This window comes from Streptomyces sp. NPDC005799 (assembly GCF_040630525.1).
GTDB lineage: Bacteria > Actinomycetota > Actinomycetes > Streptomycetales > Streptomycetaceae > Streptomyces > Streptomyces griseorubiginosus_B.
Map to the genome: position 1 here is coordinate 1 of NZ_JBEXXQ010000028.1, position 114,000 is coordinate 114,000.

Consider the following 114,000-nt stretch of genomic DNA (forward strand, 5'->3'; position numbering starts at 1 on the left):
GGGCCCCCCCCGGCCGGGTGGGGCCCCCTTTGTCTGGGCCCGATGACGTCCCCCCCGCCCACCCAGAAGGGCCCCTCCCGGCCGGGAGGGGCCCTTCTGCGTGCTCGGGGCTCAGCGCCAGCTGTGCGGGGCTCGGAAGCCGCCCTCGCGTTCCAGGCGGCGCCAGCCGGCCTTCTGGCGACCGCGGTGAGTGGGCTCGGTGGCGGGCTGGGCGGCAGCGCGGGCCAGGAGGACGGCCGTGATGGCGGCGACTTCCTCGGGGTCGGCGTGGCCCTTCTCGACGCGGATGTCAGGGGTGCTCATAGGTCTCAGTCTCCGTGAGAGAGGTTTCCGCGAGGGTGTCGCGGAGGGTCCGCTGGGTTACTGCGGGGGGTTGCCGTGCTTGCGGGAGGGCAGGTCGGCGTGCTTGGTCTGCAGCATGGCGAGGGAGCGGACGAGCACCTCGCGGGTCTCGGTCGGGTCGATGACGTCGTCGACCAGGCCGCGCTCGGCCGCGTAGTACGGGTGCATCAGCTCGGACTTGTACTCCTTGACCATGCGGGCCCGCATGGCGTCGGGGTCCTCGGCCTCGGCGATCTGCCGCCGGAAGATGACGTTGGCGGCACCCTCGGCGCCCATCACGGCGATCTCGTTCGTCGGCCACGCGTATGTCAGGTCCGCACCGATGGACTGGCTGTCCATGACGATGTAGGCACCGCCGTACGCCTTGCGCAGGATCAGCGAGATCCGCGGCACGGTCGCGTTGCAGTAGGCGTAGAGCAGCTTCGCGCCGTGGCGGATGATGCCGCCGTGCTCCTGGTCGACGCCCGGGAGGAACCCGGGGACGTCCAGGAAGGTGACGATCGGGATGTTGAAAGCGTCACACATCTGGACGAAGCGCGCAGCTTTTTCGCTGGCCTCGATGTCCAGCACCCCGGCGAGGGTCTGCGGCTGGTTCGCCACGATGCCGACGACCTGGCCGTCCAGCCGGGCCAGCGCGCAGATGATGTTCCGCGCCCAGCGCTCGTGGACCTCCAGGTACTCCCCGTCGTCGACGATCTCCTCGATGACCTTGGCCATGTCGTACGGGCGGTTGCCGTCGGCCGGGACCAGGTCCAGCAGGACGTCGGAGCGGCGGTCGACCGCGTCCGTGGGCTCCACCCGCGGGGGGTTCTCACGGTTGTTCTGCGGGAGGAGGGAGAGGAGGTAGCGCACCTCGGCGATGCAGGTCTCCTCGTCGTCGTACGCGAAGTGACACACACCGGAGGTCTCCGCGTGCACGTCCGCGCCGCCCAGGCCGTTCTGGGTGATCTCCTCGCCGGTGACCGCCTTGACCACGTCCGGGCCGGTGATGAACATCTGCGAGGTCTCGCGGACCATGAAGACGAAGTCGGTGAGGGCGGGGCTGTAGGCCGCGCCGCCGGCGCACGGGCCGAGCATCACCGAGATCTGCGGGATGACGCCGGATGCCTTGGTGTTGCGCTGGAAGATGCCGCCGTAGCCGGCCAGGGCGGAGACGCCCTCCTGGATACGGGCGCCCGCGCCGTCGTTCAGGGAGACCAGCGGGGCACCGGCCGCGATGGCCATGTCCATGATCTTGTGGATCTTCGTGGCGTGGGCCTCGCCCAGCGCGCCGCCGAAGATGCGGAAGTCGTGGGCGTAGACGAAGACCGTCCGGCCCTCCACCGTCCCCCAGCCGGTGATCACACCGTCGGTGTGCGGCTTCTTGGCCTCCAGGCCGAAACCCGTGGCGCGGTGCCGGCGCAGCTGCTCGACCTCCCGGAAGGAGTCCGCATCCAGCAGCAGCTCGATGCGCTCCCGGGCGGTCAGCTTGCCCTTGGCGTGCTGCGCCTCGGTCGCCTTCTCGCTCGGGCCGGCCAGCGCCTGCGCACGGATCTCGTGCAGCTCGGCGACCCGCCCGCGCGCGTCCGTCGGCTCACCCGTCGACTCACTCGGCGCCTCATCCAAAACGGTCATGTAGTGACCTTACGAAGGACACCGAGGAAAGCGAGCCGTCGACTCCGTACAGTCTCCGGGCCGTTTTCCTGGTACCACTGAACAGAACCCGAGGGGCATGCAGGCGTTCCGACTGCTCAGAGGGCCCTGGGCTTGTAGGGGTCGCACAAAGCCGTCAGCCGAGAGTCAGCTCACATCGCTGCGTCGCACATGACACGCCTGGGGTAACGCGCACCCTCAGGCAAGGGCCCTTGGCCAGGATCTCGACCGAGCCGTCGGCCCACGACACCCCGCGCACCGGGTGGTCCCAGATGATCTCGCCGGGTTCACCCGTTCGAGGGGGTTCGCCGACGGAGAGGGTAGCGGTCCGGCCCCGCGGCGGACCAGGACGCTCGCGCCGGCGGAGGCGGCCAGGGGACCCGCGGTGCCGGCCTGCGACAAGACGGGCGTCGCCGAGGTGGTCGTACAGGACGGCCGTGATGTCCATCAGCAGGCGCGGGCTGCCGATCTGCCAGTCCCACCGGCTGCCGAGGCCGCGCGGGAGGTCCGCGAGGAGGGCGGGGTCGGCGGGGTGGCCGGGCCAGAGGGAGGTGGGGGTGGGGGCCATGGTGGCGCGGGCAAGTTCACCGGTGCGGGCGAGGCGGGCGGCGTACGGCGGCCGGGGCGGCGGTCGCGAGCTGGACGGCCCCTGCGGGTGAAGCTCATGGCCGTCTCGCCAACACTTCGCGGATGATGTTGAACCCGCAAGGGAATAGGTCTACGGTCGTTCCCGTTGGGTAGTTCAACATTCAACATCACCTCCAAGGAGCATGACATGGCGAACGATCTCACCGCACTGACCGGCGACTACACCATCGACGCGGCCCACTCCACGATCGGCTTCACCGTCCGGCACGCGATGGTCACCAACGTCAAGGGCAAGTTCAACGACTTCAGCGGGACCCTGCACCTGGACGGCGCGGACCCGTCCGCGTCGACGGCCTCCATCGACGTCAAGATGGACAGCATCGACACCGGGTCCGCGGACCGGGACGGGCACCTGAAGAGCGCGGACTTCTTCAAGACCGAAGAGTTCCCCACCATGACCTTCCGCTCCACCAAGGCGGAGTCGCTCGGTGGCGAGGACTACCGCATCACCGGTGACCTGGAGATCCTCGGCACGACCAAGCCGATCACCATCGACCTGGAGTTCAACGGCGCCGCGAAGGACCCCTTCGGCAACGAGCGCGTCGGCTTCGAGGGCAAGGCGGAGATCAAGCGCTCCGAGTGGGGCCTGACCTGGAACGCGGCCCTGGAGACGGGTGGCGTGCTGGTGTCCGACAAGATCAAGCTGAACTTCGACATCTCGGCGATCAAGACCGCCTGAATCGTCAGGCCCGCGCGGGCGGTGTCGCCGTACGGAGCCGGCCCAGGGCGGCCGCCAGTCTGGCCGCCCTGCCCTTGGGGGTACGGGCCGTGAGCAGGGCGAAGATCACCTGGTAACGGTCGGTCCGGCCGAGGGCGTCGAAGGCGGCTCGGGCCTCGGGGTCGCGTTCCAGTGCCGCCGCGAGGTCCTCGGGCACGGCGGCCTCACGCTGGGAGGCGTACGCCGCCGCCCACCGCCCGTCGGCCTGGGCGGCGGCCACCTCGGCGAGTCCGGCGGTCCGCATACGCCCGGCGGCGGTCAGTTCCGCCACGCGGCGCACATTGACCATCGACCAGAGACTGCCGGGCCGTCGCGGCGTGATCTTCTGCAGGAAGTACCTTTCGTCAAGTGCCTTGCGCTGCCCGGTGATCCAGCCGTGGCAGAGGGCGACGTCATTGACCTCGACCCAGTCGACGGAGACGATCCCGGCCCCCTTCTTGGCGACCTTCACCCAGAGCCCGGGATGCGGCGCGGGATGAACGTCCAGCCACGCGTCGAGCTCGGCGACGGAGGCGAAGGGCAGCGGGTCCGGGAGCGCGGGGGTGGTCATGGGGGGAGGGTAGGGGGCCAGTAGGCCAGTTCCCGTCCTATACGGCTCGGCTCTCGCTCGGTCGTATCTCGGCCCGTGTCGGGGTGGGGCGTCTGCGGCGTATCGGCAGCAGCCACCAGGCCGAGGCGATCGACAGGGCCGCGCCGACGGCGCTGCCCTCCAGTCGGGTCGGCAGCAGGTGTTGGGCGTCCTGGCCGAAGTAGCCGAGGAGGAGGGACAGGGCGCAGGTCATGCCGGCGGCCCAGTACGCGTAGTTGAAGGGGCGCAGGCACAGCGCGACCGTGAGGACGGCGAACATCGGCGCGACCGAGGCGTGCCCCGTGACGCCGGCCGCCGCCACCCCCACCGCGAGCAGCGTGCCCACGCAGGCTCCCGCGAGGCGCTCGATCGCTGGCGGCGGAAGTGATGGAGCGACTGGCGAACGCGGAGGTCGACGGGCCGGGCGAAGAGGTCTGAACCCCCGCCCCTCAGAACCCCTCGCCCCTCAGAACCCCCCGCCGAAGTCCCCTCCGTCGCCCCCGCCCCCGAAGTCCCCTCCCCCGTCGCCGAAGCCGCCGCTGAAGTCGCCGGAGTCGAAGTCCGCGCCCGAGACGTCTCCGCCGTCGTAGCCGCCGGGGCCGTATGCGTCGAAGTCGCCGTAGCCGGTGCCGTAGCCGGCCGCGTAGGACGGGGTCGCCATCATGCTGCCGAGGAGGGTGCCGACGAGGAGACCGGGCAGGAGCCCGCCGCCGAAGTAGCCGCCCGCCCAGGGGCCGTAAGCCGGGCCCGCGTCCCAGTAGGGGCGGCGGCCGTAGTCGGTGTCGACCTCGCGGATGACCGGGTCGCGGCCGTCGGCGATGCGGGTCGCGTCGGCCGCGCAGACCGGCACCTCGCGCGGGGCGCCGCCCGGGGGCGTCCAGGCGGCGTCGGCGACGGACGGACCGTGGCGGGGGTCGAAGAAGCAGGGCGGCCGGCGTTGGGGCAGCGGACGCCCCTCGCGGCGGGCGGCGAGCTGGGCGAGGCTGAAGCGGCCGTCCTCCAGGGCCTGGGTGACGGACCGGACGTCCTCGGGCTTCCGCGCGGCCGCCATCGACGACTTCGCCTGTTCGTAGGCGTCCAGGGCGCGTTCGTAGTCGGCGCGCATCGCGTCGTCCGCGCCCGCCTCCGCCGGGTGGAAGTCGAGCCGGTCCAGCTCCTCGCCGAACGCCGTGATGTCCTCGTCCACGACGACCCGCAGCCGCTCCAGCGCGGCCCGCTGCTGCTCCACCCGCCGGCGCCTGTTCCGTCGTACCAACGCGTACGCTCCCCCGCCCCCGGCGACCAGCACCGCGCCCGCGGCGATCAGCGCGGTGGCCGACACCCCGCCGCCGGAGGTCCGGGACCGCCAGCCCGGTGGTGCCGTACCGCCCATGTTGACCAGGGCGCGGTCGGAGAAGTCGGTCAGCTGGGTCTGCGTGTCCCTCTCGGGCCGCACGCTGGTGACCAGGTTCTCCACGGCGGTGCGGGGCAGGACCGAGGAGTCGGCGCGGGCGTCGAAGCGCCCGCCCAGGCGGATCGCGTACAGGCCCGTGATTCCGGTGGCGGTACGGAGGTTCCGGAAGAGGTCCTGCGTGGGGTATCCGGCCGGGAGGACGGCGACGAAGAGCGGTTTGCCGGCGTCCTTGATCTCCTTGGCGAGAGCGTCGGCGTCGGCCTTCGACAACTGCCCGGAGGCCGCGGGATCGACATAGACGGGGCTCTTGCGCAGCGCCTCGGCGATCGTGGAGACGCTGGTGTCGGCCGAGGCAGGCGGCGCGCCGGCCGACAGGACGGTCAGCGCGGCGAGCAACAGGGCCACCAGCAGCCCTGGGAGGCTTCGGGTCCAAGCGACGGCCTTCATGGTTCGAAGCTACCCGAAGCCTCCCAAAACTGGTCTTCCGTGCAGGTGACGGCCTCCCTCAGCCGGCCCGGTAGGCCTCGGTCAGCTTCTGTACGGCCGCCCCGTACCGCCCGGTGAGGGAGAGGTGGTCCGCGTCGGCGAAGGGCTTCGCGATCGTCGCCGTGATGCCCTGGCCCACCTTCTCCTGGACGATCAGCCGGGCCTTGGTGACGAGCGCGCGGCCGGTCGCCTCCGCCCCGGCGCGTTCGGCGGCCGCCGCCGCGCTGCCGAGCGCCTTCAGCGTGGCCGCGCCGCCCGACGGCACCTTGGTCCCGGTCGTGAGGCCCCAGCCGTACGGGAACTGCGGGTCGTACGAGGCGTCGCCGACGTTGATCGGCAGCTGGGCCTCGGACCTGGGCCAGGTGACGGGGAGCCGGCCGGTGAAGGGCCGCTTGCCGTAGAGGACGTCGGCCACTCCGTCGCCCTCGGTGCCGGGCAGCCAGGAGGCCACCAGCGCGTCGATCCGGCCGAGCCGGTCGCCGATCAGCTGGGGGCGCCCGGAGACGATCAGCACCGCGCACCTCATGGCCGCGCACACCTTGTCGACGGCCGCCTGGTCGGCGGCCGACAACTGGAGGTCGTGGCCGTTGCCGACGTCTCCGACACCCTCGGCGTACGGGGTCTCACCGACGACGACCACGCCGACGTCGTACCCGGCCGTGGGCGCGGAGGCGTCCTTGGAGTAGGTGACGTCCCCGTCCTTGCGCATCGCGTCGAGGATGGTGGTGCCCTGGGTGTGGGTGCCGGAGGCGCCCTGCCAGGTGATGGTCCAGCCGCCGGTCTGGTTGCCGAGGTCGTCGGCGTTGGACCCGGCGACGTAGACCTTCTGGTTCTTCCTCAGCGGGAGGACTCCGTGCGCGTTCTTCAGCAGCACCTGCGACTCGGCGGCCGCCTGCCGGGCGACGGCCCGGTGCGCGGCGGAACCGATCCGGGAGGCGCCCGTGGTGTCGGCGTACGGATGCTCGAAGAGGCCGAGCCGGAACTTCTGGGTGAGGATGCGCGACACGGCGTCGTCGATCCGCTTCTCGCTGACCCGGCCCGCCTCGACCTCGTCGGCCAGGGTCGCGCTGAAGTCCTTGTAGCCGTACGGCACCATCATCATGTCGACGCCCGCGTCGACCGCGGTGCGCACGTGCGCCGGGTAGTCGCCGGGGAGCTGGTCGATGGCGTTCCAGTCGCTGATGACGAACCCGTCGAAGCCCATACGGCCCTTGAGAACCCCGTTGATCATGTCGCCGCGGGCGTGCATCCTCACCGGGCCCTGTCCGTCGCCGAGGATGTCGAGCGAGGAGTACGAGGGCATGACGGTGCCGATGCCACGGTCGACGGCCGTCCGGTACGGCGCCAGGTGGACGGCCTCGAGCTGTTGCCGGGTGACCCTGGTGACGCCCTGGTCGATGGTGTAGGTGCCGGTGGTGGAGGAGCCGTACTCGGTGCCGCCGTCGCCGACGAAGTGCTTGGCGGTGGCGAGGACCTTGTCGTCGTCCTTCAAGTCCCGGCCGTTCGGGGCGCCTTGGAGGCCCTGGATGATCGTCTCCATGGACTGGACGAGGGCCGGGTCCTCGCCGAAGGACTCGTACGCGCGGCCCCAGCGTTCGTCGCGGGAGACGCACAGGCAGGGCGCGAAGTCCCAGGGGATGCCGGTGGCGCGGACCTCACTGGCTGTCACCGCGCCGGTCCGCTCGGCGAGTTGGGGATCCCGGGTGGCGCCGAGGCCGATGTTGTGCGGCATGATCGTGGCGCCGGCAAGGTTGTTGTGGCCGTGGACGGCGTCGACGCCGTAGATGAGCGGGATCTGCAGGCGGGTCGCTCGGGCGCGGAGTTGGAAGCCGTCGATCATCCTGGCCCAGGCGGCCGGGGTGTTGGGCGTCGGGGTGGAGCCGCCGCCCGAGAGCAGCGAGCCGAGGTCGTACGTCGTGACGTCGGCGCCCTCTCCGACCGCCCCGCGCTCGGCCTGGGTCATCTGACCGACCTTCTCCGCCAGGGACATCCGGGAGAGGAGATCGGCGACGCGCTTCCTGACGGGCAGCTTGGCGTCGAGATACGGCAGTCCGTGCGCGTCGATGACGATCTGCGGGGTCTCGGCGGGCGGTTTCGCCCCGGTGACGGTGAGCTTCAGCGGAATCGTCTCGGCCGTCTCGGCGGACCGGTCCTTCAGGGTCGGAACGGTGATGGTGCGTGTCGCGCCGGAGGCGGTGCCCGCGGGGAAGGTGAGGGTGCCGGAGACGGGGGTGTAGTCCTTGCCGGGGGTGGCGGTGCCGGTGGTGGCGGTCTCGTAGTGGACGGTGACGGGGTCGTCGACAGGGGCGGACCCGGTGGTGGCGAGGGTGACCTTGACGGTGGCCGTGCCGCCTTCCCGCACCGGGTGGACGGTCGAGTCGGTCGTGACGCTCGCCCGCAGGGACTGGTCGGCCCTGCCGTACAACTCGACGTCGTCCATGGCGAACTCGCCCTTGACGCCGACCGGGAGGGTGAGGGCGTAGCCCCACATCTGCGTGAGCCCGAGGACGTGGTCGATGCCCCCGACGGGCTGGTAGTCGGTGCGGTAGACGAAGTCGGTGAAGGGGATCTCGATCTGCTTCCAGCCGGTGAAGTCGTCGGTGAAGGAGGTCGTCCAGAGCTCGGAGGCCTCGCCGTCGGCGCCGCCGTCCTTGATCTCGAAGGCGATCTTCCTGCCGTTGTCCTGGCCGTCCCACCAGAAGCGGATGCCCTGGTGGGAGGACCAGTCGTGGGCGGGGGCGTCGGCCGCGTAGTCGTGGGTGAAGCCGCCGTAGGCGCTGATGTCGTAGGTACCGGCGAGGACCTTCGCGCCCTCGGGGGCGTCGGATCTCGCGGCCAGCCGGAGCGCCGGCGGGTCGTCACTGTCACCGCCCCAGGTGAAGATGCCCTCGGCGGGCTGGGAGGCGAAGGGGACCTCGCCCTCGAAGCGGTCGACGGGGACGGGCGGTGGGTCGTTGTCGGCCGCCCGGGCGACGGCGAAGGGCAGCAGGGCGGTGAGCAAGGCGGTGGAGACGAGCAGGGCGGTTCTTCGCATGACCTTCCCTCAACTCTCGTGTCTCGCAGATGACTTAGTTCACACCGTGAGTTAACGAGTGACGCAGGGAACAGTCAAGACGGCGACAGCCGCCCCGTTCCGGTCGTGGACGCGGGGCGCCGCGGCGGGAGCCTCGCCGGACGAAGGCCCCCGCCGACCGGTGGAGTTACTCCGCGGGCTCCACCCCGGCCCGCAGCAACCCGTAGGTGTAAGCGTCCTCCAGGGCCTGCCAGGACGCGGCGATCACGTTCTCCGCGACGCCGACCGTGGACCATTCGGCCGCGCCGTCGGAGGTGGAGATCAGGACGCGGGTGGTGGACTCGGTGCCGTGGACGCCCTCGAGGATGCGGACCTTGTAGTCGACCAGGTCGAGCTTGGCGAGCTGGGGGTAGATCTTCTCGAGCGCCACCCGCAGGGCGCGGTCGAGGGCGTTGACCGGGCCGTTGCCCTCGGCGGTGGCGACGATGCGCTCGCCCTTGGCGAAGAGCTTGACCGTGGCCTCGTTGGCATGCGTGCCGTCGGGGCGGTCCTCGACGATCGCCCGCCAGGACTCGACCTGGAAGTAGCGCAGGGGCTTGCCCTGGACCTCGGCGCGCAGGAGCAGTTCGAAGCTGGCGTCGGCCGCCTCGTAGGTGTAGCCCTTGAGCTCGCGCTCCTTCACCCGCTCCACGACCCGGCCCACCAGCTCGCGGTCGCCGCCCAGGTCGACGCCGAGTTCCTTGCCCTTGAGCTCGACCGAGGCGCGGCCCGCCATGTCGGAGACCAGCATCCGCATGGTGTTGCCGACCCGCTCCGGGTCGATGTGCTGGTACAGGTCCGGGTCGACCTTGATCGCGGATGCGTGCAGGCCCGCCTTGTGGGCGAAGGCCGAGACGCCCACGTAGGGCTGGTGGGTGGAGGGCGTGAGGTTGACGACCTCAGCGATGGCGTGCGAGATCCTCGTCATCTCGCGGAGCCTGCCCTCGGGGAGGACCTTCTTGCCGTACTTCAGCTCCAGGGCCGCGACCACGGGGAAGAGGTTGGCGTTGCCGACGCGCTCGCCGTAGCCGTTGGCCGTGCACTGGACGTGGGTCGCGCCCGCGTCCACGGCGGCGAGGGTGTTGGCGACCGCGCAGCCCGTGTCGTCCTGGGCGTGGATGCCCAGGCGGGCGCCGGTGTCGGCGAGGACCGTCGAGACCACGGCCTGGACCTGGGCCGGGAGCATGCCGCCGTTGGTGTCGCACAGGATGACGACGGAGGCGCCGGCGTCCGATGCCGCTCGTACGACCGCCTTCGCGTACTCCGGGTTCGCCCGGTAGCCGTCGAAGAAGTGCTCGCAGTCGACGAAGACGCGACGGCCCTGGGAGGCAAGGAAGGACACCGTGTCACTGACCATGGCGAGGTTCTCGTCGAGGGTCGTGCGCAGCGCGAGTTCGACGTGGCGGTCGTGGGACTTGGCCACCAGGGTGATCACCTGGGCGCCCGAGTCCAGGAGCGCCTTGACCTGCGGGTCCTCGCTCGCCTTGGCGCCGGCGCGGCGGGTCGCGCCGAACGCGACGAGCTGGGCGTGCTGGAAGTCGATCTCCTGGCGGGCACGCGCGAAGAACTCGGTGTCCCGCGGGTTGGCGCCGGGCCAGCCGCCCTCGATGAAGCCCACGCCGAAGTCGTCCAGGTGCCGTGCGATCGCGAGCTTGTCGGCGACGGTGAGGTTGATGCCCTCGCGCTGCGCGCCGTCGCGCAGGGTGGTGTCGAAGACGTGGAACGAATCGTCGAGCTCGCTGGTTGCGGTCATGGTGTCAAGGCTCCTGTGTTGGATCCCAGTGGATATGTCGTTACCGGAATGACCGGCTCCACCGTCCTCCCGTGATCCCTCGCGCTTTGCCTCCGGCTGAAGGTGGGCCAGAAAAGCGAAAAACCTCTCGCGGGTGCGAGAGGTCTGCGCGCGGGTCGAGGACGACGGTGTCCGCCCGTACCTGGTCGTACGTGGCGGTCACTGCGGACCGGCGCGCCTGCTGCCAATAATCATGGCGAACGAGAGCACGGAGGCAGTCTGGCACAGCCTCCGCGCTCCGCTCACCGTTGTCTCAGGATTCGGTCGATCACATCAGGTGACGGACGACGCGACGGGGCGGGCGGATCCGATGCCGCCTGTCATGAAACGGTCCGCAGGAAGATGTCCGCGACTCCGTTGGTGTCCCCCCGCACCAGATCGGGTGATGCCGACTCGAACGCGACGACCGTGCCGTCGGTGTTGACGGCAGGGTGGCCGGCCGGGAGGTCGTTGCGGCCGCCCCAGCGGTCGACGCTGATCAACTGCCGGTGCCGGGTGGCGAGGTCGAGGAGATAGACGGAGCCCCGCGAGGTGTACGCGACGCTCGTGCCGTCCCCGGAGAGCGAGGGCTGCGTGCCCCTGACCCGGGTCGTCGCCCCGGTGCCGAGGTCGCGGACGTGGACCTCACGGCCCTGCTGGAAGGCGATCCTGCGGCCGTCCTGGCTGAGCGAGGGAGCCGAGGCGTGCTCGGCGGCCCGCTCCAGGACACCTGTGTCCAGGTCGCGGACGTAGACGTTCCCGCCCTGCTCGAAGGCGATGGAGCGGCCGTCGTAGCTGATCGACGGGTGGCCTGCCGCCTCACCCGTCGGGGCGCTGACCAGGTCGGTGCTGTCGTCCTGGAAACGGACGCGGTAGACCCGCGGCCGGGGGTGCGGGTCGGTGGCGGTGGCGGGCAGGGTGGCCGTGTAGGTGATCCACTGGCAGGTGGGGTCCTCGGCGGGCTGACCCATCCAGGTGAAGCGGACGCCCTGGTAGGAGTGGAGTCCGCTCAGTTTGCCGACCGCGCGGTTGCGGACGAAGACCTCCGGGGCGCCGTCGGAGGCGCTCGGGGCCACATAGCCGACCATGCGTCCGCTGGAGCAGGGGGTTGCCTCGTGGGAAGGGACCTGCGTCTCGGAGTTCACCTGGGAGAGGAGGTCACCGAACGCGTTGACGAAGACGTCGGTGTTCCCCGGGGCGCTCTCGGAGGTGAAGGAGACGACCCGGCCCTCGCCCATCACCGGATCGTGGGACGCCCCGGACCGTTGCTGTCCGTCCCGGGTCAGGCTGATCCGTTCGGTGACGGAGGGCATCGGGGCCGGGTGCCTGGAGAGCTCGCCGGAGAAGACGAACACGTCCGACTCCTTGTTGGTGTCGCCGGGCACCAGGGAGGACGCGTCGGAGCTGAACACCACCGAGGGTCCCTCGGCGGTCAGCGCGTCCGGCCCCTCCTGGGCGTCCCGCGGAAGGGCGGCCCCGAACCGGCCCGTCAGGAGGTCGCGCACCCGGACGCCGTCGTCACCCGAGACCACGGCGTACCGGCCGTCCGCCGTGGCCGAGAAGGCCCGCCCCTCGGCCACCCGCTCGGCGGTGCCGGTGCGCAGGTCGTGGACGTAGACCCCGCCCTCGGCGTTGAACAGGACGCGGCGGCCGTCCGCGGTGATACGGACCAGTTCGGCGACGCCGAGACCCGTGTCGATCTGGACGCGCTCACCCGTCGTCCGGTCCTTGACGAAGACGTCGGCCGGGTCCTGTTCGTCGCCCTGGAGCTGGTAGGCGACCCGCTCGCCGTCGCCGCTCACCGAGGCCGCCGGCTTCGGGCCCTCCTCGGCCGGTGAGACCAGCTCGTCGGTTCCGGTGGCCGTGTCGCGGACGTACAACAGCCGGAACGCCTGGGGGCCGTTGCGGTTGCCGATGGTGTACGCGACATGGGTGCCGTCCGGGCTGATCGACTGCACGCGGCCCAACTCGTTGAACCCGGGCGGGCTTTGCGGCCACAAGCGCTCGGAGCGGCCGGTGCCGCGGTCGTAGAGGTACGGGGCCAGGAAGCGGGTCCCGGCCGAGTATCCGATGCGGCTTCCGTCGGCGCTGGGCATCGGCGAGCTGTAGAGGTACCCGCTGCCGAGGTCGATCCTGGTGAGCGTGCCGGTGGCCGTGTCCTTCACGAGCAGGCACGGGGAGAAGTCCGCGCAGCCAAGGCTCGGCGCACCCGACACGAACACGGTTCGGCGGCCGTCGGCACTGATCGCGGCGTCGTTCGAAGCTCCGTCGGCCTGGCTGCCGTCGGCGGCGGTGCTGACCCGCTGGACGCGGGGTGGGTGCGGTGCGGCGGACGTGGTGGTCGCGGTGAGCGCGAGCAGCAGTGCCGCGCCCAGGACACCCGCGGCCGGTCTCCGCCATGCGGCGGCTCTGGTCATGGTTCCCCCCTGTGATCCCCGTTGACGCACTGTCCCCCGGCCCCGCGCCGAGGGCTGTTTCGAGGCAAGCGCACCACTGTCCACAGGGTCAATCGGCCTGGTTGCGTACAACCCGGGCGGAAGGTCACGCGTCCGCGAGGAGGCTCTCGTCCAGGAACTCCCGTACGTGGCGGAGAACTTGCGCCCGGTCCCAGCCCCGCAGGCCCACGGCCACATGCACGGAGAAGCCGTCCAGCAGCGCCCGCAGCCGGGCGGCACAGCGATCCGGGTCGACCGGGCGGAACTCGCCCCGCGAGACCCCCTCCGCGATCAGCGCCACCAGGTCCCGGTGCCAGACGCCCTCGATCGCCGCCTGCCGGTCGCGGGCGTCGTCGTCGGCGTTCTGCGAGCGGTTCCAGACCTCCAGCCACAGGGTCCAGTGCGGATCGCGGTGCCCTTCGGGGACGTAGAGATCCACGTACGCGTCGATCCGCTCACGCACCGGTCCGGTACGGCCCAGCAGGCGCCCCCGGTCGGCCCCGAGCCGGCCCTCGCTCCACTCCAGGGTCTGCAGCAGCAGTTCGTCCTTGGAGCCGAAGTAGTAGATCAGATGCCCGCTGCTCATACCGACCTCACGGCCGAGAGCGGCCATGGTCAGCTTCTCCAGTCCGCGCTCGGCGATCATCTCCATGGCGGCGGCGAGAATGCGCTCGCGCGGCGGGGCCGGGGTGCGCCGGGGCGCGCTCATACGGCGACCATCCGGGACGGTACGTCCGGCAGGGCACGCAGCGGCTCGGTCGGCCGGGCTTCGTGGTCGGCGCAGATCAGCACGTTCACCCGTACGTTCTACCGGACGCCCACCCGCGGCTGCTGCTGGGTGACGCAGTGGATACCGCCCCCACCGGAGAAGATCGTCCGGGCATCCACCAGGGTCACCGTGCGCTCGGGGAAGAGGCGGCGGAAGATGCCGGCCGCGATCTCGTCGCGCGGGTCGTCGAAGCCGCAGAGCACGACGCCGCCATTGCAGAGGTAGTGGTTGATGTAGGAGTAGTCGGCCCAGCGGCCGTCGGCCTCCAGGATGGTCGGGGCGGGGACCTCGACGACCTCGAGCCGCCGCCCGCGCGCGTCGGTCTGGGCCTTGAGCAGCCCGATGACCTCCTTGGTGACCTCGTGGTCGGGGTGCGCGGGGTCCGGCTGGTGGTGCGCGACCACGACACCGGGGCGGGCGAAGGCGGCCACGATGTCGACGTGCCCGAGCGTCCCGAACCCGTGCGGAGGATAGTCACCGGTGAGACCGCGCGGCAGCCAGATCGACCTGCGGGTGCCGAGCATCCCGTGGATCTCCGCCTCGACCTCCTCCCGCGTCCACCCCGGATTGCGCTCGGGACCGAGCTGGACCGTCTCCGTGAGCAGGACGGTGCCCTCGCCGTCGACATGGATGGCACCGCCCTCGTTCACCAGCTTCGAGGCGTACGTCCTGGTGGAGCCGGCGAGGTCCGCCACATACGCGGCGATCTTCGCGTCGTGCTCCCAGCGGGCCCAGCTCTGGGCGCCCCAGCCGTTGAACGTCCAGTCCACAGCGGCCAGTTCACGCCCGTCGGTGAGGAAGGTCGGCCCGATGTCCCGCATCCAGGCGTCATCGAGATCGCGCTCCACGGTGTCGACGCCGGGGCCCAGCAGCGCCTGCGCGGCCGCCGACTGCCCCGGTCCGCACACGACCGTCACCGGTTCGAAGCGGAGGATCGCGCGGGCCACGGAGGCCCAGGCCATACGGGAGGCGATGAGGTCGTCCGGGTCGTCGAAGGTCGGGTTGGGACCCGGCCATGCCATCCAGGTGCGCTGGTGCGGGGCCCATTCGGCGGGCATGCGGAAGCCGTCGGCGGCAGCGGTCATCGGTGGTCCTTAAAGGAAGTAGAGGCGGTTGAGGGAGACCGAGTCGGCCGGCTCGGAGCGGATCGGCTCTCCGTCGAGGGTGACGAGCCCGGTGCGCTGGTCCACCTCCACCGCTCCGGTACGGGAGTTGCGGCGCAGGTCGGCGGGTCCGATGCCGCGGGTGCCGCGGACGGCGACCCTGCGCCGCCGGGTCGGCATACGGTCGTTGCCCTGGTCGAGGGCGGCCCGCGCGACGAACGCCACGGAGATGTCGGCGGGGGTGGCGCCGTGCGCGCCGAACTGCGGGCCCAGGACGAGCGGTTCGCAGGTGTCGGTGGCCGCGCCGGGGTCGCCGACGACGCCGTACGCGGGGAAGCCGGACTTCAGCACGAGCTGCGGCTTCGCACCGAAGTACTCCGGGCGCCACAGCACGATGTCGGCCAGCTTGCCCACCTCGATCGAGCCGACCTCGTGCGAAAGCCCGTGCGCGACGGCCGGGTTGACGGTCAGCTTGGCGATGTAGCGCAGGACGCGCTCGTTGTCGTGCTCCTCGGGCGCGCCGAACTCGGTCTTCATCTTCCCGGCCATGGCGAAGGTGCGGCGCACGGTCTCGCCGGCCCGGCCCATGCCCTGCGCGTCGGAGGAGGTGATGCCGATCGCGCCCAGGTCGTGCAGCACGTCCTCGGCGCCCATGGTCCCGGCGCGGATGCGGTCACGGGCCATCGCCGCGTCGCCCGGCAGGTCGGGCTTGAGGTCGTGGACGGAGACGATCATGCCGTAGTGCTCGGCGACGGCGTCCCGGCCGAAGGGCAGGGTGGGATTGGTGGAGGAGCCGATGACGTTCGGGACACCGGCCATCTTCAGGACGTTCGGGACGTGTCCGCCGCCGCAGCCCTCGATGTGGAAGGCGTGGATGGTGCGGCCCTCCAGCACCCGCAGGGTGTCCTCGACCGACAGGCATTCGTTCAATCCGTCGCTGTGCAGGGCGACCTGGACGTCGTGTTCCTCGGCCACGCGCAACGCCGTGTCCAGCGCCCGGGTGTGGGCGCCCATGTCCTCGTGCACCTTGAAGCCGCTCGCCCCGCCCTCGGCCAGCGCCTCGACCAGGGGCGCCGGGTGGGAGGACGAACCCCGGCCGAGGAAGCCGATGTTGACCGGCCAGGCGTCGAAGGCGCTGAACGCGTGCCGCAGCGCCCACGGCGAGTTGACGCCGACGCCCCAGACCGGACCGAACTCCTGGCCGATGATCGTGGTGACGCCGGAGGCGAGCGAGGCCTCCATGACACGCGGCGACAGCAGATGGACATGGGTGTCCACGGCCCCGGCGGTGGCGATCAGCCCCTCGCCGGACACGATCGACGTCCCCGTGCCGACCACGACGTCGACCCCGTCGAGGGTGTCGGGGTTCCCGGCCCGGCCGATGGCCGAGATCCGTCCCTCCCGGATCCCGATGGACACCTTCCGGATGCCGAGCACCGCGTCGATCACGACGACGTTGCTGATGACGACGTCGCAGGTCTCCCGGACGGCGGCGGCCTTGAGGTGCAGTCCGTCGCGGGCGGTCTTCCCGAAGCCGGCGAGGAACTCGTCGCCGTAGCGCTGGGAGTCGGACTCGACCCGGATCGTCAGCCCCGAGTCGCCGAGCCGGATGCGGTCGCCGGCCCGGGGGCCGTGGGTGGCCGCGTACTCGTACGGGGTGAGGCGGCGGGCCTCGGCGGGGTGCCCTCCGGGGCGGCTCATCCCCCGACCTCCTCGTCACCGGACGCGTCCGGCACGCCGGCCCGACTCCGGACATCCAACCCGCCGAACAATTCCCGTACTTCAGACCGACCCCGGACCTCCGACCCCCCGAACGCCTCCGGTACCCCGGCACCATCCCGGCTCCCCGACTCTCCGGACGCCTCCGGTGCGTCGGCCCGACCCCGCACCTCCGACTCTCCGGCCGCCTCCGGTACCTCAGCCCAACCCCGGACCTCCAACCCGCCGAACGCCTCCGGTACCCCGGCCCAACCCCGGACATCCAACCCGCCGAACGCCTCCGGTACACCGGCACCATCCCGGCTCCCCGACTCTCCGGCCGCCTCCGGTGCGTCGACCCGACCCCGCACCTCCGACTCTCCGGCCGCCTCCGATACCCCAGCCCGACCCCGCACCTCCAACCCGCCGAACGCCTCCGGTACGCCGGCGCCATTCCGGGGCTCCGGCTCGCCGGCCCCGGGCGCGCCCAGGTAGCCGCAGGCGGCGGCGCGGCGCAGTGCCTCCTCGCGGGCGCCGGGCGCGTCCAGCGGCCCGTCGACGAGCCCGGCGAAGCCGACGGCGACCCGGGCGCCGCCGATCGGCACCAGGCCGACCTCCAGCGACTCCCCCGGCCCGAACCGCACCGACGACCCGGCGGGGACCGCGAGCCGCATGCCGTAGGCCTCGGCGCGTGCGAAGTCCAGGCGCGGATTGGCCTCGAAGAAGTGGAAGTGGGAGGTGACCGAGACCGGCACGGTCGCGGTGTTGACGACGGGGAGCCGCAGGACCGCCTCGGGGTCGGTGTGCGTGGGCCCCGGCAGCAGGGCGCCCGGCGCGTCCTGCCCCAGACCGCCCCCGATCGGGTCGCTCACCACGGCCAGTCGCGAACCGTCGTCGAAGACGGCCTCGACATGCACCTCCGTGACGACGTCGGCCACGCCGGGCAGGACGTCGTCGGGGCCGAGCACAAGGCACGCAGCCTCGATGGCCTCCGTGAGCCGTTTCCCGTCCCGGGCTGCCTCGCACACGGTGTCCGCGATGAGCGCGGTCGCCTCCGGCACGTTGAGCCTGAGGCCGCGCGCCCTTCTGGCCCGGGCCAGCTCGGCGGCCCCGAAGAGCAGCAGCCGGTCGCGTTCCGTGGGGGTGAGTCTCATGGCGCCGTCCTCCTTTGAACGGCACTCTAAATGACGAACATCTCTATAGGAACGGCTCGGGAGTATCGAGAGGGGCATCACATTGAGCGTCACTCAAAACAGAGGACACCTTCCCCGTGCCGCGCGGAACCGGCTGACGCCCGCACGGGGAAGACAGTGCCCATCCGACTAGCCGAGCCGGTGCATCCAGCCGTGCTTGTCCTCGGACGTGCCCCGCTGGATGTCGAGCAGCGCCTCGCGCAGCTTCAGGGTGACCTCGCCGGGCTCGCCGCCCGCCTGCTGCCACTCGGCGCTCGCGCGCTTGACCGTGCCGACGGGGGTGATGACGGCCGCCGTACCGCAGGCGAAGACCTCGGTGAGGGTGCCGTTCTCGGCGTCCGTCTGCCACTGGTCGATGGAGACGCGGCCCTCCTCGGACGCGTAGCCGAGGTCGCGGGCGACGGTGAGCAGGGAGTCGCGGGTGACGCCCTCCAGGATGGAGCCGGTCAGCGACGGGGTGACGATCCTGTCCCCGTACACGAAGTACAGGTTCATGCCGCCCAGCTCCTCGACCCACTTGTGCTCGACCGCGTCGAGGTAGCAGACCTGGTCGCAGCCCTTGGCGGCGGCCTCGGCCTGGGCGAGCAGGGAGGCCGCGTAGTTGCCGCCGGTCTTGGCGTCGCCCATGCCGCCGGGGACGGCGCGGACGCGGTCCTCGGAGAGCCAGATGGAGACCGGCTTCACGCCACCCGGGAAGTACGCGCCGGCGGGAGAGGCGATGACCAGGAAGAGGTACTCGTTGGCGGGCTTCACGCCCAGGCCGACCTCGGTCGCGATCATGAACGGGCGCAGGTAGAGGGACTCCTCGCCACCGTGCGCGGGCACCCACGTCTTGTCCTGCTGGACCAGCGCGTCACACGCCTCGATGAAGGTCTCGACGGGCAGCTCGGGCATGCCGAGGCGGTGCGCGGAGCGCTGGAAGCGCTCGGCGTTCTTCTCCGGACGGAAGGTGGCGACCGAGCCGTCGGGCTGCCGGTAGGCCTTGAGGCCCTCGAAGATCTCCTGCGCGTAGTGCAGGACCATGGTGGCCGGGTCGAGGGAGATCGGGGCGTACGGGACGAGCTGGCCGTCGTGCCAGCCGCGGCCCTCGGTCCACTTGATCGTCACCATGTGGTCGGTGAAGTGGCGGCCGAACCCGGGGTTCGCCAGGATCGCCTCGCGCTCGGCGGTGGAGAGCGGGCTGGCGGAGGGCTTGAGCTCGATCGTGGGCGTCGTCATGAGTGGTTGTCCTTCACCGGTTGTGTAGTGACGGGCCGCGCTCACGCCCGTGACTGTCAGTGGCCAGTGCTAGGACGTCCGAGCATTCCCTCATTCCGCGGCTCCGAGTTCGATTATCTCAAGCGGGAGTCCGTGGACGAAACGGCGTGAAATGCGGCCCAGGGGATGATGGTGGCATCCGGCGGGGGCATGGGAAAAGCCGCCGGGTGCGGTGTGACCCGGCGGCTTCGAAGGTTTTCGAGTGGCGGCGGGGTCAGCCGGCTACTCGTACGGCCAGCGCGTCGCCGATCTCGGACGTGGAACGGGCGGACTTGCCGGTGCGCTCGGCGAGGTCGGCGGAGACCGCCTCGTCGATGCGGGCGGCCTCGGCCTCGTAGCCGAGGTGACGCAGCAGCAGCGCGACGGACAGGACCGTGGCGGTGGGGTCGGCCTTGCCCTGGCCGGCGATGTCGGGCGCGGAGCCGTGGACCGGCTCGAACATCGACGGGAACTGTCCGGACGGGTTGATGTTGCCGGAGGCGGCCACGCCGATGCCGCCGGAGACGGCCGCGGCGAGGTCGGTGATGATGTCACCGAAGAGGTTGTCGGTGACGATCACGTCGAAGCGGGCCGGGTCGGTGACGAGGTAGATCGTCGCCGCGTCGACGTGGATGTAGTCGGTGGTGACCTCGGGGAACTCCTGGGCCACCTTGTTGAAGGTGTTCGTCCACAGGTGTCCGGCGAAGGTCAGCACGTTGTTCTTGTGGACCAGCGTGAGCTTCTTGCGCGGACGGGCCTGGGCGCGGGCGAAGGCGTCCCGGACGACCCGCTCGACACCGAAGGCCGTGTTCACGGAGACCTCGGTGGCGATCTCGTGCTCGGTGCCCTTGCGGATGGTGCCGCCGTTGCCGGTGTAGGGGCCCTCGGTGCCCTCGCGGACGACCACGAAGTCGATCGCGGGCTCGCCCTTCAGCGGCGTGTCGACGCCCGGGAGCAGCTTCGACGGCCGCAGATTGACGTGGTGGTCGAAGGCGAAGCGGAGCTTGAGCAGGAAGCCGCGCTCCAGCACGCCGGACGGGACCGAGGGGTCGCCGATGGCGCCCAGCAGGATCGCGTCGTGCTTCTTGAGCGAGTCGAGGTCGGCGTCGGTGAGTGTCTCACCGGTGGCGTGGTAGCGCCGGGCGCCGAAGTCGTAGTCCTGGGTCTCCAGCTTCACATCCTGCGGAAGGACGGCGGAGAGGACCTTCAGACCTTCCGCCACGACCTCCTGGCCGATGCCGTCACCGGGGATCACTGCGAGATTGATGCTGCGAGACATGTCGGCACCCTACTCCTCGTCCCATGGGATGACATGGGCTGTCCGTCATGCGGACATCGGCGCGTGTCGGAGCGTCAACGCGTCACCGCACGTTCACCCATACCTATGACGGCCGTTGGGATTCGCCGGGAAGGGTCACTCTCATGGACACACCCGATGTCGGCATCCCGCCGCGGCTCGCGCGCCGGATGAGCATGGCCGAGCAGCACGAGTACCTGCGGACGAGGCTGATGCCCCGCCGCACACTGGTGACGGCCGGCGCGGTGGCCGCGGGCGGACTGCTCGCGGGCTGCGGTGGCGGCGGCACGGGTTCGCGGGGTACGACGACCCCGTCGCCCTCCGCCTCCGCGGTGCACGGCTCCGTCGTCTCCCCCTTCGGCCGCCACCTCGCCTTCGGCGCCGACCCGAAGACACAGATGCGGGTGTCCTGGCAGGTGCCCCTCGCGGTGCGCAAGCCGTTCGTGCGCATCGGTCTCAGGCCCGACGACCTGAGCCGGCGGATCACGGCCGAGGTCCGCGGCCTGCACACCCCCGGCGTCACGGGCGTGCGACCGGCGCTGCAGCAGTACTACCTGCACGCGGCCCTGGACGGTCTGCGCCCCGGGACGACCTACTACTACGGCGTCGGTCACGAGGGCCTCGACCCCGCCGCCCCGGCCCACCGCAGGACCATCGCGAGCTTCCGCACGGCCCCCGTCGGCCCCGAGAGGTTCGTCTTCACGGCCTTCGGCGACCAGGGCGTCAGCCAGGCCGCGGACGCCAACGACCATGTCCTGCTGGGCCGGAAGCCCGCCTTCCACCTCCACGCCGGGGACATCTGCTACGCCGACACCAACGGCCAGGGAAAGAAGTCGGACGGCTACGACCCCGCCTACTGGGACCTGTTCCTCAAGCAGAACGAGCCGGTCGCGCGATCGGTCCCCTGGATGGTGACGACCGGCAACCACGACATGGAGGCCTGGTACTCACCGGACGGCTACGGCGGCCAGCTCGCCCGCTGGTCCCTCCCCGACAGCGGCTTCGACGCGCGGACGGCGCCCGGGGTGTACGCGTTCACGTACGGCAACGTCGGCTTCGTGGCGCTGGACGCCAACGACGTGTCGTACGAGATCCCCGCCAACTTCGGCTACACGGGCGGGAAGCAGACGAGGTGGCTGGACGACAGGCTGAGTGCGCTGCGCTCGGCGAAGGACGTGGACTTCGTCGTCGTCTTCTTCCACCACTGCGCCTACTCGACGTCCGCGCACGCCTCCGACGGCGGGGTGCGTGCCGAGTGGCTGCCGCTGTTCGCCAAGCACCAGGTGGACCTGGTGATCAACGGTCACAACCATGTGTACGAGCGGACGGACGCCGTCCGCGACGGCGGGGTGGGCAGGGCGGTCCCGATCGGCGCGTCGACGGACCCGACCAAGGACGGGACCGTGTACGTCACGGCGGGCGGCGGCGGCCGGGATCTGTACGGCTTCCCGCCCGGGGTGAAGGAGAGCTACGAGGGCCATGTGACGCGGCACGACTCCGTGCCGTCGTTCCGGTGGACGAAGTCCCACGCGGAGCAGCCGGAGAGCGTGGAGTGGTCCCGGGTGCGCTACCGGGGCTTCTCGCTGCTGTCCGTGGAGGCGGAGAGCGGCGCGCGGCCGGTGCTCAGGGTGTCGGCGCTGGCGCAGAGCGGTGAGCGCATCGATCACTTCGAGGTGCGGCGCGGGACATGAGCCCGCGCCGCACCTCATGCGGGTGCGGCTCCCGGTATCAGGGGTATTGCCGTTCAGTGACCGGTCGAACCGCCGTTGTCCCTGCGGTCCAGGGCGCGCTGGAGGGCGGCTGCGGCGTTCTTGCGGTCGGACTCGCTCGTACGGGAGGTGTGACGGACTCGGCGGCGTGCGGTCGTCTCGGCCATGGGGAATCGACTCCTTCGACATCGGGGAGTGCGGAAAAGGGGTTACGAGACGCCGGTTGGGCGGGGAGCGCAGCCGCAGGGGTTGCCTGCACGGGGCGCGCTCACGACCGCCATTCGCTTGGTCGAGCGAGACGTTCGGCTTCTACAAAGTTAAGTGAGGAGACCCGGTCTGTCTCCACAATTACTCGGACTTCCTACTATCTGAGACGGCGGATCGGGTCACACCCCGCTGACCTGCGATGTCACCCGGGGTGTCCGTCCCGGTCCGTCGGCGCCACGATGGAGGGAAGCGACGGCCCCGGAGGAGACCCGATGGCACCACAGCAGTCCCGCACGCAGGTGATCACCCAGCGCCGTTTCGGGGGGCCCGAGGTACTGGAGGCCGAGGAGCGGCCGCGGCCCGAACCCGGCCCGGGCGAGGTGCTGGTACGGGTCCGGGCAGCGGGTGTCGACGCCGTCGACCTGCTGGCGCGCTCCGGAACGGCCCCCGTGTACGGCGACCCTCCGTTCACCCTGGGCCACGACGTCTCCGGCGTGGTGGAGGCGGCCGGCGAGGGCGTGACCCGCTTCCGTCCCGGCGACGTGGTCTTCGGCAGAATCGACGCCGGCGCCTACGCCGGCCATGTCACCGCCCCCGCCGCCCGTCTCGCCCCCAAGCCGGCCACGCTCGACCACATCCACGCGGCCGCCGCCCCGACGGCCGCCCTCACCGCCGGGCACGCCCTGCTCGACATCGCCCGGGTCGGGCCGGGCACCCGGGTGCTGATCCACGCGGCGGCCGGCGGCGTGGGCCACACCGCGGTGCAACTGGCCAAGGCGGAGGGCGCGTACGTGATCGGCACCGCCCGCGCCGACCGGCACCCCTTCCTGCGTGACCTGGGCGCCGACGTACTGATCGACCCCATGACCGCCGACTTCACCGACGCCGTGCACGACGTCGACGTGGCCCTGGACCTGATCGGCGGCGACTACGGCCCCCGCACCCTCGGCACCCTCCGCCCGGGCGGCCTGCTGATCTCCGCGGTCCCCGGCGACCTGGGCCTGGCCCCGGAGGACGTCGAGGCGCGGGGAATGCGGTTCGCGCTCGTCGAGGCCCAGCCCTCGGGCGAACGGCTCGCCAGGATCACCGCCCTCCTCGCGGACGGCCGCATCCGCGTCCACGTCGGGGCGGCACTACCCCTGACGGAGGCGGCCAAGGCCCACCGGCTCGCCGAGGCGGTCCGCACCGAGGGCGCACTGGTGCTCGTCCTGCCGTCGGACTAACCGGCGGCCCTGCGCCCGAGTTCGTACGCGAAGTCGATCGTCTCGGTCAGGCCCGCGTGCCGGCTCAGCGCGTGCCGCAGGTCCGCCTCGAAGTCCTCTGCCCGGTCGCCGAGGGCCGCCCTGGACAGCACCGACGTCGAGAAGACGTTGCCGGCCAGCGTCCCGGGCGTCCAGGTGTGCGGGGCCGCGAAGGAGAACTTGCCGAGGACCTCGAACCCCGCCTCCTCCAGCACCTCCCGGTCCGGAACCCGCCGGCGCTCCTCCTCGGCGCCCGCCGGGATCCGCTCGTACCCTCCCGCCCGGTCCATCCAGCGCGTGACGACCTCGGCCAGGTCCCGCTGCCAGGGCAGCGCGCCGCGCCACGGACTCTCCGACCAGAGCAGTGCCAGACGGCCGCCGGGCCGCAGCCAGCCGTGGGCGCGTTCGGCGATCCGGTGCCGGGGCAGCCGGTGGAAGGCGTTGCCGATCGCGACCAGGTCGAACGCCCCGTCCGGGACGGCCAGTTCCTCGGCGCACGCGACCAGCGCCCGCACATCCGTCGCTCCGGCGGCCTTCTCCCGGACCACCTCGATCATGTCCGGTTCCTGGTCCACGGCCCACACCTCGTCGAAGAACTCCCGTACGGCGAAAGCGATCTGGCCGGTCCCGCAGGCGAGGTCGAGGGCCCGGCCACCAGGGTCCGCGGCACCGCGCCGAAGGAGATCGGCGATCAGTTCGCCGGGGTACGGCACGCGGAAGCGGTCGTAGTCGAGGGCGGTCCCCCGGTACAGGTCGCGGCGGAAGGCCGGTCCGTCCCCGGCGTTCACAGCACCGCCTTCAGCGCGTCCCGGAAGCCGTCGGGGTCCTCCACCCACGGCAGATGCCCGGCATCCCGGAGGATCACCCGGCGCCCCCGGGGCAGGGCACGCTCCAGCGAGTCCACCGCCGAGCGCGGCCGGATGTCCTCGGCGCCGTCGACGATCAGTACCGGCAGGTCGAGGGCCGCGCAGGCGTCGTGCAACTCGGGCGTGCCCCAGGTCCGTTTCGTCTCGGCGTTCAGCGCGCTGCCGCACTCGACGGCGATACCGAACCAGGGATCCGCCATCCGCTCGGCGTGCGCCAGGGCCCGCTCCCGGTCCTGGAACTCGACGGACCACTGGAGTACCGCCCGTTCCCGGCTCTCCCGGGGCAACTCCCGCCAGCGGGCGAGCCGTTCGGGGTGCTCGCCGAGCCGGGCGAGGAGGCCCCGTTCGTAGTCGTCGTGCCAGTCCGTCGTGGGGCCGATGCCGGTGCCGGACACGTACACCAGCACGCTCACCCGCTCGGGACGGGACAGGGCGTAGCTCAACGCCAGTTGCGCGCCCCAGGAATGGCCGAGCAGCGCCATCCGCTCCAGGCCGAAGTGCCGTCGTACGGCGTCCAGATCGGCCGTGAAGCGGTCGGTGGTCCAGGGGCCGGCGACCCGCTGCGAGCGTCCGCAGCCGCGCTGGTCCCAGTGGACGACGGGGGTGACGTCGGCCAGCAGGTCCGCCAGGTCACCGAACATGTCCCACAGCCCGGGGCCGCCGTGACACAGCACCAACGGGCCCCCCGGACCCGACCTCGCCGCCCACAGCCGTACGCCGTCGTCCGTGATCACGGTCTCCATGACCGCCAGTGTGCCGAACGGGCCGGATCCGTGACAGACCCGGCCCGTTCGGTTCCCGCGGGGCTCAGCCCATGTGCGGGTAGGTGTAGTCGGTCGGCGGGACCAGCGTCTCCTTGATGGCGCGGGTCAGGGTCCAGCGCAGCAGGTTCTGCGGGGCGCCGGCCTTGTCGTTGGTGCCGGAGGCGCGGCCGCCGCCGAAGGGCTGCTGGCCGACGACGGCGCCGGTCGACTTGTCGTTGATGTAGAAGTTGCCGGCCGCGTAGCGGAGCTTGTCCATCGTGTACGCCGCCGCCGCACGGTCATGGGAGATGACCGAGCCGGTGAGCGCGTAGTCGGAGACCGACTCCATCTGGGTCAGCATCTCCTCGTACCGGTCGTCCTCGTAGACGTGCACGGCGAGGAACGGGCCGAAGTACTCGGTGCGGAACACCTCGTTCTCCGGGTCGTCGCACTCGACGACCGTCGGCCGGACGAACCAGCCCACCGAGTCGTCGTAGGTGCCGCCCGCGACGATCGTGCACGCCGGGTCGGCCTTCGCGCGGTCGATGGCCGCCTTGTTCTTCTCGAACGCGCGCTCGTCGATGACGGCGCCGATGAAGTGGGACAGGTCGGTGACGTCCCCCATGGTCAGCCCGTCGACCTCAGCGGCGAACTCCTCCTTGAACCCGGAGTTCCAGATGGAGGCCGGGATGTAGGCGCGGGAGGTCGCGCTGCACTTCTGGCCCTGGTACTCGAAGGCGCCACGGGTGAGGGCGGTCTTGAGGACCGCGCGGTCGGCGCTCGGGTGGGCGACCAGGAAGTCCTTGCCGCCGGTCTCGCCGACCAGACGCGGGTACGAGCGGTACTTCTCGATGTTGTTGCCGACCGTCTTCCACAGGTACTGGAAGGTCTTGGTGGACCCGGTGAAGTGGATGCCGGCCAGGTCGCGGTGCTCGAGGGCGACCTTGGAGACCTCGATGCCGTCGCCGGTGACGAGGTTGATGACGCCCTTCGGCAGGCCAGCCTCCTCCAGCAGCCGCATGAGCAGCACGGCGGCGTGGGTCTGGGTCGGGGACGGCTTCCAGACGACGACGTTGCCCATCAGGGCCGGGGCGGTGGGCAGGTTGCCCGCGATCGCGCTGAAGTTGAAGGGCGTGATCGCGTAGACGAAGCCCTCCAGCGGACGGTGGTCCAGCCGGTTCCAGACACCCGGGGAGTTGGCCGGGGGCTGCTCGGCGAGGATCTGCCGGGCGTAGTGGACGTTGAAGCGCCAGAAGTCGACCAGCTCGCAGGGGGCGTCGATCTCGGCCTGCTGGGCGGTCTTGGACTGACCGAGCATGGTGGACGCGGCGATGGTCTCGCGCCAGGGACCGGCGAGGAGTTCGGCGGCCCTCAGGATGATCGCGGCGCGGTCGTCGAAGGACATCGCGCGCCACGCCGGGGCGGCGGCGAGGGCGGCGTCGATGGCGTCCCGCGCGTCCTGCTGGGTGGCGTGCGCGCCGGTGCCGATGACGGCCTTGTGGTTGTGCGGCTGCACGACCTCAAAGCGCTCACCGCCGCCGAGCCGCTTCTCGCCGCCGATGGTCATGGGCAGCTCGATCGGGTTCTCGGCCAGCTCCTTGAGCCTGGCCTCCAGCCGGGCCCGCTCGGGCGTACCGGGGGCGTAGCCGTGCACCGGCTCGTTGACGGGGGTGGGGACCTGGGTCACAGCGTCCATGGGATCCGTAACTCCTTGATGTTGAGCGGGTGTTGCGAGCGGGGGGGCGGGGCTCAGCCCGTGCTGACCATGCTGCGGACGAAGAAGCGCAGGTTCGCCGGCTTCTCCGCGAGGCGACGCATGAAGTAGCCGTACCAGTCGGTGCCGTAGGCGGTGTAGACGCGCATGCGGTGGCCCTCGGCGGCGAGGCGCAGGTGCTCGTCACCCCGGATGCCGTAGAGCATCTGGAACTCGTACTCGTCCCGCTTACGGCCGGCGCGGTGGGCGAGTTCCTGGGCGATGGCGATCAGACGCGGGTCGTGGGAGCCGATCATCGGGTACCCCTCGCCCTCCATGAGGATCTTCAGGATCCGCACGTACGCCTTGTCGATCTCGTGCTTCTGCTGGTACGCGACCTCGGCGGGCTCCTTGTACGCCCCCTTCACCAGCCGCACCCGGCTGCCGGCCGCGGCGAGTCGGCGGGCGTCGGCCTCGGTGCGGAAGAGGTAGGCCTGGATCACGCAGCCGGTCTGCGGGAAGTCCTTCCGCAGCTCCTCGTGGATGGCGAACATCGAGTCGAGGGTGGTGTGGTCCTCGGCGTCGAGCGTGACGGTCGTCCCGATGGCTGCGGCGGCCTCGACGACGGGCCGGATGTTGGTCAGGGCCAGCTCGTGGCCGTTGTCCAGGGCCTGCCCGAACATCGACAGCTTCACGGACATCTCGGCGCGGGTGCCGAGCTCCAGCTCCTTCAGCCGGTCGACGAGCGTCAGATAGGCGTCCCGGGCGGCGGCGGCCTGCTCGGGCCGGGTGATGTCCTCGCCGACGACGTCCATGGTCAGCTCCAGACCCCGGGACGTGAGATCACGGACGATCGGCACGATCTCCTCGACCGTCTCGCCCGGGATGAAGCGCTCGACGACCTGCTTGGTCACCGGGGCCGCCGAGATCAGACGTCGCATCCGGTCGCTGCGCGACGCGGCAAGAATCACGGGACCCAGCACGGGGCACCTCCACAGACCAGCGGATAGAACCACCGTGAACCTAAGGTTCCCCCCGATCGTGGGCCATCGACAGCTGTCACGCATCCGTGCCACAGATCTCAGACAGATGTATGAAGGCGAGCCCCTTGTGCGGGAGAATGCCCCTGTGACGGCGGATTACCTGAGCGGTGACTACCAGGAGCTGGTCGACGAGATCTCGGAGCTGCTGGGCGCGCCCGCGACGCTGGAGAACCGCGACTTCGAGCTGATCGCCTTCGGCGCGTACGACAGTGAGGGCGAGCTGGACGCGTCGGCGCTGGACCCCGTGCGCACCCGCTCGATCCTCACCCGGCGCTCCACGGCCGCCGTCCGTACCTGGTTCGAGGGCTTCGGCATCACCAGGGCGACGGGCCCGGTCCGCATCCCGCCGACGCCGGAGGCCGGGGTCTACCGGGGACGGATCTGCCTCCCCGTACGTCATCGCGGAGTGGTCCTCGGCTACGTCTGGCTGCTGGACTCCGATCCGGGCCCCTCCGACGGGCAGCTGGCAGGCGCGATGGACGTGACCGTCCGTATCGGCGCGCTGCTCGCGGACGAGGCGCAGCACGGGGCGGATCTGAGCCGGGAGCTGCGGGCGGTGCTGGTCGCCGAGCGCGACTGGCAGCGGGACATGGCGCTGGCGGAACTGCGCACCGCGCTGGGTGCGCGCGCCGACGGCCACCACACGGTGGTCTGCGTGGCCCCCTGGCCGTCCGCCGACCCGGACGAGGCACCGTCGGTACGCACGGTGCCGGGCGCGACGGCCCTGTGCACGGTGCCGTGGGGAGCGGCGTCCCAGTCCCTGGCCCTGCTCGTCAGACTGCGCTCGCCGAACGTACTGACCCCGGCGACGTCGGCTGCGACACGGCTGCTGGAGCGGGCCCGGCTGATGGAGGGGGGCGGCGCGGTCGGTGGCGAAGGCGGAAGGTGGGGAGGTGCGGCGACCGCGCTGGGCGCCGGTGACACCGCCTCCCGGCAAGGAGGCGGCGGCAGGAGCACGGGGGGCTGGCCCAGTGGTGCGGCCGGAGGCGGGCCGGGAGGTACGCCAGCCGGACGGGAGGCCGACGGCGAGGCGGCAGCGGGCGCGGCAGGACCGGCAGGTAGGGCAGGTGCGGCAACCGGCGCCGACGGCAGAACGGCCGGCGGGCGCTCGGCAGGTGCGGCAGCCGAGAGCGGCGGTAAGGCGGCCGCCGGTCGGTCGGCAGGCGCGGCAGGCGCGGCAGGCGCGGCAGGTGCGGCAGGTGCGGCAGGCGCGGCAGCCGAGAGTGGCGGTAAGGCGGCCGGCGTTCGGTCGGCAGGCGCGGCAGGCGCGGCAGGTGCTGCTGCAGCCGGAGGCGGCGGTAAAGCCGGCGGTGCGCGGGCAGGTGGTGCCGCGGCCGGGGTCGCCGTTGCCCGGGCGGGGCTCGCGGAGCTGGGGGCGGCCTGGCAGGAGGCCTCCGCGGCGGCGCGGGCCGCGCTCGCGGAGCCGCGGCTGGGCCCGGTCGCCGAGTGGGCGCACATCGGCCCGTACCGCCTGCTGACGTCCCTGCCGCCGGACTCGGCCCACGACCCGGCCGTGGACGCCCTGCTCTCCCCCGCCCACCACGAACTCGCCCGCACCGCCGAGGTCTACCTCGACCGCGCCGGCCAGGCGGGCCGCACGGCCGCCGAACTGGGCATCCACCGTCAGACCCTCTACTACCGCCTCTCCCGCGTCGAACAGCTGACGGGCCTCGACCTGGACGACGGCGAGGACCGCCTGCTGCTGCACATGGCGTTGAAGGGGGCGCGCCTGTAGGCCGGTCGGCGGAACGGTGACCCACCTGACGTGCGGTGCGTCCGCGGTGTGCCGACGCTGGTGTTCCCACCCCTGAACGGAGGACACCGCATGGGCGGTCCGATCAGCGCGGCCCACACGGCCCGCGTCCTGGAACACCTCGTTCGCACGCACCCGGACGCCCTCGACGGGCTCGACGGGCTCACCCCGCTCGGCGACGGGCCGCGGCGGGAGGCCGAGTTCTGGGGCGCCGTCCGCCGCACGGTCGGGCAGATCGCGCAGGGCACGATCGTGGCGGAGGAGACCGGCCGCAAGGGCCATGACCTCCTCAGATCGGCGGTCGACGACTTGTGCGGCACGCCCCCGCACCGCGAGATCCCCTGGCCCAAGCGCTGGCCGCATCCGGGGGTACCGCCCAACCCGGTCGGCCCTCAGGCCGTGACGCCCGCGGTCCAGGCCGTGGCGGCGCTCGTGTTCCAGTCGTATGCCGACCGCATCGCCGACAAGTCCCTCAGCGGCGCCTTCGGCGAGGCGGCCGACACCCTCCTCGCCGCCTCGCTGCGCAGCTCCTGGTGATCTGGTCTTGAGTTCACGTTTCGCCACGTGAGTCGTCGTTCGTTTCAGATTGTGGTTTGGGCCGTGACGGCGGCTGGCGGCTGCGGTCTGCTGGAGGAGTGGGCCGTAGTGATGCTGGGAGCGCCCGTCCCCGGGCTGCGGGACCTGCGGCCGGTCAGCTCCCGCTGACGCCCTCGATCACCTGACGCAGACCTTCGGTGAGCACGTCGGCCTCGGGCGCGGTCTTCGGGTCGAAGGTCCACTGCGAGATGAGCCCCGACATCAGGGTCATGTAGAAGCGGCCGAGGGTGTCGGCGGTCTCGTCCGAGACCTCCTCCTCCGGCACGCCCTGCATCAGCGAGACCAGCCCCCGACCGCCCTCGCGCTGCGCGCGCGACAACTGGTCGCGGACCTCGGGCAGCCGGTCGCCCATGGTCATGACCTCCATGCTGAGCGGCCACATCGAGCCGGGTTGCCGCAGGGAGTCGACGATGTTCGACCAGACCTCCCGGAACCGCTCCAGGGAACCGGGCGCGGCCGTGATCCCGGCGTCCCCCTCGAAGGACATCTCCTCCACCAGCGCGATGTACGCCTGGGCGAGCAGCGCGTCTTTCGACCCGTAGTGGTAGCCGATCGAGGCGAGGTTGGTCCCCGACTCCTTGACGATGTCCCGCGCGGTCGTGCGCAGGAACCCCTTCTCCAGCAGGCAGCGCTTGGCGCCCTCGAGCAGATCCTCACGGTGTCCCATGCCCACCACCCTACCGCCGATCCATACAGCCGTCCCATACGAGCGACTTACACAAGCGTTCTAGACAAGCGTTTAATACGTGCGTACAGTCACTGCCATGACGAACCCGACGGGCACCACCACAACCCCGGCCGGCACCCTCGCCGGTCGCCGCGAATGGACCGCACTGGGCGTGCTGATGCTCCCGCTGCTGCTGGTCTCGATGGACGTCTCGGTCCTGTACTTCGCCATCCCCGCGATCAGCGCGGACCTGGAGCCGAGCGGCACGCAGCAACTGTGGATCTTCGACATCTACGCCTTCGTGCTGGCCGGCCTGCTGATGACGATGGGCTCGCTCGGCGACCGCATAGGCCGCCGCAAGCTGCTGCTGATCGGCGCAGCGGCCTTCGGCACCGCCTCCGTCGTCGCCGCCTACGCCGACAGCGCCGAGACCCTCATCGCGGCCCGCGCGGTCCTCGGCGTCGGCGGTGCGACGCTGATGCCGTCGACGATGGCGCTGATCCGCACCATGTTCACCGACGCCGGCCAGCGCGCGAAGGCGATCGGCATGTGGTCCGGCGTGATGACGGCCGGCATCGCGCTCGGCTCGGTGATGAGCGGTGTCCTGGTCCAGTACTTCTGGTGGGGCTCGGTCTTCCTGGTCAACCTGCCGGCCATGGCGCTGCTGCTGGTGCTGGGCCCGTTCCTGCTGCCGGAGTCGCGCGACCCCGCCCCCGGCCGCTTCGACTGGCTGAGCGTCCCGCTGTCGATGGCCGCCGTGCTCCCCGTCATCTACGGTCTGAAGGAGATCCCCTCCGAGGGCTGGCACGCGCAGTACGTCGTCTCGATCACCGTGGGCCTGCTCTTCGCCGCGGCGTTCGTCCACCGCCAGCGCACCGCGGCCTCACCGATGATCGACCCGGCCCTCTTCCGGGGCCACGGCTTCGCCCCCTCGGTCGTCCTCAACCTCATCGGCTCGTTCGCCATGATGGGCTCGGCGTACTTCACCACGCAGTACCTGCAGTCGGTGCTCGACAAGAGCGCGATGGAGGCGGCCCTGTGGGCGCTCCTCCCCTCGGTGCCGATCGGCATGACGGCCCCGATGGCGACCGCCCTGGTCCAGCGAGGCGTCAACCGTGCCCATGTCGTCACCGCCGGCTTCGCCATCGGCGCCTGCGGCTACGGGATGCTGGCCTTCACGGACACCGACTCCCTCTGGCTGGTCCTGGCCGCGTGCGGCGTCCTCGCCTCCGGGATCGTCATGGTCATCTCCCAGATCACGGACCTGGCGCTGAGCAGCGCCCCGGTGGAACGGGCCGGCTCGGCGTCCTCCCTGATGGAGACCGGCGGGGAGTTCGGCGGCGCGCTGGGCATGGCGGTGCTGGGATCCATCGGTACGGCGATCTACCGGCACGACATCCCGGCCTCGGCCCCGGACGCGGCCCGCGAGACGCTGGGCGGGGCGCTGGCGGTCGCCGACCGGGTGCCGGGACTGGCGACAGCGGCGCGGGAGGCGTTCACCAACGGCATGCAGGGCGCGGCCGTCGCGGGAGCGGTGCTGCTGGCGGGAGCGGCGGCACTGGCGGCGAGGGCGCTGCGGGGGATTCGGGTCGACGACAAGTGAGCGACACGAAGGGGGTCCGGCCGACCGACGTCGGCTGGACCCCCTTCGCGTTGTCGAGCGTCAGACCAGGTTCACGGACCGAGCGAACGTCGCCCCGATCTCCGCTTCCACCTCGGACAGCACCCCGGCCGGGACCGTGTCGTCCACGGTCAGCACGGCCAGCGCCTCGCCGCCGGCGACCGAGCGGGACACCTGCATGCCGGCGATGTTGATGCCCGCCTCGCCGAAGATGCGGCCGACCGTGCCGACGACACCGGGACGGTCCTCGTACCGCAGCACCACCATGTGGTCGGCGAGGGCCAGGTCCACGTCGTACTCGCCGACGGCGACGATCTTCTGCAGGTGCTTCGGGCCGGCCAGCGTGCCGGAGACCGACACCTCCTCGCCGCTGCCCAGCGTGCCGCGGACGGTGACCACGTTGCGGTGGTCGGTCGCCTCGGAGCTGGTCGTCAGCCGGACCTCGACGCCACGCTCCTGGGCGAACAGCGGGGCGTTGACGTACGAGACGGTCTCGTCGACGACGTCCTCGAAGACACCCTTGAGGGCGGACAGCTCCAGCACCTTCACGTCGTGCTGGGTGATCTCGCCGTACACCTCGACGTCGAGGCGGACCGCGACCTCGCCCGCGAGCGCGGTGAAGATGCGGCCGAGGCGCTCCGCGAGCGGCAGACCCGGCTTGACGTCCTCGGCGATGACACCGCCCTGGACGTTCACCGCGTCGGGCACGAGCTCACCGGCGAGGGCGAGGCGCACCGAGCGGGCGACCGCGATACCGGCCTTCTCCTGGGCCTCGTCCGTCGACGCGCCGAGGTGCGGGGTGCACACGACCTGGTCGAACTCGAAGAGTGGGGAGTCGGTGCAGGGCTCCTTGGCGTAGACGTCGAGGCCGGCGCCTGCGACCCGGCCCTCCTTCAGCGCCGAGTACAGCGCCTCCTCGTCGACGATCCCACCGCGCGCGGCGTTGACGATCCGCACGCTCGGCTTGACCTTGCGCAGCGCCTCGTCGCCGATCAGCCCGAGGGTCTCGGGGGTCTTCGGGAGGTGGACGGTGATGAAGTCGGAGACCTCGAGGAGCTCGTCCAGTGACAGCACCTTCACGCCCATCTGCGCGGCGCGGGCGGGCTGGATGTAGGGGTCGTAGGCGACGACCTTCATCCCGAAGGCGGACATGCGCTGCGCGACGAGGGCACCGATGCGGCCCAGGCCCACGACACCCAGCGTCTTCTCCGCGAGCTCCACGCCCGTGTACTTGCTGCGCTTCCACTCGCCGTTCTTCAGCGCGGCGTTGGCCTGCGGGATGTGGCGGGCGGTGGCGACGAGCAGACCGCAGGCCAGCTCGGCGGCGGTCACGATGTTCGAGGTGGGGGCGTTGACGACCATCACGCCGGCCTTGGTGGCGGCGGAGACGTCGACGTTGTCCAGGCCGACGCCGGCTCGTGCGACGACCTTGAGCTTGTGCGCGGCGGCGATGGCCTCGGCGTCCACCTTGGTGGCGGAGCGGATCAGGATGGCGTCGACGTCGGCGATGGCCGGGAGCAGTTCGGCTCGGTCCGCTCCGTTGCAGTGCCGGATCTCGAAGTCCGGGCCAAGCGCGTCCACGGTCGCGGGCGACAGCTCTTCAGCGATGAGTACGACGGGTTTCGAGCTCACGTGAGTCCTCACAAGTCCAATGCGGACGGCCGTCCCGACGGCCGCAGGCGGTGGAGGTTGGCTAGCCGCGTGGAAGACGCACGACGCTGTGGGCCTGACGCGTATGTAGTACGGCAGTGTAGTGGCGCGAGGGGGGTCGTCCTGCGCCTGTGCGGAAGGATCACCCGTCCGTGATGCGACGGGTTGGACAAAGGGGCCGGAGCGGCGCGCTCCGACCCCTTGTCCCTGAGGCTTACGCCTCCTCGTCCACCCAGCTCATCAGCTTGCGGAGCTGCTTGCCGGTGGTCTCCAGCAGAGACTCGGCATCCTTCTGCTTGTACTCGTTGTACTTCTTCAGACCGCCGTGGTACTCGGCCATCCACTCACGTGCGAAGGTGCCGTCCTGGATCTCGGCGAGGACCTTCTTCATCTCGGCCTTGGTGGCGTCGGTGATGATCCGCGGGCCGGTGACGTAGTCGCCCCACTCGGCGGTCTCGGAGACGGACCAGCGCATCTTCTCCAGGCCGCCCTCGTACATGAGGTCGACGATCAGCTTCAGCTCGTGCAGGCACTCGAAGTAGGCGATCTCCGGCTGGTAGCCGGCCTCGGTCAGCGTCTCGAAGCCCGCCTTGACCAGCGCCGCGGTACCACCGCAGAGGACGGCCTGCTCACCGAACAGGTCGGTCTCGGTCTCCTCGGTGAAGGTCGTCTTGATGACGCCGGCGCGGGTGCCACCGATGCCCTTGGCGTACGACAGGGCCAGCGCGAAGGCGTTGCCCGACGCGTCCTGCTCGACGGCCGCGATACACGGAACGCCGCGGCCCTCCTCGTACTGGCGCCGGACCAGGTGACCCGGACCCTTGGGGGCGACCATGCAGACGTCGATGCCGGCCGGGGGCTTGATGAAGTCGAAGCGGATGTTCAGACCGTGGCCGAAGAACAGCGCGTCGCCGTCGTTGAGGTTGTCCTTGATGGACTCCTCGTAGACCTGGGCCTGGATCGGGTCCGGCACCAGGATCATGATGACGTCGGCCTCGGCGGCGGCCTCCGACGGCGTCACCACGCGCAGGCCCTGCTCCTCGGCCTTGGCCTTGGACTTGGAGCCCTCGTGCAGACCGACACGGACGTCGACACCCGAGTCACGCAGCGACAGCGCGTGGGCGTGGCCCTGGCTGCCGTAACCGATGACCGCGACCTTGCGGCCCTGGATGATGGACAGGTCGGCGTCGGCGTCGTAGAACAGCTCGGCCACTTTGGGTTCTCTCCTTGGGTGCAGGTGTTGCGTCCCACCGTATGACGGCGGGCGGAAGGGAAGTTTCGGGGTCTCGGTATACGGGCGGCCGAAACCGCCCGTACAGCCTTACGCGCTGCGGTCGAGGGCGCGCAGCGACCGGTCCGTGATCGAGCGGGCGCCGCGGCCGATCGCGATCGTGCCGGACTGGACGAGCTCCTTGATGCCGTACGGCTCCAGCATCTTGAGCATGGCCGAGAGCTTCTCGCTGCTGCCGGTGGCCTCGATCGTGACGGCCTCCGGGGAGACGTCGACGGTCTTGGCGCGGAACAGCTGGACGATCTCGACGATCTGCGAGCGCGTCTCGTTGTCGGCCTTCACCTTCACCAGAACGAGTTCGCGCTGAACCGCGGAACCGGGCTCCAGCTCGACGATCTTCAGGACGTTGACCAGCTTGTTGAGCTGCTTGGTCACCTGCTCCAGCGGGAGGTCCTCGACGCCCACCACGATGGTGATGCGGGAGATGTCGGGGTGCTCGGTGACACCGACCGCGAGCGAGTCGATGTTGAAGCCGCGGCGGGAGAAGAGGGCGGCGATCCGGGCCAGGATGCCCGGGGTGTTCTCCACCAGGACCGAGAGCGTGTGCTTGGACATGGTCTTTTTACGTCTCTCTCGCTCAGTCGTCTTCGTTGTCGCCGAAGTCGGGGCGGACGTCCCGGGCGGCCATGATCTCGTCGTTGGAGGTGCCGGCGGCGACCATCGGCCACACCATCGCGTCCTCGTGGACGATGAAGTCCACGACGACGGGGCGGTCGTTGATGGAGTTCGCCTCCTCGATGACCTTGTCCAGGTCCTCCGGGGACTCGCAGCGCAGGCCCACACAGCCCATGGCCTCGGACAGCTTCACGAAGTCCGGCACGCGCGTGCCGCGGGCGTCCGGGTTGACGTCGTCCGGGCCGGAGTGCAGCACGGTGTTGGAGTAGCGCTGGTTGTAGAAGAGGGTCTGCCACTGGCGGACCATCCCGAGGGCGCCGTTGTTGATGATGGCGACCTTGATCGGGATGTTGTTCAGGGCGCAGGTGGTGAGCTCCTGGTTGGTCATCTGGAAGCAGCCGTCGCCGTCGATCGCCCAGACCGTCCGGTCCGGCACGCCGGCCTTGGCGCCCATCGCGGCCGGGACCGCGTAGCCCATCGTCCCGGCGCCGCCGGAGTTGAGCCAGGTGGCGGGCTTGTCGTACTGGATGAAGTGCGCGGACCACATCTGGTGCTGGCCGACGCCCGCGGCGAAGATCGTGCCCTCGGGGGCGAGCTGTCCGATCCGCTCGATGACCTGCTGCGGGGACAGCGAGCCGTCGTCGGGCAGGTCGTAGCCGAGCGGGTAGGTGTCGCGCCAGCGGGTGAGGTCCCTCCACCAGGCGCTGTAGTCGCCCTGGTGGCCCTCGCTGTGCTCCTTCTGGACGGCCTGGATGAGGTCCGCGATGACCTCGCGCGCGTCACCGACGATCGGCACGTCCGCGGCGCGGTTCTTGCCGATCTCGGCCGGGTCGATGTCGGCGTGGACGATCTTGGCGTACGGGGCGAAGCTGTCCAGCTTGCCGGTGACGCGGTCGTCGAAGCGGGTTCCGAGGGCGACGATCAGGTCGGCCTTCTGCAGCGCGGTGACGGCGGTGACCGCACCGTGCATGCCCGGCATTCCCACGTGCAGCGGGTGGCTGTCGGGGAATGCGCCGAGCCCCATCAGGGTGGTGGTGACGGGCGCTCCGGTGAGTTCGGCGAGGACCTTCAGCTCGGCGGTGGCGCGGGCCTTGATGACGCCGCCGCCGACGTACAGGACGGGCCGCTTGGCCTGGGTGATCAGCTTGGCGCCCTCGCGGATCTGCTTGGCGTGCGGCTTGGTCACCGGGCGGTAGCCGGGCAGGTCCATCACCGGCGGCCAGGAGAAGGTGGTCTTCGCCTGGAGGGCGTCCTTGGCGATGTCGACCAGCACCGGGCCGGGCCGGCCGGTGGAGGCGATGTGGAAGGCCTGCGCGATCACGCGCGGGATGTCCTCGGCCTTGGTGACCAGGAAGTTGTGCTTGGTGATCGGCATCGTGATGCCGACGATGTCCGCCTCCTGGAAGGCGTCCGTGCCGATCGCCTTGGACGCCACCTGCCCGGTGATCGCCACGAGCGGCACCGAGTCCATGTGGGCGTCCGCGATGGGCGTGACCAGGTTGGTCGCGCCGGGGCCCGAAGTGGCCATGCAGACACCGACCCTGCCGGTGGCCTGCGCGTAGCCGGTGGCCGCGTGGCCGGCGCCCTGCTCGTGCCGGACCAGGACGTGGCGCACCCGGGTCGAGTCCATCAGGGGGTCGTACGCGGGAAGGATGGCACCGCCGGGAATGCCGAATACCGTGTCGGCCCCGACCTCCTCGAGAGAGCGGATGAGGGACTGCGCACCCGTGACGTGTTCGGGGGCGGACTGCTGTCCTCCGGATCGGGGCCGCGGCTGCGGATGGGCCCCGGTGGCCTGCTCGGTCATCGTCAGTCTCTTCTCGATGCTGAGGGTTTTTGCGAGGTTTGTGCGGTGTTCGACTGCTGCACGAAAAGTGCCTGTGCAACAAAAAACCCCTCGTGCCGTAAGGCAAGCGAGGGGAGCGCGCCGGGTGGAGGTCGCTGAGCGATGGTGGGCTCAGCGTCAGCCGACGCGCTTTCCAAGTACGAGAATTCGGGTGCGCATGGCACTGACCCTCCCCCCGACGCGCACCACGTGTCAAGTGGGTGGGACGGGAGTCTCATTATGTGAGCGCAGGGCGGTTCCGCCTCCCAGAACGGCGGCCACACCTCCTGTGTACACCCCGGCTCCGCCTCCTGCGAAGGCGGGCTCAATGGGGCTGTGCGGGACCGGATAGTGGCCGGATCCGAGCGCTCTGCGCAGCCGGTACTCGTCCAACGGGCCCGAGAACGCCATGCCCTGTCCATGGGTGCAACCCATCGCGCGCAGGGCGACGACCTGTTCGGGCAGATCCACGCCGTCGGCCACGGACTGCAGCCCGAGGTCGGTGGCGATTCTGAGCAGCCCGCTGGTGATCTTGTGCAGCCGCGCGGACTCGACGACGCCCTCGACCAGACCGCGGTCGAGCTTCAGTACGTCGACGGGGAGTCTGCGCAGTGCCGTGATCGCCGCGTAGCCGCTGCCGAAGCCGTCCAGGGCGATCCGTACGCCGTGCCGGCGCAGGGCGCCCAGTCTGCGCTCCAGCTCGTCCAGGGAGACCCGCGGATCCATGTCGGACAGCTCGATCACCAGGGACCCGGACGGCAGTCCGTGCCGGGTCAGCAGGGCCTCGATGGAGCCGGCCGGCATCGAGCGGTCCAGCAGGCGTCGGGCGCCGACCCGGACGGCGACGGGCACGGCGAGCCCCGTCGCGGTGCGCTCGGCGGCCTGTTCGACGGCCTCCTCCAGCAGCCAGCGGCCCAGCTCGGCCGTCCGGTCGTTGTCCTCGGCGACCCGCAGGAACTCGGCCGGGGTGAACAGCACCCCCTGCGAGGAACGCCAGCGCGCCTGGGCCTCGACCGATGTGATCCGGCCGTCCTCCAGACAGACCACGGGCTGGTGCAGCAGCGTGAACTCGCCGTCGTGCAGCGCGGCACGCAGGCGTGTGGCCAGCTCCGCCTTGCGTACGACGTCCTGCTGCATCTGGGGCGCGTACAGCTCGACGCGGCCCTTGCCGCCCGCCTTGGCGCGGTACATGGCGAGGTCGGCGTTGCGCAGCAACTCGCCCGCCCCGAGGCCGGGTTCGGCGAAGGCGACGCCGATGGAGGCGGCCACCCGGACATCGTTGCCGTCGATGAGGTAGGGCTGCGAGAGCGTGATCCTGAGGCGGTCGGCGAGCTCCAGGATGTGACGTTCGCGCGCGGTACGGTCCCGGGCACCGTCGCCGACGATCAGGGCCGCGAACTCGTCGCCGCCCAGCCGGGACGCGGTGTCGCCGTGCCGGACCGCGTCCTGGAGTCTGCGGGCGGCCTGGACGAGCAGTTCGTCCCCGGCCTGGTGCCCGATCGTGTCGTTGACGGCCTTGAAGCCGTCGAGGTCGATGAAGAGGACGGCCGTCCCGCGCAGATGGGCGCCCCGGTCGGAGGCGCGACGGCCGGACACGGCCTGCTGGACCCGCTTGGTGAACAGGGCTCGGTTGGGCAGGTCGGTGAGCGGGTCGTGCTCGGCGTTGTGCTGCAACTGCGCCTGAAGCCGCACTCTTTCGGTCACGTCCCGGCTGTTGAAGATGAGGCCGCCGTGGTGGCGGTTGACGGTGGACTCGACATTGAGCCAGCCGCCGTCACCGGAGCGGAAGCGGCACTCGATGCGGGTGGTGGGTTCCTCCTGGGGGCTGGCGGCGAGGAAGCGGCGCACCTCGTGCACCACGCAGCCCAGGTCCTCCGGGTGGATGAGGCCGGCCAGTTCGCTGCCCACCAGTTCCTCGGCGGGGCGTCCGTAGACCCCGGCGGCGGCCGGGGAGACGTACCTCAGCACGCCGCTGGGCGCGGCGATCATGATGACGTCGCTGGAGCCCTGCACCAGGGAGCGGAAGTGGTTCTCCTTCTGCGCGAGTTCCTGGGTGAGGGTGATGTTGTCCAGGAGCATGATGCCCTGGCGCATCACGAGGGCGAGCACCACCGTGCCGCCGGTGATGAGCACGACGCGGTCGACGCTGCGGCCGTTGAGGACGTTGTAGAGGATCCCCAGGGTGCAGACGGCGGCGGCGAGGTAGGGCGTGAGGGCGGCCAGGGAGCCGGCGATGGGCCGGGCGGCCGGGTACCGGCCGTGGTCCTCCCCTTGCGCGGGCGCGTGGTGGGGGTGGGTGCCGCCGCGCCGGCCCGGCAGGTGCTCGTGCACCACGCGCGTGTGGCCGTCGTTCTCCTCCGGACGCATGTGCCGGGGCGCGGCCCAGGGTGCGTACGCGAGGAGCAGCGAGCCGGCGAACCAGCCCGCGTCGAGCAGCTGGCCCGAGTGGTAGTGGTCGCGCAGCAGCGGCGAGGTGAACAGGGCGTCGCACATCACCGTGAGCGCGAGGGCGCCGATGGCGGTGTTGACGGCCGTGCGGTTGACCGCCGAGCGCCGGAAGTGCAGCGCAAGCACCATGCTGACCAGGGCGATGTCCAACAGCGGGTACGCCAGCGACAGCGCGGTCCGCGCCACGCTCGGCCCGTCGAACTTGGCCGCCTGGGCGAGCGCGAGACTCCAGGACAGGGTCAGCAGCGAGCCGCCGATCAGCCAGGCGTCCAGTCCCAGGCAGACCCAGCCGGCCTTCGTCACGGGCCGCTTGGCGAGCACCAGCAGCCCGACGATGGCGGGCGGCGCGAAGCAGAGGAAGAACAGGTCGGCGTAGCTGGGACTGGGCATCTGCTCGTCCAGGACCACCTCGTACCACCCCCAGACCGCGTTGCCCAGGGCCGTCATGGTCGAGGAGAGGGCGAACAGCAGCCAGGCGGGTCGAAAGCGGATACGGGGGTTGCGGGCGTACAGGAAGCAGGACACGGCGGCGGTCGCGGCCGCCGCGGACAGGCCGAAGTCACCCATGATCAGCGCGAGTTCGCCCGAACCCCAGTCGAGCGCGGAACCGACGGCGTATCCCGCGCAGACCAGGGCCAGGACGAGTTGGCGGACCAGGGTGCTGCCGGCACCGGTGATCGGCGGCCGGGGTGAGCGCCCCGGCGAGGGCTGTGCCCGCACCGCTCCGTCCAGGGTGGTCGTGAGAGGCGGCGGCGAGGTCACCGGGTCCTCCCGGTCCGCGCTGCTCCCGCGTCCCGCGGGTTCCGGTGCGCTGGGTGCGCATGCCCCCTGCGGCTGCTGTGCCTGCGGTGATGGTGGTTGTTCCGGCAGCCGTGATTGCTGTGGTGACCGCGTCTGCGCGCGGCCGCGCGCCAGGGTCGCCGCCGGCGGCCCCGCCGCGTCGGATCGCTCGTCCATAGGCCGTGCATCGCCCGTCGCCCCCCTCACAGTCTGAAATGTCCGTCCCCGGCGCCGAACGGTGCGCGGCGCTGCCCCTGCTCGGGACGATACACCAGTCTCGTCACTCAGGGACATAGTTCCTCTACGCTCCGTGACGACCAGCAGCGATGCGAGCACGTACCGCGTCCGGAAGATTGCGGAGCGTACCGGAAGCGGATGACGCGCCGGTCGCGCGCCCGCGCTCGACAGCGCCCGCTCGTGCGCTACGCGCCGGTCGAACCCGTCGTAAGGATCACGTTGGCGAGGGGTTCACGGTTCACAAAACGTGTCAGCTGGTTGACGATGAGTTGCTTCGCGCGGGGCAGGAACGCCGAGGTGGGTCCCCCGACATGGGGGCTGATGAGCACGCCGGGCGCCTTCCACAGCGGGTGCTCGCGGGGCAGCGGCTCGGGGTCGGTGACGTCGAGGGCGGCGGTGATGCGGCCGCTCTCCAGCTCGGCGAGGAGCGCCTTGGTGTCGACGACGGGTCCGCGCGCGACGTTGACGAGGAGCGCTCCGTCCTTCATCCGGGCGAGGAAGTCGGCGCCCGCCAGGCCGCGCGTGGACTCGGTCAGGGGCGTGATCAGAACGACGACGTCCGCCTCGGGCAGCAGCCGGGGCAGATCGGTGAGCGGATGCACGGGGCCGCGCTCCGTGGTGCGCGCGGAGCGCGCGACGCGCACCACCCGCGCGACCTCGAAGGGCACGAGCCGGTCCTCGATCGCGGATCCGATCGAGCCGTACCCGATGATCAGCACGCTCTTGTCGGCGAGCGCGGGCCGGAAACCGCCGCGCCACTCCCCCAGTTCCTGACCTCGTACGAAGTCGGGGACACCGCGCAGGGAGGCGAGGATCAGCGTGAGCGCCAGCTCGGCGGTGCTCGCCTCGTGCACCCCGCGCGCGTTGCACACCTGGACGCCGGGGCGCAGGTGCTTCAGGCCCGGTTCCAGGCTGTCGATGCCGGCCGACAGCGTCTGGACCACCTGGACGGAGCCGAGTTGCGGCAGCGGGCGGACGACGACCTCGGCGGGCTTCATGTAGGGGACGACGTAGAAGGAGCAGTCGGCGGGGTCTGCGGGGAATTCCTTCTCACCGTTCCAGAAGCGGTACTCGGGCCCGTCCGGGAGACCCTCGATCTCGTCGGGCGGGAGCGGAAGCCACACGTCAGCAGTCATGTCAGGAGGCTATGTCAGGCCGGTGGAGGCGCAGAGGTTAGGTTGGGGGATCCGTAAGAAGGAGGGTCACGAGCAGGTGGAGCGCAGGACGATGGGCGCGGGGGCCCTCGCCGTGGGGGCCGTCGGCCTGGGGTGCATGCCGATGAGCTGGGCGTACAGCGGCTCGCGGCAGCGCGGCGAGGAGTCGCTCAGGGCGGTGCACCGGGCGCTGGACGCGGGCTCGACGCTCCTGGACACGGCGGACATGTACGGCCCGTTCACCAACGAGCTGCTGGTGGGGCGGGTGTTGAAGGAGCGGCGCGCGGACGCCTTCGTGTCGACGAAGGTGGGGCTGCTGGTGGGTGAGCAGCACATCGTGGCCAACGGCCGCCCCGGCTATGTGAAGCGGGCCTGCGACGCGTCGCTGCGGCGCCTGCAGACGGACGTGATCGACCTCTACCAGTTGCACCGCGCGGACCCGGAGGTCCCCGTCGAGGAGACGTGGGGCGCGATGGCCGAGCTCGTCAGGGCCGGGAAGGTCAGGGCGCTCGGGCTGTGCGCGGTCGGGGCGCGGGGCGGGCGGCGGTCGGGGGGCCGGCTGCACGACGCGACGATCCGGCAGCTGCGGCGGGTCCAGCAGGTGTTCCCGGTGAGCGCGGTGGAGGCCGAGCTGTCGGTGTGGTCCGCGGAGGCGCTGGAGTCGCTGCTGCCGTGGTGCGAGGCGCGCGGCGTCGGCTTCCTGGCCGCGATGCCGCTCGGCAACGGCTTCCTGACCGGCACCCTCACCCCGGGCGAGGGCTTCGAACCGGACGACGTGCGCGCCCGCCACCCCCGCTTCACCGCGGAGATGATGGCCGCCAACCAGCCGATCGTGGCCGGTCTGCGCCGGGTCGCGGCCCGGCACGGCGAGGACGTGACCGCGGCCCAGGTCGCGCTGGCCTGGGTGCTGGCCCAGGGCCGGCACGTGGTTCCGGTGCCGGGCACCAAGCAGGAGCGGTGGGCGGCGGAGAACGCGGCGGCGGCCGGCCTGCGCCTGACGCCGGAGGACCTGACCGAGGTGGCGGGGCTACCGGGCGCTCTGGGGTCGTGGGACTGAACCCAGGAGCACGGCCGTGACAGCGCTCGCCGACGGTCGCCGATGGGCTCCGGGCGATCGAGAGTCCGAGCCAGCGACGCAACCGCGACCCCGCTCGCCGACAATCACCGACAAGCCCCGGCCAATCGACAGCCCAAGCCAACGACGCAACCGCGACCCCGCTCGCCGACAATCACCGACAAGCCCCGGCCAATCGACAGCCCAAGCCAACGACGCGACCGCGACCCCGCTCGCCGACAGTCACCGATGAGCCGCGGGCGATCGACAGTCCGAGACCGGCGGAGGCCACCGCCCCCTTCGTCGCCGGTTGCCGATTGCGCGGCGGGCAATCGAGGGCCCGAGCCCGGCGGAACCCGTCCCACACCTCATCGCTGGTTGCCGAACCAGCGCCAGCGATCCAGGACCCCATCCCGGACGAAGCCGCCGCACCCCTCATCGCCCAATGCCGAACCAGCGCCAGGCGATCCAGGGCCCCATCCCGACGGAAGGCGAGGCGCCCCTCATCGCCGGTTGCCGGTCCAGCGCTCACACGGTCGAGAACCAAGCCCGATGCGAGCCGTCGCACCGCTCGTCCCCGGTCGCCGATTGGGGTCCGGGTGATCGGGAACCTGTGAGGCGCGAGCGGTGTATCACAGGTAGAACCTGCCGACCGGGCGGCGGAAGCTGCCGACGGGACCGCCGTGCGAAGGGACCGAGACCGTGCTACGACGAGCTGTACCGGCCTTACTGGCCACCACCGCGCTCCTGCTGACAGCGGGCTGCTCCTCCGGCGGGGGCGGCGGCTCGGCGGGCGGAGACGGTACGACATCGGGGGGCACGTCGGGAGGCACGTCGGCGAAGGCCTCCCCGTCCCGCCGGGCCGCCGATCAGGCGCCGCCCGCCAAGGGCTCGGTGAAGGTGCTGCGGACGGTCGCCACCGGCCTGAACAGCCCCTGGGGCCTGGCCCCGCTCCCCGGTGACGGCGGCCTGCTCGTCGCCTCCCGGGACCAGGGCACGATCACCAGGGTGGACGAGAAGACGGGCGAGAAGACCGACCTCGGCAAGGTCTCCGGGGTCTCCGCGGCCGGCGAGGGCGGCCTGCTCGGCATCGCCCTCTCCCCGGACTACGCCTCGGACCACATGATCTACGCGTACTTCACCTCGGCCTCGGACAACCGCGTCGTCCGCGTGCTGTACGACCCGAAGAAGCCGGCCGGTGAGCAACTGGGCGCCCCGGACACGATCTTCAAGGGCATCCCCAAGGGCTACATCCACAACGGCGGACGGATCGCCTTCGGCCCGGACGGCATGCTCTACGCCGGCACGGGCGAGAGCGGCAACCGCGGCCTGGCGCAGGACAGGAAGTCCCTGGGCGGCAAGATCCTCCGCCTGACCCCCGAGGGCGACCCGGCCCCCGGCAACCCGTTCCCGGACTCCCCCGTGTACACGTACGGCCACCGGAACGTACAAGGGCTGGCCTGGGACCCCGAACAGCGCCTGTTCGCCGCGGAGTTCGGCCAGGACACCTGGGACGAGCTGAACGCGATCAAGCCCGGCGACAACTACGGCTGGCCGGAAGCCGAGGGCAAGTCCTCCGACGCGAAGTTCCACAACCCGATAGCCCAGTGGCACACCGACGAGGCCTCCCCGAGCGGTATCGCCTACGCCCAGGGCTCCATCTGGATGGCGGGCCTGAGGGGTCAGCGCCTGTGGCGCATACCCCTGGACGGCACGAAGGCATCCGCCGACCCCCAGCCCTTCCTGGAGGGCGAGTACGGCCGCCTGCGCACGGTGGTGGCGGCGGGCGGCGACAAGCTGTGGCTGACGACGAGCAACACGGACGGAAGGGGCGACCCGAAGAGCGGAGACGACCGGATCCTGGAGCTGCAGGTGAAGTGACCCCTGGGTCACTCCTCCCCCGTCACCTCGGGCCCTTCCTCGTCCTGCTCCGGCTTGGGCGGGCGCACCACGACCTTTCCGGACGCCAGGTCTATCGGACCGCGCCCCGGATCGTTGTCACCGACGTCCTCCCGGGTCAGCTCCAGCCGGTTCTGTTCGTCACGGGTGTGCTTGCGGCCCGGCGCGAACAGTTCCTCGAAAGCGTTGAACACGGCGCCTCCCTGTGCCGGTCGTCTCCAGCCTACGTCTCACCCCGCCGTCCGGGCGGTGAGCGGATCGGCCGGCGACAGCCCCACCCGATGCGCCACCGCCGCGGCCTCTCCTCTTCCGGAGACGCCGAGCTTGGCCAGGATGTTCGAGACATGGACGCTGGCCGTCTTCGGGGAGATGAAGAGCTGCTCGGCGATCTGGCGGTTGGTGCGTCCGGCGGCGACCAGGCGCAGGACGTCGCGTTCGCGGCTGGTGAGCCCGAGGGCCTCGACCGGGTCGGCGGACCGCTGGTCCGGGACGCGGTGCAGGGCGAGCCGGGCGCGCTGGGCGAGCAGCGCGACGGCCTCGGCGAGCGGGCGGGCGCCGAGGTGGCCGGCGACGGCGTGGGCGAGGCGGAGCAGTTCCGCGGCGCGGTCGCGCTCGTCCTCGCCGCCGTCCCGCAGCAAGGCCCCGGCGAGGCGGTGGCGGACACGGGCGAGGTCGTAGGGCCGGTCCAGGCACTCGAAGGCGGTGACCACGTCCGACCAGGTGTCGGCGGTGTCCTCGTCCTCGGCGCGGGAGAGCTCGGCCCGCACCCACTTCTCGTGGGCGAGCCAGATGGGGGCGTCGGTGGTGGTCTTCTTGGCCGCGTCGCGGATCCGGTCAAGGACGGCGGCCCGGTCCTGGGAGGCGGCGGGCAGCGTGCGGGCGTCGGCCTCGGCGGTCGCGGCGGCGAGCAGCAGGGGCCAGCCGTCGCGCTGGGTGCCCGGCGGCATCCCGGCGTCCAGGGCGCGGGCGAGTTCGGCGCGGGCGTCCGGCAGGCGGCCCTCGCCCGCGGCGACGCCGATGGCGATGCGGGAGAGGAGCAGTGTGTGCTGGGGCATGGGGTCGTGGGTGCCCAGGAAGTCCCGCGCGGCGGCCAGTTGGCGGGCCGCCTCGGTGAGGTCGCCGCGGCCGAGGGCGAGGTGTGCCAGGCACATGGCGCCGCTGCCCTGGGGCTTCGCGCTGTGCCCCACCCGCAGGGCGCCCGCCGCGGCCTCGGCGGCCTCGTCCCACAGGCCCAGGGAGTACGTCGACTCGGAGAGGTTGGCCCATACCCAGGCCTCCGATTCGAGCAGGCCGAACCTCCTGGTGAAGGCGAGGCCCTCCTTCAGGAGGGGCACGGCCTCCCGGGTGCGGCCGACCGCGTCGAGCGCGGAGGGCAGATTGACGTAGGCCCGGCCGGCGACGACGGCGACGCCCTCCTCCAGGGCCCGGTCCTTGACCTCGTACATCTCGGCGAGGCCGGAGTCGACCGAGCCGGCGTCGACCATGAGTCCGCCGAGGGTGAGGCGGGCGTTGAGTTCGATCTCACGGGCGCCGACCATGCGCGCGTACTCCACGGCGCGTTCGGCGGCCGAGAGGGCGTCGGGGCCGGGTTCATGCAGCATCGCCCAGCCGGCGGCGTGGGCGAGGACCTCGGCGTGCACCTCGGAGGGCGGCAGACCGCGCACCAGGTCCTGGGCGGTGGCCAGCTCACGCCAGCCGTCGCCGCGGGCCAGGGCCTGCACGAGACGGGAGCGCTGGACCCAGAACCAGGCGGACCGCAGCGGATCGTCCTCGTCCTCCAGCAGATGCAGCGCGCGCTTGGTGATCTTCAGGGCGCGTTCCCGCTCCCCGCACAGCCGGCCGGCGCCGGCGGCCTCGGCCATGAGGTCGAGGAAGTGCAGCGGGGTGGTGGCCGGATCGCAGCCGCAGGGGGCGTAGACCTCGCAGTAGTCGCCGAGGCGCAGGGTGACCCGTACGTCCTCGGGGGCGGTGTCCCACAGCTCCATCGCCCGTTCCAGGAGCCGCAGTTGCTCGCTGTAGGCGTGCCGGCAGCGAGCCGCGACGGCGGCGTCGAGGACGGCGGGCAGGGCCTTCGCGGCGTCGTGGGCGTGGTACCAGTAGCTGGCCAGACGCATGACACGCTCGTCGGCCGGGACCAGGGTGGGGTCGGCCTCCAGGGCCTCGGCGTAGCGGCGGTTGAGGCGGGAGCGCTCGCCGGGCAGCAGGTCGTCGCTGACGGCCTCGCGGACCAGGGAGTGGCGGAAGCGGTAGCCGTCTCCGGCGGGCGTGGCGAGCAGGATGTTGGCGCCCACGGCGGCCCGCAGCGCCTCGATGAGGTCGTCCTCGGTGAGCCGGGCGACGGCGGCCAGGAGGCGGTACTCGACGGTGGAGCCGCCCTCGGCGACGATCCGGGCGACGCGCTGGGCGCTCTCGGGCAGGCCCTCGACGCGCACCAGGAGCAGGTCGCGCAGGGAGTCGGTGAGGCCGGTGCAGCAGCCCTCGTGAGCGGCGACGGCGAGTTCCTCGACGAAGAAGGCGTTGCCGTCGGAGCGTTCGAAGATGGCGTCGACCTGGTCGGGGTCCGGTTCGGCGGCGAGGATGCCGGCGATCTGGCGGCCGACCTCCTGCCGGTTGAAGCGGGCGAGTTCCACACGGCGGACGGTGCGCAGGCGGTCGAGTTCGGCGAGCAGGGGGCGCAGCGGGTGGCGGCGGTGGATGTCGTCGGCGCGGTAGGTGGCGAGGACGACGAGCCGGCCGGTGCGCAGGGTGCGGAAGAGGTAGGCCAGCAGGTGGCGGGTGGAGGCGTCGGCCCAGTGCAGGTCCTCCAGGGCGACGACGACGGTGCGCTCGGCCGCGACGCGCTCCAGCAGGCGGGCGGTGAGTTCGAAGAGGCGGGCCATGCCCTCCTCGTCGTGCCGGCCGCCGGAGGCCTCGCCGAGTTCGGGCAGCAGGCGGGCCAGTTCCTCCTCCTGTCCGGCGGCCGCGGCGGCGAGTTCCCCGGGCAGTTCGCGGCGCAGGGCGCGCAGGGCGGTGGAGAAGGGGGCGAAGGGCAGGCCGTCGGCGCCGATCTCCACACAGCCGCCGAGGGCGACGACCGCGCCCTCGCGGCAGGCCGCGGTGGCGAACTCCTCGACCAGCCGTGTCTTGCCGACGCCGGCCTCCCCGCCGATCAGCAGCGCCTGCGGTTCGCCCGCGGCGGCACGGGCGAGGGCGTCGTTCAGCGTCCCGAGCTCTTCGGCTCGGCCGACGAACACCCGACTTACGGACCTGGTCTCCACGAGGGCGAGCATCGCATGGGGGTACGACGGGACGGCACCGGTTTTCCCCGGAGCGGCGGGGAGCGGACGCACCGCGGCCCCCACCGCGGGCAGGTGCGGTGAGGGCGTTCGCGGGGTGCTGCGGTCGTTTCCTCGAGGGCGGCCCTCCCCCGCGGGGCCGTCCTCCAGGCGTACCGGGCTCACGCCGCGCGGGCCGACCGGAGCCTGCGGAGGCGGGGGGTATGGGACTCGTCCTCCGCGGCGTGGCGTGCCTCGCGGCGGGCGGCGCGGCGGTTCTTGGCTGCCTCGCGGGCCAGGCGCTCCTGGTCGGCCTGACGGATCAGTTCGGCGGAACGGAGCTGCGAGATCTCGTACTCGTACATGGTGCGTCCCTTGGGAGAGGCGGATTCGGCTTCGCTTGCTGCGATGCCTCAACCTTCGTCTCCAAGGGGGGTCGGCCACATCGGGAGAGTTCCGCATCTTCGGCGGCCTCGGGGGCCTTAGACGCGCGGAAGGGGCCTCAGACGCTCCGTAAGGTGCTTACAGATGGTCTGAGACCCCTTGGGACCTGCGTCGATTCAGCCGGCGGAGGGCAGGCCGAGCAGGACGTCGGTGTACTTGAGCACGGCCAGCAGGAGGCCGATGACGCCGAGGGCGACACCGCCCCAGGCGACCGACTTGATCCATGCGGCCTGCGGCTTGCCGGGGACGCCGAAGGCGGGACGGGCGAGGACGACGACGCCGACGACCAGGGCGAGCAGCGCGAAGACGCCGCCCCACAGGGCGCTGGTCTGCCACGCGTCGCCGTAGACCGCCTTGACCTGCTTGGCGACGCTCGCCGTGGACGAGGTCTGCAGCTGGCCCACGAGCGTCTGGCGGGCGGCGGCGACCGTGCCGATCCAGCTCCCGGTCAGCGAGACGAGGCCGAGCGCGGCGGAGACGACCGCCCCCGCGCCCTGGCCCACGCCGGTGGGGCCCGCCTCCTCGTCGGTGCCCGCTTCGGCCACCTCGTCGGTCCCGGGCTGCTCCTCCTCGGTCGTGGCCTCGGTCTGGGGGGCGTCCACCGCCTCCTCGTCGCGCTTCACTTCGGCGGCCTCGGTCGTGCCGGCCTCGTCAACTGTCTTGGTTCCCATGTCTGGCACCGTACGGACGCTCTCTGAGAGGGGTCTTAATGATCGTTGTGTTCGGCACGCGCGCGTGCTTCACGCCACTCGGGGGCGAGGATCGACCACACCTCGAGGTCGTGCCGCACCCCACCATAGGGGTGTGCCTGGCGCCGTACGCCATCGCGGGTCATGCCCAGGCGCCGGGCGACGTTGATGCTGGGCACGTTGCCGGAGGCGGCGACCCATTCGACGCGGTGGACACCGCGCTCCTCCACCGCCCAGTCGATCAGTGTCCGCATCGCCCGGGTGACCAGGCCCCGCCCGGTCGCGGCGGGCTCCAGCCAGCACCCGACCTCGGCGTTGCCGGTCGCGGCGTCGAAGTTCAGGGTGAGCACCCCGCCGACGAGTTTCCCGTCCAGCCAGATCCCGTGGTAGGAGGCGGTGTCGGCGGCGCGCAGGTCGGCGTAGCGCTGGAGCGTCTCGCGGGCGGATGCCACGTCGACGACCTGGGCGCCGAACGGGATGAACCGTCCGATGAACTCCCGGCCGCGCTCCAGGTGCGCCAGGAACTCCTCGGCGTGCCAGGGTTCCAGCGGCCGCAGTTCGGCGCCGTCACCCAGTGGTATCGCGTACATCGCGCTGGTCCCCCTCCGCCAGGACGTCCGCCACCTCGGCGTCCGTCGCGGCGGCCAGCCTTTCATGGAGGTCTGCCTCACGAAGCCCGCGCCGGTCGTCCCAGCCGCCCTGCTTTTCTGCCGGGGGTCCGGGGGTCGTCCCCCGTGAGAACGCAGCATGGGCGGCGCGGCACTCGGGCGGTTCGATGCTGATGCGGGGCAGGCGCTGGTCGAGCCAGCGGGGCAGCCACCAGTTGGCGCCGCCGAGCAGGTGCATGAGGGCCGGGACGAGCAGCGTGCGCAGGACGAAGGCGTCGAGGGCGACGGCGGAGGCGAGGGCGATGCCGAACATCGCGATCACGCGGTCGCCGCTGAGGACGAAGGCAAGGAAGACCGAGATCATGATGACGGCCGCGGAGTTGATCACCCGGCTGGTCTCGGCGAGCCCGACGCGGACGGCCCGTCGGTTGTCCCCGGTCTCCAGCCACTCCTCGTACATCCGGCTGACCAGGAAGACCTGGTAGTCCATGGAGAGCCCGAAGAGGACCGACACCATGATCACGGGGAGGAAGGGCTCGATGGGGCCCGCGCGCCCGAGGCCCAGCAGTTCGCTCCCCCAGCCCCACTGGAAGATCGCCACGACGACGCCGAAGGCGGCGGCGACCGCGGCGACGTTCATCGCGGCGGCCTTCAGCGGGATGCCGATGGACCGGAAGGCCATCAGCAGCAGCAGACAGCCGAGGCCGATGACGACGCCGACGAACAGCGGCAGCTTGCCGACGATGACGGCCGCGAAATCGTCGTAGGACGCGGTCACACCGCCCACCTGGACGTCGAGGGTGGTGCCGGTCTCTGCGCGCGGCAGCACCTGGGTGCGCAGCCGGTCGACGAGGTCGCTGGTCTTCTGCGACTGCGGTGCGGAGTCCGGGACGATCGTGAAGTACGCGGTGTCGCCGCCGCCGTTGTAGGTGACCGGGGTCACCGAGGCGACGCCCTCGGTGGTGCGGATGGTGGCGTCGAGGTTGTCGAGGGTGAGCTTGTCCTCGGCACCGTCGACGTGGGTCACCAGGGTGAGGGGACCGTTGACGCCGGGCCCGAAGCCGTCGGCGAGAAGGTCGTAGGCCTGCCGGGTGGTGGACGCCTTCGGGTCGTTGCCCTGGTCGGAGGTGCCCAGGTGGAGGGAGAGCGTGGGCAGCGCCAGGAGCGTCATCACGGCCAGCGCGACGACGCCGAGCACCTTGGGGTGGCGCTCCACGAACGCCGACCAGCGGTGCGCGAACCCGGTGGGCAGCTCCGGCTGGGGGCCGTGTTCCTCCAGTCGTCGCCGCTCGCGCCGGCTCAGGGCGCGCATGCCGATGAGGGACAGCAGGGCGGGCAGCAGCGTGACGGAGGCGGCGACCGTCAGGACGACGGTCAGGGAGGCGGCGATCGCGACGCCGTTGAGGAAGCCGAGCCGCAGGATCAGCATGCCCAGCAGCGCGATGCAAACGGTGGCACCCGCGAAGACCACGGCCCGTCCGGTGGTCGCCACGGCGTTGGTGACGGCCTCGGTGACCGAGAGCCCGCGTTTGAGTCCGCGCCGGTGTCTGGTGACGATGAACAGCGCGTAGTCGATGCCGACGCCCAGCCCGATCAGCATGCCGAGCATGGGCGCGAAGTCGGCGACGGTCATGGCGTGCCCGAGCAGCCCGATCCCTGAGTACGCGGTGCCGACGCCGACCAGCGCGGTCGCGATGGGCAGCACGGACGCGGCGGGCGAGCCGAAGGCGAGGAACAGCACGACCGCGGCGACGGCCACGCCGACGATCTCGGCGGTGTGCCCGCCGGTCGACTCGGTGAGCGCGACGGCGCTGCCGCCGAGCTCGACCCGCAGCCCGTCGCCGTCCGCGGCCTTCGCGGTGTGCACGACCGCCTCGGCCTCGGACTTCTTGATGTCCTCGGCGCCGTGGTCGAAGGTGACCGTGGCGTACGCGGTGTGCCCGTCGGCGCTGATCCGGCCCGCGCCCTGGCCGTCGTACGGACTGCTCACGGAGGCCACTCCGGACAGGTCCGCGATCTTGTCCAGGGTCCCTGTCATGGTCTGCTCGACGTCGGCCGCCCGCACGCTGCCCGACGTCACGTGCCAGACGACGGTGTCGCTGTCCCCGCCGAGTCCCGGGAAGCCCCGCTGCAGCAGCTTGGTGGCGGCGCCCGACTCGGTACCGGGGGCCTCGTAGTCGTTCGAGTACGCGGAGCCGGTGACCGCGGCGGCGGCGGTGACCCCGCCGAAGGCGAGGAGCCACACCACGACCGCGACCAGACGGTGCCGGACACACCAACGTGCAAGGGCTGCCACGAACGAGCTCCCAGGGACGATATGTGGATCTTTGACCGGGAACAAGTCGTTCACAACATGAACAGCCCGCAAAGAACGCATGAGCAATGCGAGGACCACTCTTGCAGGCAGAAGTGATCGTTTATGCCATTCGTGGGGTTATTCACAAGAGTGGGAGGCAGATCACAGGACAGTAACGAACACTCTGTCACCTCAGTCGAACTGGTCCCCCAGCGCCATGACCATCGCCCCGGCGACCAGCAGCCACAGCGCCCGCCGGGTGCGTCCCCGGGAGCCCAGCACCCCCGCCAGCGCGCACACCGCGGCACCGAGACCGTAAGCGGCCGGCACCAGCGCCGGCGCGGCGTTCAGGGCCCGCACCACCGCGGCGGCCACTCCGACGAGCGCCAGCAGCACACCGGTGGTCGCCGCCGTCCAGCGGGCCCGGTGCGCGTCCTCGGCGGAATCCGGCTGCGGGACGGCGCGGACAGCTGCTAGCTTCCGCTGGTCAGCCGTCACCGGCTCCTCGCCGACGACCGAAGCGGGTGCGTTGTTTGAAGGTCCGACCGAGCTCCTACGCATCGCCTTTCACTACGAGGATCATGAGGAGCCCGTTCACCGATGTCCGACAACAGGACCACGGACGACCATCTCACTGACCGTGTGACCCACCCGCTCTATCCCCTCAGCAGCCAGTACGACGCACGCTGGACCGTCGACAACCAGATGGGCCCCAACGCCCTGTGGCTGCTGGAATGGCTGGCCCCCGCCCTCGGCCTGGACGCCCTGCGCCCCTGCGCGCGCGTCCTCGACCTGGGCTGCGGCCGGGCCATGACGTCGATCTTCCTGGCCCGGGAGTTCCACGCCCAGGTCACCGCGGCCGACCTCTGGGTCGCGCCCGACGACAACGCCCGGCGCATCGCCGAGGCCGGGTTCGCCGACCGGGTGCTGCCCGTGCACGCCGAGGCGCACGACCTGCCCTTCGCGGAGGGCGGTTTCGACGCGATCGTGTCGATCGACGCATACCAGTACTTCGGCACCGACGATCTCTATCTGCCGACGCTGACCAGGCTGTTGAAGCCCGGCGGGCGGATCGGGATCGTCGTACCGGCCCTGCGCGAGGAACCGGAGGGAGCCGAGCCGCCCGAGCATGTGCGGGCCTGGTGGGACCCCGGCTTCTGGTGCTGGCACTCCGCGGACTGGTGGCGCCGCCACTGGACGCGCAGCGGGGCCGTCGAGGTCGAGGCGGCCGACTGGCTTCAGGACGGCTGGCGCGACTGGCTCACGTGGTGCGAGGTGGTCGCCGAGGAGAGCCCGGAGGAGTTCCACCGCACGATGGGCCGCCGGGTCGCCGAGATGCTACGGGCCGACGAGGGCCGCACCTTTGGCTTCGTACGGGTCGTGGGACGCCGCACATAGGCGTACGGCCCCGGAGGTTCACCCCTCCGGGGCCGTACCGCACGAACCTCAGCCCTCGCTGACGCCCAGCTTCTCGAGGATCAGCTCCTTGACGCGGGCCGCGTCCGCCTGGCCGCGGGTCGCCTTCATGACGGCGCCGACCAGGGCGCCGGCCGCGGCCACCTTGCCGCCGCGGATCTTGTCGGCGACGCCCGGGTTGCCGGCGATGGCCTCGTCGACGGCGGCGGCCAGGGCGCCCTCGTCGGAGACGACCTTCAGACCGCGCTTGTCGACGACCTCGTCCGGGGTGCCCTCGCCCGCGAGGACGCCCTCGATGACCTGGCGGGCCAGCTTGTCGTTCAGGTCACCCTTCGCGACCAGCTCGGTGACCCGGGCCACCTGCGCCGGTGTGATGGCGAGTTCGTCGAGGGAGACACCCGACTCGTTGGCGCTGCGCGCCAGTTCGCCCATCCACCACTTGCGCGCGGAGGCCGCGTCGGCGCCGGCCTCGATCGTGGCGACGATCGGGTCCAGCGCACCGGCGTTCAGGATGGCCTGCATGTCGGTGGCGGAGATGCCCCACTCGGCGAGCAGCCGGTTGCGGCGGGCCAGCGGCAGCTCCGGCAGCCCCGCCCGGATCACCTCGACCCACTCACGGGACGGGGCGACCGGCACCAGGTCCGGCTCCGGGAAGTACCGGTAGTCCTCGGCCTCCTCCTTCACGCGGCCCGAGGTCGTGGACCCCGTGTCCTCGTGGAAGTGCCGGGTCTCCTGCACGATCGTGCCGCCGGAGGACAGTACGGCCGCGTGCCGCTGGATCTCGAAGCGGGCCGCACGCTCCACGGACCGCAGCGAGTTGACGTTCTTCGTCTCGGAGCGCGTGCCGAACTTCTCGCTGCCCTTGGGCATCAGCGAGAGGTTCACGTCGCAGCGCATCTGGCCCATCTCCATGCGGGCCTCCGACACACCGAGCGCCCTGATGAGCTCGCGCAGTTCACGGACGTACGCCCGGGCGACCTCGGGAGCGCGCTCGCCGGCGCCGACGATCGGCTTGGTGACGATCTCGATCAGCGGGATGCCGGCCCGGTTGTAGTCCAGCAGCGAGTGCGAGGCGCCGTGGATACGGCCCGTCGCGCCGCCCACGTGGGTGGACTTGCCGGTGTCCTCCTCCATGTGGGCGCGCTCGATCTCCACGCGGAAGGTCTCGCCGTCCTCCAGCTGGACGTCGAGGTAGCCGTTGAAGGCGATCGGCTCGTCGTACTGGGAGGTCTGGAAGTTCTTCGGCATGTCCGGATAGAAGTAGTTCTTCCGGGCGAAGCGGCACCACTCGGCGATCTCGCAGTTCAGCGCGAGACCGATCTTGATCGCGGACTCGACGCCGGTCGCGTTGACGACCGGCAGGGAGCCGGGCAGGCCGAGGCAGGTCGGGCAGGTCTGCGAGTTGGGCTCGGCGCCCAGCTCGGTCGAACAGCCGCAGAACATCTTGGTCTTGGTGCCGAGTTCGACATGGACCTCGAGGCCCATGACGGGGTCGTACGACGCCAGCGCGTCCTCGTACGACACCAGGTCGGTCGTGATGGTCACGGTGAAACTTCCCTCTCAGCCCAGCAGGACGTCGTCGTCGCCCAGCCGCTTCAGCTCGCGGTACAGGACGGCGAGGCCGGTGACGATGCCGACGGCGGCCACGGTCGCGTCGATCAGCCGCAGCGTGTCCTGCTCGGACCGCGCCTTCCTGATCCGCTTGGCGACACCGAGCGCGCCGAAGGCGGTGGTGGCGATGGACACGTACATACCGGACTTGGACTTCTTGAAGTCCTGCGCCTTGGTCAGCGTCTTGCCTGTCTTGGTCACAGCGACGGAGCCTCCTCGAGCAGCGGGTGCCCCCACTTTTCCACGAAGGCTGCCTCGACGGCGGCGCCGACCTTGTAAAGACGGTCGTCCTTCAGCGCCGGGGCGATGATCTGCAGACCGACCGGGAGGTTGTCCTCCGGGGCGAGCCCGCAGGGCAGCGACATGGCCGCGTTGCCCGCCAGGTTGGTCGGGATGGTGCACAGGTCGGCCAGGTACATCGCCATCGGGTCGTCGGCGCGCTCGCCGATCGCGAAGGCGGTGGTCGGCGTGGTCGGCGAGACGATCACGTCGACCTGCTCGAAGGCCTTCTCGAAGTCGCGCGTGATGAGCGTGCGGACCTTCTGGGCGGAGCCGTAGTAGGCGTCGTAGTAGCCGCTCGACAGGGCGTAGGTGCCCAGCATGATGCGGCGCTTGACCTCGGGGCCGAAGCCCGCCTCACGGGTGATCGACGTGACCTCCTCGGCCGAGTGGCTGCCGTCGTCGCCGGCCCGCAGGCCGTAGCGCAGGCCGTCGAAGCGGGCGAGGTTGGAGGAGCACTCGGAGGGGGCGATCAGGTAGTACGCCGACAGCGCGAGGTCGAAGGACGGGCAGTCCAGCTCGACGATCTCGGCGCCCAGCTCCTTCAGCAGCGCGACCGACTCGTCGAACCGCTGGATGACGCCGGCCTGGTAGCCCTCGCCGCGGAACTGCTTGACGACACCGACGCGCATGCCCTCGACGCTGCCGTTGCGGGCGGCCTCGACGACCGGCGGGACCGGGGCGTCGATGGAGGTGGAGTCCAGCGGGTCGTGCCCGGCGATGACCTCGTGCAGCAGGGCCGCGTCCAGGACCGTACGGGCGCAGGGGCCGCCCTGGTCGAGGGAGCTGGAGAACGCCACCATGCCGTAGCGGGACACCGCGCCGTAGGTCGGCTTCACACCGACCGTGCCGGTGACGGCGGCCGGCTGGCGGATGGAGCCGCCGGTGTCGGTGCCGATGGCCAGCGGCGCCTGGAAGGAGGCGAGGGCCGCGGAGGAGCCGCCGCCGGAGCCGCCGGGGATCCTGGTGAGGTCCCAGGGGTTGCCGGTCGGCCCGTACGCGCTGTTCTCCGTGGAGGACCCCATGGCGAACTCGTCCATGTTGGTCTTGCCGAGGATGACGACGTCGGCCGCCTTGAGACGCTTGGTGAGAGTGGCGTCGTACGGCGGGATCCAGCCCTCGAGGATCTTCGAGCCGACGGTCGTCGGGATGCCCTCGGTGGTGAAGATGTCCTTCAGCGCCAGCGGGACGCCGGCCAGCGGGCCGAGCTTCTCGCCCCGCTCGCGCTTGTCGTCCACGGCCCGGGCCTGGGCGAGGGCGCCCTCGCGGTCGACGTGCAGGAAGGCGTGCACCTTCTCGTCGACGGCCTCGATCCGGGCGAGGTGGGCCTCGGTGACCTCGACGGCCGTGAGCTCGCCGGAGGCGATCTTCGCGGCGGTCTCGGCAGCGGTCAGCTTGATGATGTGGTCCGTCATGTCGGTCAGTCCTCCCCCAGGATCTGCGGCACCTTGAAACGCTGCTGCTCCTGGGCCGGGGCGCCGGAGAGCGCCTGCTCGGGGGTGAGCGACGGACGGACCTCGTCCGCCCGCATGACGTTCGTCAGCGGGAGCGGGTGCGAGGTCGGCGGTACGTCTTGGTCGGCGACCTCGCTGACGCGGGCGACCGCGCCGATGATGTCGTCCAGCTGTCCCGCGAAGTGTTCGAGCTCTTCGGGCTTCAGCTCCAGACGCGCCAGCCGGGCGAGGTGGGCGACCTCCTCGCGCGTGATGCCAGGCATGCAGCGTTCCTCTGGGGTGAGTGTGTGTGGTTTGGGCCCAATCCTAGGGGGCCGGGGGCTCTCGCCGTTAAACGGTTTCCCGGGTCAGTGGCGGGCGTCCCAGGCCGGGCTGTGCAGGAAGTGGTTGTCGTACAGGTCCTGGACCTCCAGCAGGCTCTCCGGGGTGAGCTCGCCCAGGCGGATGCGCTGCAGGTGGCGGAAGTACTCGAACCGCTCGACGCCCGGAGTGATGACGATGAGCAGGTCCGCAGGGGCGCCCGGGGCGGCGGCGAAGGCGTGCGGGCGGTCCGGCGGGACGATGATCAGGTCGCCCCGCTCGGCGGTGACGACGTCGTCGCCGGAGAGGACCTCGGCGGTGCCGTCGAGCAGGTAGAACATCTCGGCGGAGTTGTGGTGCGTGTGCGGGCGGGCGCCGTCGGCGCCCTCGGCGAGGGTGACGCGCACGGTGGACAGCGCGCCGCCGCTGGCACTGCTGTCGGCCAGCAGCCGTACGGCGACGGGGTCGCCCCCGACCACCTCGGCCTCGGCGTCACGGACCAGGACGGTCTCGTCGAACTTCGGCACGAACAGCGACATCTCTCGGTTCCCCCTGTTTTGTCTGCGGATCGTATGCGGAACGTCTGCGGAACGTCTGCGGATGCCGTCAGACCGCGAAGAGCAGTCCGGCACTGATCAGGACAATGATCGCCGTGGCGAAGTGGACCCCGTACGCCACGGCCTTGGCGCCGCCGTTGCGCAGGACTATCAGGCAGTCGCCGAACGGGATGATCGCCACGCTCAGCATGAGCCAGGCCTCGGCGTGCGCGCCGGCGCCGGCCAGCACGGCGAGGCCGACCACCCCGAGGGTGCCGTCCCGCAGCCCCTTGATCGACAGGTAGGCGCCGGCGTCGCCCGCGGGGTCGGCCGGGACGCCGTAGCCGGCGGCGGCCGGGCCCGGCTGGAACAGGAACCGGTAGCCGAGGAACAGGCAGAACACGTTCAGCAGGACGGCCAGGGTGTAGGCGGTGACGGTCATGACTCTCTCCTTCGTCGTTTTGCTAGCAGCGCTAGCGACAAGAGCGAAGCTAGCAGAGCATCGACAGATTGGCTAGCGCTGCTAGAATTCCTGGCATGTCGATTCAGACGCGCCGGGAGCGCGAACGAGCGGAACGCGAGCGGCTGATCGTCACGGCCGCCCGGGAACTGGCCGAGACGGAGGGCTGGGACGCGGTGACGACGCGTCGGCTGGCCGCCGAGATCGAGTACAGCCAGCCGGTCCTCTACAGCCACTTCAAGGGCAAGGACGCGATCATGGCGGCGGTCGCGGTGCAGGGCTGCGCGGACCTGGCGGTGGAGTTGCGCGCGGCGCGTACGGGGGCGAAGGACCCGCGCGAGGCGCTGGCGGCGGTGGCCGAGGCGTACACGTCGTTCGGGAGGCGGCGCCCGGCTCTCTACGACGCGATGTTCACCCTCGCCGTGGACCTGCCGTTCGCCACGCCCGAGGCTCCGGAGCCGCTGTGGGAGGCGTTCCGGGAACTGGCCGCGGTGGTCGAGCCGATCGCGGCCGAGGGCGAGGACACGGGCCTGCTGGCGGAGACGTACTGGGCCGGACTGCACGGGCTGGTCACGCTGATGCGCAGCGGACGGCTGCCGGAGCCGGCCCATGAGGCGCGACTGGCCCTGCTGATCGGGCACTTCACGGCAGCGCTCTGAGGAAGCTCCGAACCGTCTCGGACTACGGCCGGGCGGCCGGGAGGACTACTCGGCGGCCGGAAGAGCGGCCCGCGGCCGCTGCCAGCCCCGGGAGCCCCGGGCCCGCAGCCACGCCGTCGTCTCCTCCGGCGGCATCGCGGCCGCGACCAGCCAGCCCTGTACGGCGTCACAGCCGAGGTCGCGCAGCCGTTCCCAGGTCTCGTCGTCCTCGACGCCCTCGGCGACGACCAGCAGGCCCAGCGAATGGGCGAGGTCGACGGTGCAGCGGACGATCTCGGCGTCCTCGGGGTCGACGGCCAGCCGGGCCACGAAGGAGCGGTCGATCTTCAATTCGCTGACCGGCAGCCGCCGCAGATGCACCAGCGACGAATAGCCGGTGCCGAAGTCGTCCAGCGACATCTTCACGCCGTGCCCGGTGAGTGCGGCGAGGGTGTCGGCGGCGCGCTGCGGGTCCTCCAGGAGGACGTGCTCCGTTATCTCCAGTTGGAGCGCTCCCGCGGGAACTCCGTGCCGGGCCAGACGTGCGGCCACCGAGCCGGCGAACCCGGGTGTGTGGACGTCCCGCGGGGACACGTTGACGGCGACCGGCACGTGCAGGCCCTGCGCCCGCCATGCCGCCACCTGTCCGAGCGCCGTCTCCAGCACGTACTCGGTGAGGTGGGGCATCAGCCCCGACGACTCGGCGATCGCTATGAACTCGTCCGGCGGCACCTTCCCGCGCTCGGGATGCACCCAGCGCACCAGCGCCTCGAGCCCGGCCACCTGCCCGTCGAAGCGGACCTTGGGCTGGTAGTGCAGCTGCACCTCGTGCGCGTCCAGCGCCCGGCGCAGATCACCGAGCAGCCCGAGCCGGTCCGGTGTGTTGGAGTCCCGTTTCGACTCGTAGACCTCGACGCCCGTCCGGTCCCGCTTCGCCTGGTACATCGCCACATCAGCCCGGCGCAGCAGCCCCTCGGCGTCCAGCGCGTGGTCGGGGAAGACGGCGACGCCCGCACTGGCCTCCAGGACGAGGGTGAGCCCGTCGAGGTCGAGCGGGGAGCTGAGCGCGGACACCAGCCCGCGCGCCACCCGGGTCGCGGACGTGGTCGAGTCGGCGACCGGCAGTAAAACGGCGAACTCGTCGCCGCCCAGCCGCGCGGCCTCCGCCCCGCGCGGCAGGGCGACCCGCAGCCGGTCGGCTATCTGCAGCAGCAGCCGGTCCCCGGCGAGATGCCCGAGTGTGTCGTTGACGGACCGGAAGCGGTCCAGGTCGATGAGCATCAGCGCGGACCGGGCGCCGATCCGCTCGGCGTCGTCCAGCGCGGTCCAGATGCGCTCCAGCAGCCACTGCCGGTTGGGCAGTCCGGTCAGCGGGTCGCGCAGCTGTTCCTCGGCCCGGGCCCGGGCTATCCACAGGGTGGAGTCGAGGGCGATCAGCGGGATGGCGAACAGCGGCAGCAGCACCGGCCGGGCGACGGCCACCACGCACACCAGCGGGGCGATGCCGAGCAGCGCGACCGCGACCAGGCCCTGTCTGACCAGGGCGGTACGGGCGACGGTGGGCAGTCCGCGGTTCCGCGGGGCGTGCAGGTACCAGAGCAGGGTCCGGGTGACCAGGAGATAGGCGGTGGCGACCAGCACCACCTCGGGGACGGTGCAGACCGTCCAGGTCGCGGGGTTCCACGGCTTCTCGACGGACGGGGCCCGGCCGAAGGCGCCGAGCACCAGGGCGCCCGCGCCGATGCCGAGGATGTCCACCGCGCCGTGCAGCACGCCCTGCCGCCAGCGGTTGCGCCGGGCTATGCCGACCAGCACGACGACGGTGAGGCTGACCATGCCGGCCGGCACCCAGCCGTACAGCAACAGGACGGCGAGGGTGAGGGCGGCGCCGGAACCCGTCCCGCCCCACCAGCGGGAGCGGCCGAGCATCACCAGGTGGCCGACGATGATGCCGGTCAGCACGGCCAGGGACCAGCCGACGGTGCCGGACGGGAAGAGGGCGTGGGTGCCGGTGAACGCCCAGGAGAACCCGGCGCCGAGCACGAGGGCGGCCGCCGCGACGACGCCCACGGGCAGCATGGGCCACGACGGGTGCCGTTCCTGGTCGGCGTCCGGGAGAGCGGGCTGATGCCCGGTGGTGAGCTGGGGCACACCACGCACCTGTGTGGCGGTGTACTGTCCGGTGACGCGCCCTTCCGCGCCCGGATGGCCCGGGGGCCGCCCGGCCCATCGGCTCGGCCGCCAGGCGCCGGTGCCCCGGCGCTTGCGCAGCCGTGAGTCCGGGGCGGCGCTCTCGGTCGGTTCCATTCCCGTCCCTCTCACAGCCGGCGGTGCCCACGCCAGGCGGCCCGATGTCCGACATCCATCCACGGCGCCGCGTTGGAAAACCCTTCCCCTCCGCCCCCGAAGAGCCCTTCAGGAACAACGGGGATGCCCCAACCGCAGCTGGGCACGGCAGGCGCACATCTCAACAGTAGGCCGCAGAAGGCTTCCGCGGGCAGCGGTCGTGGACGGTTGCCCGAATGCGCCCCGGCCACCCGTATGCATCTGGTATGCGCCGATCGGGTGGCCTTCAACCGCTACTCCCCTGTGGGAAGCGCGACTTCGGCGGCGGCGTCCGGTCCCTGCTCCAGAAGGACGTCGAATCCCTCCTCGTTCAGGACGGGCACCTTGAGCTGCATCGCCTTGTCGTACTTGGAACCAGGATTGTCACCCACGACGACGAAGGACGTCTTCTTGGAGACGGAACCGGTCACCTTGGCTCCCCGGCTCTGCAGCGCCTCCTTCGCCCCGTCGCGGGTGAAGTGCTCGAGGGTGCCGGTGACCACCACGGTCATGCCCTCGAGCGGGCGCGGACCCTCGTCCTCGCCGCTGCTCTCCTCCTCCATACGGACGCCCGCGGCCCGCCATTTGCGCAGGATCTCCTGGTGCCACTCCTCGGCGAACCACTCCTTGAGGGAGGCGGCGATGATCCCGCCGACGCCGTCGGTGTTCGCCAGCTCCTCCTCGGTGGCCTGCTCGATGCGCTCGATCGAGCGGAACTCGCGGGCCAGCGCCTCGGCGGCGACCGGGCCGACGTGACGGATCGACAGGCCGGTCAGCACCCGGGCCAGCGGGCGCTCCTTGGCGGCGGCGATGTTCTCCAGCATGGAGACCGCGTTCTTCTTCGGCTCGCCCTGCTGGTTGGCGAAGACCGTGACGACCTTCTCCTCGCCCGTCTTCGGGTCCCGCTTGGGCAGGCCGCTGTCCTGGTCCAGGACGTACGCCTTGATGGGCAGCAACTGCTCGATGGTGAGGTCGAACAGGTCGCCCTCGTCCTTCAGCGGCGGCTCCTGGGGCTCCAGCGGCTTGGTGAGGGCAGCGGCGGCGACGTACCCGAAGTGCTCGATGTCCAGTGCCTTGCGGCCCGCGAGGTAGAACAGGCGCTCGCGCAACTGGGCCGGGCAGGTGCGGGCGTTGGGGCAGCGCAGGTCGACGTCGCCCTCCTTCATGGGCCTCAGGGCCGTGCCGCACTCGGGGCACTCGGACGGCATCACGAACTCCCGCTCGCTGCCGTCGCGCAGGTCGACGACCGGGCCGAGGATCTCCGGGATGACGTCACCGGCCTTGCGCAGCACCACGGTGTCACCGATGAGGACGCCCTTGGCCTTGACGACGTCCTGGTTGTGCAGGGTCGCGAACTCGACCTCGGAACCGGCCACCGTCACCGGCTCGACCTGCGCGTACGGCGTGACCCGGCCGGTACGGCCCACACCGACGCGGATGTTGATGAGCTTGGTGTTGACCTCCTCCGGCACGTACTTGTACGCGATCGCCCAGCGCGGCGCGCGGGAGGTCGAACCGAGCCGGCCCTGCAGCGGGATCTCGTCGAGCTTGACGACGACGCCGTCGATCTCGTGCTCCACGGAGTGGCGGTTCTCGCCGTAGTAGGAGATGAACTCCCGTACGCCGTCGAGGTCGTCGACCACCCGGTTGTGCGGGGAGGTGGGCAGGCCCCAGGTCTTGAGGAGGTCGTACGCCTGGGAGAGCCGGGTGAGGCCCTGGAAGCCCTCCAGGACGCCGATGCCGTGGACGACCATGTGCAGGGGGCGGGTGGCGGTGACCCGCGGGTCCTTCTGGCGCAGCGAACCGGCCGCCGCGTTGCGCGGGTTGGCGAAGGGCTTGTCACCGGCCTCGACCAGGCGGGCGTTGAGCTCCTCGAACTTCTCCATCGGGAAGTAGACCTCGCCGCGGATCTCCACGACGTCGGGGACCTTGTCGCCCTTCAGCCGGTCCGGGATCTCCGTGATGGTGCGGACGTTGGGCGTGATGTCCTCGCCGGTCCGGCCGTCGCCGCGGGTCGCCGCGCGCACCAGGCGGCCGCGCTCGTAGGTGAGGTTGACCGCGAGGCCGTCGACCTTGAGCTCGCACAGGAAGTGGTAGTCCTGCTCGCCCAGCTCCCGGTGGATGCGGTCGGCCCAGGCGGCGAGTTCGTCGTCGTTGAAGGTGTTGTCCAGCGACAGCATCCGTGAGCGGTGCTCGACCGCCGTGAACTCCGTCTCGTACGAGCCGGCGACCTTCTGCGTCGGCGAGTCCGGTGTCCGCAGCTCGGGGTGCTCCTCCTCCAGCGCCTCCAGAGTCTTCAGGAGCTTGTCGAACTCCGCGTCGCTGACGACCGGAGCGTCCTTCACGTAGTACCGGAAGCGGTGCTCCTCGATCTGCTCAGCGAGCTTCGCGTGCTTCTCCCGCGCCTCGGCGGGCACCGTCGTCTCCGCTTGCTTGTCGCCGGCCACCGTGTTGTCCTCCCGTTACTCTGGGTTGTCCGCGAGGGATCTCGCCGCCGGGACGCAGTGGGCGAGAGCGCGGCGCGCGTAGTCCGGGGAGGCCCCCGCGAGTCCGCACGACGGCGTGATGGTGACCGCCTCCGCGAGAAGCCCCGGTTGCAGCCCCAGCCTGCGCCACAGCGTCCTGACACCCATGACGCTACCTGCCGGGTCTGACAATGCCGCGTCCGTGCCCGGCACGACACCGGCGAAGAGCCGGGTACCCCCTTCCACCGCCTCACCGATCGTGTCGTCGTCACGTTCGGTGAGGAGGGCGAAGTCGAACGAGACCGCCGCCACGCCCGCCCGGCGCAGCAGGGCGAACGGGACGTCCGGTGCGCAGGAGTGGACCACGGTGGGGCCGTCGCTGTGAACCCCGAGGACGTCGCGGAGTGCGGACTCGACGATCTGCCGGTCCACGGCCCGGTGGGTGCGGTAGCCGCTGGCGGTCCTGACCTGGCCGCGCAGGACGGCGGTGAGGGACGGTTCGTCGAGTTGCAGGACGACCTGCGCGCCGGGCACCCGGCGCCTGACCTCCGCCAGGTGCAGCCGCAGTCCCTCGGCGAGGGAGCCGACGAGGTCGCGGCAGGCGCCCGCGTCGGAGAGGGCGGACTCCCCGTTGCGCAGCTCCAGGGCGGCGGCGAGCGTCCAGGGCCCGACGGCCTGCACCTTCAGCGGCCCCTCGTAGCCCTGGGTGAACTCCTCCAGCGCGTCGAGGTCCTCGCCGAGCCAGGACCGGGCGCGCTTGGTGTCCCGGCCCGGCCGGTCGCCCATGCGCCAGCCACTGGGCTCCACGCGCGCGTAGAGCTCGACCAGCATCCCGGCGGTGCGGCCGATCATGTCGGCGCCGGGTCCGCGCGCGGGCAGCTCGGCCAGGAAGGGGAAGTCCTCGAAGGTGCCGGTCACGGTCTTGGCCGCCTCCCGGGCGTCGCCGCCGGGCATCGAACCGACGCCGGTGGCGGCACCGAACTGGAACCCGGTCACCGTCCCGGCCTCACCGTCAGGTCGTTGACCTCGGCGTCCCGGGGCAGGTCGAGAGCCATCAGGATCGTCGTGGCGACCGACTCCGGGTCGATCCACTGCGAGGCGTCGTACTCCTTGCCCTCCTGCTGGTGGACCTTGGCCTGCATGGGGCCGGCCGTGCGGCCGGGGTAGACGGAGGTCACGCGGACGCCGTTGGCGTGTTCCTCGCCCCGCAAGGAGTCGGCGAGGGCCTTCAGACCGTGCTTGGAGGCGGCGTAAGCGGACCAGTCGGGGCTCGCGTTGAGCCCCGCGCCCGAGTTCACGAAGAGCACGTGACCGCGCGCGGCCCGCAGCTGCGGCAGGAAGTGACGGGTCAGCTCGGCGGGGGCGATCAGGTTGACGTTGAGCTGGTGGCGCCAGGACTTGGGGGTGAGTTCGCCGACCGGGCCGAGGTCGACCACACCGGCGATGTGCAGCAGACGGTCCACGCGGTCCGGGAGAGACTGGTGGGAGAAGGCCCAGGACAGCTTGTCCGGGTCGGCCAGGTCGCCCACCAGCGTCTTCGCCCCGGGGAACGCTGCCGCCAGCTCCTTCGCGCGGCCCGCGTCGCGCGCGTGCAGGACGAGGTCGTCCCCGCGCGCGTGGAGGCGGCGGGCGACGGCCGCGCCGATGCCGGAACCCGCTCCGGTGATCACATGTGTAGCCATGCCCGCCATGCTCGCACCCGCCGGCTCCTACTCGACGCCCTGCCCCGTGCCGGTCGCCGCCGATGTCCCGGCCTCCAGGTAGGCCAGCGCACCGAGCGGTTCCTCGGCGAAGAACACCAGCTCGGCCAGCGGACGCGGCAGGAAGCCCTCGTCCTCCATGCGCCGGAACTGTTCCTTGAGGCCGTCGTAGAAGCCCGCGGTGTTGAGCAGCACGACCGGCTTTTGGGTGTGGCCGTGCTTCTTCAGCTCCAGGATCTCCGTCGCCTCGTCGAGCGTGCCGGTGCCGCCCACCATGATCACCACGGCGTCGGCCTTCTCCAGCAGGAGCTTCTTGCGCTCGGCGAGGTCCTTGGCGATCACCATCTCCTCGACGCCCGGCCGCACCCTGGCCGACAGGAAGTCCACGGAGACCCCGCACAGCCGTCCGCCCGCCTCCTGCACACCGTCGGCGACCACCTTCATCAGGCCGACGTCCGAACCGCCCCACACCAGGGTGTGCCCGCCCTCCCCCAGTAGTTTCGCGAACTCGCGCGCGGGACGCGTGTAGCGGTCGTCGAGGTCGGCGGCGGAGAGGAAGACGCAGATTCGCATGGGATCACCGTACGCGGGAAGAACCGGCGCCCCGCGAGCGCTCTTCCTTCCATGACCGAAGGACACAAGATCACCATTGAGCAGGGCGAGAAGCACGTGCGCGTGGTGCACGGCGACCAGGTACTGGCGGAGAGCGACCAGGCCCTCGTGCTGCGCGAGACGGGCTGTCCGGTCCGGTACTACATCCCACCGGAGGACGTACGGCTCGACCTGCTGCAGCCCTCCGACACGCACACCTACTGCCCGTTCAAGGGCACGGCGTCCTACTGGTCGCTGCCGGACGCGGCGGACCTCGTCTGGGCGTACCCGGAGCCCAAGCCGGACGTGGCGCTGATCAAGGATCACCTCTGCTTCTACGAAGTCGAGGTGTCGTGAGCGATTAGTTCCGCGCCTTGGGGCAGTCTGCTGAGGCATGGACAAGAAGACCATTTCGCGCGACGGGACCCCCATCGCGTACCAACGCACCGGTGACGGCCCCGCGGTGATCCTGGTGAGCGGGGCGATGTCGACGGGGGCCACGGTGGCGCCGTTCGCCGTGCCCCTCGCGGACCGTTTCACCGTCGTCTCCTACGACCGCAGGGGCCGGGGCGCGAGCGGTGACACCAAGCCGTACGAGGTCGCCCGCGAGGTCGAGGACCTGGCCGCGCTGATCGAGGCGGTGGGCGGCGAGGCGTCGCTGTACGGCCACTCCTCGGGCGGCGCGCTGGTCCTGGAGGCGGCGGCGAGCGGGCTGCCGCTGCGTCAGGTCGCCGTGTACGAGGTGCCGTACGCCGTCTACGAGGGCGGCGCGAAGGAGCGGGCCGAGTACACCGACCGCCTCACCGAGGCGCTGGAGCACGGCCGGCGCGGGGACGCGGTCGAGCTGTTCCTGCGGCTGACGGGACTGGCCGAGGAGATGATCCAGGGTGCCCGCCAGTCCCCGATGTGGCCCGGGATGGAGGGGCTCGCGCCGAGCCTGGCGTACGACAACGCCGTGATGGGCGACGGGCTGGTGCCGCAGGACCGGCTGGCCTCGATCACCGTGCCCGTGCTGTCCCTCGGGGGCGGCGCGAGTCCCGCCTGGATGCGCGAGGCCGCCCGGGCGGTGGCCGAGGCGGCGCCCCGCGGGACGTACCGGACGCTGGAAGGCCAGACGCACATGGTGGATCCGTACGCCCTCGCGCCGACGCTGGCGGAGTTCTTCTCGCCGGCCCGTTAGGCGACGGCCGTGGACGCGCGCGTGGTCGTCGCGATCGTCGCCGAGCCCACCACGCGCGTGCCGTCGTACAGCACGATCGCCTGGCCGGGGGCGACACCGCGGACCGGCTCGGTGAAGGTCACCTCCAGGGTGCCCTCGACGAGTTCGGCGCGGACCTCGGTCTCGCCGCCGTGGGCGCGCAGCTGGGCGGTGTAGGTGCCGGGGCCGGAGGGTGCCGTGCCGCACCAGCGGGGCTTGATCGCGCTGAGGCCGCTGACGTCCAGGGAGGCGGCCGGGCCGACCGTCACGGTGTTGTTCACCGGGGAGATGTCGAGGACGTAGCGCGGCTTGCCGTCCGGTGCCGGGGTGCCGATGCGCAGGCCCTTGCGCTGGCCGATGGTGAAGCCGTACGCGCCCTCGTGCGTGCCCACCTTGGTGCCGGACTCGTCGACGATGTCGCCCTCCGCCCTGCCCAGTCGGGAGGCGAGGAAGCCCTGGGTGTCGCCGTCGGCGATGAAGCAGATGTCGTGCGAGTCGGGCTTCTTGGCCACCGCGAGACCCCGGCGCTCGGCCTCGGCGCGGATCTCGTCCTTGGTCGTGACGGTGTCGCCGAGCGGGAAGAGAGCGTGTGCGAGCTGCTTCTCGTCCAGCACGCCGAGGACGTACGACTGGTCCTTGGCCATGTCGGAGGCGCGGTGCAGCTCGCGGGAGCCGTCGGGGTTTTCGATCACCTTGGCGTAGTGGCCGGTGCAGACGGCGTCGAAGCCGAGGGCGAGCGCCTTGTCGAGCAGGGCGGCGAACTTGATCTTCTCGTTGCAGCGCAGGCACGGGTTCGGGGTGCGGCCGGCCTCGTACTCGGCGACGAAGTCCTCGACGACGTCCTCGCGGAAGCGGTCGGCGAGGTCCCAGACGTAGAACGGGATGCCGATGACGTCGGCGGCGCGGCGGGCGTCGCGCGAGTCCTCGATGGTGCAGCATCCGCGCGCGCCCGTGCGGAAGGACTGCGGGTTCGCGGAGAGCGCGAGATGGACTCCGGTCACGTCATGGCCGGCCTCGGCGGCACGGGCGGCGGCGACGGCGGAGTCCACCCCGCCGGACATGGCGGCGAGGACACGGAGGGGGCGCTGCGGGGTGTCAGTCATAACCCTTCAAGAGTACGGGCCGTCGGGAACCGGGGCCCACGAGTATCCGTTGACGATCACAGGGGGACGGAAAGGGCGATCAGATGGGGGACGGGACGAGGGACGTCGACGCCGACCGGCGGCCGGGGCGTCGTGCGCTGATCGTCGGCGGGGCGGTGGCCGCCGTGGGCACGGCAGCGCTGGCCCGCGAGGAGCTGTCCCGTCTGTGGTGGCGGCTGCCGGGGGTGGAGCGGCCGCGGGTCGCGGGGGCGGTGGACTTCCGGGGCGCGCGGTGGATCGCGGCCTCCCCGGCGAACTACCGGCGGGCGGACCGGCCGGACGACTACGTGATCGACCGTGTGGTCGTCCATGTCACCCAGGGCGGTTACGCGAGCGCGGTCAAGGCCTTCGAGGATCCCGGCCACCAGGCCGCGGCCCACTACATCGTCCGCGAGGACGGCCAGGTCACACAGATGATCCGCGAACTGGACGTGGCCTTCCACGCGGGCAACCGGGAGTACAACGAACGCAGCGTCGGCATCGAGCACGAGGGCTTCGTGGAGCGGAGGTCGTCGTTCACGGACGCGATGTACGCCTCCTCGGCGCGACTGACCGCGGGGATATGCGGGCGGTACGGCATACCCGTGGACCGGGAGCATGTCATCGGGCATGTGGAGGTGCCGGGGACGGACCACACGGACCCGGGGCCGTACTGGGACTGGGAGCGATACATGGGGCTTGTCCGACGGGCCGGACAGGCCCGACCTCGGTGACGCAATCGTGACCCTGTGCGTAGCCCCGTTTTTCGTGTGTCCGGTGCGTCCCCCGCGGCGGAGGTGACCTGCGGCGCGCCAACTTCACTCCTCCGTAGTGGAGTTGAGCGAGCACCCCCTTCACGGCGGCCGCACAGCGCACCCGGTCGGCTCCTAATCCCGGCCCAGCCCTCACACAGAACTCACGTCGACCATCCCTGTCCATGGCTGACATCACCGAGCCCGATGGGCGCACCAGCGACACGGGCAGCAGCAACAAGTCCAGGCACACCAAGACCGCCCGCACCTCCGGTGGCAAGGGAGTGCACCGGCGCAGGTTCCTCGGCGGCATGGCCGGGGTCGCACTCGGGGCGGTCGCGGGCGCCGGTGGCGCCTTCTCACTGCTGACCGAGGCGGGCAAGAACAAGGCGAGCGCCGCCACCAACACCGCCACCCTGACCGTCCCGGACCTCCTGGAGGGCACCACCTCCGGCAGCACCACCACCTTCACGCTGGAGGCGAAGACCGGCACCGCCGAGGTGGTGTCCGGGGTCACCAGCAGCACGATGGGCTACAACCAGTCCTTCCTCGGCCCCACCATGAAGTGGACCAGCGGCGACACGGTCCTGCTCAACATCACCAACAGCCTGGGCGAGGACACCACGGTCCACTTCCACGGCGCCCACGTCCCGGCCAAGATGGACGGCGGCCCGCAGGTCGCCTTCTCGGACGGCACCACCTGGTCCCCCACCTTCACCGTCAAGGACGAGGCCAAGACGCTCTGGTACCACCCGCACGCCCTGGGCACCACGGCGAAGCAGGCGGTGCACGGTCTGGCCGGCATGATCATCGTGGAGGACGACTCCACCGCCTCCTCCGACCTGCCCAGCACCTACGGCACCGACGACATCCCGCTGATCTTCCAGAGCCTGGCCGCGAGCAGCAGCGGCGACATCAAGTACAACCTGACCGGCTACTTGAGCAGCGGGCTGAGCTTCCCGCTGCTGCTGAACGGCACGAACGTCGACGACACCACGCTCACCTTCACGGCGACCAAGACCCGCACCCGGTTCCGCTGTCTGAACGCCTCGCCGTCGGACATCATCACCATCCAGCGCAGCGACGGCGGCACGCTCAACCAGATCGCCACCGACCAGGGCTATCTCACCGCGGCCACCGAGGTGACCAGCATCCGGCTGGTGGCGGGCGCCCGCGCGGAGTTCGTGCTGGACCTGTCGGACGCGGTCACACTCCAGGCCGTCGTCACCACCGGCTGGGTGCGCGGCGGCAGCGGCACGTACGACGTGCTCGCGATCACCGCGTCGGGCACGGACACCCCGGACGACCTGCCGAGTTCACTCAACACCATCACCCGGTACGACACCAGCGACTTCACCGCCCGGACCATCACGCTCGGCCAGAGCGGCGCGACGATGCTGATCAACGGGTCCGCCGGTACCAGCATGTCCTCCATGGCGATGATCAGCACCACGCTGGGCGCCAAGGAGATCTGGACGATCAAGAACAGCACCCAGCTGGAGCACTCGTTCCATCTGCATGACGTGCCCTACCAGTTGATCTCCATCAACGGCGAGGACCCGACCGGCGTGGACCTCGGCTGGTTCGACACCTACGAGGTGGTCGGCGGCGGATCCATCGAGATCGCGATGGAGTTCACGGACTTCACCGACGACACCTACATGTACATGCTCCACTGCCATCTGCTGCAGCACGAGGACGAGGGCATGATGGCGTCCCTGATGGTGACGGAGAGTTAGGGGAGGACCCTCCGGCGAACTAGGTGAGCCCGGCGGCTCGCGCGCGCTCGACCGCCGGGCCGATCGCCTTGGCGACCGCCTCGACATCGGCCTCCGTGGAGGTGTGTCCGAGGGAGAAGCGGAGGGTGCCGCGGGCCAGGTCCGGGTCGGTGCCGGTGGCGAGCAGGACATGGCTCGGCTGGGCGACGCCGGCGGTGCAGGCGGAGCCGGTGGAGCACTCGATGCCCTGGGCGTCCAGGAGCAGCAGCAGGGAGTCGCCCTCACAGCCGGGGAAGGTGAAGTGGGCGTTGGCGGGGAGCCGGTCGACCGGGTCCCCGCCGAGGATCGCGTCCGGGACGGCCGTACGGACCGCCTCGACCAGGCTGTCGCGCAGGGCGCCGATCTCGGCGGCGAACCACTCGCGCTGCTCGGCGGCGAGACGGCCGGCGACCGCGAAGGAGGCGACCGCGGGGACGTCCAGGGTGCCGGAGCGGACGTGCCGCTCCTGGCCGCCGCCGTGCAGGACCGGTACGGGGGTGTACTCGCGGCCGAGGACCAGGGCGCCGATGCCGTAGGGGCCGCCGATCTTGTGTCCGGACACGGTCATCGCGGCAAGGCCGGAGGCGCCGAAGTCGACGGGGACCTGACCGAAGGCCTGGACGGCGTCGGCGTGCAGCGGGACGCCGAACTCCTGGGCGACGTCGGCGAGTTCACGGACCGGGAAGAGGGTGCCGATCTCGTTGTTGGCCCACATCACGGTGGCCAGGGCGACGTCGTCGGGGTTCTTGGCGAGGGCCTCGCGCAGGGCCTCGGGGTGGACGCGTCCGTAGCTGTCGACCGGGAGGTACTCGACGGTGGCGCCCTCGTGTTCGCCGAGCCAGTGGACGGCGTCGAGGACGGCGTGGTGCTCGACGGGGCTGGCGAGGACCCGGGTGCGGCGGGGGTCGGCGTCGCGGCGGGACCAGTACAGGCCCTTCACCGCGAGGTTGTCGGCCTCGGTGCCGCCGGAGGTGAGAACGACCTCGCTGGGGCGGGCGCCGAGCGCGTCCGCGAGCGTCTCGCGGGCTTCCTCCACGGTGCGCCTCGCGCGGCGGCCGGACGCGTGCAGGGAGGAGGCGTTGCCGGTCACGCTCAGGTGCGCGCTGAGTGCCTCGACTGCCTCCGGGAGCATCGGGGTGGTCGCGGCGTGGTCGAGGTATGCCATGGTGCGCACGATTCTACGGGGCCGCGGCGTAGCCGCTGCGCTGGGCTTGAGCCGCGTGCAGCTTGCCCGAACTGCCGCTGGGGTCGGTCGGGCGGCACCCGGCGCTGCAGGCCGTGCCCACCCTCCCCCACTCTCGGCTCCTCCCGAGCGGGGGGACCCCCATCGCCCTGCGGAACGACTGCCCACGGCGGCACGGCGGTAGGCGATGCCCCGTTCGCCTTCAGAAGCTCCAGGAGATCGTGCTGTCCGCCTGCATGAAGGCGACCAGGACGATGAGGTCCGCGACGCCCAGGCCCAGGCCCAGGAAGGCGCGGCCCCGGCGGGTGGTGCCCCGCCAGAGGGCGGCCGTGGCCAGGATGATCGCGATCGGGCCGAGGAAGACGTTCAGGACGAGCAGGCCGACGAGGCCCAGGATGAAGGAGGCCACGGCCATGCCGTCGGCGTCGCGGCGGGTCGGGGCGGCGTCGGGGCGGTCGGTGGCGCGGGCGGTGAGTTGCATGACGGGTCAGCTCCCGGCAGTCGTGGCGGTGGTGGGTCAGTGGCTGGTGGTGGTGTGGCGGCGACGGCCGTGCCGCTCGCGGAGCGCGAAGATGCCGAGCCATGCGGCGATGACGGCGGCGGCGACGAGGGTGAAGGCGAACGGCGCGTGGGCCACGGTGCCCAGTACGGCGCCGAACAGCAGCAGGGCGGCGACGAGGAACAGCATGGGATGGAACCCCCTCCGAGACGCCTCGGGGGACGTCTCTCGTTACGTTTCGGTGAACAGTTGTAGTTACAGTTGTTCACTGACTCTAGAGTCTAGCGCGTCTCACGGCTTTCCAAATCCAGAGAACAGTTGTTAACTGGATGACATGAGTCACACCCTCGGCATCCGGCAGGCACAGAAGCAGAAGACCCGGCAGGCGCTCCTCGACGCGGCCCTCGGCCTGCTGGAGGAACAGAGCCTGAGCAGCCTGGGCCTGCGCGAGGTCACCCGCGCGGTCGGCGTCGCCCCGACCGCCTTCTACCGGCACTTCCGCTCCATCGCGGATCTCGGCGTGGCCCTGGTCGAGGAGGCGCTGGGCAGCCTGCACCCGATGATCAGGACGACGGTGGCCACCACCGACGACAGTGACCAACGGATCAAACGCGCCATCGAGTTGATCGCCGGTCATGTGAGCGAGTACCCCGCCCATGTCCGTTTCATCGCCCGTGAGCGACATGGCGGAGTTCAGTCGGTGCGCGAGGCGATACGGGACCAACTCGTCCGGTTCGCCGAGGAGGTGCGGGCCGAACTGGCCAAGGACCCGGAGTCCGCGGGCTGGAGCGACGACGACCTGCTGATGCTGGCCCATCTCTACGTGGACCAGATGCTGATCACCGCCTCCCTGTTCCTGGAGGCGATGGAGGGCACCGAGGAGGACCGCGAGCACGTCGAGCAGGTCGCCACCCGGCAGATGCGGCTCATCAGCATCGGGCGCCATCACTGGCTGGATTGAGCCGCTGCGGACCGGACAACGCACCGGGGCGGCACACCCGTTCACCGGGGTGCCGCCCCTGTCGTACGGCGTGACGGGTCAGCTCTTGGTCGTCGCCGCCGTCGGCTGCCCGCTCGGGGCGCCGCTCGGCGCGGCACCGCCGCCGGGACCGCCCTGGCCTCCCCCGCAACCGCCCGCCCCAGCGCCACCCGGGCCACCCTGACCGCCGCCGGGCGCGCCGCTCGGCATCCCGGCGGGAGTGCCGGTCGGCCGGGCCGTCGCGTTGCCCGTCGGCGCGCCCGAGGGGGCACCGCTCGGCCGGCCCGAGGCGTTGCCCGTGTGCATGCCGGAGGGCGCCGAGCATGCCTGCCGCTGCCCGGAGTTGCCGTTGCCCGAGGACGAGGAGGAGTCGCTAGAGCCGCAGGCCGCCAGGACCAGAGGCGAGAGCGCCAGCAGGGCCACCGCGGGGACGAGACGCACACGCTTCATGAGAAACAGCTCCAAGGAGGATGAGGGTGCCTTGAGACCGGCACTCAACCAACGGCGCATGGGGCTTCCTTGGGGGCGGTCTGTCCCCGGCCTGTGACTCAGGTCAAGGGGGTCTCAAGACACCGCGCCGGCCTGCGACTTCACCGACCGGCCCGGACCGCTCGCTGGTACAGCTCCGTGACAGAGGCGGCCGCCGCCGCGACCTCCGCGCGTACCTCCGGCGGCTCGAGCACCTCCACGTGGTCGGCGAACTGGAGCAGTTGACGCGCCTCGGGCACGACCCCGTACGTCAGCCGTACGGTCACCCACTCCCCCGCGCCGTCGGTGTCCGGGAGTTCGGCGAGGTGGGAGGCGTTCAGGCGCAGGAACATGTCCAGCCGGCTGCGCCGGACGCGCACCGTGACGTCGAGCCCGCCCGGCCGTTCCTCCACCTGTCGGCGCAACACCTGCCAGACATCGGCGAGTTCGATGCCCGGACGGCGCTTCACGGGGTCCTCCAGGACCGCGGCCGAGCGCACCCGGTCGGCGCGGAAGAGCCGCGGCTTCGCACGGCGATCGGCGACGAGGTACCAGACGCCCGCCTTCGAGACGAGCCCGTAGGGGTCGACGGTGTACGTGCGCGGCTCCCGCTCCCCGCTGTGCCGGTAGCGCAGCCGCAACCGCCGGTCGGCGAAGACGGCGTCCTGGAGGACGTCGAGGTCGACGGGTCCCTGCGGGCCGCCCTTCCAGCGGGTGGCGTCGACCAGGATGCGGCGGGAGGTCACCTCGGCGGCCGGGCGGTGCGGCGCCGGGAGCGCGGCCATGACCTTGCGCAGCGCCGAGCCGAGGGCCGCGTCCAGCCCCAGCGCGGCGTGCGCGCCCTGGGCGGCCAGGATGAACAGCGCCCGCGACTCGTCGGCGGTCAGTCCCGTGACGTCCGTGCGGAACCCGGCCAGCAGCTCGATCCCGCCGTGCCGCCCGCGCTCGGCGTAGACCGGCACCCCGGAGGCCGACAGCGCCTCCACGTCCCGGTAGATGGTGCGCACCGACACCTCCAGCCGCTCGGCCAGTTCGTGCGCGGGGACGCGGCCGCGGGTCTGCAGGAGCAACAGGATCGACAGCAGGCGGTCGGACTTCACACCACCAGAATCGCGCCGTGGGCGATCGCCCGCAAATGCTGACGGAAACTGTCAGGTTATGGGCGGAGTCTTCGAGCACCGGAAAGCACCGCAAGGACAGCCGAGAGAGGCCGGCCATGAACGCCATCGACCCCCGCCCCGTCTACGCCCGCGCCACCGAGCAGGCGGCCGCGCTCATCGCGACCGTGCGGGCGGACCAGCTCGACTCCCCCACCCCGTGCGCCGAGTTCGACGTCCGCACCCTGCTCGGCCACATCGTCGGCGGCACCCTGCGGATCGCGGTCGTCGGCGAGGGCGGCGACGGTCTGGCCGTCCACCCCTTCGCGGACGGCGTCGGCGACGACGAGTGGCCGGCCGCCTACGACGAGGTGCGCGTCCGGGTCCTCAAGGCCTGGGAGAGCGACGCCCGTCTGGAGGCGCCGGTCCGCGTGCCGTGGGGAGAGGTCCCGGGGCGCGCCGCCCTCTCCGGCTACGTCATGGAGCTGGTCACGCACACCTGGGATCTGTCGGAGTCCCTCGGCCGGCCGCATCAACTCGACCCGGGGCCGGCCGAGTTCGCCCTCGCAGTCGCCCGTCGCGTCCTCCCCGACCCGGAGCGGGACGCCGACACGCCCTTCGCCTCGGTGGTGCCGGCGCCCGAAGGGGCGGACACCTACGGGCGGTTGGCGGCCTGGCTCGGCCGTGAACCGCTCGTCCGAGCCTGAGCCGCCTATCCCAGCCTGACGCGCGCGAGTTGGCGGGACTGGGCGACCAGGCGGTCGGCGCTGTCCCAGACCTCGGCGTCCTCCTCCAGGAAGCCGCCGGCGAGGTTGCGGGTGGTGATGGCGACGCGGAGCGGGCCGGGCGCGGGGCGACAGCGCACGTGGACGGTGAGCTCGACCGTGGGGACCCAGCCCTTCAGGCCGATCTCGAAGGCGGTGGGCGGCAGCGCGTCCACCGCGAGCAGGAGGGAGAGCGGGTCGGCGTCACGGCCGTCCGCCAGGCCGAACCAGGCGCGCATCTCGCCCTTGCCGGAGGGCGCGCCGACAGCCCAGCCGAGGGTGGCCGGATCCAGCTTGATCATCAGACGGTCCGCGATGGCGGAGCTGCCGGTGATCGGGGCGGGGCCGTCACTGGGGCCGAAGCACTCCTCGATCGGCGGGATCGCGGGCGGCCGGGCCGTCGTACGGACGTCGTCGGGGAGGGCGCCGAGGTCGCCGTAGGAGGCCAGGACGCGGATGCGTTCGACCTCGTTGCCCTCCCCGTCGTACTGGAGGAGGGAGGCCTGGCCGGTGGAGAGGGTGCGGCCGGTGCGGACCACGTCCGTGCGGACCACGGCCGGGCCCGGCTGGGAGGCGGTCAGGTAGTGGGCCGAGATCGTGAACGGGTCGGAGTGCGGCAGGGCGTCCGCGAGGGCGCGGCCCAGAACGGCCAGCAGATAGCCGCCGTTGACGGCGTTGATGATGGTCCAGCCGGCCGAGAGGTCGATGGCGTAGACCCCGTCGGCGCGCCGGGTGAGCGCGGTGTCGCGGTCGAACTCGCTGTCGCCGACGGTGGCCCGGGTGGCCTGTGCGGAAGCTGCTTCTGGCATGCCTGAACGGTACAAGGAGAAATTACTAAGCGGTAGCTTGCAGCGTTACGGCTGGATGACGCGCACCCCGCCTCCCGGGTGAGGTTCCGGCAATTTCTTGGTAAGTGTCCGATCCTGTCCGAAACCCGGAACCCCTCGTCCCCCTCTATGGGGACATGAGCCTCACCGGGACTCCGTTCCTCTACACGCTGATCGTGCTGTTCGCGGTCGCCCTGATACTGCCTCTTGTCCTGTGGTCGCGGATGCGCGGGCCAAAAGCCCTGCGCGCCGCGGCCCGGATGCTGATGCTGCTGTTCGCGCAGGGGACGGCGGTCGCGCTGGTCTTCGTCCTCGTCAACAACGCCAACAGCCTGTACGACAACTGGGCCGACCTGCTCGGCACCGGCAACCATGTGCAGCAGGCCGCCAACCTCGGCGCCGACGGCACCGGCGGCATAGCGCTGAAACGGTTGCCCAAGGTGAAGCAGGACTTCACCGCCGCCAGCGGACCCGGTATGCGGGGCGTGCGCGAGACCCAGCTCAAGGGCCGCATCTCCGGCGTGAACGCCGAGGTCTACGTATGGACGCCGCCGCAGTACAACGAGGCGAAGTACAAGAACCACAAGTTCCCGGTGGTGGAGCTGCTGCCCGGCTACCCCGGATCGGCGAAGGCCTGGTTCGGCTCGCTGCACGTGATCCGCGAGCTGGAGCCGCTGATGCGCAGCGGCCAGGTCGCCCCGTTCATCCTGGTGGCGGCGCGCACCAACCTGCTGGCGAGCATCGACACCGGCTGCGCGAACATCCCGGGCACGGTCAACGCGGACAGCTGGCTCAGCATCGACGTACCGAAGATGGTCATGGACAACTTCCGCGCCGAGCCCGCGCCCCGGGGCTGGGCGACCGCCGGGTACTCGGCGGGCGGGCACTGCGCGGTGAAGCTGGCCGTGGCGCACCCCGACCGCTACATGGGGGCGATCAGCTTCTCCGGCTACAACGACCCGATCGGCGAGCGCAACTCGCTCGCCTCGCAGAACCCCACGGTCCGGGCCGAGAACAACCCCTACCTACTGCTGAAGAAGCAGCTCACCCCGCCCCGGATCGCGCTGTACATGTCCGGCCAGCCGCACGACGGCTACGAGGCCGCCGTCGGCCTCGAACAGATCGCGAAGGCACCGACGACCGTGCACGTCGTCTTCATCCCGAAGAGCGCCGGCGGCCACAACATGGCGCTGTGGCGGCCGCAGGTCGTCCCGGCGTTCCGCTGGCTCTCGCTGGAGATGGGCCAGCACAGGGCGCACCTCAGGGGCACTACTCCTCGCGAACCGTCGACCGGCGGTTCCACGCACGTGGCGCTCGCCAGTGGAACCGCATCGCGAGCAGGCGTAGGACGAAAGCCGTGAGCGCGGCCAGTCCGCTGGTGAGAGGACCGAGGACGTCGTAGCGGATGCAGAGCACGACCATGGTGGCGCCGACGATCGCCGGGACCGCGTACAGGTCGCGGTCCCAGCGCAGCAGCGACGGCACCTCGTTGGCGAGTACGTCCCTGAGCACGCCGCCGCCGACGGCGGTGGCCAGGCCCAGGCAGGCGGACGCGGTGAGGCCCAGCCCGTACTCGTACGCCTTGGTCGTGCCGGCCACGCAGAACAGGCCGAGGCCGGCCGCGTCGAAGACGTTCACCCCGACCTGGATGCGCTCCACCTGCGGGTGCAGGAAGAACACCAGCAGGGCGGCGAGCAGCGGGGTGACGAAGTAGCCGAGGTCGGTGAAGGCGGCGGGCGGCACCGCGCCGATGACCAGGTCCCTGAACAGCCCTCCACCCAGCGCGGTGACCTCGGCGAGCACGGCGATGCCGAACACGTCGAAGTTCTTGCGGACGGCCAGCAGCGCGCCGGAGATGGCGAACACGAAGATGCCGACGAGGTCGAGCGTGTGCTGGACGGAGGGGCTGAACAGTTGCTGGAGCACCCCACATTCTTACCCGGGGTGTTTACAGAGCCGGTTTGCCCGTGGTGAAGAGCCACTTCTGGAACAGGTCGCCCAGCTTCTGCCCGGAGACCTTCTCGGCGAGCGCGATGAACTGGGCGGTGTTCGCGTTGCCGTACCGGTGGAGCTTGGTCCAGGTCGGCAGCAGCCGGAAGAACGCCGTGTCGCCGATGCGCTCGCGCAGCGCCTGGAGGGTCATCGCGCCGCGCTGGTAGACCGCCGAGGCGAACATGGTGTCGCGCTGCGGGTCGGCGACGACCGTCTGCCAGAAGGCGCTGTCCGCCGGGCGGGAGTTGTAGGCGGCCAGGAACGAGTCGTGGGCGCTGCGGGTGCCCTGGTGCTCGGCCCACAGCCACTGGGCGTACGTGGCGAAGCCCTCGTTGAGCCAGATGTCCTTCCAGCGCTCCACCGACACCGAGTCGCCGAACCACTGGTGGGCCAGCTCGTGCACGATCGTGGTCTCGTTGCGCACGGCCGAGTAGGCCGGCTTGCTCTGCACCTCCAGCGAGAACCCGGCCTGGGGCATGTCGTCGACGATCGCGCCGGTCTCCTCGAAGGGGTAGGGCCCGAAGACCTGCGACCAGTAGTCGGTGGCGGCGGCCGTCACGGCGTACACGTCGACGCTGTTGCTGTTCGCGAGCACCGGGTCGATGGCGACGTAGACCGGGATGCCGGAGGGGGTCCGGCCGGTCTTCACGTCGAACTTCCCGATCGTGGCGGTCGCGAGGTAGGTCGCCATCGGCCTGCTCTCGCGCCAGTGGGCGTACGTCGAGCCGTCCTTGTCGTACGTCGAGACCAGCCGGCCGTTGGAGACGCCGGTCAGGCCCTTGGGAGCCTTGATGCGGATGTCGTAGGTGGCCTTGTCGGAGGGGTGGTCGCTGGACGGGAACCAGGTGGAGGCGGCGTTGGGCTCGCAGGCGACGAAGACGCCGTCGGCGGTCTTCATCCAGCCGTAGTCGGAGCCGAACACGATGGGCCCGCTGAGGGGTTCGGGTACGCCGCCGTAGGTGACGGTGACCTTGAAGGTGTGCCCCTTGGGGAGAACTCCCTTGGGCGTGACGCGCAGTTCGTCGCCGTCGCGGGTGAACGCGGCGGGTCTGCCGTTCACTTCGACCCGGGTGACCTCCAGTTTCTGCAGGTCGAGATCGAAGGACGAGAGGGTCTGGGTCGCGCGGGCGGTGAGGGTCGTACGGCCGTCGAGGCGGTCGGTGTCCGGGTTGTACGCCACGTCGAGGTCGTAGTGCCGGGCGTCGAAGCCGCCGTTGCCGAGGTTCGGGAAATAGGTGTCGCCGATGCCGGGAGCGCCCGGGGTGGGGGCGGGAGAGGCGGCGATGACAAGGAAAGAGGCCGCCGCTGTCGCGAGGGCCCCTAAACGTGCCGAACGGGAGAAGGCCATGGGTCGTCCCTTCGGTGCGTGGTCCGATTCAGCCGGATACGCCGACCCTGCCTCCCCCCATTCGGTCATGTACACGACTTTGCCAACTCGTCATGCGCTACTCGCCGGTTGACTCCTGTTCCACACGGGACACGCGAAGGCCCCGGCAGTCCGTTCGGACTGCCGGGGCCTTCGCGTGGAGGAACGCGGCTGGACGAATTCGGCCTACTTCTCGCCGGTCTCCGGCTCGGCGGCCTCGGGCCTCTCGGCGCTCGCGGCGGCTTCCTCGGTCGCCGGCGTCTCGGCGGCTTCCTCGGTCGCGGGGGCCGCCGGGGTCTCCGCGACCTCCGCCGCCACCGCCGCCGACGTCTCCGCCGACTCCGCGAGGACCTCGTCGGCGACCAGTTCGGCCGCCTCCTTGGCCATGGTCAGCAGGACCGTGTCCTGCGGAGCCTGGTCCTCGAAGTTCTCCGGGTGGTGGCAGGCGACCTGCTGGCCGGGCTTCAGCTCGACGAGCTTCGGCTCGGTCGTCTTGCAGATCTCCGTCGCCTTCCAGCACCGGGTGTGGAAGCGGCAGCCGCTCGGCGGGGAGATCGGCGAGGGCACGTCGCCCTTGAGCAGGATCCGCTCGCTCTTTTCGTTCTTGCGCCGCGGGTCCGGGATCGGCACCGCCGACATCAGCGCCTTGGTGTACGGGTGCATCGGCGCCCTGTACAGCGACTCACGGTCGGCCAGCTCGACGATCTTGCCGAGGTACATCACCGCGATCCGGTCCGAGACGTGCCGGACCACCGAGAGGTCGTGCGCGATGATCACGTACGTCAGGCCCAGCTCCTGCTGGAGGTCGTCCAGCAGGTTGACGACCTGGGCCTGGATCGACACGTCCAGCGCGGACACCGGCTCGTCCGCGACGACCAGCTTCGGGTTCAGGGCGAGCGCGCGGGCGATGCCGATGCGCTGGCGCTGACCGCCGGAGAACTCGTGCGGATAGCGGTTGTAGTGCTCGGGGTTGAGACCGACCACCGACAGCAGCCGCTGGACCTCCTTCTTCACTCCGCCCTCGGGCTCGACGCCCTGGAGCTTGAAGGGGGCGCCGATGATCGTGCCGATGGTGTGGCGCGGGTTCAGCGAGGAGTACGGGTCCTGGAAGATCATCTGCACATCGCGGCGCAGCGGGCGCATGCCGCCGACGCCGAGGTGCGTGATGTCCTTGCCCTCGAACTCGACCTTGCCGCCGGTCGGTTCCAGCAGCCGGGTGATCAGCCGGCCCATGGTCGACTTGCCGCAGCCGGACTCGCCCACGACACCCAGGGTCTCACCGGCCCGGACCTCGAAGTCGAGGCCGTCGACGGCGTGCACGGCGCCGACCTGGCGCTGCAGCAGACCCTTCTTGATCGGGAAGTGCTTCTGCAGTCCCGTCACCTTCAGCAGGGTCTCGCCGGCGGCGGCGTCCTTGGTGAGGGTGGCACCGTCGCTCTTCGCGGGAGTGGTCACGGCTTTGTCCTCGCTCACAGCTTCGGCGCAATCTCTTCGGTCCAGATACGCTCCCGCTGCTCCTGCGTCATGTGGCAGGCGGCCCAGTGCTGGCTGCCGACCTCGGTCAGCTCGGGGCGGACCGTGCGGGTGACGTTGTCCTTGGGGACGTCGGCGTACGGGCAGCGCGGGTTGAAGGCGCAGCCGGACGGGATGTTGATCAGCGAGGGCGGGGATCCCTTGACCGGGATCAGACGCTCCTGCTGCTCACGGTCCAGGCGCGGCATCGAGCCGAGCAGACCCCAGGTGTAGGGGTGGCGGGGCTCGTAGAACACCTTGTCGGCCGGACCCCGCTCCACGCAGCGGCCGCCGTACATCACCAGGATGTCGTCGGCCAGCTCGGCGACGACGCCCAGGTCGTGGGTGATGATGATGACCGCGGAGCCGAACTCCTTCTGCAGGTCCCGGATCAGGTCGAGGATCTGCGCCTGGACGGTCACGTCGAGGGCGGTCGTCGGCTCGTCCGCGATCAGCAGTTCGGGGTTGTTCACCAGCGACATCGCGATCATCGCGCGCTGGCGCATACCGCCGGAGAACTCGTGCGGGTAGTTGTCCACCCGCTTGTCGGGCTGCGGGATGCCCACCCGGTCGAGCATCTCGACCGCGCGCTTCTTCGCGGTCTTCTTGTCGACGTTGTGGTGGATGCGGTACGCCTCCACGATCTGCTGGCCGATCGTGTAGTACGGGTGCAGCGCGGACAGCGGATCCTGGAAGATCATCGACATCTCGCGCCCGCGCAGCTTGCGGACCTCGTCCGGGTCGGCGGACAGCAGCTCGGTGCCGTCCAGCCAGATCTCACCGGATATCTGCGCCTTGCGCTTGCCGTACTGGCCGGCGGTGTGCAGGCCCATGATGCCGAGCGAGGTCACCGACTTGCCGGAGCCCGACTCGCCCACGATGCCGAGGGTCTTGCCCTTCTCCAGCGTGAAGGAGAGCCCGTCGACGGACTTGACCAGACCGTCGTCGGTCGGGAAGTGCACCTTCAGGTCGCGCACTTCCAGGAAGGACGTCGGGGCGGGGGAGGTGCTCGTGGGCTCGCCCACGGCCGCTCCGCTCTTGCTCAGCTCGGTCATGTGAGCCTCACTCGGGGGTCGATCACGGCGTACAGGACGTCGACCACGAGGTTGGCGATCAGCACCGCGAGAGAAGTGATCAGGGTGACGCCCAGAATGATGGGCAGGTCCTGGGTCTTGATGGCGTTGAGCACCGCCTGGCCGAGGCCGGGCAGGCTGAACGTCGTCTCGGTCAGGATCGCGCCGCCGATGAGGGCGCCGAGGTCCATGCCGAGCATGGTCAGGATGGGGGTCATCGTGGAGCGCATCGCGTGCTTGCCGATGACGACCTGCTCCTTGAGGCCCTTCGCGCGCGCCGTGCGGATGTAGTCCTCGCCGAGGATCTCCAGCATGGTGGCGCGGGTGATCCGGGCGTACATCGCCGCGTACAGGAACGCGAGGGTGACCCAGGGCAGGATCATGCCGCCCAGCCAGCCGGAGAAGCTGTCGGTGAGGGGCACGTACTTGCCGTCGATCCAGCCGAGGCCGTAACTGAAGATCGCGAGCGACAGCAGACCCGTGAAGTAGATCGGGAGGGAGACACCGCTGAGCGCGATGACCATCGCGCCGCGGTCCCACAGGCTGCCCCGCTTGAGGGCGGAGAGCACACCGGCCGCGACACCGAAGACCAGCCACAGCACGGCGGCACCGAGCGCCAGACCCAGGGTCACCGGGAAGCGGTCGGTGAGCACGGGCCAGACGTCCTGCTCGGTACGGAAGGAGTAGCCGAAGCAGGGCGCGGCGCAGTGGGTGACATCGCCGCCGGCCGCGTAGGTGCGGCCCACGAAGATGCCCTTGAAGAAGTGCCAGACCTGAACGAAGATCGGGTCGCTCAGTCCGAGCTTCTCGCGCACCGCTGCCACCGACGCGGGGTCGGCCTGCTTGCCCACGAAGCTTGAGGCGATGTCCACGCCCGCCCACTTGGGGACGAGGAAGAAGATGCAGAAGACCACCAGGATGATGACCACCAGCATCACTGCGGCGGCGAAGAGCCGCCTGATGAGGTAAGCGAGCACAGCTAACGGCCCGCCGCAGGACCGCGGGCCCCCGGAGGTCTTCCGGTGGCCCACGGTCCCGCCGCGCCGGCCTTCACCTGCCTTTCGTGCCGTTCGGCGGGTGTGCCGGGTTTACTTCGTGGACTTCAGACCGAGGTTGACGAAGTCGTAGTAGCCGCTGTACGCGTTCGACGTGTAGACGTTGCCGACGCGCGAGGAACGGAAGTTCAGCAGACGCTCGAAGGTGAAGGGCAGGTAGTACGCGCCCTCGCTCACCTTGTGGTTGATCTGCGTGGCGATCTGCGTCTTGCCGGCCTCGTCCTGCGTGGTGGTGTACTGGTCGAACAGGCCGTCGATCGTCTTGTCCTTGATCATGGCGAAGTTGTTGTTGCCGCTCTGCAGGATGTAGTGGCTGTTCCACAGCGGCAGGCCGTAACCCTGGACGGTCGGGAAGTCCGGACCCCAGCCCATGATGATGATGCCGAGCTTCTTCTTCGCCACGTTCGCGGGGGCGCCGATGATGCCGGAGCTCTGCGAACCGTCGTACTGGTAGATGTCGGCGTTGATGCCGACCTTCTTCAGCGACGCCTGCAGGGACGTGGCCGTGGCCACCTCCTGCGCCTTGTTGTTGCGGACGGCGATGGTGGTGCTGAAGCCGTTCGGCTGACCGCAGGCCTTGAGCTCCTGCTTGGCCAGGTTGGCGTTGCCGGTCTTGTTGGCACCGGCGATCTGGTACGGGTCGTACTTCTGGCCCTCGCCACCCGAGACGGACGGCGGGAGCATGTTGGTGCCGATGTCACCACCGGCGACCGGGCCACCGCGCGCGGTCTGGATCGACACGTGGTCGGCCGCGTAGATGACGGCCTTGCGGCAGTGGATGTTGTCGAACGGCTTGACCGTCTGCGGGAAGACCGCGTAGCGGATGAAGCCGGAGACCGGGTTGTCCAGGTTGCCCTTGTGCTGCTTCAGGGCGATCTGGCGCGCCTGCGGGCCGAGGCCCGTCTGGCTGGCGTCGATGTCGTAGTCGCCGTTGATCAGACGCTGGTCGGAGTCGTTCTGGTTGGACGAGATGTCCAACGTGATCTTGTCCGGGTACGCCTTGCGGATGGGGTCCGAGGACGCCTTCCAGCTGGTGTTGCGGACCAGGACCAGGCCCTTGCCCGGGCTGTACGACTGGAACTTGTACGGGCCGGAGGAGAAGGGGTGCAGCGTGTACTTGGCCTTGGTGTCCTTGTCCTGGCGGACCGGGGAGGACGCGACCATCGCCAGCACCTCGGGGAAGTCCGAGTTCGGCTTCGGCAGGTGGAAGACGATCGTCTTGGCGTCGGGCGTGGAGATCGCCTTCAGGCCGAGCTTGTCCGCGGAGCTGTCCTTGTAGGGACCCTTGTAGGTGTTGTTCGGGTCGAGCATCTGCTGGATGTAGATCGGACCGCCGGACAGCACGTCCTGCGCCCAGACGCGCTCGATGCCGTACTTGACGTCCTGGGAGGTGATCGGCTTGCCGTCCTCCCACGTGATGCCGTCCCGCAGGTGCAGCGTGTAGGTCTTGCCGCCGTCGGTGACCTCGGGCAGGGCGGTGGCGAGGTCCGGGGTGAGCTTGGCGCCCTCGGCACCCGGCGCGGTCTTGTACGTCAGCAGCTGACGGCTGTAGTAGCGCGCGAAGTCCCACATGAAGCCGTAGTAGCCGCGCGTGGTGTCCCAGAAGTCGGCGTCCTGGGTGCTGACGAACTTCAGGGTGCCGCCCTTCTTGACCTGATCGGCCTGGGCGACCTTGTTGTTCGCGGCGTCGAAGCCGGCGGCGCCGGACGACGAGCCCCCGTTGTCGTTGCCGCCGCCGCACGCTGCCAAGGTCAGCAGCCCGGCGACCGCGGCAGCAGCGGCCAACGCCTGCTTACGCCGCCCTGAGGTGCGTTGGGTAGTCACGATCTCGGATCCTCCGGATTTGATGAGAGACCCCGTGTTGGTGCCACGGGACGCTTGTGCGGTACGGCGGTTCAGCGGGAGCCCTTCGGGTCGAGCGCGTCCCGCACGCCGTCGCCGAAGAGGTTGAAGGCCAGAACGGTGATGAAGATCGCTACACCCGGGACGATCATGTACATCGGGTCCGAGTCGTAGTAGTCGATCGCCGTCGAGAGCATCTGCCCCCAGGACGAGGTGGGCGGCTTGACGCCCACGCCCAGGAAGCTCAGTGCCGCTTCGGTCAGGATGTTGGTGGGGATCATCATCGTCGTGTAGACGATGATCGGGGCGACGAGGTTGGGCAGCAGCTCCTTGAACAGGATGTAGAACCGCCCCGCGCCCAGGGACCGGGCCGCCTCGACGTACTCGCGCTCGCGCATCGAGAGAGTCTGGCCGCGCACCACGCGTCCGATGTAGGGCCAGCCGAAGAAGCCGATGACCAGGATCATCACGAACACGCGCACGTTGGAGCCGCTCAGCCCGAGCATCCGGTCCGGCATGACGGAGACCAGCGCGATGATGAAGAGGAGCTGGGGGAAGGCCAGCAGGCCGTCCATGATCCGGCTGATGATCGAGTCGACCCAGCCGCCGAAGAAGCCGGCCAGGATGCCGAGCACCGTGCCGAGGACGACGGCGACGATCGCGGACAGGAAGCCGACCAGCAGCGAGATCCGGGCGCCGTAGAGGATGCGGGCGAAGATGTCGCGGCCGTTGACCGGCTCGACGCCCAGCCAGTGGGTGCCGCTGATGCCGCCGAGGGACCCCTTGGGGGTGCTGAAGAGCGGGTCGATCAGGCTCTCGTGGTAGGCGTCCGGGTCCTGTCCGTACAGGCTGGCGATCAGGGGCGCGAACACCGCGACCACGATGAGCAGGAGCACGATGATGCCGCCCGCCAGGGCGAGCTTGTCCCGCTTCAGGCGCTCCCAGGCGATCCGGCCCAGGGAGCGTCCCTGTACGGCCTTCGCGTCGGCGCTGGCGACCGCCGCTTCCTCGGCCGCGCTCGGGGCCGCTTCCGCGGTCGGCTCGTGCAATGGTGCCGTCATCAGGCAGGGACCCCTCTTCGATTTCAACCGGCGGTAGCCGGCCCGCACTTGCCGCTGTGGCGGCGTGATCAGTCCTCGTACACGGGGACGAAGTCCCCTGGAGCGGGAGTCTTCAACGCTTTGGCGATCTGTTGCCAGACTTGGCGGTGAAAGGATGCGTAAACGTGATGCGGGCTGCAGGGTTCCGTTATCCGGACAGTGGGTAACGGGGGGCGGACGGGTTCTTTTCGGACATTCGACGCATCAATGGATCTTACGGCGCCATCTACGCGCGCAGATCACCAGAGGCCCGGTCTGGACCAGAAGACGTGTCTCAGTATGCGCCGTGCGCCGGCGGATAGCCGTATCCGGCCGCCGGGGCCTGGGCGGGCGCGGGCGCGTGGGCCTCGCGGTCGTAGAACGGGCGGGCGCTCGCCCGCATCCACAGCGCGACGGGGTCGTACTCGTCGGACATCGCGACGGTCGACACGGGCAGGCCGTCGGGGACCGCGCCGATGGACTGCTGCATCATCGCCCGCACCGAGTCCACGGCGGGCGGACTGGTGTCGTAGACGTCGAGGCCGATGGCGAGATACGGCGCCCCGAGCGCCGGCTGCACCCAGGCGCGACGCAGCGAGCGGACGGCCGGGGTGCGGTGGGCGTTCTGCGCGAGCAGGGCGTAGAACTGCGGGATCTCGATGGTCGGCTCCTGCAGCCGCAGCGGGCCGGCGGGCTGGCGCTCCAGGCCGGTGGCGATGCGGCGCAGATCCGGCCAGGGGATGCCGACGCCACCGCCCGGGGCGTGCGGGTTGAGCCAGAGGCCGAAGTGGTCGGGGTAGAGGGTGCGGGCCACGTCGATCCCGTCGACCACCTCGTAGGAGCGGTTCCAGCCGCTGGCGGAGAGTTCCTGGGCCGAGGTGACGCACGGGGCGTAGCCGTAGCCGTCCACTTCCATGTTGCCGTACTGGGCGTCCGGAGCCCCCGCCTGACCGTGCCACAGGAGCATCCAGATCTGACCCTGGCCAGGGGTGGCGAGCGCCCTGAGCAGTGCCTCGTAGGCGTCGTAGCGCCCGGGCGTCACCTGGCGCAGCATCTGCTCGACGCCGCCGCTGAGGCTCGCGCTCACCTGACGTACCGCCCCTTCGAAGAGTTGCCCCGCATTGGGTGACAGCTTAAGCGCCTGGCTGCTCGGGGCCTGTTGTGCGTGCGCGAGCCCAGGTGCGGCGTTGCCCCCGCCGGCGGCGGCTCAGAAGTGATCCCTCGTATAGAAAGGGCGCACCCGGTCGCGCATCCAGACGGCCACCGGGTCGTCGGTCACGTCCAGCAGCACCAGGTTGACCGGCCACTGGGTGGGGATCCTGGTCACCGCCCGGCCGAGGGCCTCCAGCGGAAGCGCCCTCAGGTCGCCCTCGCGCTGGGAGAGTTCGACGCCCACGAACATCACCGGGTCCGCCGTCTCGATCGCGGCGAGGCAGCGGCGGGCCGTGGCCACCACGCCGACGGCGGCGAACTCCTCGGAGGCCGCGGCCAGGAAGTCGATCGGGTCGTCCTGCCAGTCCGGTTCGTAGAGCTTGACGCGACCGCCGGAGGCGGGGCCGTCCAGGGCGGTGCGGCCGACGCGGCACAGCTCGGCGACCGCGGCCGGCGGAAGGGGGATGCCGACCACGCCGTCGGGGTTGACCGCCAGGCCCACCTGCGGGGGCAGACCGCGGGCGAACTCGACGGCCGGGGCGACGGTGTACGACAGATGGCCGCCGACGACCTGGCGGAACTGTTCCTCGGAGCTGAAGACCGGGACATAGGCCTGGCCCTCGATCTCCAGCGTGGGCACGTCGAGGGGACCGCTGAGCGGACCGCCGCCGTTGGGCAGCGGGATCCACAGGAAGCTGCGGCCGAGCACCTCGATGATCCGGCCGCCCGCAGAGGGTATGCCGAGGGAGGCCGAGAGCACCTCCTCCAGTTCGTTGCCCGGCCAGCCGCCGTGCGGATGGGGATGTGCCTGGGCGGGAAAGTCCGCGGGGAGATCCGCTGGGAAGTCCATCTGTGTCCGACCGTCTGCTGGGAACCACTGCTGTGACCGGAAAGGCTAGCGGTTGGGACCGCCAAGGGGTCAGCCCGTGAAGCCGATCCTGGTGAGGACGCCTGGGCGGGACCGACGCGGGGTCAGCCCGTGAAGCCGATCCTGACGACGGCGTCCGCCGCGTCCCGGTCGAGCAGGACCGCCGAGCCGACGCCCCCGGGCAGCTCGCCCCGCTCCACGGAGCGGATCAGCCGGGCGGCCGCCCTGCGGTGGCGCAGGAAGGCGTAGCGGGAGACGCCCCGGCCGCGCTCGCGCTGGCCCGCCAGCGCCGCGTCCGGCGTGACGTCCAGGAGCAGCAGGTGCAGCGTGCCGCCGCGGCGGCGGGCCTCGCGGGCCAGCCGGCCGCGGACCCAGGACTGCGTACCGCAGTCGTGCACGACGACCCCCTCGCCGTCGCGCACGGCCCGGCGCAGACCTGCGTAGTGAGCGAGGCGGACCAGAGGGCGGTAGAGCACGTACGGCAGCAGGGCCGGCAGCCGGCGCTCCCAGCGGTCGCGGGCGTCCTGCGAGTCGACCCGGGCGCCCCTGACCGCGCGGGCCATCAGCGTGGACTTGCCACTGCCCGGCAGGCCGGTGACGACGACAAGGTCACGGGGCCCGAAGAGCAAGGCGTGCGGACTGCGGCCCGAGCGGTCGCGCAGATCGCGGACGACGGAGGCCGGGAGCTCGTCGCACCGCTCGCGGGCCGGGGCCGAGGGCTGCCGGGGCAGCGTGAGAGCCGAGGTCGTGGCGTACGCCGTGGGCCTGTTCACCGTGATCGTCCTCCCTGCGGGGTCAGGAAAGCTTCTCCCCACTGAATGTAAAGAGAAGGTAATGCACGGTGTCTCGCGGTTCCGTTCGGTTCCGGCCACAGGCCCGTCACAAAGAGCGGTCTGACGCGAGCGGACAAGGCGTGCAATGATGTGCGCGCCAACTGCATACCGGCCGTTTGAATCCGCGCGGGAGAGTCCCCAGTACGCCAGTACGTCTACGTCGCTGGGGCGCCGAAGGAGCAAGTCCCTCCCTTGAATCTCTCAGGCCCCGTTACCGCGCGGGCGAGGCACATCTGAAAAGCGGGCCGCCGTGCGGTGGCCCCACCCACGGTGCAAGCCCGGTCATTCGCGTGATCAGGGCGAACCTCTCAGGTACCGATGACAGATGGGGAGGAATGACCTCGCCCTGTCCCGTCATGCCCTGGGAGACGACCGTCCGATGAGCAGCACCGAACTCCGCCGTACCGCGCTCGATGCCCTGCATCGTTCGCTGGGTGCGACGATGACCGACTTCGCCGGCTGGGACATGCCGCTGCGCTACGGCTCCGAGCGCGACGAGCACCTGGCCGTGCGCACCCGGGCCGGCCTCTTCGACCTCTCCCACATGGGCGAGATCACCGTCACCGGCGCGCAGGCCGCCGCCCTGCTGAACCACGCCCTGGTCGGGAACATCGCGTCCGTCGCCGTGGGGCGCGCCCGCTACACCATGATCTGCCGGGCCGACGGCGGGATCCTGGACGACCTGATCGTCTACCGGCTCGCCGAGACCGAGTACCTGGTCGTCGCCAACGCCTCCAACGCCCAGGTCGTGCTGGACGCGCTGACCGAGCGCGCGGCAGGCTTCGACGCCGAGGTGCGCGACGACCGGGACGCCTACGCCCTCATCGCCGTCCAGGGCCCCGAGTCGCCCGGGATCCTGAAGTCCCTCACCGACGCCGACCTCGACGGCCTCAAGTACTACGCGGGCCTGCCCGGCACGGTCGCCGGTGTCCCCGCGCTGATCGCCCGCACCGGCTACACCGGCGAGGACGGCTTCGAGCTGTTCGTGAAGCCCGAGCACGCCGTCGAGCTGTGGCAGGCGCTGAGCAAGGCGGGCGAGGCCGCCGGCCTGGTCCCCTGCGGGCTGTCCTGCCGGGACACCCTGCGCCTGGAGGCGGGCATGCCGCTGTACGGGCACGAGCTCAGCACCGAGCTGACGCCCTTCGACGCCGGGCTCGGCCGGGTGGTGAAGTTCGAGAAGGAGGGCGACTTCGTGGGCCGCGAGGCGCTCGCCGAAGCGGCCGCCCGCGCCCAGGAGGACCCGCCGCGCGTCCTGGTCGGCCTGATCGCCGAGGGCCGCCGCGTCCCGCGCGCCGGGTACCCGGTCGTGGCCGGCGGCGAGGTGATCGGCGAGGTCACCTCCGGCGCCCCCTCCCCCACGCTGGGCAGGCCGATCGCGATGGCGTACGTCGACGCGGCGCACTCGGCGCCCGGCACGCCCGGGGTCGGTGTGGACATCCGAGGCAGCCACGAGCCGTACGAGGTCGTGGCACTGCCCTTCTACAAGCGCCAGAAGTAGAGACTGTGCGGGGCGGCCCCGCGTCGGGGTCCCGCCGCCCATCCACGTCCCCAGCAGTCCCCCGGCATTCCTCATCACCCCGCGTACAGGAGAATCCAGGCCATGAGCAACCCCCAGCAGCTGCGCTACAGCAAGGAGCACGAGTGGCTGTCGGCCGCCGAGGACGGCGTCTCGACGGTCGGCATCACCGAGTTCGCGGCCAACGCGCTCGGTGACGTCGTCTACGCCCAGCTTCCCGAGGTGGGCTCCGCCGTGACCGCGGGCGAGACCTGCGGCGAGCTGGAGTCGACCAAGTCGGTCAGCGACCTGTACTCCCCCGTCACCGGTGAGGTCACCGAGATCAACGAGGACGTGGTGAACGACCCGTCCCTGGTCAACTCGGCCCCCTTCGAGGGCGGCTGGCTCTTCAAGGTACGCGTCGCCGAGGAGCCCGCGGACCTGCTCTCCGCCGACGAGTACACCGCCCAGAACGCCGGCTGAGGAGTCGAGGCCGCATGACCGTCCTGAACACGTCCCTGCACGAGCTCGACCCGGAGATCGCCGCCGCGGTCGACGCCGAACTCGTGCGCCAGCAGTCCACCCTCGAGATGATCGCCTCGGAGAACTTCGCTCCGCTCGCGGTCATGGAGGCGCAGGGCTCGGTCCTCACCAACAAGTACGCGGAGGGCTACCCGGGCCGCCGCTACTACGGCGGCTGCGAGCACGTCGACGTCGCCGAACAGATCGCCATCGACCGTCTCAAGGAGCTGTTCGGCGCCGAGTACGCCAACGTCCAGCCCCATTCCGGCGCCTCCGCCAACCAGGCCGCCCTGTTCGCGCTGGCCCAGCCCGGCGACACCATCCTCGGGCTCGACCTCGCGCACGGCGGCCACCTCACCCACGGGATGCGGCTGAACTTCTCCGGCAAGCAGTTCGACGTGGTCGCCTACCACGTGGACCCGGCGACCGGACTCGTCGACATGGCCGAGGTGGAGAAGCTGGCCAAGGAGCACCGGCCGAAGGTGATCATCGCCGGCTGGTCGGCGTACCCGCGGCAGCTGGACTTCGCCGAGTTCCGCCGGATCGCGGACGAGGTCGAGGCGTACCTGTGGGTCGACATGGCGCACTTCGCGGGCCTGGTGGCGGCCGGGCTGCACCCGAACCCGGTGCCGTACGCCGACGTCGTCACCTCCACCACGCACAAGACGCTCGGCGGTCCGCGCGGCGGCATCATCCTCGCCCGCGGCAAGGACTTCGCGAAGAAGCTGAACTCCTCCGTCTTCCCGGGCTTCCAGGGCGGTCCGCTGGAGCACGTGATCGCGGCGAAGGCGGTGTCCTTCAAGGTCGCGGCGAGCGAGGAGTTCAGGGAGCGCCAGCGGCGTACGGTGGACGGTGCGCGCATCCTCGCCGAGCGGCTGACGGCGGCCGACGCCCGCGAGGCCGGGGTGAACGTCCTGTCCGGCGGCACGGACGTGCACCTGATCCTCGTCGACCTGCGCGAGTCCGAGCTGGACGGACAGCAGGCCGAGGACCGTCTCCACGAGGTCGGCATCACGGTCAACCGCAACGCCGTCCCCAACGACCCGCGGCCGCCGATGGTGACCTCGGGCCTGCGGATCGGTACGCCGGCCCTGGCGACCCGCGGCTTCACGGCCGAGGACTTCGCCGAGGTCGCGGACGTCATCGCCGAGACGCTGAAGGCGCCCTCTCCCTTCGGGAAGGACGACGTGACGGCGCTGAAGGCCCGGGTGAAGGCGCTTGCCGACAAGCACCCGCTGTACCCGGGTCTGAACAAGTAGTTCCCCGGTGGGGGCACCCGACGACGTGTGCCCCCACCCTTTTCGGAGGAGTTCCCGTGGCCATCTCGGTCTTCGACCTGTTCTCGATCGGCATCGGCCCGTCGAGCTCCCACACGGTGGGACCGATGCGTGCGGCCCGCATGTTCGCCCGCCGCCTGCGCAACGAGGAGCTGCTGGGCTCCGTCGCGTCGGTGCGTGCCGAGCTCTACGGCTCCCTGGGCGCGACCGGCCACGGCCACGGCACCCCCAAGGCGGTGCTGCTCGGCCTGGAGGGCGTCTCCCCGCGGACGGTGGACGTCGAGACGGCGGACGACCGGGTGGAGCAGATCAAGGAGTCGGGCCGTATCCGGCTGCTCGGCAGGCACGAGATCCCGTTCTCCTTCGACGACGACCTGAAGCTGCACCGCCGCAAGGCCCTGCCGTACCACGCCAACGGCATGACGCTCTGGGCGTACGACGCCTCGGGCGCCGAGCTGCTGTCGAAGACCTACTACTCGGTGGGGGGCGGGTTCGTCGTCGACGAGGACGCGGTGGGCGCGGACCGGATCAAGCTGGACGACACCGTGCTGAAGTATCCTTTCCGCACCGGTGACGAGCTGTTGCGCCTGACCAACGAGACGGGTCTGTCGATCTCCTCGCTGATGCTGGAGAACGAGCGCGCCTGGCGCACGGAGGACGAGATCCGGGCCGGCCTGCTGGAGATCTGGCGGGTGATGCGGGAGTGCGTGACGCGCGGAATGTCCCGGGAGGGAATCCTGCCGGGCGGCCTGAAGGTCCGCCGCCGGGCCGCCGTCTCCGCACGTCAACTCCGGGCCGAGGGCGAGCCGCTGGCGCACGCGATGGAGTGGATCACGCTCTACGCGATGGCGGTCAACGAGGAGAACGCCGCGGGCGGCCGCGTGGTGACCGCCCCGACGAACGGCGCCGCGGGCATCATCCCGGCCGTGCTGCACTACTACATCAACTTCGTGCCGGGCGCCGACGAGGACGGCGTGGTGCGCTTCCTGCTGGCCGCGGGCGCGATCGGCATGCTCTTCAAGGAGAACGCGTCCATCTCCGGCGCCGAGGTCGGCTGCCAGGGCGAGGTCGGCTCGGCCTGCTCGATGGCGGCGGGCGCGCTGGCCGAGGTGCTCGGCGGCTCACCCGAACAGGTCGAGAACGCGGCCGAGATCGGCATGGAACACAACCTCGGCCTCACCTGCGACCCGGTCGGCGGCCTCGTCCAGATCCCCTGCATCGAGCGCAACGGCATGGCCGCGGTGAAGGCGGTCACGGCGGCGAAGATGGCGATGCGCGGCGACGGCTCCCACAAGGTGTCCCTGGACAAGGTCATCAAGACGATGAAGGACACGGGGGCGGACATGTCCGTCAAGTACAAGGAGACGGCGCGGGGCGGGCTGGCTGTGAACATCATCGAGTGCTAGGCAGTTAGGCCCTGACCAGCGCGTTCGCATCTTTCAGCGCTGTCAGGGCCTTCCCTGCTTACGCGGCGGAAAGTCCCCGAAAAGTCCCTGGGACAGGCTTGAAAGTCCCCGAAAAGTCCCCAGGAAATCTCACGGGATGGAAGGCTGGCCTGGGGGTTCGTGACTTCCTCGGTCACCGTTCCGATCCGCCCTGAGCGCCGACCGCCGTCAGGATGTATCAAATCGATCCCCTCAACCCTCCAGAGGGGTACCATTCGATACATGAGTGCTGCGGAGAACTCGCGCCTGGAGCAGCGGCTGACCGGCCTCTCTCCCACGTTCACGACGGCGCAGGCGCGTCAGGTCCTGCTCTCCCCTCGCGATCTGGCGTCCTTGGTTGCCAAGGGAGAGATAGACGAACTGTCCCGGGGGGTCTACCGACGAGCAGACGCACCGGAGACCGCGCACGCAGATCTGCTGGCTGTGTGCACACGGGCTCCTCGCGCTGTCGTGTGTGACGAGTCCGCCCTGGCCCTGCACGAGCTGATCGACGACATCCCGGCAGCGGTACACATCGCCGTGCCGCGCGGTACACGCCGCCCCACGATCTCCTACCCGCCGACCATAGTGGCTCAGTACGCCCCGACGACCTTCACTCTCGGCGTCGAGCGGTTCGAAGCAGCCCCCGGAGAGACCATCCCCATGTACAACGCAGCCCGCAGCGTCGTCGACGCGATGCGCCACCGAAGCCGCATCGGCGAGACCCTCGCTCTCTCCGCGCTCGGCCGCTACCTGCGTCGAGAGGGGCGCAGCGGGGTCAGCGAACTCCAGTATGTTGCACGTGAGTTGGGCGCCCTTTCCATCATTCGCCCGGCCGTTGAGGCGGTGCTCGCCTGATGGCCAACCCCACCCGCGACACCATCGCCGGCCGCGTCTACAACGACCTGCGCAACCTGGCACGCCGCACCAGCCGGTCCACGGACGAGGTCATGGTCGAGTACGTCCTCGAACGGTTCCTCTACCGCCTGACCTCATCACCTCTCGGCCGCGAGCACTTCGTCCTCAAGGGCGGCCTGCTGCTGGCCCAGTTCGGCGCCCGCCGGATGACCCGTGACATCGACATCCTCGGTCGCTCGTTCCCCGGCACCGAAACCGAGATCATCCGCAGGATCGCAGCCATCGCCGCCACCGAGATCGACGACGGAGTCGCATTCGATCCCGCGACACTCAGGACCGTCCCCATCCGCGAGGAGGATGAGTACCACGGCGTACGCCTGTCCATGGCTGCCTCCATCGCCCGGGCCCGGCTCAAGCTCCAACTGGATGTCAGCTTCGGCGACCCCGTCACCCCCAGCCCTCGGGTCATCGACTACCCACAACAGCTCACCCCGGAGAACTTCCAGATCCTGGGCTACCCACTGGCCACCGTCATCGCCGAGAAACTCTCCACCGCCGTCTCACTCGGCGACCTCAACACCCGCGACCGCGACTACGGCGACCTCTACCGCCTGCTCACCCTCAACGACCTCGACGGCCAGGAACTCACCACCGCACTGACCGCCACTGCCACACACCGCGGCATCACCCTGAAACCTCTCAGCACCGCCATCAGCGACCTCGGCGAGCGCCGCCAGACCTCGTACACCGCATGGCGCCGCCGCCAGGGTCCCGCTGCAACGAGCTACCCCGAACACTTCGTTGACGTCGTCCGGCAGGTCACCGAGTTCGCAGACACTCTCCTCAACGGCAATGCCGCCACACGTACATGGAGTGCAGCAACCCTCACATGGTCATGAACCAGTCCTGACCCGCCGAGCAGAGCGTCAGAGTTCGAACCCGAGACCTACGCATTACGAGTACGCCAGTCGTCGGGTCGGGTGACTGCCCGCCCGGACGCCAACACCGCTCTTGGTACTGCCCTGCACAACGGATGTCGAGCGCCGCCGGATACCTTGTAGGCAAGCGTCTGCGAGAAGTCCCCGAAAAGTCCCCCACTGCCACGCGAGCCGCTCTTGCAACACTGAAACACCAGGTCAACGGCATGATCGAAAGCGGTCGACGTATCCGTGAAGTACAAGGAAACGGCGCGGGGCGGGCTCGCGGTGAACATCATCGAGTGCTGAACTCCCCTTTGCCGTACGGAAGTCGACGTTCCCCTTAGGTCTACCGCTCAGTAACCACCAACCCCTACGCTTCGGCCAACTCGGTCGAGACAAAGGGGAATTGACCCATGCGGGTGGTGAGACGGCTGGCGGCGCTCGTGGGCGCCGCCGCCATGCTGGTGGGGGTACCCGGTAACGCGCACGCGGCGTCGCCGACGTTCGCGCAGACGACGACGATCGGTACGCACAACGCGTACGAGAAGGACAAGTACACCTACTGGGCGCAGGCGTTGGACTCGGGTGCCTCGCTGCTGGAGCTGGACGTGTACGCGGACAGCCTCAACCGGCGCTGGCGGGTGAGCCACAGCAACCCGCTCGGCGACAACAACAACTGCGAGTACGCCAGCAAGCCCAGCGAGCTGTACAGCAAGAACCGCAACCAGGACCTCGGCAGCTGCCTGGACAACATGGCGGCCTGGGAGCAGCTCCACCCCGACCACGCGCCGATCGTCGTGAAGGTCGAGATGAAGGTGGGCTTCAACAACGACGTCGGTCTCGGTCCCGACGAGTTCGACACCCTGGTCTCGCAGAAGCTCGGCAGCAGCGTCTACAAGCCGGCCGATCTGCTGGGCTCCTCGTACTCCACGCTGGACGCGGCGGCGAAGGCGAACGCCTGGCCGACGCGGGACCAGTTGAAGGGCAAGTTCATCTTCGAGCTGATCCCGGGCACGGTGGAGGAGTCCAATCCGTTCGACCACTACTGGACGGACGAGGAGTACGGCGACCATCTGCGCGACCTGTACGCGGCGGGGAACATCTCGGCGGCGCAGGCCTTCCCCGCGGCGCTCGGCGCCGCGAACGGCGACCCGCGCACGTCCCGTTACGACGCCTCGATCCGCCCGTGGTTCGTCTTCTTCGACGGTGACGCGGCGACGTACGTCAACAACGGCTACGACACGTCGTTCTACTCCGCGAACCACTACATCCTGATCATGACGGACGCGTACGGCGTCTCGCCGGCGATCTCCTCGACGGCCCCGACGGACGCCGAAGTGGCCGCCAGGCTGGCGCTGTTGGCGGCGGACCACGCGAGCGTGATCACCTCGGACTGGTCGGCCAAGTCGGCGTCCGTACTGAGTTCGGTGGCCGCGAGAAGTTGACGTCCTAAGGTATGGGGTGCCGCAAACTCCTGTCCCCACGACGGAACTTCAGGGAGTCCCCCCATGCTGCACGGTATCGACGTCAGCGCCTACCAGTCGTCCTCGTACGCCACGGACGGCCTCTCCTTCGCCTTCGTCAAGGCGACGGAGGGCCGTTCGTACGTCAACCCGAGACTGACGGCACAGACCAAGACGGCCCGCGAGGCCGGCCTGGTCGTCGGCTTCTACCACTTCCTGTGGCCCGGCAACCTCGACGCCCAGGCCGAGTACTTCGTCCAGCACGCCCCGGAGAGGGCGGGTGACATCCTCGCCGTCGACTGGGAGACGACCAGCTCCGGCACCCACGCGAGCAACGCGGAGAAGGACCGCTTCATCCGCAAGGTGAAGGCGCTGCGCCCGAACAACAGGGTCATCCTCTACACCAACCGCGATTACTGGCTCAACGTCGACACCACGTCCTATGCCGGCGACGGCCTTTGGATCGCCGACTACGTCACGGCGGGCAAGCCCCGCATCAAGGCCAAGTGGCGCTTCCACCAGTACACCAGCGAACCCCATGACAAGGACGTCGCCGACTTCGCCGACAAGGCGGCGCTGAAGAAGTGGGCCTCCGAGGGCTGAGCGGCCCACGGAAGGGTCAGCCGCGGAAGTCCGCCGGGCGGTCGGGGGAGGCCTCTGCCAGGGCCTTGGTCACTCCGTCGACGCCTTCACGCAGGCCGTAGACCGGGGTGCCCGGCTGCTGGCGCCAGGAGTCGGCGAGGGTGCCCGCGTCGACCGTGTCGAAGCCGAGCTGGTCGATCAGGTCCCGTACGACGCGCTTGGCGGCCTCGTCGTCGCCGGCGACCGGGAGGGCCATGCGGTCGGGGTCGCCGGCCGGGCGGGGCCGGTCCAGGATGTCCTGGGCATAGGTGCCGTTGAAGGCCTTGACCACGGTGTGCCCGATCTGCCGCGCGGTCCAGGCGCTCTCCGTCAGGCCCTCGTCCTCGATCCCGGCGATCCGGCCGTCCCGCTGCTGCGGGTAGTAGTTGCCGGTGTCGATCACGGCGACGTTCTCGGCGGCGCCGTCCAGCAGTCCGGCCGGCAGGTCGGGGACCGCCTTGAGCGGGACGGTGACCACCACGACCTCGGCGCCCCGCGCCGCCTCCTCGGCGCGCACCGCCGTCGCGCCGGTCTCCTCGGCGAGCGCGGCGAGCGTCTCGGGACCGCGCGAATTGGCGACGGAGACGTCGTGGCCGAGTGCGGTGAGCCGCCGGGCGAGGTTGCCGCCGATGTTGCCCGCCCCGATGATGCCGATCTTCATGACTGGCCCTTCCATGATCGATGCACACGCATACGTCTGAGGAGCGTCAACCCGGGCGGTGCGCGCACTATTCCGCGGGGCGGGCCGGACGGGTGAAGAGAAAGGGGGCGCCCGGCGGGCGCCCCCTTCGCCGTGCGCGGCGACCGCGCGCGTCACTTGTTCAGGTAGGCCCAGAACTCGTCGAACGACAGGACCTTGTCGCCGTTCAGGTCACGCGTCTTGATGATCACCTCGGCCACCGACTCGGTGACGTTCCAGTCGCCCCCCTGGGCGAGCGCGGCCTTGAACTCGGCGGCGGTGATGACCCCGTCGCCGTCGGTGTCGATCCGCTCAAACTCCTTGCGCGCTGCTTCGATGTCCGCCACCGATCCGCCCCTTTTTGTCGCGTTTAATCTGCCTTACCGGCGTACTGCCGCAGGTCAGACTAACCGCCCGTGCGCGCCCGCAGTGCGGCCCCCACCCAGGCGAACTCCTCGGCGTAGGTGTGCACGGGCGCCCCCTTGAGGATGCCCAGGAGTTCGCGGTAGCGGGCGAGCCTCGGGTTGTGGGTCGCGTCGATGCGCTCCAGGACCGCGGCGAGGTCGGTGTCGCCGAACAGGTCCCGCAGGACATGGTCGGCCTGCGGCGACTCGGGATCGATCCCGCGTTCGCGCGCCTCCCCCACCAGCTCGACCAGCCGCTTGGCGAACCACCTGGACGCCCCGGCCGGGGTGTCGGGCCCCCGCCCGGCGTGATTGAGCTCGGCCGCCCTGCGCATCCGCGCCCGGAACTCCGGGTCCTGCACCAGCTCCGCCAGCTCCACCCAGGCGTCGACCTGCTCCGGCGTCGGGTCGTCCGGCAGGTTCACGGCGGTGCTGCGCATCCGCTCCCGCACGTCCGGATCCACGAGGTCCAGCCCGTGGAACATCTCCTCCACGAACTCCTCCATGATCCGCCTGCGTTCGGCCGCGGACAGCCGCGCGAGTTTGTTCATCAGGGTCATCTCCTTCGCACTCGAGCCACGTCGTGCCACGGTCGACAGCACCGCGCGGGTCACCTTGAGCGAGCGGATCTGCGCGTCCAGCGCCGCCACGTGCGCCGCCGCGACCTGGGCCACCGTCCGCTCGCCGTCCAGCACCCGGCGTACGTCGGCGAGGCCGAGCCCCAGCTCGCGCAGGGTGCGGATCAGCTCGAGGCGGGCCGCGGACTCGGCGTCGTAGAGCCGGTAACCGCCCGTGGAGCGGCCCACCGGGGTGAGGACGCCCTCGTCGGACCAGTAGCGGATGGTGCGCACGGTCAGCCCGGTGGACCGTGCCAGCTCGCCGATGGTGAAAAGCCCGGTGCTGTCGTCGATCATGTCTGCGAGTCTGGGCCTTCCAGTGGGTGGAGACTCAAGGAGCGCCGTCATGGAGACCTTGCGGGACATTCTCGACGCGGCGGCCCACGGTGTCCTCCCACCCGCGGACGGCAGCACGACGGTCGTGCCCCAGGCCTGCGAACGGGACGCGGGCGTCCTCGCGTTCACCGCGCACGCCGTCGTCTTCACCGACGAGGACCCCGAGTGGGTGTACGACGCCCTGCGCGCCACCGACTGCGACGCGCTCGCCGCGCCGATGAACCCCCGGTTCCTGGCGGCGTTCGTCGAACGCACGGGCCGTACGGCCGAGACCATCGACGCGATGCTGGTCGGCGGGCCGCTGCCGGGTGAGCCGCCGGTCGCGCTGCGGGAGGTCGAGGACGGCGCGCATCCGCGGATCGCGTACGCCCGCGGCCGGCGCGACGACGTGCGCGCGTGGACGACGGACGGCGCGGTGCTGGTGACGGGGCGCGGGATCGGCGGCCGGCTCGAGGTGTCGGTCGAGGTCGACGAGGCGGTACGGCACCGGGGACTTGGCCGGTCGTTGGTGAGGGCCGCCCGGCATCTCGTCACCGAGCCGCTGTGGGCCCAGGCCGCGCCGGGGAACGCCCGCAGCATGCGGACGTTCCTGGCGGCCGGCTACCGGCCGGTGGGTGCGGAGGCGCTGCTGCTCCGGCGCGGCTGAGTCAGCGGAAGATGCCGGTGTGGCCGAGGGAGTAGCGGCCCGGCTGGGGGTAGACCGCGAGGCCGTGCGGGCCGCTGCCGACCTTGATGCGGGCGAGTTGTTCGCCGGTGCGGGTGTCGATGGCGTACACCTCGGCGTTGTAGCGGCCGGACAGCCACAGCACCTTGCCGTCGGCGGAGACGCCGCCCATGTCGGGGCTGCCGCCGTGCGGCAGACGCCACTTCTTGGTGAGCCTGTTCTCGGCGAAGTCGAAGACGGAGATGGTGCCCTCGCCGCGGTTGGAGATGTACATCTCGCGCGAGTCGCGGCTGATGTAGAGGCCGTGGGCGCCCTTGCCGGTGGGCAGGAAGGACGGCTTGGCGAAGGTGTCGCCGTCGAGGATCCACACGCCGTCGGCCATCATGTCGGCGATGTAGAAGCGCTTGCCGTCGGGCGAGATCTTGACGTCCTGCGGCATGGAGCCGTGGTACGGCAGCTTCTGCTGTCCGATCACCTTCATCTGCTCCGTGTCGACCTTCAACAGTTCGCCGCTGAACTCGCACGAGACGATGAAGTAGCGGCCGTCGGCGGAGAAGTCGGCGTGGTTGACGCCGTAGCAGCTGACCGGGACCGACTTCACCCGCTCCATGGTGTGCGCGTCGCGGAAGACGAGTTGGCGGTCGAGGGAGGCCATCACGATGGCGTACTTGCCGTTCGGCGTGAAGTAGAGGTTGTACGGGTCGTGCACGTCGACCGGCTTGCCCGCCTTGCCCGTGCGCGGGTCGATGGGGGTGAGGGTGTTGCCGCGGTCGTTGTTGACCCACAGCGTCCTCATGTCCCAGGAGGGCACCACGTGCTGGGGCTGGACGCCGACCGGGATCGTCTCGACGACCTGGTACGTCTTCGGATCGATGACCGAGACGGTGTTGGAGTTGGTGTTGGGGACGTAGACCCGGGACGGGAAGTCCCGGACGACCGGGGAGAGCCGGTTCGGGCGGTCGGCGGCGTACACGTCGCTCGGGTCGAGGACCGGGGGCATGCCGGGCAGCCCGGGGACGGCCTTGCGCTGCGCCGGGGCGACGGGCGCCTTGCTGCCGAGCGCCTCGTCCTTGTGCCCGCTCGAGCCCTGGGAGCAGGCCGCCAGGGAGACGAGGGCGACGGTCACGACGACGGCGTGGGCGATTCGGGTGCGCTGCATCAACTGAACAACTCCGTGGTGGTCACCGCGGCCAGACCGCGGTGGGCGAGTCCTTCCAGTACGGCGGGGAGGGCGGCGACCGTGTCCGGATACCCGAAATGCATACTCACCACGGAACCGCCCCGCACCTCGGCCAGCACCTTCCGGGTGATGGCGGCGGCGCCGGGCCGCGTGTAGTCGAGCGAGTCGACGTCGTACGACAGGACGTGCGGATACCCGGCGTCCCGGGCCAGACGGGCGACCAGGGGAGAGGCCTGCGGGGCGCGGGAGGGGCGGAACCAGGTGCCGATGGAGCCGGTGAGGTGCCGCAGCCGGTCGGCGCACGCGGTGATCTCGGTACGGGCCTGGGCCTCGGGCATCGTGTCGATGGCCAGGTGGCGCTGGGTGTGGTTGCCGAGGTCGTGGCCGCCGTCGAGGACGCGGCGGGCGATATCCGGATGCTCGTCCAGCCAGGTGCCGACGGCCAGCACGGTCAGGTGTGCGCCGCGCTTCTCGGCCTCGGTCAGCAGGGAGTGGGCGATGGCGGGGTCGCCCTGCCCGTGGAAGGTGAGGGCGATGCGGGGGCGGGTGCGGGGGCCGTGGGTGAGCTGGGCGGGCCGGCCCGGGTAGCGGCGGGGGCCGGGGGCCGCCTCGGGGGCCCGGGCCGAGGGGTCGGGGGACGTCGTGGGCGACGCGGGATGTGCGACGGCGCCGTGCGTGGCACATCCGGCGGTGAGGGCGCCTGCGGCGAGGAGGCCGGCACCCGTGCGCAGGGCCGTGCGGCGGTCGGTCGGGGTCACCCGCACCATTTAAGGGGCGCCAGGTAAGAAAACGGCTGATTGCCGCGATTGGTGACAATGTTCGGGTCGCGGTGAGCATAATCCGCCCCCGCCACACTCCGGACCCCTGGCACTGGGGCCCGCCCGGCAACGCGGCCGGGGACGCCCCTCGGGGGACTGCGGCCAGGCGCGGCATGGCAGACGGGAAGGTGCGGCAGGCCCTAGCGGTCGGCGACGCGCATTTCGAACCAGGTCGTCTTGCCGCGTGGGAGCAGGTCGACACCCCAGCGGTCGGCGAGCTTGTCGACCAGGAACAGGCCCCGGCCGCTGACGTCCATGTCCTGAACCGGCATCAGACAGGGCAGCCCCCGGGAGGGGTCGCGGACCTCGATACGGATCCAGCCCCGTCGGCGCCGCATGCGCAGGCCGAACACCCGGGCGCCGGTGTGCCGGACGGCGTTGCCGACGAGCTCCGAGACCAGCAGGACCGCGTCCTCGGTCATCTTCGGGGTGAGCCCCCAGTGCCGGAGCACCACGACCTGGGCGAGCCGACGGGCGGTCGCCGCGGACTCGGGGCGGGACGGCAGGGGGACCTCGGCCTCGGTCGGGTTGCCGAACAACTCCAGCGCCTTGAGCGCTCGTTCGTCCTCCACCGCAGGCGACCAGCGCGCCGCGGTCGCACGGCTCTGTCCCCGCGGCTGTTCGATGCCCTCCAGCCCCGCCATGCCCCCATCATGGCCGCCCACGGCACGCTCCGGGGCCGTTCCGAAGGAATACACCCCCCGGAACCCATCATTCCGAACCTGCCGGTCGGCATATGCCGGTGGCAGTTCGGCAGCCTCCACAGCCCGCCCGAGCTGCGGCGAAGGCTCAGCTGAAGGCAATCGACGGGGCCCCTCGGCAAGGCAGACTTAAGGTTGCCTTAAGGCTCCCATAAACCGCCCCATCGAGGGACCCCGGATCAGACACCGTGTCAATTGCAAGGGGTTCAGAGGAACTTCGCCTTGCCGGGGCCCTCCTCCACGAAGCTGCGCATGCCCCGCTCCCGGTCCTCGGTGGCGAACAGGCCCGCGAACCAGTTCCGTTCGACCGCGAGCCCGGTCTCGATGTCCGTCTCCAGACCGGTGTCGACCGCCTCCTTCGCGGCCCGCAGCGCGAGCGCCGGGCCCTGCGCCAGCCTCGCCGCCCACTCGTGCGCGGCGGAGTACACCTCGTCGGCCGGGACGACCCGGTCCACCAGACCCAGGGTCAGCGCCTCGTCCGCCTTGACCATCCGGCCGGTGAAGATCAGGTCCTTGGCCTTGGACGGGCCGATCAGCCGGGACAGCCGCTGGGTGCCGCCCGCGCCGGGGATCAGGCCGAGCAGGATCTCCGGCTGGCCGAGCTTGGCGTTGTCCGCGGCGATCCGGTAGTCGGCGCACAGGGCGAGCTCGCAGCCGCCGCCGAGGGCGTAGCCCGTGATCGCCGCGACCACCGGCTTGGGGATGCGGGCGACCGCCGTGAACGAGTCCTGCAGGGCGCGGGCGCGCAGGACCATCGCCGTGTGGTCCATGTTCTGCATCTCCTTGATGTCCGCGCCCGCGGCGAACACCTTCTCCCCGCCGTAGACGATCACGGCCCGGACGTCCCCACGCCGGGTCGCCTCCTCGGCGAGCTCCTTCAGCCGGTCCTGCGTGGCGACGTCCAGGGCGTTCATGGGGGGCCGGTCGAGCCGAATGGTGCCGACACCTTCGGCGACTTCGAGATTCACGGTCATGGAGGCAGGTTAACGGGGACTAACGGCTACGGCCCTGGTGCCGTCGCTCACACTGGGCCGGGGGTCTGGGGGTTGTCCCCCAGGCAGACACAGCACGGGGACCAACGGCAACGGCCCCGGTGCCGTCGCTCACACCGGGGCCGTACGTCGGCGGTCGTCTACTTCTTCCAGTCGCTCCAGGACATGTTCCAGCCGTTGAGGCCGTTGGCCGGGTCGACCGTCTTGTCGTCGGAGTTCTTCACGGTGACCACGTCGCCGATGATGGAGTGGTCGAAGAACCAGGCGCCCGGCACACCGCGGTCGTAGCCACCGCGCTCGTCCCGCAGGCCGATGCAACCGTGGCTGGCGTTGTAGTTGCCGAAGGCGTCGCCACCCCAGTAGTTGCCGTGGGCGAAGGTGCCGGAGTCGGTCAGGCGCATGGCGTCCGGGACGTCCTTGATGTCGTACTCACCGCCGTAGCCGACCGTGTCGCCGTTCATACGGGTCACCCGGAGCTTCTCGCTGATGACCATCTGGCCGTTCCAGGTGTCGTAGCCGGGCTTGCCGGTGGTGACGGGCAGCGTCTTGAAGACCTTGCCGTCGCGCATCACCTTCATGGTGTGCTTCTTGGCGTCCACGATCGAGACCTGGCTGCGGCCGACGGTGAACTTCACGGTCTTGGACTGCTTGCCGTAGACCCCCGGACGGCCTTCCACGCCGTCGAGGTTCAGGCTGACGGTGACCTTGGTGCCGGACTTCCAGTACTGCTCGGGCCGGAAGTCGAGGCGGTCGTTGCCGAACCAGTGGCCCTCGACGTCGACGGCCGGCTCGGTCTTGATGCTGATGGCCTTCTCGACGTCCGCGGGGTGTGTGATGCCCCGGGTGAAGCGGATCGAGAACGGCATCCCGACGCCGACGGTGGAGCCGTCCTCGGGGGTGAAGCTGCCGATGAAGGTGTTCTTCGGGGTGAGCGTGGTGAAGCTGGAGTCCTCGGCCGCCTGCCGGCCCTCGGAGTCCTTGGCGACCGCGTGCACGGTGTACTTGGTGGACGCGGCCAGATGCGTGGCCGGCGTCCAGGAGGCGCCCCCGTCGGTGATGGACCCGGATATGGCCTCGCCCTTGGCGTCCTTGACCTCGACCTGCGTCAACTTCCCCTTGCTCGCGGTGACCTTGAGGGCGCCGCTGGTGTCGACGGAGGTCGCGCCGTCCTTGGGGGCGATGGCGACGACTGCCTCGGACTGCTTGCTCTGCGCGCTGTCCGCGCCCTTGCCCTTGCCGTCGCCGGAACCCGCCCCGGACCCGGAGCCCGAGCCGCCCCCGCCGCACGCGGTGACGGTGAGCAGCAGGGCGCCGAGTATCAGCGCCGAGACCTTCTTGCTCCCCCGCCCGCGTGCGCCCACCGACGCCCCCGATATCGGTCGCACGTTCAACTGGTTCTCCCCTCCCGGACCTGGTCAGGCCCCACCCCTGTGCGCCAGGCGAGCGCATTGGCGCATATTAACCGCGAGGTTTTGAGATTGGTGTCAGCCGAAGGTCACCGTTCTGTCGCAACATCAACTGCCCGCTTTCCACTCCTTCCACCCCATGTTCCACCCGCCGAGGCCGTTGTCGGGAGCGACCTTTTTGTCATTGCTGTGGACGACCTCGACGACGTCCCCGACGAGACTGCGGTCGAAGAACCAGCCGGCGGGGGTGTCGGAGCCGCCGCCCTTGACGTCCCTGAGCCCCACGCAGCCGTGGCTGACGTTGACGTGCCCGGGGGTGTCCGGCGCCCAGTAGTTGCCGTGCACGAAGGTGCCGGAGTCGGTCAGGCGCATGGCGTGCGGGACGTCGGGGATGTCGTACTCGCCGCCGAAGCCGACCGTGCGGCTGTTCATGCGGGTGACCTCGAGCATCTCCATCACCACCATCTTCCCGTTGTAGGTGGTGTGCTTGGGCGAGCCGGCCGTGATGGGCACGGTCGCCAGCAGCGCGCCGTCCCGCCGTACCTCCATGGTGTGCCGGGCCGCGTCGACCAGGGAGACCTGGCTGCGGCCGACGGTGAAGGAGAACGTCTTGTACTGGATGCCGTAGACGCCCCGCGCTCCCTCGACGTCCCGCAGCCGCAGATCGACGGTGACCCGGGTGCCGGGCTTCCAGTAGTGCTCCGGGCGGAAGTCGAGGCGGTCCTTGCCGAACCAGTGCGGGCGGATCTCGACGGCCGGGCGGGCGGTGACCCGGATCGCCCGCTCGACGGCCTCGCGGTTGTCGATCTCCCGGTTGAACCCCAGGGAGACGATCATCCCGGTGCCGACGACCGCGCGGTTCTCGGGGGTGACGTATCCGACGAAGCGCTCGTCGGGGACGTAGGTGGTGAAGGTCGTGTGCCGCGCCGATCTGCGTCCGTGGCCGTCCAGGGCGACCGCGTCGACGGTGTACTTGGCGGCCAGCGCGAGATGCGGGTCGGTCGGCTCCCAGCGCAGTCCGTCGTCGGAGACGCGGCCGGGGACGTCGGTGTCCTGCGCGTCCTGGGACCTGACGACCTTCACCGACTCCAGACGCCCGCTGGGCACCCGGACCACCAGCCGTCGGTCGGGGCGGACGTCCTTGCTGCCGTCGTCGGGGGTGACGCGGATGACGTCCTCGGGGGCCGGGGGTTTGCCGAGCACCTCGTCGATACCGCCGCCGTGCGAAGTGCAGCCGGCCAGCAGTCCTGCCCATGTCAGTACGGCGGCCAGCGCGGCCCCCGCGCGCCGCGCGCGCCTGTGTGCATGCCTCACGGACTCCCCAACGATCAGGCACGCCCTGGGGAAACGTGAGTGCGAGGCAAGGTCTGGGCAGAACTGTGGGGAGGGCGACGCGAAGGGGAGCCGCGGCCGGGACGCCGTACGCTCCTGCCAGGTCGTTCCGGGAGCCGTGGGAGGCGGTCTGGTGTCCAGCGCAGCCGAGCAGGAGGCGGTGACGGAGGAGCACGCCGCTCCGGCCGCCGCCGTGAACGGGGCACCGCGCAGGGTGCCCGCGGTGCCGGTGCGGCCGGGTGCGCCGACCCCGCTGGGGGCCAGGTTCCGGGTCGGTCCGGACGGGGTGGCCGGGACCAACTTCGCGCTGTGGGCGGGCGGGGCGGAGGCGGTGGAGCTGTGCCTGTTCGACGAGGGCGGCAAGGAGACCCGGGCCCGGCTGACCGAGCTCACGCACGAGATCTGGCACGGCTTCGTGCCGGGGGTCATGCCGGGGCAGCGGTACGGCTACCGGGTGCACGGCCGCTGGGACCCGTGGACGGGCGGCCGCTGGAACCCGGCGAAGCTGCTGCTCGACCCGTACGCGCGCGCGGTGGACGGCGACTTCGGCCTGCCGCCCGAGGTGTACGGGCACGTCCGTGACTGGCCGCAGCAGCATGTCGCCGACACCGTCCGCGACGACCGGGACTCGGCGCCGTACGTCCCCAAGGGTGTCGTCGTCCACGACGACGACGACTGGTCGGACGACCGCCGCCCCAAGACCCCGTGGGCGGACTCCGTCATCTACGAACTGCACGTGAGGGGCTTCACCAAGCTGCACCCCGGCATCCCGGAGGAGCTGCGCGGCACGTACGCCGGTCTCGCGCACCCGGCGGCCATCGAGCACCTGGTGAAGCTGGGCGTCACGGCTGTCGAACTGCTCCCCGTCCACCAGTTCGCCCACGAGGACCATCTGCTGCGCCGGGGGCTGAAGAACTACTGGGGCTACAACTCCATCGGCTACTTCGCCCCGCACGCCGCGTACGCCGCCTCCGGCACGACGGGCGGGCAGGTCGGCGAGTTCAAGCGGATGGTGCGCGCGCTGCACGCGGCCGGCATCGAGGTGATCCTGGACGTCGTCTACAACCACACGGCGGAGGCGGGCGAGCTGGGCCCGACGCTCTCCCTGAAGGGCATCGACAACCGCGGCTACTACCGGCTCCAGTCGGACGCGCGCAGGTACGCCGACTACACGGGCTGCGGCAACACCCTGCACGTGGTCCAGCCGCACGTCCTGCGCCTGATCACCGACTCCCTGCGCTACTGGGTGACCGAGATGGGCGTCGACGGCTTCCGCTTCGACCTGGCGGCCGCGCTGGCCCGCTCCATGCACGACGTCGACATGCTGTCGCCGTTCCTCGCGGTGATCGCGCAGGACCCGGTGCTCAGGCGGGTGAAGCTGATCGCCGAGCCGTGGGACGTGGGCTCGGGCGGCTACCAGGTCGGCGCGTTTCCGCCGCTGTGGACGGAGTGGAACGACCGGTACCGCAACGCCGTGCGGGACTTCTGGCGGGGCGCGCTGCCGGACGTACGGGACCTGGGCTACCGCCTGTCCGGCTCCAGCGACCTCTACGCCTGGGGCGGCCGCCGCCCCTACGCCTCGGTCAACTTCGTCACCGCGCACGACGGTTTCACCCTGCGCGACCTGGTGTCGTACGAACGCAAGCACAACGAGGCCAACGGCGAGGGCAATCGGGACGGCACCGACGACAACCGGGCGTGGAACTGCGGGGCCGAGGGCGAGACGGACGACGAGCGCGTCCGCGGGCTCCGGCGCCGTCAGCTGCGCAATCTGCTGACGACCCTGCTGCTGTCGACGGGCGTGCCGATGCTGGTCGCCGGCGACGAACTCGGCCGTACCCAGCGGGGCAACAACAACGCGTACTGCCAGGACAACGAAATCAGCTGGCTGGACTGGGAGCTGCTGGAGCAGCCCGGCTGGCGGGCGCTGTTCGACCTCACCTCCCGGCTGATCGCCCTGCGCCACCGGCATCCGGTGCTGCGCCGCCGCGCCTTCTTCTCGGGCCGCGCCCACTCGGCGGACGGACTGCGCGACCTCGCCTGGTTCACCTCCCGCGGGACGGAGATGACGGAACGCGACTGGTACGCGCCCGCCGGCACGCTGGGCATGTACCTCTCCGGCCGGGACATCCCCGGCCGGGACGAGCACGGCGACCCCATCCTCGACGACAGCTTCCTCGCCGTCCTGCACGCCGGTGACCGTCCCGTCACCTTCCTGCTGCCGGGTCCGCCGTGGGCGGAGCGGTACGAGGTGGTCGTCGACACGTCGGGGGAGACACAGGCGGAGGAGCCGGGGGTGGAGCACCGGGCGGGGACGGCGGTGACGGTGCCGGCCCGGGCGGTGTTGTTGTTGCGGGTGGTGGGCTGAGGCAACGTTGCGGAGCGGTGAAATCCCGGCCGCACCCCTGGCCACGGCTCATCGACGGCTGATCGACTGAGGCACATGTCTGAGATCTCCCGACGTTCCTTCGCCGGGCTGGTCGGGGGTGGTGCCGTGACCGCCGTCGCCGGTGCGGGCACCACCGCCGACGCGGCCCAGGCCACCCCCGCCGAACAGCCCTTCAGAGCCCGGACCACCGCGTCCGGACAGCGCCCCAACCTCCTGGTCGTCCTCGGTGACGACCTCGGCTGGGCCGACCTCTCCTCCTACGGCGCCCCGCACATCAAAACCCCGCACCTGGATCGGCTGGCCCGGCAGGGCTTACGGTTCACCGACGCGTACTCGGGGTCCTCGACCTGCTCGCCGACCCGGTTCAGCCTCTACACCGGGCGGTATCCGGGGCGTACGAAGGGCGGCCTCGCGGAGCCGATCAACGACCGCTCGCAGGGGCTGGACCCGAGTCACCCGACCCTCGCCTCGCTGCTGAGGAAGGCCGGCTACGCCACCGCGCTCATCGGCAAGTGGCACTGCGGCTGGCTGCCCGACCACAGCCCCACCAAGTCGGGCTGGGACGAGTTCTTCGGCAACCACGGCGGTGCCCTGGAGTACTTCTCCAAGCTGGGGCAGCTCGGCGACCACGACCTCTACGAGGGCGACGCCGAGTACAAGGACCTGCGGTACTACACCAACGTGCTGACCGAGCGGGCCGTGGAGTACGTCGGCCGGGACCACGGCCGGCCCTGGCTGCTCAACCTCAACTACACCACCCCGCACTGGCCCTGGCTGGCCGAGGAGGACGCGAAGACCGGCGCGGAGATCGCCGCGCGGATACGAGCCGCCGAGACCCAGGCGGACATCAGCATCGCCCTCAACCACTTCGACGGCGGTTCGGTCGCGAAGTACACGGAGATGGTGGAGAGCCTCGACGCGGCCGTCGGCAAGGTGCTCGCCGCGCTGCGCCGCTCCGGCCAGGAGGAGCACACGCTGGTGTACTTCGCCAGCGACAACGGCGGTGAGCGCTGGTCGTACCTGTGGCCGCTCAGCGGGGAGAAGTTCGTGCTGCAGGAGGGCGGGATCCGCGTTCCGACCATCGTGCGCTGGCCGCACCGGATCGACGGCAACCAGGTCAGCCACGAGCCGAACTTCTCCCCCGACTGGACGGCGACCTTCCTGGAGGTGGCCGACGCCCGCCCCGACCCGGCGTACCCGCTAGACGGCGTCAGCCTCGCCGGATACCTCCTGCGCGGCGAACGGCTCCCGCGGCGCGACCTGTTCTGGCGGGTGCGGGACAACCGGGCGCTCCGGCGCGGCGAGTGGAAGTACTACCAGGACGCCTCCGGGCAGGACTTTCTCTTCGACCTCGGCGCCGACCTGCGCGAGCAGGCCGACCTGTCCGCCGACAAGCCGGAGCTGGTGACCGAGCTCAAGGACAGCTGGGAGAGGATCGCAAGCACCCTGCTGCCCTACCCGGACTAGCCGAGGATGCCCCTCCGGTACGCGGTGGCCACCGCCGCCGCGCGGTCGCTGACGCCCAACTTGGCGTACAGGTGGGTGAGATGGGTCTTCACGGTCGCCTCGCTGATGAACAGTTCGCGGGCGATCTCCCGGTTGGAGGTGCCTCTGGCGACCAGGGCGAGGACCTCGCGCTCCCGATTGGAGAGGGGTTCGTTGCCGGGGGCGCGCACGGCCGAGACCAGGCGGGAGGCGACGGCCGGGGACAGGACGGTACGGCCGTCCGCCGCCGCCCGGACGGCGCTGAACAGCTCGTCGCGGGGAGCGTCCTTGAGGAGGTAGCCGGTGGCACCGGCCTCGATCGCGGGCAGGGTGTCGGAGTCGGTGTCGTACGTCGTCAGGACCAGGACCTTGGCGCGGGCGCCGCGGCGGGTCAGCTCGCGGATGGCGTCCACTCCCCCGCCGCCCGGCATGCGCAGGTCCATCAGGACGACGTCCGGGTCGAGTTCGGCCGCGCGGTCCACGGCCTCGACGCCGTTGGCTGCCTCGCCGAGGACGGTGAAGCCGGGCGCGGACTCGAACATGCCGCGCAGGCCGTCGCGCACGACCGGGTGGTCGTCGACGATCAGCAGGGTCACGAGGTCACTGGTCATGGCGGACCAACGTTACGCGAGCCGACAGCGCCGTGCCGCGCCCCGGCTCGGACTCCACGGTGAGGGTGCCGGCGATGCGTTCGGCGCGGGCGCGCATGCCGTCGAGTCCGAAGCCGCCGGTGCTGGTGCGGGTGGGGACGGTGAGCGGGGCGAAGCCGGTGCCGTCGTCGCGGATGTCGAGGATGACCTCCTCGCCGAGGAAGGAGAGGGTGACACCGACCCGGGTGGCGCGGGCGTGCCGCGCGGCGTTGGACAAGGCCTCCTGGACGATCCGCAGGAGGGTGGCGGAGACCTCCTCGTGGAGCTGTTCGGCGGTGCCGGTGACGGTGAACTCGGCGCGCGCCCCGGTCCGTTCGCCCCATTCGGCGACGGTCTTCTTGAGTGCTTCGGGGAGGCCGTCGTTCTCCAGGGCGACCGGGGCGAGGTTGTGCACGGAGCGGCGGGCCTCGCCGAGGCTGTGCCGGGCCAGTTCCATGGCGCGGTCCAGGTGCCGGCGGGCCGGCTCCCGTTCCGGGGTGTTCGCGACGACCTGGAGCTGGGCGATGATGCCGGTCAGGCCCTGGGCGATGGTGTCGTGGATCTCCGCCGCGAGGCGCCGGCGTTCGTCGGCGACCCCCGCTTCCCGTGCCTGGACGAGGAGTTGGGCGTGCAGGGCGGCGTTCTCGTCCAGGGCCTGCTGCAAGGCGGCGTTGGTGCGCTCGAGTTCCGCGATCGTCTCCTTGCGCTCGTGGGAGCGCTGGGTCTCCTGTGTGGTGAGGTGGGCGACCACCATCTGCAGGCCGGAGTTGAAGAACAGGAGCGCGGCGAACACCAGCCACTGAAGCCCGCTGGTGAACGGCATCCCGCCGGTCTGCGCCGCGGCCACCGTGATGGCGCTCGCGAACAGACCGAGCCGCTGCCATCTGCTGCGCGGGATCGTCTCGTCGGCGTCCATGTAGCCGCTGGCGGCATAGAAGGCGAAGAACGGGTTGAGCCAGGTGAGGGCGAAGGCGAGGGCCCACCGGACGACGTAGTACGCCGTGCCGAGCCGGGACGGCGTACGGGCTCGGTCGGGCCGGCGCAGCCGGTATCCGTGCCACAGCAACTGGAGTACGACCGCGCAGCCGACCAGGGCCCAGCCGGTGTACCACCTGACCGGGTGGGCCCGCGGATCGGCCATGGCGATCGCGGGGCCGAGACCGGTGGCGAGCAGGGCGTAGGGCCCCCACGTGTGCAGCTGATCCCAGCGCCGCTCGATCTGGCTGTCCCTCGCGGTCATCTCCCCAGTCTGCACGGCCCCGTCCCTACTCCCAGCGGAACCAGCGGCCGGCGGCGCCGGTCAGCAGCAGGATCCACACCACCAGCACTCCCAGGTGCCCCCACCCCGGCCAGTGCCCGGCGGCCGCCTGGTTCAGTGCCTGCGCCGCCGCTCCGAAGGGGGTGTACCCGACGATCCTGCCCATCAGATGCGGCATGGACTGCACCGGCAGCCAGACTCCGGCACAGAACATCGCGGGGAAGAACACGGCCGATCCGATCGCGCCGGCGATCTTCGTCGTGCGGGACAGCGCGGACACCACCGATCCGAGGGCGAGGGCGGCCAGTACGGCGAGGACGAGCGCAAGGCCGTATCCGAGGGGCTGCTCGGGCAGTCGTACGTCGAAGCCGAGCCGGCCGACCGCGAGGGCGAGCAGCGCCGACGCGAGGGCGGCGGCGCCGTACACGACCATCTGCGCGGACAGCAGGGCGGACGGGCGGACCGGTGTGGTGGCCATCCGGCGCAGGATGCCGCGCTCCCGGTAGCCGGTGAGGGTCTGCGGCATGGACTGCAAGCCGCCGACGATCAGACCGAGCAGAACGGCCACCGGGACGTAGACGTCGATGGTGCGCAGTCCGCCGAGGTCCTTCTG

General features: G+C 70.8%; 100 protein-coding genes, 2 pseudogenes and 1 riboswitch (1 of these 103 only partly in view). Of the genes and pseudogenes, 28 read left to right on the plus strand and 74 right to left on the minus strand.

Features of this window, described 5'->3' with window-relative positions:
* Window positions 1-111: 111 nt before the first annotated feature.
* The 3 genes and pseudogenes from ABZ453_RS26235 to ABZ453_RS26245 form a co-directional block, all read right to left on the minus strand.
* Window positions 112-303 (minus strand): acyl-CoA carboxylase subunit epsilon, encoded by a 192-nt coding sequence (locus tag ABZ453_RS26235; RefSeq protein ID WP_133046738.1) that lies wholly within the window; start codon window positions 301-303, stop codon window positions 112-114.
* A gap of 57 nt (window positions 304-360) precedes the next feature.
* Window positions 361-1,956, minus strand: coding sequence for an acyl-CoA carboxylase subunit beta (locus ABZ453_RS26240; RefSeq protein ID WP_359018269.1), 1,596 nt, complete (start codon window positions 1,954-1,956; stop codon window positions 361-363).
* Window positions 1,957-2,110: 154 nt separating this feature from the next.
* Window positions 2,111-2,370 (minus strand): annotated as a pseudogene (locus ABZ453_RS26245) (lyase); the annotation flags it as partial.
* Between the two features lie 379 nt (window positions 2,371-2,749).
* On the opposite strand from ABZ453_RS26245, the gene ABZ453_RS26250 reads away from it, so the two are divergent.
* Window positions 2,750-3,301, plus strand: a complete 552-nt coding sequence (locus ABZ453_RS26250; protein WP_359018271.1) for a YceI family protein — start codon at window positions 2,750-2,752, stop codon at window positions 3,299-3,301.
* Between the two features lie 4 nt (window positions 3,302-3,305).
* Here the strand turns inward: ABZ453_RS26250 and ABZ453_RS26255 are convergent, their stop codons facing one another.
* The 12 genes and pseudogenes from ABZ453_RS26255 to ABZ453_RS26310 all read right to left on the minus strand — a co-directional run bounded on the left by ABZ453_RS26255 (window position 3,306) and on the right by ABZ453_RS26310 (window position 20,323).
* Entirely contained in the window at window positions 3,306-3,890 is a 585-nt protein-coding gene (locus ABZ453_RS26255; RefSeq protein ID WP_359018273.1) for a YdeI/OmpD-associated family protein, read from the minus strand.
* A gap of 37 nt (window positions 3,891-3,927) precedes the next feature.
* Window positions 3,928-4,278, minus strand: a complete 351-nt coding sequence (locus ABZ453_RS26260; RefSeq protein ID WP_359018463.1) for an FUSC family protein — start codon at window positions 4,276-4,278, stop codon at window positions 3,928-3,930.
* Between the two features lie 96 nt (window positions 4,279-4,374).
* On the minus strand, window positions 4,375-5,748 hold the full coding sequence (locus ABZ453_RS26265; RefSeq protein WP_359018275.1) for a hypothetical protein: 1,374 nt from the start codon (window positions 5,746-5,748) through the stop codon (window positions 4,375-4,377).
* A gap of 58 nt (window positions 5,749-5,806) precedes the next feature.
* The gene (locus ABZ453_RS26270; RefSeq protein WP_359018277.1) at window positions 5,807-8,821 is read right to left on the minus strand and encodes a glycoside hydrolase family 3 N-terminal domain-containing protein; all 3,015 of its coding nucleotides are present in this window, start codon (window positions 8,819-8,821) and stop codon (window positions 5,807-5,809) included.
* A 166-nt stretch (window positions 8,822-8,987) separates the two neighbouring features.
* Entirely contained in the window at window positions 8,988-10,592 is a 1,605-nt protein-coding gene (cimA, locus tag ABZ453_RS26275) for a citramalate synthase (RefSeq protein ID WP_359018279.1), read from the minus strand.
* A 359-nt stretch (window positions 10,593-10,951) separates the two neighbouring features.
* Window positions 10,952-13,027, minus strand: coding sequence for a hypothetical protein (locus ABZ453_RS26280; protein WP_359018281.1), 2,076 nt, complete (start codon window positions 13,025-13,027; stop codon window positions 10,952-10,954).
* A gap of 124 nt (window positions 13,028-13,151) precedes the next feature.
* The gene (locus ABZ453_RS26285; RefSeq protein WP_359018283.1) at window positions 13,152-13,754 is read right to left on the minus strand and encodes a TetR/AcrR family transcriptional regulator; all 603 of its coding nucleotides are present in this window, start codon (window positions 13,752-13,754) and stop codon (window positions 13,152-13,154) included.
* Between the two features lie 98 nt (window positions 13,755-13,852).
* Window positions 13,853-14,899 (minus strand): agmatine deiminase family protein, encoded by a 1,047-nt coding sequence (locus ABZ453_RS26290; protein ID WP_359018285.1) that lies wholly within the window; start codon window positions 14,897-14,899, stop codon window positions 13,853-13,855.
* 9 nt (window positions 14,900-14,908) lie between these two features.
* A complete protein-coding gene (locus ABZ453_RS26295) occupies window positions 14,909-16,618 on the minus strand; it encodes an urease subunit alpha (RefSeq protein WP_359018286.1) in 1,710 nt (569 codons plus the stop codon).
* Window positions 16,619-17,100: 482 nt separating this feature from the next.
* A pseudogene (gene ureA, locus ABZ453_RS26300) lies at window positions 17,101-17,769 on the minus strand (urease subunit gamma); the annotation flags it as partial.
* 168 nt (window positions 17,770-17,937) lie between these two features.
* On the minus strand, window positions 17,938-19,026 hold the full coding sequence (locus ABZ453_RS26305) for a branched-chain amino acid aminotransferase (protein ID WP_359018288.1): 1,089 nt from the start codon (window positions 19,024-19,026) through the stop codon (window positions 17,938-17,940).
* A gap of 253 nt (window positions 19,027-19,279) precedes the next feature.
* Entirely contained in the window at window positions 19,280-20,323 is a 1,044-nt protein-coding gene (locus ABZ453_RS26310) for a 3-isopropylmalate dehydrogenase (RefSeq protein WP_359018290.1), read from the minus strand.
* 143 nt (window positions 20,324-20,466) lie between these two features.
* On the opposite strand from ABZ453_RS26310, the gene ABZ453_RS26315 reads away from it, so the two are divergent.
* Window positions 20,467-22,032, plus strand: coding sequence for a metallophosphoesterase family protein (locus tag ABZ453_RS26315; protein WP_359018292.1), 1,566 nt, complete (start codon window positions 20,467-20,469; stop codon window positions 22,030-22,032).
* 53 nt (window positions 22,033-22,085) lie between these two features.
* On the opposite strand, the gene ABZ453_RS26320 is transcribed toward ABZ453_RS26315, so the two are convergent.
* Entirely contained in the window at window positions 22,086-22,217 is a 132-nt protein-coding gene (locus tag ABZ453_RS26320; protein ID WP_020121043.1) for a hypothetical protein, read from the minus strand.
* Window positions 22,218-22,529: 312 nt separating this feature from the next.
* On the opposite strand from ABZ453_RS26320, the gene ABZ453_RS26325 reads away from it, so the two are divergent.
* Complete coding sequence (locus ABZ453_RS26325; RefSeq protein WP_359018295.1) at window positions 22,530-23,480, plus strand: NADP-dependent oxidoreductase; 951 nt, start codon at window positions 22,530-22,532, stop codon at window positions 23,478-23,480.
* Here the strand turns inward: ABZ453_RS26325 and ABZ453_RS26330 are convergent.
* From ABZ453_RS26330 to ABZ453_RS26345, 4 genes are all read right to left on the minus strand, one after another.
* A complete protein-coding gene (locus tag ABZ453_RS26330) occupies window positions 23,477-24,286 on the minus strand; it encodes a class I SAM-dependent methyltransferase (protein ID WP_359018297.1) in 810 nt (269 codons plus the stop codon). The genes ABZ453_RS26325 and ABZ453_RS26330 overlap by 4 nt on opposite strands.
* A complete protein-coding gene (locus tag ABZ453_RS26335; RefSeq protein WP_359018299.1) occupies window positions 24,283-25,107 on the minus strand; it encodes an alpha/beta fold hydrolase in 825 nt (274 codons plus the stop codon). The genes ABZ453_RS26330 and ABZ453_RS26335 overlap by 4 nt, the downstream gene beginning before the upstream one ends.
* A 64-nt stretch (window positions 25,108-25,171) precedes the next feature.
* Entirely contained in the window at window positions 25,172-26,803 is a 1,632-nt protein-coding gene (gene pruA / locus ABZ453_RS26340; protein WP_359018301.1) for an L-glutamate gamma-semialdehyde dehydrogenase, read from the minus strand.
* Window positions 26,804-26,856: 53 nt separating this feature from the next.
* Window positions 26,857-27,783, minus strand: coding sequence for a proline dehydrogenase family protein (locus ABZ453_RS26345; protein ID WP_359018303.1), 927 nt, complete (start codon window positions 27,781-27,783; stop codon window positions 26,857-26,859).
* Between the two features lie 145 nt (window positions 27,784-27,928).
* Here ABZ453_RS26345 and ABZ453_RS26350 point away from each other — a divergent pair, with 145 nt between their 5' ends.
* Window positions 27,929-29,578 (plus strand): helix-turn-helix domain-containing protein, encoded by a 1,650-nt coding sequence (locus tag ABZ453_RS26350; protein ID WP_359018305.1) that lies wholly within the window; start codon window positions 27,929-27,931, stop codon window positions 29,576-29,578.
* Between the two features lie 90 nt (window positions 29,579-29,668).
* Window positions 29,669-30,133 (plus strand): hypothetical protein, encoded by a 465-nt coding sequence (locus tag ABZ453_RS26355; protein WP_359018307.1) that lies wholly within the window; start codon window positions 29,669-29,671, stop codon window positions 30,131-30,133.
* Window positions 30,134-30,287: 154 nt separating this feature from the next.
* Here the strand turns inward: ABZ453_RS26355 and ABZ453_RS26360 are convergent, their stop codons facing one another.
* The gene (locus tag ABZ453_RS26360) at window positions 30,288-30,860 is read right to left on the minus strand and encodes a TetR/AcrR family transcriptional regulator (RefSeq protein ID WP_359018309.1); all 573 of its coding nucleotides are present in this window, start codon (window positions 30,858-30,860) and stop codon (window positions 30,288-30,290) included.
* A 97-nt stretch (window positions 30,861-30,957) separates the two neighbouring features.
* Between ABZ453_RS26360 and ABZ453_RS26365 the strand changes: the two genes are divergently transcribed.
* Window positions 30,958-32,463: an MFS transporter gene (locus ABZ453_RS26365; RefSeq protein ID WP_359018311.1), complete on the plus strand. Its 1,506-nt coding sequence runs from the start codon at window positions 30,958-30,960 to the stop codon at window positions 32,461-32,463.
* 60 nt (window positions 32,464-32,523) lie between these two features.
* Here the strand turns inward: ABZ453_RS26365 and serA are convergent, their stop codons facing one another.
* From serA to ABZ453_RS26395, 6 genes are all read right to left on the minus strand, one after another.
* The gene (gene serA, locus ABZ453_RS26370) at window positions 32,524-34,113 is read right to left on the minus strand and encodes a phosphoglycerate dehydrogenase (RefSeq protein WP_133046712.1); all 1,590 of its coding nucleotides are present in this window, start codon (window positions 34,111-34,113) and stop codon (window positions 32,524-32,526) included.
* A 232-nt stretch (window positions 34,114-34,345) separates the two neighbouring features.
* Window positions 34,346-35,344: a ketol-acid reductoisomerase gene (gene ilvC, locus ABZ453_RS26375; protein WP_359018313.1), complete on the minus strand. Its 999-nt coding sequence runs from the start codon at window positions 35,342-35,344 to the stop codon at window positions 34,346-34,348.
* Window positions 35,345-35,452: 108 nt separating this feature from the next.
* The gene (ilvN, locus tag ABZ453_RS26380) at window positions 35,453-35,977 is read right to left on the minus strand and encodes an acetolactate synthase small subunit (protein ID WP_133046710.1); all 525 of its coding nucleotides are present in this window, start codon (window positions 35,975-35,977) and stop codon (window positions 35,453-35,455) included.
* Window positions 35,978-35,999: 22 nt separating this feature from the next.
* Window positions 36,000-37,844, minus strand: a complete 1,845-nt coding sequence (locus ABZ453_RS26385; RefSeq protein ID WP_359018316.1) for an acetolactate synthase large subunit — start codon at window positions 37,842-37,844, stop codon at window positions 36,000-36,002.
* 231 nt (window positions 37,845-38,075) lie between these two features.
* Window positions 38,076-41,072, minus strand: a complete 2,997-nt coding sequence (locus ABZ453_RS26390) for an EAL domain-containing protein (protein WP_359018318.1) — start codon at window positions 41,070-41,072, stop codon at window positions 38,076-38,078.
* A 440-nt stretch (window positions 41,073-41,512) separates the two neighbouring features.
* Complete coding sequence (locus tag ABZ453_RS26395) at window positions 41,513-42,463, minus strand: 2-hydroxyacid dehydrogenase (protein ID WP_359018320.1); 951 nt, start codon at window positions 42,461-42,463, stop codon at window positions 41,513-41,515.
* Window positions 42,464-42,539: 76 nt separating this feature from the next.
* Between ABZ453_RS26395 and ABZ453_RS26400 the strand changes: the two genes are divergently transcribed.
* Both ABZ453_RS26400 and ABZ453_RS26405 read left to right on the plus strand, forming a co-directional pair.
* The gene (locus ABZ453_RS26400) at window positions 42,540-43,538 is read left to right on the plus strand and encodes an aldo/keto reductase (protein ID WP_359018322.1); all 999 of its coding nucleotides are present in this window, start codon (window positions 42,540-42,542) and stop codon (window positions 43,536-43,538) included.
* A 699-nt stretch (window positions 43,539-44,237) separates the two neighbouring features.
* On the plus strand, window positions 44,238-45,416 hold the full coding sequence (locus ABZ453_RS26405) for a PQQ-dependent sugar dehydrogenase (RefSeq protein WP_359018324.1): 1,179 nt from the start codon (window positions 44,238-44,240) through the stop codon (window positions 45,414-45,416).
* A gap of 8 nt (window positions 45,417-45,424) precedes the next feature.
* Here ABZ453_RS26405 and ABZ453_RS26410 read toward each other — a convergent pair whose 3' ends face one another.
* From ABZ453_RS26410 to ABZ453_RS26440, 7 genes are all read right to left on the minus strand, one after another.
* Window positions 45,425-45,628 carry a DUF6191 domain-containing protein gene (locus ABZ453_RS26410; protein WP_359018326.1) on the minus strand — a complete coding sequence of 68 codons (204 nt, stop codon included), beginning with the start codon at window positions 45,626-45,628 and terminating at the stop codon, window positions 45,425-45,427.
* Between the two features lie 36 nt (window positions 45,629-45,664).
* Entirely contained in the window at window positions 45,665-48,703 is a 3,039-nt protein-coding gene (locus ABZ453_RS26415) for an AAA family ATPase (protein WP_359018328.1), read from the minus strand.
* 167 nt (window positions 48,704-48,870) lie between these two features.
* Window positions 48,871-49,053, minus strand: coding sequence for a hypothetical protein (locus ABZ453_RS26420; RefSeq protein ID WP_359018330.1), 183 nt, complete (start codon window positions 49,051-49,053; stop codon window positions 48,871-48,873).
* A 195-nt stretch (window positions 49,054-49,248) separates the two neighbouring features.
* Complete coding sequence (locus ABZ453_RS26425) at window positions 49,249-49,803, minus strand: hypothetical protein (protein ID WP_359018332.1); 555 nt, start codon at window positions 49,801-49,803, stop codon at window positions 49,249-49,251.
* A gap of 35 nt (window positions 49,804-49,838) precedes the next feature.
* The gene (locus tag ABZ453_RS26430) at window positions 49,839-50,411 is read right to left on the minus strand and encodes a GNAT family protein (RefSeq protein WP_359018334.1); all 573 of its coding nucleotides are present in this window, start codon (window positions 50,409-50,411) and stop codon (window positions 49,839-49,841) included.
* A complete protein-coding gene (locus ABZ453_RS26435) occupies window positions 50,389-52,725 on the minus strand; it encodes an MMPL family transporter (protein ID WP_359018336.1) in 2,337 nt (778 codons plus the stop codon). The genes ABZ453_RS26430 and ABZ453_RS26435 overlap by 23 nt, the downstream gene beginning before the upstream one ends.
* Window positions 52,726-52,917: 192 nt before the next feature.
* Entirely contained in the window at window positions 52,918-53,223 is a 306-nt protein-coding gene (locus tag ABZ453_RS26440) for a hypothetical protein (RefSeq protein WP_359018338.1), read from the minus strand.
* Between the two features lie 102 nt (window positions 53,224-53,325).
* Between ABZ453_RS26440 and ABZ453_RS26445 the strand changes: the two genes are divergently transcribed.
* Window positions 53,326-54,123 carry a methyltransferase domain-containing protein gene (locus tag ABZ453_RS26445; RefSeq protein WP_359018340.1) on the plus strand — a complete coding sequence of 266 codons (798 nt, stop codon included), beginning with the start codon at window positions 53,326-53,328 and terminating at the stop codon, window positions 54,121-54,123.
* 48 nt (window positions 54,124-54,171) lie between these two features.
* Here ABZ453_RS26445 and gatB read toward each other — a convergent pair whose 3' ends face one another.
* The 6 genes from gatB to ABZ453_RS26475 form a co-directional block, all read right to left on the minus strand.
* On the minus strand, window positions 54,172-55,686 hold the full coding sequence (gene gatB, locus ABZ453_RS26450; protein WP_359018342.1) for an Asp-tRNA(Asn)/Glu-tRNA(Gln) amidotransferase subunit GatB: 1,515 nt from the start codon (window positions 55,684-55,686) through the stop codon (window positions 54,172-54,174).
* Between the two features lie 15 nt (window positions 55,687-55,701).
* Window positions 55,702-55,953, minus strand: coding sequence for a hypothetical protein (locus tag ABZ453_RS26455; RefSeq protein ID WP_358595498.1), 252 nt, complete (start codon window positions 55,951-55,953; stop codon window positions 55,702-55,704).
* The gene (gatA, locus tag ABZ453_RS26460) at window positions 55,950-57,455 is read right to left on the minus strand and encodes an Asp-tRNA(Asn)/Glu-tRNA(Gln) amidotransferase subunit GatA (protein WP_358595984.1); all 1,506 of its coding nucleotides are present in this window, start codon (window positions 57,453-57,455) and stop codon (window positions 55,950-55,952) included. The genes ABZ453_RS26455 and gatA overlap by 4 nt, the downstream gene beginning before the upstream one ends.
* Complete coding sequence (gene gatC / locus ABZ453_RS26465) at window positions 57,452-57,748, minus strand: Asp-tRNA(Asn)/Glu-tRNA(Gln) amidotransferase subunit GatC (RefSeq protein WP_007384860.1); 297 nt, start codon at window positions 57,746-57,748, stop codon at window positions 57,452-57,454. The genes gatA and gatC overlap by 4 nt, the downstream gene beginning before the upstream one ends.
* 84 nt (window positions 57,749-57,832) lie before the next feature.
* Window positions 57,833-58,324: a cupin domain-containing protein gene (locus ABZ453_RS26470; protein WP_356769661.1), complete on the minus strand. Its 492-nt coding sequence runs from the start codon at window positions 58,322-58,324 to the stop codon at window positions 57,833-57,835.
* 67 nt (window positions 58,325-58,391) lie between these two features.
* Complete coding sequence (locus ABZ453_RS26475; protein ID WP_359018346.1) at window positions 58,392-58,763, minus strand: DUF4267 domain-containing protein; 372 nt, start codon at window positions 58,761-58,763, stop codon at window positions 58,392-58,394.
* 95 nt (window positions 58,764-58,858) lie between these two features.
* Here ABZ453_RS26475 and ABZ453_RS26480 point away from each other — a divergent pair, with 95 nt between their 5' ends.
* Window positions 58,859-59,440, plus strand: a complete 582-nt coding sequence (locus ABZ453_RS26480) for a TetR/AcrR family transcriptional regulator (RefSeq protein ID WP_359018348.1) — start codon at window positions 58,859-58,861, stop codon at window positions 59,438-59,440.
* A gap of 45 nt (window positions 59,441-59,485) precedes the next feature.
* Here ABZ453_RS26480 and ABZ453_RS26485 read toward each other — a convergent pair whose 3' ends face one another.
* The 5 genes from ABZ453_RS26485 to ABZ453_RS26505 form a co-directional block, all read right to left on the minus strand.
* On the minus strand, window positions 59,486-61,726 hold the full coding sequence (locus ABZ453_RS26485; RefSeq protein ID WP_359018350.1) for a bifunctional diguanylate cyclase/phosphodiesterase: 2,241 nt from the start codon (window positions 61,724-61,726) through the stop codon (window positions 59,486-59,488).
* A gap of 272 nt (window positions 61,727-61,998) precedes the next feature.
* A complete protein-coding gene (gene ligA / locus ABZ453_RS26490) occupies window positions 61,999-64,191 on the minus strand; it encodes an NAD-dependent DNA ligase LigA (protein WP_359018352.1) in 2,193 nt (730 codons plus the stop codon).
* A 15-nt stretch (window positions 64,192-64,206) separates the two neighbouring features.
* A complete protein-coding gene (locus tag ABZ453_RS26495; protein WP_359018465.1) occupies window positions 64,207-65,163 on the minus strand; it encodes a methionine synthase in 957 nt (318 codons plus the stop codon).
* 38 nt (window positions 65,164-65,201) lie between these two features.
* Complete coding sequence (locus ABZ453_RS26500; protein WP_359018354.1) at window positions 65,202-65,900, minus strand: SDR family oxidoreductase; 699 nt, start codon at window positions 65,898-65,900, stop codon at window positions 65,202-65,204.
* An 18-nt stretch (window positions 65,901-65,918) separates the two neighbouring features.
* The gene (locus ABZ453_RS26505) at window positions 65,919-66,482 is read right to left on the minus strand and encodes a TIGR00730 family Rossman fold protein (protein ID WP_359018356.1); all 564 of its coding nucleotides are present in this window, start codon (window positions 66,480-66,482) and stop codon (window positions 65,919-65,921) included.
* Window positions 66,483-66,533: 51 nt separating this feature from the next.
* On the opposite strand from ABZ453_RS26505, the gene ABZ453_RS26510 reads away from it, so the two are divergent.
* Both ABZ453_RS26510 and ABZ453_RS26515 read left to right on the plus strand, forming a co-directional pair.
* Window positions 66,534-66,857: a DUF427 domain-containing protein gene (locus tag ABZ453_RS26510; protein ID WP_359018358.1), complete on the plus strand. Its 324-nt coding sequence runs from the start codon at window positions 66,534-66,536 to the stop codon at window positions 66,855-66,857.
* A 37-nt stretch (window positions 66,858-66,894) separates the two neighbouring features.
* On the plus strand, window positions 66,895-67,680 hold the full coding sequence (locus ABZ453_RS26515) for an alpha/beta hydrolase (RefSeq protein WP_359018360.1): 786 nt from the start codon (window positions 66,895-66,897) through the stop codon (window positions 67,678-67,680).
* Here the strand turns inward: ABZ453_RS26515 and mnmA are convergent.
* Window positions 67,677-68,801, minus strand: a complete 1,125-nt coding sequence (mnmA, locus tag ABZ453_RS26520) for a tRNA 2-thiouridine(34) synthase MnmA (RefSeq protein WP_359018362.1) — start codon at window positions 68,799-68,801, stop codon at window positions 67,677-67,679. The two genes, ABZ453_RS26515 and mnmA, sit on opposite strands and share 4 nt — an antisense overlap.
* Window positions 68,802-68,884: 83 nt before the next feature.
* On the opposite strand from mnmA, the gene ABZ453_RS26525 reads away from it, so the two are divergent.
* Window positions 68,885-69,553: an N-acetylmuramoyl-L-alanine amidase gene (locus ABZ453_RS26525; RefSeq protein ID WP_359018364.1), complete on the plus strand. Its 669-nt coding sequence runs from the start codon at window positions 68,885-68,887 to the stop codon at window positions 69,551-69,553.
* Between the two features lie 203 nt (window positions 69,554-69,756).
* Window positions 69,757-71,310 carry a multicopper oxidase domain-containing protein gene (locus ABZ453_RS26530; protein ID WP_359018366.1) on the plus strand — a complete coding sequence of 518 codons (1,554 nt, stop codon included), beginning with the start codon at window positions 69,757-69,759 and terminating at the stop codon, window positions 71,308-71,310.
* A 19-nt stretch (window positions 71,311-71,329) separates the two neighbouring features.
* Here ABZ453_RS26530 and ABZ453_RS26535 read toward each other — a convergent pair whose 3' ends face one another.
* The 3 genes from ABZ453_RS26535 to ABZ453_RS26545 form a co-directional block, all read right to left on the minus strand.
* On the minus strand, window positions 71,330-72,493 hold the full coding sequence (locus tag ABZ453_RS26535) for a cysteine desulfurase family protein (protein WP_359018368.1): 1,164 nt from the start codon (window positions 72,491-72,493) through the stop codon (window positions 71,330-71,332).
* Between the two features lie 220 nt (window positions 72,494-72,713).
* Window positions 72,714-72,992: a DUF4190 domain-containing protein gene (locus ABZ453_RS26540; RefSeq protein WP_356769633.1), complete on the minus strand. Its 279-nt coding sequence runs from the start codon at window positions 72,990-72,992 to the stop codon at window positions 72,714-72,716.
* Window positions 72,993-73,028: 36 nt separating this feature from the next.
* A complete protein-coding gene (locus ABZ453_RS26545) occupies window positions 73,029-73,199 on the minus strand; it encodes a hypothetical protein (protein ID WP_165954994.1) in 171 nt (56 codons plus the stop codon).
* A gap of 145 nt (window positions 73,200-73,344) precedes the next feature.
* Between ABZ453_RS26545 and ABZ453_RS26550 the strand changes: the two genes are divergently transcribed.
* Entirely contained in the window at window positions 73,345-73,971 is a 627-nt protein-coding gene (locus ABZ453_RS26550) for a TetR family transcriptional regulator (RefSeq protein WP_359018371.1), read from the plus strand.
* 78 nt (window positions 73,972-74,049) lie between these two features.
* Here the strand turns inward: ABZ453_RS26550 and ABZ453_RS26555 are convergent, their stop codons facing one another.
* Together ABZ453_RS26555 and ABZ453_RS26560 are read right to left on the minus strand one after the other, a co-directional pair.
* Window positions 74,050-74,439, minus strand: a complete 390-nt coding sequence (locus ABZ453_RS26555; protein WP_359018373.1) for a hypothetical protein — start codon at window positions 74,437-74,439, stop codon at window positions 74,050-74,052.
* 140 nt (window positions 74,440-74,579) lie between these two features.
* Window positions 74,580-75,557, minus strand: a complete 978-nt coding sequence (locus ABZ453_RS26560; RefSeq protein ID WP_359018375.1) for a YafY family protein — start codon at window positions 75,555-75,557, stop codon at window positions 74,580-74,582.
* A 116-nt stretch (window positions 75,558-75,673) separates the two neighbouring features.
* On the opposite strand from ABZ453_RS26560, the gene ABZ453_RS26565 reads away from it, so the two are divergent.
* Complete coding sequence (locus ABZ453_RS26565) at window positions 75,674-76,261, plus strand: TIGR03086 family metal-binding protein (protein ID WP_359018377.1); 588 nt, start codon at window positions 75,674-75,676, stop codon at window positions 76,259-76,261.
* 5 nt (window positions 76,262-76,266) lie between these two features.
* On the opposite strand, the gene ABZ453_RS26570 is transcribed toward ABZ453_RS26565, so the two are convergent.
* Complete coding sequence (locus ABZ453_RS26570; RefSeq protein ID WP_359018379.1) at window positions 76,267-77,127, minus strand: thioesterase family protein; 861 nt, start codon at window positions 77,125-77,127, stop codon at window positions 76,267-76,269.
* Window positions 77,128-77,282: 155 nt separating this feature from the next.
* On the opposite strand from ABZ453_RS26570, the gene ABZ453_RS26575 reads away from it, so the two are divergent.
* On the plus strand, window positions 77,283-78,506 hold the full coding sequence (locus tag ABZ453_RS26575; protein WP_359018381.1) for an alpha/beta hydrolase-fold protein: 1,224 nt from the start codon (window positions 77,283-77,285) through the stop codon (window positions 78,504-78,506).
* On the opposite strand, the gene ABZ453_RS26580 is transcribed toward ABZ453_RS26575, so the two are convergent.
* The 10 genes from ABZ453_RS26580 to ABZ453_RS26625 form a co-directional block, all read right to left on the minus strand.
* Window positions 78,415-79,071 (minus strand): trimeric intracellular cation channel family protein, encoded by a 657-nt coding sequence (locus ABZ453_RS26580; RefSeq protein ID WP_356769618.1) that lies wholly within the window; start codon window positions 79,069-79,071, stop codon window positions 78,415-78,417. The genes ABZ453_RS26575 and ABZ453_RS26580 overlap by 92 nt on opposite strands.
* Window positions 79,072-79,093: 22 nt before the next feature.
* Window positions 79,094-80,485, minus strand: a complete 1,392-nt coding sequence (locus ABZ453_RS26585) for a M1 family metallopeptidase (RefSeq protein ID WP_359018383.1) — start codon at window positions 80,483-80,485, stop codon at window positions 79,094-79,096.
* A gap of 204 nt (window positions 80,486-80,689) precedes the next feature.
* Complete coding sequence (locus ABZ453_RS26590) at window positions 80,690-81,958, minus strand: dipeptide ABC transporter ATP-binding protein (protein ID WP_359018385.1); 1,269 nt, start codon at window positions 81,956-81,958, stop codon at window positions 80,690-80,692.
* Between the two features lie 14 nt (window positions 81,959-81,972).
* Window positions 81,973-83,070: an ABC transporter ATP-binding protein gene (locus tag ABZ453_RS26595; RefSeq protein ID WP_359018387.1), complete on the minus strand. Its 1,098-nt coding sequence runs from the start codon at window positions 83,068-83,070 to the stop codon at window positions 81,973-81,975.
* On the minus strand, window positions 83,067-84,065 hold the full coding sequence (locus ABZ453_RS26600; protein WP_240864489.1) for an ABC transporter permease: 999 nt from the start codon (window positions 84,063-84,065) through the stop codon (window positions 83,067-83,069). The genes ABZ453_RS26595 and ABZ453_RS26600 overlap by 4 nt, the downstream gene beginning before the upstream one ends.
* Before the next feature lie 111 nt (window positions 84,066-84,176).
* A complete protein-coding gene (locus ABZ453_RS26605; RefSeq protein ID WP_359018390.1) occupies window positions 84,177-85,967 on the minus strand; it encodes an ABC transporter substrate-binding protein in 1,791 nt (596 codons plus the stop codon).
* 71 nt (window positions 85,968-86,038) lie between these two features.
* Complete coding sequence (locus tag ABZ453_RS26610) at window positions 86,039-87,046, minus strand: ABC transporter permease (RefSeq protein WP_359018392.1); 1,008 nt, start codon at window positions 87,044-87,046, stop codon at window positions 86,039-86,041.
* A 313-nt stretch (window positions 87,047-87,359) separates the two neighbouring features.
* Entirely contained in the window at window positions 87,360-88,118 is a 759-nt protein-coding gene (locus ABZ453_RS26615) for an enhanced serine sensitivity protein SseB C-terminal domain-containing protein (protein WP_208780070.1), read from the minus strand.
* Window positions 88,119-88,271: 153 nt separating this feature from the next.
* On the minus strand, window positions 88,272-89,066 hold the full coding sequence (locus ABZ453_RS26620; RefSeq protein WP_133046668.1) for an enhanced serine sensitivity protein SseB: 795 nt from the start codon (window positions 89,064-89,066) through the stop codon (window positions 88,272-88,274).
* A gap of 122 nt (window positions 89,067-89,188) precedes the next feature.
* Complete coding sequence (locus tag ABZ453_RS26625) at window positions 89,189-89,857, minus strand: AAA family ATPase (RefSeq protein WP_359018394.1); 669 nt, start codon at window positions 89,855-89,857, stop codon at window positions 89,189-89,191.
* Window positions 89,858-90,034: 177 nt separating this feature from the next.
* A riboswitch (glycine riboswitch) is annotated at window positions 90,035-90,144 on the plus strand.
* A gap of 152 nt (window positions 90,145-90,296) precedes the next feature.
* Here ABZ453_RS26625 and gcvT point away from each other — a divergent pair.
* From gcvT to ABZ453_RS26665, 8 genes are all read left to right on the plus strand, one after another.
* Window positions 90,297-91,415 carry a glycine cleavage system aminomethyltransferase GcvT gene (gene gcvT, locus ABZ453_RS26630; protein ID WP_359018396.1) on the plus strand — a complete coding sequence of 373 codons (1,119 nt, stop codon included), beginning with the start codon at window positions 90,297-90,299 and terminating at the stop codon, window positions 91,413-91,415.
* Between the two features lie 102 nt (window positions 91,416-91,517).
* Window positions 91,518-91,895, plus strand: a complete 378-nt coding sequence (gene gcvH, locus ABZ453_RS26635) for a glycine cleavage system protein GcvH (protein ID WP_240864476.1) — start codon at window positions 91,518-91,520, stop codon at window positions 91,893-91,895.
* A 14-nt stretch (window positions 91,896-91,909) separates the two neighbouring features.
* Window positions 91,910-93,193 (plus strand): serine hydroxymethyltransferase, encoded by a 1,284-nt coding sequence (glyA, locus tag ABZ453_RS26640; protein ID WP_359018399.1) that lies wholly within the window; start codon window positions 91,910-91,912, stop codon window positions 93,191-93,193.
* Window positions 93,194-93,249: 56 nt separating this feature from the next.
* Window positions 93,250-94,617: an L-serine ammonia-lyase gene (locus tag ABZ453_RS26645; protein WP_359018401.1), complete on the plus strand. Its 1,368-nt coding sequence runs from the start codon at window positions 93,250-93,252 to the stop codon at window positions 94,615-94,617.
* Between the two features lie 261 nt (window positions 94,618-94,878).
* Window positions 94,879-95,493 (plus strand): type IV toxin-antitoxin system AbiEi family antitoxin domain-containing protein, encoded by a 615-nt coding sequence (locus tag ABZ453_RS26650; RefSeq protein ID WP_359018403.1) that lies wholly within the window; start codon window positions 94,879-94,881, stop codon window positions 95,491-95,493.
* Complete coding sequence (locus tag ABZ453_RS26655) at window positions 95,493-96,392, plus strand: nucleotidyl transferase AbiEii/AbiGii toxin family protein (protein WP_359018405.1); 900 nt, start codon at window positions 95,493-95,495, stop codon at window positions 96,390-96,392. The genes ABZ453_RS26650 and ABZ453_RS26655 overlap by 1 nt, the downstream gene beginning before the upstream one ends.
* Before the next feature lie 434 nt (window positions 96,393-96,826).
* Window positions 96,827-97,858: a phosphatidylinositol-specific phospholipase C domain-containing protein gene (locus tag ABZ453_RS26660; protein WP_359018407.1), complete on the plus strand. Its 1,032-nt coding sequence runs from the start codon at window positions 96,827-96,829 to the stop codon at window positions 97,856-97,858.
* Between the two features lie 63 nt (window positions 97,859-97,921).
* The gene (locus tag ABZ453_RS26665) at window positions 97,922-98,479 is read left to right on the plus strand and encodes a glycoside hydrolase family 25 protein (RefSeq protein WP_359018409.1); all 558 of its coding nucleotides are present in this window, start codon (window positions 97,922-97,924) and stop codon (window positions 98,477-98,479) included.
* 16 nt (window positions 98,480-98,495) lie between these two features.
* Here ABZ453_RS26665 and ABZ453_RS26670 read toward each other — a convergent pair whose 3' ends face one another.
* The 3 genes from ABZ453_RS26670 to ABZ453_RS26680 all read right to left on the minus strand — a co-directional run bounded on the left by ABZ453_RS26670 (window position 98,496) and on the right by ABZ453_RS26680 (window position 100,494).
* The gene (locus tag ABZ453_RS26670; protein WP_359018411.1) at window positions 98,496-99,158 is read right to left on the minus strand and encodes an NAD(P)-binding domain-containing protein; all 663 of its coding nucleotides are present in this window, start codon (window positions 99,156-99,158) and stop codon (window positions 98,496-98,498) included.
* Window positions 99,159-99,310: 152 nt separating this feature from the next.
* Window positions 99,311-99,523: an EF-hand domain-containing protein gene (locus tag ABZ453_RS26675; RefSeq protein ID WP_133046657.1), complete on the minus strand. Its 213-nt coding sequence runs from the start codon at window positions 99,521-99,523 to the stop codon at window positions 99,311-99,313.
* A 59-nt stretch (window positions 99,524-99,582) separates the two neighbouring features.
* Window positions 99,583-100,494: a MerR family transcriptional regulator gene (locus tag ABZ453_RS26680; protein WP_359018414.1), complete on the minus strand. Its 912-nt coding sequence runs from the start codon at window positions 100,492-100,494 to the stop codon at window positions 99,583-99,585.
* A 49-nt stretch (window positions 100,495-100,543) separates the two neighbouring features.
* Between ABZ453_RS26680 and ABZ453_RS26685 the strand changes: the two genes are divergently transcribed.
* The gene (locus ABZ453_RS26685) at window positions 100,544-101,179 is read left to right on the plus strand and encodes a GNAT family N-acetyltransferase (RefSeq protein ID WP_359018416.1); all 636 of its coding nucleotides are present in this window, start codon (window positions 100,544-100,546) and stop codon (window positions 101,177-101,179) included.
* 1 nt (window position 101,180) lies between these two features.
* On the opposite strand, the gene ABZ453_RS26690 is transcribed toward ABZ453_RS26685, so the two are convergent.
* The 6 genes from ABZ453_RS26690 to ABZ453_RS26715 all read right to left on the minus strand — a co-directional run bounded on the left by ABZ453_RS26690 (window position 101,181) and on the right by ABZ453_RS26715 (window position 107,608).
* Window positions 101,181-102,356: a hypothetical protein gene (locus tag ABZ453_RS26690; RefSeq protein WP_359018418.1), complete on the minus strand. Its 1,176-nt coding sequence runs from the start codon at window positions 102,354-102,356 to the stop codon at window positions 101,181-101,183.
* Complete coding sequence (locus tag ABZ453_RS26695) at window positions 102,356-103,144, minus strand: polysaccharide deacetylase family protein (protein ID WP_359018420.1); 789 nt, start codon at window positions 103,142-103,144, stop codon at window positions 102,356-102,358. Before ABZ453_RS26695 ends, ABZ453_RS26690 begins: the two co-directional genes overlap by 1 nt.
* A 191-nt stretch (window positions 103,145-103,335) precedes the next feature.
* Complete coding sequence (locus tag ABZ453_RS26700) at window positions 103,336-103,944, minus strand: ATP-binding protein (protein ID WP_359018468.1); 609 nt, start codon at window positions 103,942-103,944, stop codon at window positions 103,336-103,338.
* A gap of 158 nt (window positions 103,945-104,102) precedes the next feature.
* On the minus strand, window positions 104,103-104,870 hold the full coding sequence (locus ABZ453_RS26705; RefSeq protein ID WP_359018422.1) for an enoyl-CoA hydratase-related protein: 768 nt from the start codon (window positions 104,868-104,870) through the stop codon (window positions 104,103-104,105).
* 158 nt (window positions 104,871-105,028) lie between these two features.
* Complete coding sequence (locus ABZ453_RS26710) at window positions 105,029-106,279, minus strand: Ig-like domain-containing protein (protein ID WP_359018424.1); 1,251 nt, start codon at window positions 106,277-106,279, stop codon at window positions 105,029-105,031.
* Between the two features lie 123 nt (window positions 106,280-106,402).
* Window positions 106,403-107,608, minus strand: coding sequence for an Ig-like domain-containing protein (locus ABZ453_RS26715; RefSeq protein WP_359018426.1), 1,206 nt, complete (start codon window positions 107,606-107,608; stop codon window positions 106,403-106,405).
* Between the two features lie 151 nt (window positions 107,609-107,759).
* Here ABZ453_RS26715 and glgX point away from each other — a divergent pair, with 151 nt between their 5' ends.
* On the plus strand, window positions 107,760-109,994 hold the full coding sequence (glgX, locus tag ABZ453_RS26720) for a glycogen debranching protein GlgX (protein ID WP_359018428.1): 2,235 nt from the start codon (window positions 107,760-107,762) through the stop codon (window positions 109,992-109,994).
* Between the two features lie 75 nt (window positions 109,995-110,069).
* The gene (locus ABZ453_RS26725) at window positions 110,070-111,482 is read left to right on the plus strand and encodes a sulfatase-like hydrolase/transferase (RefSeq protein ID WP_359018430.1); all 1,413 of its coding nucleotides are present in this window, start codon (window positions 110,070-110,072) and stop codon (window positions 111,480-111,482) included.
* On the opposite strand, the gene ABZ453_RS26730 is transcribed toward ABZ453_RS26725, so the two are convergent.
* The 3 genes in view from ABZ453_RS26730 to ABZ453_RS26740 are tightly spaced (at most 25 nt apart) and all read right to left on the minus strand, a layout consistent with a single transcriptional unit that may run on beyond the window.
* Window positions 111,479-112,111, minus strand: a complete 633-nt coding sequence (locus ABZ453_RS26730; protein ID WP_359018432.1) for a response regulator transcription factor — start codon at window positions 112,109-112,111, stop codon at window positions 111,479-111,481. The genes ABZ453_RS26725 and ABZ453_RS26730 overlap by 4 nt on opposite strands.
* A complete protein-coding gene (locus tag ABZ453_RS26735) occupies window positions 112,101-113,369 on the minus strand; it encodes a sensor histidine kinase (RefSeq protein ID WP_359018434.1) in 1,269 nt (422 codons plus the stop codon). The genes ABZ453_RS26730 and ABZ453_RS26735 overlap by 11 nt, the downstream gene beginning before the upstream one ends.
* A 25-nt stretch (window positions 113,370-113,394) precedes the next feature.
* Window positions 113,395-114,000 carry the 3' portion of an ABC transporter permease gene (locus ABZ453_RS26740; protein WP_356769569.1) on the minus strand. Its footprint extends 129 nt past the window's final position, so 606 of the gene's 735 nt are visible here — the last part of the coding sequence; the start codon falls outside the window, past its right edge; the stop codon is at window positions 113,395-113,397.

Excerpts from the sequence above, each read along its gene's own strand:
- ABZ453_RS26235 (WP_133046738.1), bottom strand. The coding sequence starts at position 303 with ATGAGCACCCCTGACATCCGCGTCGAGAAGGGCCACGCCGACCCCGAG.
- ABZ453_RS26240 (WP_359018269.1), bottom strand. The coding sequence starts at position 1,956 with ATGACCGTTTTGGATGAGGCGCCGAGTGAGTCGACGGGTGAGCCGACG.
- ABZ453_RS26250 (WP_359018271.1), top strand. The coding sequence starts at position 2,750 with ATGGCGAACGATCTCACCGCACTGACCGGCGACTACACCATCGACGCG.
- ABZ453_RS26255 (WP_359018273.1), bottom strand. The coding sequence starts at position 3,890 with ATGACCACCCCCGCGCTCCCGGACCCGCTGCCCTTCGCCTCCGTCGCC.
- ABZ453_RS26265 (WP_359018275.1), bottom strand. The coding sequence starts at position 5,748 with ATGAAGGCCGTCGCTTGGACCCGAAGCCTCCCAGGGCTGCTGGTGGCC.
- ABZ453_RS26270 (WP_359018277.1), bottom strand. The coding sequence starts at position 8,821 with ATGCGAAGAACCGCCCTGCTCGTCTCCACCGCCTTGCTCACCGCCCTG.
- cimA (WP_359018279.1), bottom strand. The coding sequence starts at position 10,592 with ATGACCGCAACCAGCGAGCTCGACGATTCGTTCCACGTCTTCGACACC.
- ABZ453_RS26280 (WP_359018281.1), bottom strand. The coding sequence starts at position 13,027 with ATGACCAGAGCCGCCGCATGGCGGAGACCGGCCGCGGGTGTCCTGGGC.
- ABZ453_RS26285 (WP_359018283.1), bottom strand. The coding sequence starts at position 13,754 with ATGAGCGCGCCCCGGCGCACCCCGGCCCCGCCGCGCGAGCGCATTCTC.
- ABZ453_RS26290 (WP_359018285.1), bottom strand. The coding sequence starts at position 14,899 with ATGACCGCTGCCGCCGACGGCTTCCGCATGCCCGCCGAATGGGCCCCG.
- ABZ453_RS26295 (WP_359018286.1), bottom strand. The coding sequence starts at position 16,618 with ATGAGCCGCCCCGGAGGGCACCCCGCCGAGGCCCGCCGCCTCACCCCG.
- ABZ453_RS26305 (WP_359018288.1), bottom strand. The coding sequence starts at position 19,026 with ATGACGACGCCCACGATCGAGCTCAAGCCCTCCGCCAGCCCGCTCTCC.
- ABZ453_RS26310 (WP_359018290.1), bottom strand. The coding sequence starts at position 20,323 with ATGTCTCGCAGCATCAATCTCGCAGTGATCCCCGGTGACGGCATCGGC.
- ABZ453_RS26315 (WP_359018292.1), top strand. The coding sequence starts at position 20,467 with ATGGACACACCCGATGTCGGCATCCCGCCGCGGCTCGCGCGCCGGATG.
- ABZ453_RS26320 (WP_020121043.1), bottom strand. The coding sequence starts at position 22,217 with ATGGCCGAGACGACCGCACGCCGCCGAGTCCGTCACACCTCCCGTACG.
- ABZ453_RS26325 (WP_359018295.1), top strand. The coding sequence starts at position 22,530 with ATGGCACCACAGCAGTCCCGCACGCAGGTGATCACCCAGCGCCGTTTC.
- ABZ453_RS26335 (WP_359018299.1), bottom strand. The coding sequence starts at position 25,107 with ATGGAGACCGTGATCACGGACGACGGCGTACGGCTGTGGGCGGCGAGG.
- pruA (WP_359018301.1), bottom strand. The coding sequence starts at position 26,803 with ATGGACGCTGTGACCCAGGTCCCCACCCCCGTCAACGAGCCGGTGCAC.
- ABZ453_RS26355 (WP_359018307.1), top strand. The coding sequence starts at position 29,669 with ATGGGCGGTCCGATCAGCGCGGCCCACACGGCCCGCGTCCTGGAACAC.
- ABZ453_RS26360 (WP_359018309.1), bottom strand. The coding sequence starts at position 30,860 with ATGGGACACCGTGAGGATCTGCTCGAGGGCGCCAAGCGCTGCCTGCTG.
- ABZ453_RS26365 (WP_359018311.1), top strand. The coding sequence starts at position 30,958 with ATGACGAACCCGACGGGCACCACCACAACCCCGGCCGGCACCCTCGCC.
- ilvN (WP_133046710.1), bottom strand. The coding sequence starts at position 35,977 with ATGTCCAAGCACACGCTCTCGGTCCTGGTGGAGAACACCCCGGGCATC.
- ABZ453_RS26385 (WP_359018316.1), bottom strand. The coding sequence starts at position 37,844 with ATGACCGAGCAGGCCACCGGGGCCCATCCGCAGCCGCGGCCCCGATCC.
- ABZ453_RS26395 (WP_359018320.1), bottom strand. The coding sequence starts at position 42,463 with ATGACTGCTGACGTGTGGCTTCCGCTCCCGCCCGACGAGATCGAGGGT.
- ABZ453_RS26415 (WP_359018328.1), bottom strand. The coding sequence starts at position 48,703 with ATGCTCGCCCTCGTGGAGACCAGGTCCGTAAGTCGGGTGTTCGTCGGC.
- ABZ453_RS26420 (WP_359018330.1), bottom strand. The coding sequence starts at position 49,053 with ATGTACGAGTACGAGATCTCGCAGCTCCGTTCCGCCGAACTGATCCGT.
- ABZ453_RS26425 (WP_359018332.1), bottom strand. The coding sequence starts at position 49,803 with ATGGGAACCAAGACAGTTGACGAGGCCGGCACGACCGAGGCCGCCGAA.
- ABZ453_RS26430 (WP_359018334.1), bottom strand. The coding sequence starts at position 50,411 with ATGTACGCGATACCACTGGGTGACGGCGCCGAACTGCGGCCGCTGGAA.
- ABZ453_RS26445 (WP_359018340.1), top strand. The coding sequence starts at position 53,326 with ATGTCCGACAACAGGACCACGGACGACCATCTCACTGACCGTGTGACC.
- gatC (WP_007384860.1), bottom strand. The coding sequence starts at position 57,748 with ATGCCTGGCATCACGCGCGAGGAGGTCGCCCACCTCGCCCGGCTGGCG.
- ABZ453_RS26470 (WP_356769661.1), bottom strand. The coding sequence starts at position 58,324 with ATGTCGCTGTTCGTGCCGAAGTTCGACGAGACCGTCCTGGTCCGTGAC.
- ABZ453_RS26475 (WP_359018346.1), bottom strand. The coding sequence starts at position 58,763 with ATGACCGTCACCGCCTACACCCTGGCCGTCCTGCTGAACGTGTTCTGC.
- ABZ453_RS26480 (WP_359018348.1), top strand. The coding sequence starts at position 58,859 with ATGTCGATTCAGACGCGCCGGGAGCGCGAACGAGCGGAACGCGAGCGG.
- ABZ453_RS26485 (WP_359018350.1), bottom strand. The coding sequence starts at position 61,726 with ATGGAACCGACCGAGAGCGCCGCCCCGGACTCACGGCTGCGCAAGCGC.
- ABZ453_RS26495 (WP_359018465.1), bottom strand. The coding sequence starts at position 65,163 with ATGCCCGGCGGCGACGCCCGGGAGGCGGCCAAGACCGTGACCGGCACC.
- ABZ453_RS26500 (WP_359018354.1), bottom strand. The coding sequence starts at position 65,900 with ATGGCGGGCATGGCTACACATGTGATCACCGGAGCGGGTTCCGGCATC.
- ABZ453_RS26505 (WP_359018356.1), bottom strand. The coding sequence starts at position 66,482 with ATGCGAATCTGCGTCTTCCTCTCCGCCGCCGACCTCGACGACCGCTAC.
- ABZ453_RS26510 (WP_359018358.1), top strand. The coding sequence starts at position 66,534 with ATGACCGAAGGACACAAGATCACCATTGAGCAGGGCGAGAAGCACGTG.
- ABZ453_RS26515 (WP_359018360.1), top strand. The coding sequence starts at position 66,895 with ATGGACAAGAAGACCATTTCGCGCGACGGGACCCCCATCGCGTACCAA.
- mnmA (WP_359018362.1), bottom strand. The coding sequence starts at position 68,801 with ATGACTGACACCCCGCAGCGCCCCCTCCGTGTCCTCGCCGCCATGTCC.
- ABZ453_RS26525 (WP_359018364.1), top strand. The coding sequence starts at position 68,885 with ATGGGGGACGGGACGAGGGACGTCGACGCCGACCGGCGGCCGGGGCGT.
- ABZ453_RS26530 (WP_359018366.1), top strand. The coding sequence starts at position 69,757 with ATGGCTGACATCACCGAGCCCGATGGGCGCACCAGCGACACGGGCAGC.
- ABZ453_RS26535 (WP_359018368.1), bottom strand. The coding sequence starts at position 72,493 with ATGGCATACCTCGACCACGCCGCGACCACCCCGATGCTCCCGGAGGCA.
- ABZ453_RS26540 (WP_356769633.1), bottom strand. The coding sequence starts at position 72,992 with ATGCAACTCACCGCCCGCGCCACCGACCGCCCCGACGCCGCCCCGACC.
- ABZ453_RS26545 (WP_165954994.1), bottom strand. The coding sequence starts at position 73,199 with ATGCTGTTCCTCGTCGCCGCCCTGCTGCTGTTCGGCGCCGTACTGGGC.
- ABZ453_RS26550 (WP_359018371.1), top strand. The coding sequence starts at position 73,345 with ATGAGTCACACCCTCGGCATCCGGCAGGCACAGAAGCAGAAGACCCGG.
- ABZ453_RS26555 (WP_359018373.1), bottom strand. The coding sequence starts at position 74,439 with ATGAAGCGTGTGCGTCTCGTCCCCGCGGTGGCCCTGCTGGCGCTCTCG.
- ABZ453_RS26565 (WP_359018377.1), top strand. The coding sequence starts at position 75,674 with ATGAACGCCATCGACCCCCGCCCCGTCTACGCCCGCGCCACCGAGCAG.
- ABZ453_RS26570 (WP_359018379.1), bottom strand. The coding sequence starts at position 77,127 with ATGCCAGAAGCAGCTTCCGCACAGGCCACCCGGGCCACCGTCGGCGAC.
- ABZ453_RS26575 (WP_359018381.1), top strand. The coding sequence starts at position 77,283 with ATGAGCCTCACCGGGACTCCGTTCCTCTACACGCTGATCGTGCTGTTC.
- ABZ453_RS26585 (WP_359018383.1), bottom strand. The coding sequence starts at position 80,485 with ATGGCCTTCTCCCGTTCGGCACGTTTAGGGGCCCTCGCGACAGCGGCG.
- ABZ453_RS26595 (WP_359018387.1), bottom strand. The coding sequence starts at position 83,070 with ATGACCGAGCTGAGCAAGAGCGGAGCGGCCGTGGGCGAGCCCACGAGC.
- ABZ453_RS26610 (WP_359018392.1), bottom strand. The coding sequence starts at position 87,046 with ATGACGGCACCATTGCACGAGCCGACCGCGGAAGCGGCCCCGAGCGCG.
- ABZ453_RS26615 (WP_208780070.1), bottom strand. The coding sequence starts at position 88,118 with ATGCTGCGCCAGGTGACGCCCGGGCGCTACGACGCCTACGAGGCACTG.
- ABZ453_RS26620 (WP_133046668.1), bottom strand. The coding sequence starts at position 89,066 with ATGGACTTCCCAGCGGATCTCCCCGCGGACTTTCCCGCCCAGGCACAT.
- gcvT (WP_359018396.1), top strand. The coding sequence starts at position 90,297 with ATGAGCAGCACCGAACTCCGCCGTACCGCGCTCGATGCCCTGCATCGT.
- gcvH (WP_240864476.1), top strand. The coding sequence starts at position 91,518 with ATGAGCAACCCCCAGCAGCTGCGCTACAGCAAGGAGCACGAGTGGCTG.
- glyA (WP_359018399.1), top strand. The coding sequence starts at position 91,910 with ATGACCGTCCTGAACACGTCCCTGCACGAGCTCGACCCGGAGATCGCC.
- ABZ453_RS26650 (WP_359018403.1), top strand. The coding sequence starts at position 94,879 with ATGAGTGCTGCGGAGAACTCGCGCCTGGAGCAGCGGCTGACCGGCCTC.
- ABZ453_RS26655 (WP_359018405.1), top strand. The coding sequence starts at position 95,493 with ATGGCCAACCCCACCCGCGACACCATCGCCGGCCGCGTCTACAACGAC.
- ABZ453_RS26660 (WP_359018407.1), top strand. The coding sequence starts at position 96,827 with ATGCGGGTGGTGAGACGGCTGGCGGCGCTCGTGGGCGCCGCCGCCATG.
- ABZ453_RS26665 (WP_359018409.1), top strand. The coding sequence starts at position 97,922 with ATGCTGCACGGTATCGACGTCAGCGCCTACCAGTCGTCCTCGTACGCC.
- ABZ453_RS26670 (WP_359018411.1), bottom strand. The coding sequence starts at position 99,158 with ATGAAGATCGGCATCATCGGGGCGGGCAACATCGGCGGCAACCTCGCC.
- ABZ453_RS26680 (WP_359018414.1), bottom strand. The coding sequence starts at position 100,494 with ATGATCGACGACAGCACCGGGCTTTTCACCATCGGCGAGCTGGCACGG.
- ABZ453_RS26685 (WP_359018416.1), top strand. The coding sequence starts at position 100,544 with ATGGAGACCTTGCGGGACATTCTCGACGCGGCGGCCCACGGTGTCCTC.
- ABZ453_RS26690 (WP_359018418.1), bottom strand. The coding sequence starts at position 102,356 with ATGCAGCGCACCCGAATCGCCCACGCCGTCGTCGTGACCGTCGCCCTC.
- ABZ453_RS26695 (WP_359018420.1), bottom strand. The coding sequence starts at position 103,144 with ATGGTGCGGGTGACCCCGACCGACCGCCGCACGGCCCTGCGCACGGGT.
- ABZ453_RS26705 (WP_359018422.1), bottom strand. The coding sequence starts at position 104,870 with ATGACCGTGAATCTCGAAGTCGCCGAAGGTGTCGGCACCATTCGGCTC.
- ABZ453_RS26725 (WP_359018430.1), top strand. The coding sequence starts at position 110,070 with ATGTCTGAGATCTCCCGACGTTCCTTCGCCGGGCTGGTCGGGGGTGGT.
- ABZ453_RS26730 (WP_359018432.1), bottom strand. The coding sequence starts at position 112,111 with ATGACCAGTGACCTCGTGACCCTGCTGATCGTCGACGACCACCCGGTC.
- ABZ453_RS26735 (WP_359018434.1), bottom strand. The coding sequence starts at position 113,369 with ATGACCGCGAGGGACAGCCAGATCGAGCGGCGCTGGGATCAGCTGCAC.